The sequence below is a fragment of the Pseudomonas sp. UME65 genome (genome assembly GCF_014170225.1).
GTDB lineage: Bacteria > Pseudomonadota > Gammaproteobacteria > Pseudomonadales > Pseudomonadaceae > Aquipseudomonas > Aquipseudomonas protegens.
Genome location: NZ_LZZQ01000010.1, coordinates 618,421 through 715,041 on the forward strand (window position 1 = coordinate 618,421; position 96,621 = coordinate 715,041).

Below are 96,621 nucleotides of genomic sequence, written 5' to 3' on the forward strand. Positions count from 1 at the left end.
CCACCACCAGCCCGGCACCGGTGATCGATGGCTTCTCGCTGAAACTCAATGGTACGGTCGGTGCCGGTGACAGCTTCAAGATCACCCCGACCCGCAATGCCGCTACCACCATCCAGACCGAAATGACCGACCCCAAGCGCCTGGCCCTCGCGGCTCCGCTGAAGGCCGAGCTGGCTGCCGGGCTCAAGAGCTCCCTGAGCATTTCCGCACAGCCTTCCTTGAGCGTGCCGATCGACAACTACGACGCCGCAGCCAAGCTTGAGATGCAGACCGCAATCAAGAATTCGGGTCCGGTCAAAGTGGTGTTCAATGCGCCGGCAGGCGGCAGCCAGAGCTACGACTATTTCGATGCCAAGGGCAACAAGATGGGCAGCGGCTCCATCGTTCCCGGGCAGACCAACACCCTCAACCTGCAGATCAACATGCTGGATGCCAGCGGTGCGCCGATCACCGACGGCGGCACGCCACCGGTGACCAAGACGTTCGGCGTGCAGATGACCGTGGCCGGCGCTCCCGCTGCCGGCGACAGCATGAACATCTCGGTGAACGGCGCCGGCTCTTCGGACAACCGCAACGGCCTGGCGCTGGCCGGTTTGCAGAGCAAGCAGACAGTCGATACAGGTTCTGCCAGCAAAGGCATCACCCTGGTGGATGCCTACGGCAAGCTGATCGAGAACGTCGGCGCCAAGGCCAGTCAGGGCAGCCTCGACAGCGCCGCTACCGGCACCATCCTGGCTAACGCCAAGGGCGCCCGGGACTCGCTGTCCGGGGTCAACCTGGATGATGAGACCGGCAACCTGGTCAAGTTCCAGCAGTACTACACAGCGTCGTCGCAGATCATCAAGGCTGCGCAGGAAACCTTCAGCACGCTGATCAACAGCCTTTAAGGAGTCGTAGCCCATGCGCATTTCCACCTCCCAGTTTTACGAGTCCTCGGCTACCAACTACCAGAAGAACTTTTCCAAAGTGGTCCAGAGCAGCGAAGAGGCCAGCAGCCTGGTTCGCGTCAAGACCGCTGCCGACGATCCGGTAGGTGCCGCGCGCCTGCTGCAACTGGGCCAACAGGCTTCGTTGCTGGACCAGTACAAGACCAACACCAACTCGATCAAGGCCTCCCTGGGCCAGACCGAATCGGTGATGACCAGCATCAACAACGTGCTGGCCCGCGCCAAGGAACTGGCCTCCGGTGCCGGCAACGCCGGTTACACCGACGCCGACCGCCAGGCCAATGCTTCGGAACTGGGGCAGATCGAAGAGCAGTTGCTGAGCCTGATGAACTCCCAGGACGAAAACGGCAAGTACATCTTCGGTGGCTCCAAGGATGATGTTCCACCGTTCAGCCGCAACTCCGATGGCACCTACAGCTACAACGGTGACCAGAGCAGCCTGCAACTGCCGGTCGGCGACACCATGATGATGGCCGCCAACAGCACCGGTTGGGACGTGTTCCAGCAGGCACTGAACACCAGTCGCAGCCAGGTCACCATGACCGCGCCAGCCGTGGATGACGGGCGGATTTCCCTGTCCAACGGCCAGGTGGCCAACAACGGTGCCTACAACAGCCAATTCCGCAGCGGCGAGCCTTACACCGTGTCCTTCGTATCGGGCACCCAGCTGAAGATCGTCGACGGCAGTGGCAACGATGTAACGGCCGAGGCCAGTCAGGGTGGTGTTTTCGGCACTACACCGAACCAGACCGTGAGCTTCCGTGGGGTCGACCTGAGCCTGAACGTCAACCTCAAGTCCGGCGACGACGCCAACGCCGTGCTGCCGGGGCATACCTTCAACCTGGGCTCCAAGCCGGACACCTTCAACGTGGCGCGCTCGCCGGGCAACCCGAGCATGACTCAGGTCTCGAACACCAGCATTACCGATCCGGTGGCCTACAACTCCACCTTCCCCAGTGGTTCGGCGATCCTCAAGTTCACCAGCGCTACCAATTTCGATCTGTACGCTGCGCCACTGACCGCTGATAGCAAGCCGGTGTCCTCGGGCGTGGTCGGGCCGGGCAACGTCGCCACCGCGGCAGGCGTGAGCTTCACCCTGACCGGCGCGCCTTCTCCGGCGGCCAACGATCAGTTCAGTGTGTCGGTCAATACCCACGAGACCCAGAACATACTGGATACCGTGAGCCAGCTGAAAAACGCCTTGAACACGCCGACCGCCGGCAACACCCTGGCGACCCAGAAGCAACTGGCCGACCTCGCCTCGGGGATGGCCAACCTGGCCAGTGGCATCGACCAGTTGTCCATCGGTATCAGTTCGGTGGGTGGTCGTGGTTCGGCCCTGGACACCCAGAGCGAAATCAACGAAAGCCTGGCAGCTGCCAACACCAAGACCCGCTCGGCCATCAGCGACTCCGATCCGGCCGAAGTGATGACTCGCCTGACCCTGCAACAGACCATGCTGCAAGCCTCGCAGCTGGCCTTCAGCAAGATTGCCCAACTGGGTCTGTTCAACAAGGTCTGAGTGCGTGGCGTTCGGGCTGGCGCCCGGACGCCGCGATCTTCGAGCAGCCAGCCGTCTTTTTTAAGCGGTCTTGCAGCCCTGGCATCACTGGCCAGGGCTCGCCGCTCGAGAGTTTCCCGCCGTGAGCCAAGCCCCTTTAGTCAGCATCGTCATTCCCGCCTTCAACCCACGCTTCTTCAGCCAGGCTCTGGAAAGTGCCTTGGCGCAGACCTACCAGCCACTGGAGATCGTTGTTTGCGACGACAGTGCCGGCGATGAACTCCGGCAGATTGTCGAGAGCTTCGTCGAACCGGTGCATCCTGTGCGTTATCTGCGCAACCCGCAGCGCCTTGGATTGCAGAAGAATATCCTGCGCTGCGTCGAGGAGGCTCGTGGTGAGCTGATCAAGGTCCTGTGTGATGACGATCGGCTATTCGCTCCGAGTATCGCCCTGCAGGCTCCGGTGCTGCTCGATAACCCCGATGTCAGTCTGGTGTGTGCGTTGCGGGTGTTCAGTGATGCAGGGAATTTCATCCTGCCGTCGCGAGTCGATAACTGTCGCTTCACCCATGACAATGCGGTGCTCAAGGGCGATGACATGCTGGCGATCTTCGAGAGCACACCGCGCAATTTCCTCGGTAACTTCAGTTCCGCGCTGATGCGTCGTGCCGATGTGCTGGAGCTGCTTCCGGCGTTGATCCAGGAAGGCGCCGGTTTTGTCGCGCTGCTGGATTTTGCCCTGTTCATCTGTCTGATGCGTCGCGGCAATCTGGCGGCGCAGGTGACAGTATTAGGTTGCGAGCGACTTTATTCTGGGCGTCTGAGTAATACGCCGGAAATGCTCAAACTGGCGAAGAATGAGTGGACCTGGTTGGTGCAGATGCTGGCCGCGCGCAGCGGTGAATCGGCGCCGGCGGCGGGGTGGGTGCGTTATGTCGATCTGTCGCGGGCAGCCGAGCAGCCGCGTAACTGGCAAGAGCTTTGCGTGACCCGTGTGCTGGGTAATCGCAGTACGGTGGTCGATGGTCGGGTCGGTGGCGAGAGCATCAGCTACGAGGGCTTCTATCGGGAATGGCTGTCAGTGCGCAAATTCTCGGCGGTGGAACAGCGGCTGATGCCTCAGCGCATCGACAGCTGGCCCCGACGGGTGCAGTTGGTAGTGGTGGTTCTTGATTTCGAAGGCGATAGCGAAGCGCTTGCGCGGACCCTGGACAGCATCGATGCTCAGTTGTACGCCTCTGCGGCGGTGCTGGTGTTGTCGAGGGGCGAAGCCCTAGTGGCAGAGCGAGAGCGAGTCCTGCTCCAGCCGTTGCGCGAGGACTGGGTGCAACAGCTTAATGAATTGATACCGCAGTTGGAGGGAGGGGATTGGTTTTATCTGCTGCAGGCCGGTGACCGCTTGCAGCAGTCGGCGCTACTGATCCTTGCCGAGCGCATTGCCAATACTCCGGCCATGCTGTGTGCCTATAGCGATGAAGGTGCGCTGGTTGAAGGCGAGTCGTCGGAGCCGGTGTTCAAACCCGACTTCAATCTCGACCTGATGCGCTCCTATCCCTATGTCGGCCGCGCCCTGGCTTTTTCTCGCGCGCACTTCATGGTCGAGGGCGGTTTTGATCCGGCCCGTGGTGAGCTGGCGCCCCATGATCTGCTGTGGCGGATGGTGGAGACCGCTGGGCCACAGACTATCGAGCATATTGCCGATATCCAGTTGGAGTCCGAGTTGAGCTTTGCCCAGTGGTTGTCACGGCCCCAGGTGATTGAGGGCAGTGAAGGGCTGGTGGCAGCGCATCTGCAGCGGATTGGCGTGGAGCACCGGATCGTTCATGACGATCTGCCCTTGCTCAATCGTATTGACTATCTGCATGGTAGCCGGCCACTGGTGTCGATTCTCCTGCCGTGCGGCGACTCTCTGGCGACGTTGCAGCGCTGTGTCGAAAGCCTGATCGAGCAGACTGCCTATAGCCACTACGAGATTGTGCTGGTGGATGCCGGCAGCCGCGATCCTGCGATGACGGATTGGTTGGCGGCCATGGCTCAGTTGGGCGGCGCAATGCTACGGGTCCTGCCTTATACCGGTCCGAACAACCATGCCGCGCTGATCAACAGTGCGGCGAGTCAGGCTCGTGGCGACTACCTGTTGCTGCTTGATCCGAGGGCGTTGATCTGTAGTGGCGACTGGCTGGATGAGTTGCTCAATCAGGCTCAGCGTCCTGAGGTGGGGGTTGTTGGTGCGCGTCTGTTGGATGTCGACGGTTGCATTCTCCAGGCCGGTCAGGTGCTGGGGATGGCTGGGCCAGCAAGCTCGCCCTTTGTCGGCGAAGCCATGGGGGCTCGTGGTTACATGCAGCGGTTGCAGGTGGTGCAGAACTGGAGTGCGGTTAGTGGCGATTGCCTGATGGTACGCAAGGAGGTCTTCGATAGCCTGGGCGGTCTGGATGAGCAGGCATTTGCTAACGAGCTCGGAGAAACCGATCTGTGCCTGCGAATCGACCGCGACGGCTATCTGGTGGTCTGGACGCCGTACGCCAGCCTGATTCTGACGCCGGCCTCCGTCGTCAGTGATGACCGTGAACAGCAGCAGGCACATGATGCCGAGCAGGAGCGCTTCTATCGGCAGTGGATGCCCAAGGTTGCGCGCGATCCGGCCTATAACCCGGCTTTAAGCCTGGGTTACTCCAGCTTCAGCCTGGAGCCTTCGTTGCGCAACAACTGGAATCCGTTCTGCAGTCGGGCGTTGCCGTTGATCCTGGGGCTGCCAGTCAACAGTTCTGCAGTGGGGCATTACAGGGTGACGGGGCCGCTGACGGCATTGGAGGAAGCAGGACGGGTGATTGGTCGAGTGGCCTACGAGTCGCCGTCCACGGTAGAGATCGAGCGTCTGTCGCCGGATACCATCATCCTGCAGTGCCGGTATAGCGATGGCGCGGCCAGTGACATTCTGCGGATGAAAAAGTACTCCAGTGCCCTGCGGGTTTTCGAGCTCGATGACTACATCGTCAGTGCGCCGAAGAAAAACACCCATGCCCGTAACAAGCCTGTGAACACCGAGCAGATGCTGCGCGAGGGGATTGGCCTGTGCGATCGCGTAGTGGTGACTACCCAGCCTCTGGCCGATGCGTTGTCGAGTATGCACAGCGATATCCGCGTGGTGCCCAACATGCTGGCGCTCGACCCCTGGGCCAGCTTGACCAGTCGTCGTGGCACCTCCCGCAAGCCACGGGTGGGCTGGGGCGGTGGCACCAGCCATACCGGAGACCTGGAGATCATTGCCGAGGTGGTGCGCGAGCTGGCCAACGAGGTCGAGTGGGTGTTCTTCGGCATGTGTCCCGATGCCTTGCGTCCCTACGTGCATGAGTTTCATTCGGTGACCAGCCTGCAGAATTATCCGTTCAAGCTGGCCAGCCTGAACCTGGATCTGGCGCTGGCGCCCCTGGAGTTCCATATCTTCAACGACTGCAAGAGCAATCTGCGGCTCTTGGAATATGGTGCCTGCGGTTACCCGGTGATCTGCACCGATACCGAGGCCTATCGCGGTTTCTTGCCTTGTACCAAGGTTCGCAGCAACAGCACCGAGGAGTGGTTGCAGGCGATCCGCATGCACCTGTCCGACCCGGTTGCCAGCTACCGCATGGGGGATGAGTTGCGCGAGGCGGTGCATCGCGACTTCATGCTGCGCGACGACAACCTGCGGCATTGGTTGTGGGGGTGGTTGCCGGATTGATCGGATCAGGGCTCGTGATCGCCCCGTCGCGAGCCGGTTTTCCCCATCGTCGCCCTGTCGGGGCGGCTGTATGTATCGTCCTCTGCCGTGCCCCAAGCGCCGCTCGCGTAATTGGCGCACTTCCTGCAAGTCCTCTTCATATCGCCATAAAACCTTCACTGCAACGTGGTGCAAGGTAGCCGTTGGCTGCGAATGAATCTTTGCGTCTGGCGCCAAACCAGGCCTCAAGAGGGCTGATTCAGCCCACGAAGAGCAAGAGGACAGTGATGAAAGCAGTAATTCTGGCGGGTGGGCTGGGTACGCGAATCAGCGAGGAGTCTCACCTCAAGCCCAAGCCCATGATCGAAATCGGTGGCAAGCCAATTCTTTGGCACATCATGAAGCAGTATTCCGCCCACGGGATTCATGACTTCGTGATTTGCCTCGGCTACAAGGGCTACGCGATCAAGGACTTCTTCGCCAACTACTTTCTGCACACCTCGGATGTGACCTTCGACATGCGTAACAACCGCATGGATGTGCATCAGAACTACAGCGAGCCCTGGAGCGTGACGCTGATCGACACCGGGGAGGAAACCATGACCGGTGGGCGCCTGCGCCGCGCCGCGCGCTACCTACAGGATGAGCCGGCGTTTTGCTTCACCTACGGTGATGGCGTGTCTGATTTGAATATCCGCGCGCTCTTGGACTTCCACCAGGCCCACGGCAAGTTGGCGACCGTGACCTCGGTGCAGCCGCCGGGTCGCTACGGTGCCCTGGAGCGAAGCGGCGACCAGGTGCTGGGCTTCACGGAAAAACCCCGGGGCGATGGTGGCTGGATCAACGGCGGCTTTTTTGTCCTGTCGCCCAAGGTGCTGAGTTACATCGACGGTGATCATGTCAGTTGGGAGGCCGATCCTCTGGAGCGCCTGGCCAAGGAAGGGCAACTGCACGCCTTTGAACACGGCGGTTTCTGGCAGCCCATGGACACCTTGCGGGACAAGAATCATCTAGAGCAGCTATGGCAGAGTGGGGAGGCCCCATGGAAGCAATGGGACTGAGCCCGGCGTTCTGGCAGGGCAAGCGCGTCTTGCTCACCGGCCACACCGGCTTCAAGGGCAGTTGGTTGGCCCTGTGGTTGCAGAGCCTGGGAGCCGAAGTCACGGGCTTTGCCCTGGCCCCTTCGACCACGCCGAGCCTGTTCGAGTTGGCCCGGGTGGCTGAGGGCCTCAATGATCAGCGCGGAGACCTGCGAGACCTGGGCGCCTTGCTCGAGCTGATCGCCGAGACCCAGCCGGAAATCGTCCTGCACCTGGCGGCCCAGCCCTTGGTGCGAGAGGGGTATCGCGACCCTTTGGGCACCTATTCCAGCAACGTCATGGGTACCCTCAACCTGCTCGAGGCGATTCGCCAGGCTGGCGCTGTGCGCGCCTGTGTGCTTGTGACCACCGACAAGGTTTACGCCAACCAGGAGTGGCTGTGGCCCTACCGGGAAAACGAAGCCCTGGGCGGTCATGATCCCTACAGCAGTAGCAAGGCCTGCTGCGAGTTACTGGCGCAGTCCTACGCTGCTTCGTTCTTTGCCCCCGAGCGTCATGCCGAGCACGGCCTGGCCTTGGCCACGGCGCGGGCCGGCAATGTCCTGGGTGGCGGCGACTTCGCCCCTGAGCGGTTGATTCCCGATGTGCTTCAGGCCTGGTTGGCGGGGGAGCCGGTGACCTTGCGTTATCCCAAGGCGGTGCGCCCTTGGCAGCATGCCCTGGAACCCCTGGCGGGCTACCTGCAACTGGCCGCAGGCTTGTACGAGCAGGGACCTGCGTTCAACGGTGCGTGGAACTTCGGACCGGGCGAGGCGGACATGTGCAGCGTCGGCGAGGTGGTGGAGTTGCTGGCTCAGCGCTGGCCCGATTCCCCGGGGCTGCGTGTCGAGCCCAGTGATCTGCACGAGGCCGGGCTGCTACGACTGGACAGCAGTCGCGCCCGCCAGCACTTGGCATGGCAGCCGCGCTGGTCGTTGCGACAATGCCTGGAGCACACCTTGGACTGGCACCTGGCCTGGCGCGCAGGGGAAGACATGCGCGCGGTCAGCCTCAACCAATTGAATCTCTACAAGGAACGAGCATGAATGAAGTCAAGCTCCAGGCATTGCGCCTGGAAGGGCTTTATCTGGTCCAGCAAAAGGTCTTCAGTGACGAGCGCGGACGGTTCGCCCGACTGTTTTGCCAGACTCGCCTGACCCTGGAAGGACGCTCCTTCGATATTCGCCAGATCAACCACTCGCGCACTTCGGAGTGCGGCAGTGTGCGAGGCCTGCACTTCCAGCAGGCCGGGTTTGCCGAAGCCAAGCTGATTACCTGCCTGCGGGGAGCGATCTGGGACGTGGCGGTTGACTTGCGTCCCGAGTCGCCGACCTTCCTGCAATGGCATGCCGAAGAGCTGCGTGCCAATGATGGACGCAGCCTGCTGATTCCCCGTGGTTTTGCCCACGGCTTTCAGGCTCTCGAAGATGACAGTGAAGTGCTGTACTTCACCGACGCTGACTACGCCCCGGAGCATGAAGCCGGTCTGTCGGTGAGCGATCCGGCCCTGGCCATTAACTGGCCGCTTCCGGTGCGAAACCTGTCGGCCAAGGACGCTTGCCATCCGCTACTGAACGCACAGTTCCCGGGCGTGCGCCTGTGAGGTTGCCGGCCATGAAGGTGCTGGTCACCGGTGCCACCGGCTTTGTCGGCCAGCACTTGGTGAGCGCCTTGCTGGAGCGGGGGGTTGCGGTGCGCGCAGTAGCCCGCCGGCGTGAGCCCGCCGAGCGCTTGCCCTGGTTCGCGGCGGTGGAGTTTGTCGAAGCCGACGTGCATGCCGCCGACCTCGACGTGACCGTGTTGACCGCCGGGATTGACGCCCTGGCTCACCTGGCCTGGCCCGGGTTGCCGAACTATCAAGCCTTGAGCCACTTTGAGCGCACCCTGCCGGCGGACTACGGTTTTATCAAGCAGGTGGTGCAAAGCGGTGTACAGCAAGTGCTGGTCACCGGTACTTGCTTTGAGTACGGCCTGCAAAACGGTGCGTTGAGCGAAGAAACGGTGCCGCAGCCCGTCACGCCCTACGGGTTGGCCAAAAATACCCTGCGCCTGTTCCTTGAAGCCTTGCAGCGCGAACAGCCGTTCACTCTGCAGTGGGCGCGCCTGTTCTACCTACACGGTGCGGGACAGAACCCCAAGAGCCTCCTGGCCAGCCTGGATCGGGCCATCGACGCCGGTGATGCGGTGTTCGACATGTCGGCAGGCGATCAGTTGCGCGATTACCTAGCCATCGAAGCGGCGGCCCAGTGGCTGGCACGCCTATTGGCCCAGCGCGAGGTGACCGGGGTGATCAACTGTTGCAGCGGCCAGCCGGTTTCCCTGCGGGCCTTGGTGGAACAGCGGGCCCGGCAACGTCACTCGAATATTGCCTTGAACCTAGGGCACTACCCTTACGCCGCCCACGAACCCCTGGCGTTCTGGGGCGTGAACCAGCGTTTGCAGCGCTTGGCAGGAGACGCCCATGAGGCATGAGTTGTATCGCGCCACCGGTTTGCCGGTGTTGCAGAATCGCACTTTCGCCACGGCCGAACAGGCTAGGACTTCAGGCCACGCCGATATCGTGTTGGTGCAGGACGCCGATAGCGGCTTGATCTTCAATCAGGCCTTTGATGCCGACAAGCTCAGCTACGACAGTGACTATCAGAACGAGCAGGCCCACTCGGGCCAGTTCCAGCGGCACTTGCAGGATGTCGAGGGCGTGATCGCCCGGCATTTTAAAAACCGCAAGCTGATTGAAGTGGGCTGCGGCAAGGGATATTTCCTCGAGATGCTGCGCGATCGCGGCTACTCGATCACTGGCATCGACCCCTCCTATGAGGGCGACAACCCGGAGGTGATCAAGGCGCCGTTCACCCGTGAACTGGGACTGGCCGCTGATGCCATCGTGTTGCGCCATGTGCTGGAGCACATCAGCCATCCTGTGGGGTTCCTTGATGAAATTGCCAAGGCCAACCAGGGGGGGCAGATCTACATCGAGGTGCCGTGTTTCGACTGGATACTCGAACACCGTGCCTGGTTCGATGTGTTTTACGAGCACGTGAATTATTTCCGCCTTGAGGATCTGCGCCGGATGTTCGGCACCGTGCATGAGGCTGGGCATCTGTTTGGCGGCCAATACCTGTATGTGGTGGCGGATCTGGGCAGCTTGCAGTCGCGTTTGCAGGCGCCGGTTCAGCCCCTGCAGATGCCAGCCGATTTCACCGCCAGCATCGAATCCGCCAAGCGCATCATCCAGGCCGCTCCACAAACCGGCACCGGCATCTGGGGGGCGTCCTCCAAGGGCGTGATCTATTCGCTGTTCCTGCAACGGGCAGGCGTAGCGGTAGATCAAGTGGTGGATATCAATCCGGCCAAGCAAGGCCGTTACTTGCCACTGAGCGGCATGCGAGTGTCATCACCGCAAGAGGCCATGGAAGCATTGCCCGTGGGCGCCAATCTGTTCGTGATGAACTCCAACTACCTCGAAGAAATCAAGCGCATGACCGATGGCCGTTATGTCTATCACGCCGTCGATAGCGCTTCATTCAGCTAATTTGTCAGTGAGAATCGAACATGACCGAGAAAAACGTCATCCAAGCGTTTGAAGAAGAATGCCAGGCACAGATCAGTGCTCAGGGCCAGGATGAGAAGCTCAAGGGCCTGGCCCGTGATTTTTTCAATGAGTCCGCGGAGCACAAATACAGCTATCACTTCTCCTGGATGGGGCGGCCGATCATTCAGTTGCCCCAGGACATGATGGCGATGCAGGAGATCATCTGGCGGGTCAAGCCGGACCTGGTGATCGAATGTGGTATCGCCCATGGCGGTTCGATCATCTACTACGCCTCGCTGCTGGAATTGCAGGGGCATGGTGAAGTGCTGGGCATCGACTTGGACATCCGCGCCCACAACCGTGAAGCCATCGAGCAGCATCCGATGAGCAAGCGCATTCGCATGATCGAAGGTTCGAGCATCGATCCGGTCATCGCCGAGCAGGTTCGCGCTGCCGCGCAGGGCAAGAAGGTCATTCTGGTCCTGGACTCCAACCACACTCACGATCACGTGCTCGAAGAGCTGCGCCTGTATGCGCCGCTGGTGTCGGTCGACAGCTATTGCGTGGTCATGGATACCGTGGTCGAGGACATGCCGCCGACCTTCTTCCCTGATCGCCCATGGGGGCCAGGGGACAACCCGAAAACCGCGGTCTGGGCCTATCTGAAAGAGAACGCTGACTTCGAGATCGACTACCAGATGCAGAACAAGTTGCTGATCACCGTAGCGCCGGATGGTTACCTGCGTCGGGTTCGCTGAATATCAATGGTTGCAGGTTCCGGGCGCTTGGCCGGTTGTGGGGAAGGGCATATGTGGGTTGAAGACAAAGCAATGAACAGTAGCGCAGCGCCGATGAGCGAACGTTTCACTCTGGTGGTGATGACCCACAATCGCAAGGCGTTCCTGCAACGCACCTTGCAGTACTACAGCACCTATCCCTGCTCGATCCTGGTTCTGGATTCTTCCCAGGAGGCGGACGAGACTCTGGCCGAGCGCTATCCCGAGGTCGACTACCGGCATCTGCCGCAGTTCGGCTACAAGGGCCTGCAGGACAAGCTGACTTACGGTGTCAACCTGGTCAGCACGCCTTACATGGCGTTCGCTGCCGACGACGACTTCCTGATTCATGATGCCCTGAATGCATCGGTGGAGTTTCTTGAGGCCAATCCGGACTACGGTCTGTGCCATGGCTACGGGATGATGTACCTGGCTCGGGCTGCAGAAACCAACTACTACCGTCGAGATTGCCGGGTGATCGAGGATTATGCGTCCGACGATCCCCAGGATCGGGTCATGAGTTTCATGGGGCAGTTCTTGCCTCCGTTCTATGCCGTGACGCGCACCGACCTGCTGCGCCAGTGGTATAACCGGCTGCCGCCCGAAGTGAGTTTCGAGTGGCAGGAAATCGGCCACTGTTTCTATCTCCTGGCTTGTGCCAAGGCTCGGATCCTGCCGATTCCCTATGCCGTGCGCGAGGTCAATTATGGCGCTTCCGAGCACAATACCAACGTCTTGACGGTGCTGACGTTCAAGGACGCCAGGTCGGTGCAGCAGCGTGAAGACTTTGCCGCGTTTCTTGCTACGCTGCCCAGCGGTTTCAGTGGCCGGGATCAGCAGCAGGTGAAGCAGATTGCCCTGGACAGTTTTGCGGCCATGGCCGAGTGCCTGCTTGCTGGACGCTCCCTCAGGGGTACGATGATTTTCCGTTCGGCCTGGGTCGAGGTGGGCGGTGAGCCGGTACGTTCCTTCGGCCCCGAGCAGTTTGTCGAAATGCCGTTCTACAACAAGCCGATGTTCGATCTTTTGACCCAGTTCGAGTTCCTCATGCACGCCATGCCGGCGGGAAGGGTCCAGCTCAAAGAGCTCGAAGGCGTGCTGTTGCGTCAGGAAGAACTGATGCGGGTGCATTCCAACGACACTGTGCAGACCGTGCGCAGTCGTCTGTGGGAAGCCCTGACCTTGAACCTGTTCAACCGCGAGGTGGTCAAGCGCCTGGCCGAGTCGATGCGGGAGAGCGACGAGCCGGAGGAGGCCAGCAAGCTACAAGTCTGGGCCGAGCGGCTTGATTCGGTGCCTGGGCCGGACAGTCGTGCGCTGTTCAATGGCACTGAATCGGGACGTCTGCTCAGTTGGCTGGAGGCGCGTTCGCCGGAGCCGGCGCAGTTGAATGCCATCAATGCTCACCTGGCACGCCACGGCGGCGGTCCTCAAGTGCAGATCCTGCTGCTCGATCTCGACGCCGACATGGTCAAGCTGCAAGCCAGTCTTGACAGCCTGGTGGCTAGCCATTTCAAGGCTTTCAAGCTGGTGGTGCTGACCACCGGCGACTTGCCGGCCACCACCAGCGCTCAGGACACCTTGCACTTCGTCAAGGTCACTGAGAGCAACTATGTAGAGCGGATCAATCAGGCCCTGGCTCAGTCCCGTGCCGACTGGGTACTGCTGGCCGAGGCCGGTGACCAGTTCACTGCCAGCGGCCTGCTGCGGGCCAGCCTCGAGCTGCTGGGCGCCGAAGGTATTCGTGCGGTTGCGATGGATGAAGTACAGCGCCGTAGTGATTTCACCCTGAGCCCGGTGTTCCGCCCGGGGTTCAACCTTGACCAATTGCAAAGCGCGCCGGGATTGATGGCTCGGCACTGGCTGCTGCAGCGCGAAGCTCTGATGCAGATCGGCGGTTTTTCCAGCGATCTCAAGCAGGCATTGGAGTTCGATGTGCTGCTGCGATTGATCCAGGAGGGTGGCCTTGCTGGTCTGGCCCATCTGGCCGAGCCGCTGTTGATCTGCCGTGTTCCGGCAGATGAGGCCAGCACCGAGGAGCGGCAGGTGCTGACCCGCCACCTGGCGGCACGGGGCTATCGCGCCCAGGTCAGTTCGGCGCAGCCGGGCACTTACCAGATCGATTATCAACATGCCGAACGGCCTCTGGTTTCCATCATCCTGGCGAGCCAGGATAACTTCGCCGAGTTGCAACGTTGCCTGGTCAGCGTACTGCAGCGCACCCGCTACCAGCGCTACGAAGTTCTGATCGCCGAAAACCATAGCCAGAACGCCGAGCTCGACAGCTGGCTGGCTAGCCTGGAGCGCCAGGGTGATCGTATTCGTGTGCTGCGCAGCGAACAGCGCTTGAGTGTCTCGGCCCTGCACAACGCCGCGTGTCGTGAGGCCAAGGGCGAGTACCTGGTGCTGCTATCGTCGGATGCCGAGGTGGTCAACGCCAACTGGATCGAGAGCTTGCTCAATCAGGCCCAGCGCCCCGAGGTCGGGGTGGTTGGTGCACGATTGGTCAATGAGCGCGGCATGACCACCCAGGCGGGCCTGATCCTCGGCCTCAATGGTCATCTGGGCGCCGCCTTCGCTGGAGAGGCCAAGGATGCTCCGGGCTACATGAACAGCCTCTGGGTGGAGAAGAACTACTCGGCGGTATCCGGCGTCTGCCTGATGATCGCCAAGGCGTTGTTCGAGGCCGTAGGTGGTTTGGACGAGGAGCATTTCGACCAGGCCTTCGCCGATGTCGACTTGTGCCTGAAGGTGGCCGATGCCGGTTATCTCACCGTCCTGACTCCGCAAGCGCAGGTCATGCATCCCGGCACCCTGGCGCAAGATCCACAGGCCTTGGCAGCCCTGAAAGACAAATGGGCGGCGCGCTTTGCGCAGGATACGGCCTACAACCAGAACCTGGCGTTGACTGGCAAGGGCTTTGCGCTGGGGGCCGCGAGCGCGGTGAACTGGAACCAGTTGCTGGGATAAGGAATCAGTGATGTTCAACGGCAAATCCATTTTCATTTCCGGTGGCACCGGCTCTTTCGGGCGCAACTTCATTCGACGCCTGCTGGAGCAGTATCAGCCCAAGCGGGTCGTGGTGTTCTCTCGCGATGAGCTCAAGCAGTACGAGATGCAGCAGACCTTCAATGCGCCCTGCATGCGTTACTTCCTCGGCGATGTTCGCGATGCCGAGCGCTTGCGCCAGGCGATGCGGGGTATCGACTATGTGGTGCATGCCGCGGCGCTGAAACAGGTGCCGGCGGCCGAATACAACCCCACGGAGTGCATTCGCACCAACGTCAATGGCGCTGAAAACATCATTGCTGCGGCCATCGACAACGGGGTACAGAAGGTCGTTGCCTTGTCCACTGACAAGGCTGCGAGCCCGATCAACCTGTATGGCGCCACCAAGCTGCTGTCGGACAAGCTGTTCGTGGCGGCGAACAACATCGCGGGTGAGCAGGCCACTCGATTTGCCGTGGTGCGCTATGGCAACGTTGCAGGTTCCCGAGGCTCAGTGGTGCCGTTCTTCAGCCAGCTGATTGCCAAGGGTGCAACGGAGCTGCCCATTACCGATGAGCGCATGACCCGCTTCTGGATCACCCTGGACCACGGGGTGCAATTTGTTCTGGACAGCTTCGCGCGGATGCACGGCGGGGAGATTTTCGTGCCGAAGATTCCGTCGATCCGCATCGTCGATCTGGCCTTGGGGATGGCCGCGCACTTGCCACACAAGCAGGTGGGGATTCGTCCGGGAGAGAAGCTCCATGAGTTGATGGTGCCTCTGGATGATGCGCGCATGACCCTGGAGTTCGACGATCACTACACGATCCAGCCCTCCATCCGCTTTACCAGCGTCAACGTTGATTTTGCCGTGGACGGCAAGGGCGAGCGGGGCGTTTCTGTGGCCGAGGATTTCGAGTATCGCTCCGATACCAATCCGGAGTTTCTGTCGGTCGGGCAGATAGCCGAACTGCACACCGGGATCGCGCCATGATTCCCTATGGTCGCCAAAGCCTTGACCAGGAGGATATCGATGCCGTGCTGGGGGTCTTGCACTCCGACTGGTTGACCCAGGGGCCAGCAATCGAGTCTTTCGAGCAGGCAATGGCGACCGTCTGCAAGGCAGCCTATGGCGTAGCGGTGTGCAACGCCACTGCCGCCTTGCATATTGCTTGCCTGGCGGCGGGCCTTGGGCCGGGCGATAGGTTATGGACCACTCCTAACACGTTCCTCGCGTCGGCCAACTGTGGTCGTTACTGTGGTGCGGATGTGGACTTTGTCGATATTGATCCGCGGACCTGGAACCTCGACGCCGAGGCATTGGCCCTCAAGCTGCAAGCGGCCGAGGCCAGCGGGGCATTACCCAAGGTGGTGATCGCGGTGGCGTTCTCGGGGCAGAGCTGTGATATGCGACGCCTGGCGGAACTGGCCGAGCGTTATGCCTTCACCTTGATCGAGGATGCCTCCCACGCGGTGGGCGCCAGCTATGCGGGGCGTCCGGTTGGCTGTGGAGAGTTCGCTGCGATGACGGTGTTCAGCTTTCATCCGGTGAAGATCATCACCAGTGCCGAAGGTGGAATGGTCATGACCAATAGCCCGGAGCTGGCGGATCATCTGCGTCGTCTGCGTAGCCATGGCATGACCCGCGACCCGGCGCAGATGGTGGGCCAGAGCCATGGCCCATGGTATTACCAGCAGGTCGAACTGGGCTTCAACTACCGCATGACCGATCTTCAGGCGGCGCTCGGGCGTTCGCAGTTGAATAAGCTACCGGGCTTTTTACAACGCCGGCGTTATCTTGCAGAGCGTTATCAGCATCTGTTGCAGAGCCTGCCGTTGAGCCTGCCCCAGGCTCAACCTGATGCTCACTCGGCCTGGCACCTGTATGTCGTGCGCTTGCAACTCCAGCACATCAAGCACTCGCACCGTGAGGTCTTCGAGGGGCTGCGCAAGGCTGGGATCGGAGTCAACCTGCATTACATCCCAGTGCACCTGCAACCCTACTACCGGGATCTGGGTTTTGCTGAGGGTGATTTCCCCGAGGCGGAGCGTTATTACGCCCAGGCCGTCAGCTTGCCGATGTATCCCGGGCTGACGGATGACCAGCAGGACTACGTTGTACAGCAATTGCGACATTGGATTCAGGAGCTGTAGCGCCATGAGCTCGATCGCGATTATCCCCGCCCGAGGTGGAAGCAAGCGAATTGCGAGGAAGAACCTCAAGCCCTTCGATGGCGTGCCGATGCTCGCCCGTTCTATCGATAAGGCGCTGGGTTCGGGGTTGTTCCAGCGCGTGGTGGTCAGCACCGACGATCCCGAGATCGCCGAGCTGGCCATTGCCTGTGGCGCAGAGGTGCCTTTTGTCCGACCGCAGGCTCTGGCGGATGACTTCACCGGCACTGCGGCGGTGATCGTGCATGCCTTGCAAGCGTTGCGGGAGCTGGGGCAGCAATTCGAATATGCCTGTTGCATCTATGCCACCGCCCCCCTGTTGCAACTGCGTTTTTTGCGCCAGGGGCTGGCGTTGCTGGAGCAGCATCAGGACAGGTCGTTTGCCTTTTCGGTGTGCAGTTTTGGTTTTCCGGTGCAACGGGCGCTGACGCTCGACGAGCAGGGCGCTCTGGGCGCGCTGTATCCGGAGTTCAGTCAGGCCCGCTCCCAGGATCTGCCCGTGGCCTATCAGGATGCGGCGCAGTTCTACTGGGGTAGAAGCCAGGCCTGGCTGGAGGGGGAGGCGTTGTTCTCGTCTCGCAGCTTGCCGGTGATCCTGCCGCGTCACCTGGTGCAGGATATCGACACTGAAGAGGATTGGCGGCGGGCGCAATACCTGTACGCCGCGCTCAAGGCCGCAGGAGAGCTGGAGTGAGGGTGCTGATCCGGGCTGACGCCTCGCCGGCGATCGGCAGCGGCCACGTGGCCCGCTGCCTGACCCTGGCTCAGGTGTTGCGCCAGCAGGGGGCCGAAGTTGCATTCGCCTGCCGTCGCCTGCCCGGCAATCGCTTGGCGGCCTTGCAAGCTGAAGGTTTTCCGACCTTTGCACTGCCTGAGTTCTATACCGATGAGAACCCTCGGTTGGGTATCGAAGCGCCCTTGCCCTGGCAGGCCGATATCGCGGCACTGCAGGAAGCCCTGGTAGATCAGCCGGCCTTCGACTGGGTGCTGGTGGATCACTACGGCCTTGATCATCAGTGGCAAAGCGCCGCTCGCCGATGGGCGCCGCGGATCGCCGCGATCGATGATCTGGCCAACCGCCGGCATGCCGCAGATCTGTTGCTGGACCAGAACTTCAGTGGTTCGGCCGAGGCGTATGCCGGGTTGTACGGCACACAGTGCCGGACCTTGTTCGGGCCGCACTTTGCCTTGCTGCGTGAGGAGTTCCGGCGCCCTCCGATCCTGATTCGGCCGCAGGCCCAGCGGCTGCTGGTGAACTTTGGAGGTTTTGATGCTGCCGGCCAGACCCACAAGGCCATGCTGGCGCTGGCGGACCTGCATGAACTGCAGGTGGATTTTGTTGCTGGCAGTGGCAACCCGGATTGGCAGGCCATGCAGGTGCTGGCAGCAGACCGGCCGAACTGGCACTTGCACAGTTATGTGAACGACTTCGCCGGGTTGCTGGCCGAAGCAGACCTGTGCCTGGGGGCCGGGGGCGGTACCAGTTGGGAACGTGCAGTGCTGGGCGTGCCTACGTTGTGCATCACCGTGGCCGACAATCAGCAGGCCAACGCCCGGCTGTTGGCTGAAACGGGTGCCCACTTGTACCTGGGGCCTTGTGAGCAGGTGGAAGTCGAACAACTGCGCGATGCCGTGAAGCTCATGCTGGGCAACCCTGGGCTGCGTCATAGCCTGGCTGCTCGTGCCCGGAAACTGGTCGATGGCCTGGGCTCGCAGCGGGTGGCCGCGGCGCTGTTCGCGGCGGCAGTTCGTCTGCGACCGGCGACCCTTGACGATGCCCGGCTGCTATTTGACGGGCGCAATAGTGATCTGGTCAGGCGCTGGTCGCAGCAGCCCGAGGCCATCGACTGGTGGAACCATGTGCAGTGGCTGGAGGCCTGTCTGAGCGACCCACAGTGTTTGCTGCTGATCGCCGAGTTGCCAGATGGCCCTCTGGGAATGCTGCGTTATGACCGGGAGGGAGGGCAGGCCGAGGTGTCGATCTACCTGTTTGCCGGACGCTTCGGCCTAGGCTGGGGGCAGGTTCTACTGGAGCAGGGGGAGGCCTGCCTGCTGCACCATTGGCCCGATGTGCAGCGCCTGCGGGCACAGGTCCTGTCGAATAACCAAGTGTCGCTGAGTTTGTTTCGCCGGGCTGGCTATGGCCAAGGCGCCTGCGAATTCACCCGTATGTTGAAGGAACATCTGGATGACTAGTTTCAAGATTGGCTCGCGCTTCGTGGGCGCCGGCCATGGGCCGTTGATCATTGCGGAGATGAGCGGCAACCATAACCAGTCGCTGGATGTGGCCTTGCAGATTGTCGAGGCAGCGGCCAGGGCCGGTGCCCATGCACTGAAGTTGCAGACCTATACCGCCGACACCATGACGCTGGACCTCGCTCAGGGCGAGTTCTTCATCAAGGACCCGGACAGCCTCTGGGCCGGATCATCGCTCTACCAGCTGTACCAACAGGCCCACACACCCTGGGAATGGCATCAGCCGATCTTTGCCCGGGCCAAGGCCCTGGGCATGCTGGCCTTCTCCACGCCATTCGATGAGAGCGCCGTGGATTTCCTGGAAAGCCTCGACGTTCCGGCCTACAAGATCGCCAGTTTTGAAAACACCGACCTGCCGTTGATTCGCCGGGTGGCCGCTACCGGCAAGCCGCTGATCATCTCCACTGGCATGGCCAGCATTGCCGAGCTGGACGAAAGTGTCCGGGCTGCACGACAGGCGGGTTGCCGCGATCTGGTGCTGCTCAAGTGCACCAGCACCTATCCTGCATCACCGACCAACAGCAATCTGCTGACCATTCCTCATCTGCGGGAGTTGTTCGGCTGTGAGGTGGGCTTGTCCGATCACAGCATGGGTGTCGGTGTGTCCGTGGCGGCGGTGGCGCTAGGTGCCACAGTGATCGAGAAACATTTCACCCTGGATCGAGCTGCCGGTGGGGTCGACGCCAGCTTCTCCCTGGAGCCTGCAGAGATGGCCAGCCTGGTGCTGGAAACCGAGCGGGCCTGGCAGGCCATGGGTCAGGTCAGCTATGGCGCCACCCAGGCCGAGAGCAAATCACTGGTTTACCGCCGGTCGCTGTATGTCACCCAAGACATGCAGGTCGGAGAGCTGTTCAGCGCCGACAACGTGCGGGCCATCCGTCCCGGGCTGGGGCTCGCTCCCAAGCACTATGACGCCCTGCTTGGCCGTCGCGCGCGCCAGGCCCTCAAGCGCGGCACCGCGCTGGACTGGGCATTCGTCGAGTAGCCCTTTGTATGGCAGTTTCGGCAAAATAGCGTGACCTGTGAGTCATAACGTGCATCTTCACTGTATTGTATCGCCCGGGAAGATGGCGCCAGCCCTGTGTGACAGGTCCAGTGATAGCCCTTGGTTCTTCCCGATACCGCCGTGTTTCGGCGCAAGTATCTGTGTTTTTTCGGCAGCCCCTGCTCGGTCATCGCGCGGGGGTATTGAGCTGTTTATTATTGGGAAGCCGTAATGATTGGCATAAAAAGCATTGCGAGCTACGTGCCTGTAGCCGGCGTGGACAATTACGCACAAGGTGCAAAATTCGCCAAGGATGAAGAGTTCATCCTGGGCAAGATCGGTTCGGCCTTCCTGCCGCGCAAAGACGCCGGGCAAGAAACCTCCGATCTGTGTGTCGAAGCAGTCAATGCATTGTTTGCCGCTAACCCGGAACTCAAGCGCGAAGCCATCGATGTGTTGATCGTGGTTACCCAGAACGGTGACGAAGAAGGTTTGCCTCACACCGCGGCGATCGTACAGGACAAACTGGGCCTGCCCACCACCGTCGCGGCCTTTGATATTTCCCTGGGTTGTTCCGGGTACGTCTACGGCATCTATGCCATCAAGGGGTTCATGGAAGCTGCTGGCCTGAAGAATGGCCTGCTGGTCACCGCTGACCCTTACTCGAAGATTGTCGATCCCGAAGATCGCAATACCACCATGCTGTTCGGTGACGCCGCCACGGCCACCTGGCTGGGCGAGGACGCCACCTGGCAGCTGGGCAAGGCCAAGTTCGGTACCGATGGTTCGGGGGCTCCGCACCTGAAGGTCACCGATGGTGTGTTCTTTATGAACGGCCGCCAGGTGTTCAACTTCGCTCTGCTGAAAGTGCCGGCACACCTGCACGAGTTGCTGGATGAGTCGGGGCTGAAGTCTGACGATATCGATGCCTTCTGCATTCACCAGGGCAGCGCGGCGATCGTCGATGCGGTGGCCCGGCGTTTCGAAGGCAACCCCGACAAGTTCATCAAGGACATGGTGGAGACCGGCAATACCGTGTCCTCCAGCATTCCGCTACTGCTGGAAAAGCACATGTTCGATTCCAGTTGGAAGCGCGTTGCCCTCAGTGGCTTCGGCGTTGGTCTGTCCTGGGGATCGGCCATCATCTACCGCTCCTGAGTTTCAGCTCGCAGCGGCACAGATAGCGCTCAAGGTGTAATCTTGAGCGCTATTTTTTGGCACGAGTGATAAGCGAGGCGGCATGAGCGACAGCTTTGAACACAACGCCCGGGTGATTGGCGAGCGCTGGCCGGCGCTGCTGGCACGGGTGCAGGCTGAGGATGCTGCTGTGCTGCAGGCGGATTTGGTGGAAGGCCTTGGCTCGACCCTGAGCATTGGCGGGGTCCAGCTGACCAGTCGCCATGATCGCAGTCGCGAGGCTCAGGTCCAGGCCGCCAGCCTGCCTGAGGCGGCGGTATTGCATCTTTACGGCTGTGGCTTGGGTGACCTGCAAATGGCGTTGCTGCAGCGGCCGGGGCTGGAGCGTCTGTATGTGCACATTCTCAATGGCGCACTGTTCAAGCTGGTGCTGCAACTGCTGGAACAGCAGGCCTGGCTGGCTGATCCGCGGGTCGAGTTGTTGTATGCCGGCGACCTGCCGGAGATTGCATTGCCGTTTTTCGCCCTGCCGGCCGAGCTGGTGCTGGCCGATGACTACAACGCGAAGATCCGCGATCGGTTGATCAGCGAGACTCATCTTTCCTTCAATAATCGTTTGTTTGCCGCAGATACAGCGGATATCGCCGAGCGCCTGGCTGCCATTGAGCCTTGGGTTGGGATGGATCGCGATATTGCCGAGCTGTTTGATCGCCATCCCGGGAGCGAAGTCTTTGTTATCGCTACGGGGCCGAGCCTGGAGCATCACTATGCGGCATTGCGCGCCGTGTCCGGCCAGGCGCAGCGGCCGCTGCTGATCTGTGTCGATACGGCATACCAGCCGCTGCTCAAAGAGGGCATCCGGGTGGACCTGGTGGTGAGTGTCGACCAGCGAATTTCCACCCGGCACCTGCCTGCTCAAGGCAGTGACTGCACCGCTCTGGTGTATATGCCGCTGGCGGACCCGCAGGTACTCGAGGGCTGGCTCGGGCCGCGGTATGTGGCGTATTCCGCCAGCCCGGTGTTCCAGGCATTGCGCCAGCGCATCCCCCGGGCACAGCTGCATGCCGGTGGCAGCGTGATTCATCCGGCCGTGGATCTGGCGGTGAAGATGGGAGGGCGACGGATCACCCTGTTTGGTGCGGACTTCGCGTTCCCCATGAACCGTACCCATGCCGGTTGGCATGACGGCGATCTTGGCCCGCAACTCGGCGCGGCCCGACACTGGGTGCTGGATGGGCATGGGCAGCGAGTCAAGACCCAGCTTAATTTCCGCAGCTACCTGTGCGAACTGGAGCGCTATATCAGCAGTCAGCCTGAGGTGGCGTTTTTCAATACCAGTCGTGATGGCGCGATGATCCTCGGTACCACCTTTCACCCGGATTTTGCTCAATGAATCAGCTAGAGCCTGTGTTTTCCCGAGCCAGAGAAGTCGCCGATCTGTTTCGTCTGGGGCGTGATGTCGAGGCGGTGGGTGTCATGGTTGAGCTGTTCGATCCCATCCAATCGTTGGTGGACGGAGCTGCACCGCCTGTCCAGCAGGACTGGGCGCAATTGCTGACCCTGATGCTGGCATGCCAGGAAGGGCAAAACTGGTTGGGGTTGGCCGACTATCTGGAGTACGAACTGCTGGACTGGTTGCAGGCCGAGTTTGGCGGATGAGTGGTGCGACAGGCTGGACGAGTGTTTTGGGTGGGGATTTTCTGGCGTCAGTTTTTCGTTTGGTGTCGGCTTAACCCCTTGTTTTCCAAGGGATGGCCGGGTGATGGCAAATATTTTTGAAAAAGCCCTAAAGCAACTTGCATTACCGACGATAACTATTACGAAGGTTCTCTAGGCCATTACCCGGCGGTTGCCAGGGCCGGAAGCCGCAGTACCCAACCAACGAGGAATTCGTCATGGCTTTAACAGTAAACACTAACGTCACGTCGTTGAACGTTCAGAAAAACCTGAACCGCGCTTCCGACGCTCTGTCGACTTCGATGACTCGCCTGTCTTCCGGCCTGAAGATCAACAGCGCAAAAGACGACGCCGCCGGCCTGCAGATCGCTACCCGCATGACTTCGCAGATCCGTGGTCAGACCATGGCGATCAAAAACGCCAACGACGGTATCTCCATCGCCCAGACCGCTGAAGGCGCGATGCAAGAATCCACCAACATCCTGCAGCGTATGCGTGAACTGGCTGTTCAGTCGCGAAACGACTCCAACGGTACTCAAGACCGTGTTGCTCTGAACAAAGAATTCGGTCAGATGTCGGACGAGTTGACTCGTATCGCCAAGTCGACCAACCTGAACGGCAAGAACCTGATCGACGGTACTGCTGGTACCATGACCTTCCAGGTTGGTTCCAACACTGGTGCTACCAACCAGATCACCATCACTCTGGCCAGCGGCTTCGACGCTGCAACCCTGAGCGTGGATTCCGCGACCATCGCCATCACCGGTACTGACAGCACCACTGCTGAAGCCAGCACCAAAGCCGCTATGGACGCTATCGACAAGGCGCTGCAGACCATCAACTCCAGCCGTGCCGACCTCGGTGCTGCCCAGAACCGTCTGACCAGCACCATCTCCAACCTGCAGAACATCAACGAAAACGCCAGTGCTGCACTGGGTCGCGTACAAGATACCGACTTCGCTGCTGAAACTGCCCAGCTGACCAAGCAGCAGACTCTGCAACAAGCTTCGACCGCAGTTCTGGCCCAGGCCAACCAACTGCCATCCGCTGTACTGAAGCTGCTTCAGTAATAGCTGGCTAAGCTTTGGCGGGGGAGTGCGCTGGTCGTGCTCTCTCGCTTTTTTACTTTAAGAGGTGATGGACATGGATATGAGCGTGAAGCTGAACTTGTCTTATCCAGCGGCCAAGCCGGTGACGCCTGTCGCTGACAAGCCCGTGGAGAAGCCTCGAGAGGTCGTTCCTGCAGTTGCCAAAACCGCAGCTCAGGACAGTAAGAAAGAAGCTCGGACCGAGCAGGAAAAGTTGAAAATGGCCGTTCAGGAAATTGAAAAGTTCGTCCAGTCGGTCAAGCGCAATCTAGAATTCTCGATCGACGAGCCTTCCGGAAAGGTCGTGGTCAAAGTCATTGCCAGTGATTCGGGTGAAGTGGTTCGCCAGATCCCCAATGAAGAAGTGCTGAAACTGGCCAATAGCTTGAATGATGCGAGTAGTCTGTTGTTCAGTGCCAAGGCCTGACAGCTGGCATGAAAATTGTTGCTGGTTACGTTTGAGCGCTGTTGTGGTCAAAAGACTGGCGGCACACTGAAGGGAGAGACACATGGCAAGTCCAATTCTACCGGGTACCGGCTTGGGTTCCGGCCTCGACACCGGTGCTATCGTCAAGGCGTTGGTAGCTGCTGACAAGGCGGCCAAGCAAGGTCAGATCGATCGCGCGACCACCACCAATAGCGCCAGCATTTCTGGTATCGGGACATTGCAGTCGTTGTTGTCGACCTTCCAGAGCACGTTGTCGGTTGCTGGGCTGGGAAGCTCTGTGAATCCCGCCTTTGCCGGTTTCGCTGCGACCTCCAGCGACAGCAAGACCGTAGACGCCACCGCAGACAACTATGCGGTTGCCGGCAAATACTCGGTTACCGTCAAAAATCTTGCAACTTCGTCAAAAGTGGCCAGTGCGGCTTTTAGCGGAGGAAATACCAGTGCCATTCCGAGTGGTACGTTAAACATCACTCAAAATGGCATTAACTACCCGTTGACCGTCGGCGCCAATGCGACGCTGCAATCGGTGCGTGACTCGATCAACGCTGATTCGAAGATGAACATGGCCGGGCTCAGCGCGAACATCGTGACCGACTCGTTCGGTTCGCGACTGGTGATCGGCTCCGAAAAGACCGGTGCAGGCACCGACATTTCTGTCAGCGGTATTGCCGGTTTGGAGATCGATGGCACTCAGTCGATGTCGAGTGATACCAATCCGGCTTCCGCCGCCTCATCCGGCAATATCGGTGGGCTGGCCAAGGACGCGGTTTTCAGCGTCGACGGCATGCAACTGACCAGCAAGACCAATACAGTCACGCAGGCCATTTCCGGTCTTAAGCTCAATCTGGTTGCGCCAACCACCACGCCGATCACCGTGACAGTTGCCACAAACACTGAGGGTCTTAAGACCTCGATCCAGAAGTTTGTCGACGCCTATAACGCCGTGGCCAACGGCATTACTACGCTGACCAAGCCTTCCCTGGATGACAGTGGCAACCCGACCATCCCGGCACAGCTCACTGGTGACTCGCTGCCTCGTTCGATTCTGGCGGCTATTCGTGCACCACTGTCCGAAACGGGCGCCGGCGACAAGTTGACAGTGCTGGCGCAGTTGGGGATCACCACCAACCAGAAGACCGGTGCACTGGATTTCGACGACAAGAAATTCACGGCTGCCATGACCGACAAGAAGCTCGGTGGTGAAGTGCAGAAGCTGTTTACCGGTGATGGTACCAACCCGGGTCTGCTGGAACGCATGACTAACGCGATCAAGCCGTTTACCCAGGGTGTAGGTAGCATGACCGAGGGGATCCTGACCACTCGTACCAAGACCCTGGATATCACCAAGAAAAAGCTCAGCGATCAACAGGATGCCCTGGATCGCCGGGTAGCTACCCTGACAGCGGTGCTGACCAAGAAGTACAACGACATGGACACCCTGGTGGGCAAGCTGAAGGCCACCGCCAGTAACATCACGTCGATGTTTGAAGCCTTGACCGCCCAGCAAAAAGGCTGATATTCACTCAGCGCCAAAAGCCCGGCAGCGTTTTTCAGCGCTCCGGGCTTTTGTATTTGGCCTAAAGTTTTTTGGCGTTGCGTCGATATATTGCTTATACGAACCCTTGAGTTTTGAAGAGGTATTACATGAATCCGATGTTAGCCCTTCGGCAGTACCAGAAGATCGGTGCGCAGGCGCAGACCTCCGAAGCCAGTCCCCACCGTCTGGTGCAGATGCTGATGGAAGGCGGCCTGGATCGTATCGCTCAGGCCAAGGGGGCGATCGAGCGCAAGGATATCGCCAACAAAGGCATATTCATCAGCAAGGCCATCGGCATCATTGGTGGTCTGCGTGAAGGCCTGGACCTGGAAAACTCCCTGGATACCCTGGGGGATCTGGACAGTCTGTATACCTACATGATGAAGCGCCTGGCTGAAGCCAATATCAAGACCGATCCGAAGATTCTCGATGAGGTCGCCGATCTGCTGCGCACGGTCAAAGAGGGCTGGGATGCCATCGCCGCGCCGGGTCCGCAGTTTTAAGGAGAAACACCATGAGTGCTGTCCTGCAACGCATTGAAGAAACCCGTGAGGCGCTGGTCGGCGCCCTGGCCGAGCGCAACTGGCAAGCCATTGGCGAGCTGGACCTGGCGTGCCGTTCATGCATGGAGGACGTGCTCAGCGAGGCTGAGGTCGACGAGGCGGCACTGCGCGACAATCTGGAGGAGTTGTTGGGGGTCTACCGGCAACTGCTTGAGGTGGCAACAGGGGAGCGCCAGGCGATAGTCGACGAGATGTCGCAGATCCAGCAAGCACAGAACGCGGCAAAGGTTTACCATTTGTTCGGTTGATGTTGAGTTAATCCCGAACACTGCGCGCCATAAATTTGACTGTGCACGCTTTTTTGACTTAACTAGTGGCTGTTTTCAGATTTCAGGCGTCTATAAGGCAGAAAATGCCTACAAGCGCGTCTAGCTTGCCCCTTATCTGGGCATTGAGTTGACTAGGGAAGTTGCTATTGCATGTGGCGTGAAACCAAAATTCTGCTGATCGATGACGATAGCGTGCGCCGCCGCGACCTGGCGGTGATTTTAAATTTTCTTGGCGAAGAAAATTTACCCTGCGGTAGCCATGACTGGCAGCAGGCTGTCGGCTCTTTGTCGTCAAGTCGCGAAGTAATTTGCGTCCTCATCGGGACCGTAAATGCTCCTGGTGCACTTCTGGGCCTGTTAAAGACACTCTCAACCTGGGATGAGTTCCTTCCAGTGCTGTTGATGGGCGAAAATTCTTCCATTGATCTGCCTGAAGACCAGCGTCGTCGTGTGCTTTCCACCCTGGAAATGCCTCCCAGCTACAGCAAATTGCTGGACTCCCTGCACCGGGCCCAGGTCTATCGTGAAATGTACGATCAGGCCCGTGAGCGCGGTCGTCACCGTGAACCCAATCTTTTCCGCAGCCTGGTAGGCACCAGTCGCGCCATCCAGCATGTGCGGCAGATGATGCAGCAGGTGGCGGATACCGACGCCAGCGTGCTGATCCTTGGCGAGTCGGGAACAGGCAAGGAAGTGGTAGCGCGCAACCTGCACTATCACTCCAAGCGGCGCGACGCGCCTTTCGTGCCGGTCAATTGCGGCGCCATTCCGGCAGAGCTGCTGGAAAGTGAGCTGTTTGGCCATGAAAAGGGCGCGTTCACCGGTGCTATCACCAGTCGTGCCGGGCGTTTCGAGCTGGCTAATGGCGGCACCCTGTTCCTCGACGAAATCGGCGATATGCCACTGCCGATGCAGGTCAAGTTGTTGCGGGTGCTGCAGGAGCGCACGTTCGAGCGCGTGGGCAGCAACAAGACCCAGGGTGTTGATGTGCGAATCATCGCTGCCACCCATAAGAACCTGGAAAGCATGATCGAGGTAGGCAGTTTCAGGGAGGATCTGTACTACCGCCTCAACGTGTTCCCCATTGAAATGGCGCCGCTGCGTGAGCGAGTGGAAGACATTCCGCTGCTGATGAATGAGCTGATTTCGCGAATGGAGCACGAGAAGCGCGGTTCTATACGCTTCAACTCTGCCGCCATCATGTCGCTGTGCCGGCATGGCTGGCCGGGTAACGTTCGTGAGCTGGCCAACCTGGTGGAGCGCATGGCGATCATGCATCCCTATGGTGTGATTGGCGTCGTCGAGTTGCCGAAGAAGTTCCGCTATGTGGATGACGAAGACGAGCAGTTGGTGGACAGCCTGCGCAGCGATCTGGAAGAGCGCGTAGCGATCAACGGTCACGCGCCAGACTTCGCCGCCACGGCCATGCTGCCGCCGGAAGGCCTGGACCTGAAGGACTACCTGGGCAGCCTGGAGCAAGGGCTGATCCAGCAGGCGCTGGACGACGCCAATGGCATCGTGGCGCGGGCCGCAGAGCGTTTGCGCATCCGTCGCACCACCCTGGTGGAGAAGATGCGCAAGTACGGTATGAGTCGTCGTGAAGGTGATGAACAGGCGGATGATTGACGCCGATTTTTCAAGTCTTTGAAAACTGGGTGGTTTTTTTTAGGCACGGGTATTGCTAAGTCTCTTGCAACGTTCCGTTTAACTGACGGTCAGCCACGCGAGAGTGCACGATGCCCCAAGCCGCCCAGATGTCTCCTGCCCCTGATGCACAGGGGCAATCGTCGTCCGTAGAGCAGGCAAGCCGGCTAGGTCTTGAGCAGGCCTTCGCCTTGTTCAACCAGATGTCGAGCCAACTTACTGACTCCTACAGCATGCTTGAGGCCCGGGTGACCGAGCTCAAGGGCGAGTTGGCGGTGGTCAGCGCCCAGCGCATGCAGGAGCTGGCGGAAAAGGAGCGTCTGGCCAATCGTCTGCAGAACCTGCTGGACCTGTTGCCGGGCGGAGTCATCGTGATTGATGGTCATGGCATCGTCACCGAGGCCAACCCGGCAGCCTGCGAGCTGCTGGGGCTGCCGCTGGAAGGGCAGTTGTGGCGCAACATCATCGCCCGCAGCTTTGCCCCTCGCGAAGACGATGGCCATGAAATTTCCCTGCGCGACGGTCGACGCCTGTCGATTGCCACGCGCTCGCTGGATGCCGAGCCCGGGCAGTTGGTGCTGCTCAATGACTTGACTGAAACCCGTCATCTGCAAGACCAGTTGGCCCGTCATGAGCGTCTGTCCTCCCTGGGCAAGATGGTTGCCTCCCTGGCTCACCAGATCCGCACGCCGTTGTCGGCGGCCCTGCTGTACGCCAGCCATCTCACTGAGCAGGAACTGCCGGTCGCTACCCATCAGCGCTTTGCCGGGCGGCTCAAGGAACGTTTGCACGAGCTGGAACATCAAGTGCGCGACATGCTGGTGTTCGCCCGTGGCGAATTGCCCCTGACCGATCGCCTGACGCCCAAGTCGCTGTTGCAGTCGTTGCAGGCCGCGGCCCTGACCCATGTGCAGGACGTTGCCGTGCGCTGGCAGTGCGATAGCCACCACGGTGAGTTGCTGTGCAATCGCGACACTCTGGTGGGCGCCTTGCTCAATCTGATCGAGAACGCGGTGCAGGCCAGTGCCGGCGCGGCGCGACTCAAGGTGCACCTGTACAGCCGCGGCGACACCTTGCGGCTGTGCATCAGTGACAGTGGCAGTGGTATCGACGCTGCGGTCCTGGAGCGCCTGGGAGAGCCGTTCTTCACCACCAAGGCCAATGGAACCGGGCTGGGCCTGACGGTGGTCAAGGCGGTAGCCCGTGCTCATCAGGGAGAATTGTCGCTGCGCTCGCGTCCTGGGCGCGGTACTTGTGCGCTGGTGACACTGCCTCTGTTCTCCAGCGTGCATGGAGTGGAGTGAAGGTAATGGCAATCAAGGTTCTACTGGTTGAAGACGACCGCGCATTGCGCGAGGCCCTGGCGGATACCCTGCTGCTGGCCGGTCATGACTACAAGGCTGTCGGCAGTGCTGAGGAAGCATTGGAGGCTGTGGCCGGGGAGCCCTTCAGCCTGGTGGTCAGCGACGTCAACATGCCGGGCATGGACGGTCATCAATTGCTTGGCCTGCTGCGAGCCCGCCAGCCACAACTGCCGGTGTTGCTGATGACTGCCCATGGCGCCGTCGAGCGTGCCGTGGACGCCATGCGCCAGGGGGCGGCCGATTATCTGGTCAAGCCTTTCGAGCCGCGGGCCCTGCTGGACCTGGTGGCGCGCCATGCCTTGGGCGGCCTGGGTGTTGGCGAGGATGAGGGGCCTGTGGCCTTCGAACCAGCCAGCGCTCAGTTGCTGGAGCTGGCGGCGCGGGTGGCCCGCAGTGACTCCACGGTGCTGATTTCCGGTGAATCCGGCACTGGCAAGGAGGTGCTGGCGCGCTATATCCATCAGCATTCCCATCGAGTCAATCAGCCGTTTATCGCCATCAACTGCGCGGCCATCCCGGACAACATGCTCGAAGCCACTTTGTTCGGGCACGAGAAGGGCTCTTTCACAGGGGCCATCGCTGCCCAGCCCGGCAAGTTCGAGCAGGCCGATGGCGGCACCATCCTGCTGGACGAGATTTCCGAAATGCCTCTGGGCTTGCAGGCCAAGCTGCTGCGGGTCTTGCAGGAGCGCGAAGTGGAGCGGGTGGGTGCGCGCAAGCCGATCACCCTGGATATCCGCGTGGTCGCCACCACCAACCGCGATCTGGCGGGGGAGGTGGCGGCCGGCCGTTTCCGTGAGGACTTGTATTACCGTTTGTCGGTATTTCCTCTGGCCTGGAAGCCGTTGCGCGAGCGTACCGCCGATATCCTGCCGCTGGCCGAACGCCTGCTGGCCAAGCACGTCAATAAAATGAAGCACGCGGCGGCCAGGCTATCGGCCAAGGCCCAGGACTGCCTGCTGGCCTATCCATGGCCAGGCAACGTTAGAGAGCTGGACAACGCATTGCAGCGCGCATTGATCCTGCAGCAGGGGGGCTTGATCCAGCCGGAAGATTTCTGTCTTGCCGGCCCTGTGGCTTGTGCTCCGCTGCCGGCGCTGGCGCCCGTGGTGCAGATGGCGGCGCGTGGCATGGCTGCCGAGGTGGAGGTGCCGGCTCAAGAATCCGGCGGCCTGGGCGATGACCTGCGGCGCCGGGAGTTTCAGATGATCATCGATACCCTGCGCTCCGAGCGCGGGCGACGCAAGGAGGCCGCGGAACGCCTGGGTATCAGCCCGCGGACCTTGCGCTACAAGTTGGCGCAGATGCGCGATGCTGGAATGGACGTCGAGGCCTATCTGTTCGCGACCTGATCTGTGAGAGGCAAGCCCGGGATGGGCTTTTGTCGATAAGGGCCATGGAGCTGGCACCCTTGTTGCTAACACCTCACTAACCGCTGAGTGAGCGTCAAAAAATTGCGGGTCGTCAGAGAGAGTAGACCATGAGCCAAGGTGTTGAATTTAATCGGTTGATGCTGGATATGCGTGCCATGCAGATGGACGCAATGTCGCAGCCTAAATCCGCCGCGGTGGCAGAAGTCAGCGGCAGCAGCTTTGCTGACATGCTTGGCCAGGCCGTGAACAAGGTCAATGACACTCAGCAGGCGTCCAATCAGCTGTCCAGTGCCTTTGAAATTGGCAAGAGCGGTGTCGACCTGACGGACGTGATGATTTCCTCGCAAAAGGCCAGCGTGTCTTTTCAAGCTTTGACCCAGGTTCGCAACAAGCTGGTTCAAGCGTATCAAGACATCATGCAGATGCCGGTTTAAGGACGAGATTGAGTCATGGCAGAAGCAGTCGCCGATAACGTACCGGCCAAGGCCGCCCCGATCGACGGTAAACCGCCGCTGTTCGGTTTGTCCTTCCTGGAAAACCTGTCCCAGATGACCATGCTGCGTCAGGTCGGCCTGTTGGTGGGCCTGGCCGCCAGCGTGGCGATTGGTTTTGCCGTGGTGCTGTGGTCCCAGCAACCCGATTACCGGCCGCTGTACGGCAGCCTGGCGGGTATGGACGCCAAGCAGGTCATGGATACCCTGGCCTCTGCCGACATTCCTTACACCGTAGAGCCCAATTCCGGCGCCTTGCTGGTCAAGGCCGATGACCTGTCCCGAGCCCGCCTGAAGCTGGCCGCGGCTGGCGTAGCGCCGGGTGACGGCAACGTCGGTTTCGAGATCCTCGATAAAGAGCAGGGCCTGGGTACCAGTCAGTTCATGGAAGCGACCCGTTACCGTCGCGGCCTGGAAGGCGAGCTGGCTCGCACCATCTCCAGCCTGAACAACGTCAAGGGCGCCCGGGTGCACCTGGCGATTCCTAAAAGCTCTGTGTTCGTGCGTGATGAACGCAAGCCCAGCGCCTCGGTCCTGGTAGAACTCTACTCCGGCCGTTCCCTGGAGCCCGGCCAGGTCATGGCCATCGTCAACCTGGTGGCGACCAGTGTTCCCGAGCTGAACAAGTCCCAGGTCACCGTGGTCGATCAGAAGGGCAACCTGTTGTCCGATCAGGCGGAAAACTCCGCACTGACCATGGCTGGCAAGCAGTTCGACTACAGCCGCCGCCTGGAAGGCATGCTGACCCAGCGGGTGCACAACATCCTGCAACCGGTGCTGGGCAACGATCGCTACAAGGCTGAAGTCTCGGCGGACGTCGACTTCAGTGCCGTGGAATCCACCTCCGAACAGTTCAACCCTGACCAGCCGGCCCTGCGCAGCGAGCAGTCGGTGAATGAGCAGCGCTCCAGCAGCAACGGCCCGCAAGGCGTGCCGGGTGCTCTGAGCAACCAGCCGCCAGCGCCGGCCTCTGCGCCACAAACCACCGGTGGCGCCACTGCCGCCGCCGGCATGGTGCAACCGGGCCAGCCACTGCTGGACGCCAACGGCCAACAGATCATGGACCCGGCCACCGGCCAGCCGATGCTGGCGCCGTACCCGTCGGACAAGCGTCAACAATCCACCAAGAACTTCGAGCTCGATCGCTCCATCAGCCATACCAAGCAGCAGCAGGGTCGCCTGAATCGTCTGTCGGTAGCGGTAGTGGTGGACGACCAGGTCAAGGTCAACCCGGCCAATGGCGAAACCAGCCGAGCGCCGTGGAGCGCCGACGAATTGGCGCGTTTCACCCGTCTGGTGCAGGACGCCGTGGGCTTCGATGCCAGCCGTGGCGACAGCGTCAGCGTGATCAACGTGCCGTTCTCCGCCGAACGCGGGGAAGTGATCGCCGATATTCCGTTCTACTCGCAGCCCTGGTTCTGGGACATCGTCAAGCAAGTGCTCGGCGTGCTGTTCATCCTGGTGCTGGTGTTCGGCGTGTTGCGTCCGGTGCTCAACAACATCACTGGCGGCGGCAAGAACAAAGAACTGGCAGGCCTGGGCAGTGACGTCGAACTGGGCGGCATGGGCGGCCTGGACGGTGAGTTGGGCAACGACCGCGTGAGCCTCGGCGGCCCGCAGAGCATTCTGCTGCCGAGCCCGAGCGAGGGTTATGACGCTCAGTTGAACGCAATCAAGAGTCTGGTGGCTGAAGACCCGGGTCGAGTGGCTCAGGTCGTGAAAGAGTGGATTAACGCAGATGAGTGATAACCGAGCCGCTACCGCCAAACTGACCCGGGTCGACAAAGCCGCGATCCTGCTGCTGTCCCTGGGTTCTACCGATGCTGCGCAAGTGTTGCGCCACATGGGCCCCAAAGAGGTCCAGCGGGTGGGTGTGGCCATGGCGCAGATGGGTAACGTGCACCGTGAGCAGGTCGAACAGGTGATGAGCGAGTTCGTCGACATTGTCGGCGACCAGACCAGCCTCGGCGTCGGTTCCGATGACTACGTGCGCAAGATGCTCACCCAGGCCCTGGGCGAAGACAAGGCCAACGGCCTGATCGACCGTATTCTGCTGGGTGGCAACACCAGCGGCCTGGACAGCCTGAAGTGGATGGAGCCGCGGGCCGTTGCCGACGTGATCCGCTACGAGCACCCGCAGATCCAGGCCATCGTGGTGGCCTACCTCGATCCTGACCAGGCCGGCGAAGTGCTCGGCAACTTCGACCACAAGGCGCGCCTGGACATCATCTTGCGGGTTTCCTCGCTCAACACCGTGCAACCCGCGGCGCTCAAGGAACTCAACCAGATTCTCGAGAAGCAGTTCTCCGGCAACTCCAACGCATCGCGGACCACCCTGGGTGGTATCAAGCGTGCAGCCGACATCATGAACTTCCTCGACAGCTCGATCGAAGGCCAACTGATGGATTCGATCCGCGAAGTGGACGAAGACCTGTCGGGCCAGATCGAAGACCTGATGTTCGTCTTCAACAACCTCGCCGATGTCGACGATCGCGGCATCCAGGCGCTGCTGCGCGAAGTCTCTTCCGACGTGCTGGTGCTGGCTCTCAAGGGCTCGGACGAAGGGGTCAAGGAAAAGATCTTCAAGAACATGTCCAAGCGTGCGGCGGAACTGCTGCGCGACGACCTGGAAGCCAAGGGCCCGGTTCGCGTCAGCGATGTGGAAACCGCGCAGAAGGAAATCCTCACCATTGCCCGCCGTATGGCCGAAGCCGGAGAAATCGTTCTCGGCGGGAAGGGCGGCGAAGAAATGATCTAAGGTCGCTTTATGTCGTCCAGCAGTGATGAGTCCCAAAGCGAGCTGATTCGCGCCCGGGACGTCGAGGGTTTTGACGTCTGGGCGCTGCCCAGTTTCGATCCCGAGCCGCCCGAGCCTGAACGCGAGCCGGAAGAGGTGCAGGAGGAGATCGAGGAGGTGCCGCTGGAGGAAGTCCAGCCGCTGACCCTTGAAGAGCTCGAGAGCATCCGCCAGGAAGCCTATAACGAAGGGTTCGCCACTGGCGAGAAAGAGGGCTTTCACAGCACCACCCTCAAAGTGCGCCAGGAAGCCGAAGTGGCACTGAGCGCCAAGTTGCAGGCGCTCGAGCAACTGATCGCCAACCTGTTCGAGCCCATTGCCGAGCAGGACACCCAGATTGAAAAGACCCTGGTGGAGCTGGTGCGGCATATCACCCGCCAGGTGATCCAGCGCGAGCTGGCGATGGACTCCACGCAGATCGAACATGTCATGCGCGAAGCGCTCAAGCTGCTGCCCCTGGGCGTCGGTAATGTGCGCCTGTACGTCAATCCGCAGGATTTCGAGCAGGTCAAAAGCCTGCGCGAGCGCCATGAGGAAAGCTGGCGCATCGTCGAGGACGAAGCGCTGCTGCCCGGCGGTTGTCGGGTCGAGACCGAGCACAGCCGTATCGATGCCAGCATGGAAACCCGGATCGCCCAGGCCATGGACCAGCTGTCCGACCAGTTGCACGAACAATCGCTGCATCCGGCAGCAGCGGACCTTGGCCTGGACCTGGGGCCACTGACGCCGTCGGCGCCGCAGAGCGACATCGCCGACCCCGCTATTGACCCTGACGCCGCCGCGCACGAGCCAGCGGACCCTAGCAATGCGCCTTGAACGCACCAGCTTCGGCAAGCGCCTGGGGGGCTATGCCGAGGCCATCAGCCTGCCGGGCCAGCCGATCCTTGAGGGCCGCCTGCTGCGCATGGTCGGCCTGACACTGGAAGCCGAAGGCTTGCGCGCGGCCATGGGCACCCGGTGCATGGTGATCAACGATGACAGCTACCACCCGGTCAAGGTCGAAGCCGAGGTCATGGGGTTCTCCGGGAGCAAGGTATTCCTGATGCCAGTGGGCAGCGTGGCCGGGATTGCTCCGGGCGCGCGCGTGGTGCCCCTGGCCGACACCGGCCGTTTGCCCATGGGCATGAGTATGCTCGGGCGTGTGCTGGACGGCGCCGGTAGGGCGCTGGATGGCAAGGGTGCGATGCGTGCCGAAGACTGGGTGCCGATGGACGGCCCCACCATCAACCCGCTCAAGCGCGACCCCATCAGCCAGCCGCTGGATGTGGGTATTCGCAGCATCAACGGTTTATTGACGGTAGGTCGCGGTCAGCGTCTCGGCCTGTTCGCCGGTACCGGCGTGGGCAAGAGTGTGCTGCTGGGCATGATGACCCGCTTCACCGAGGCCGACATCATTGTGGTCGGGCTGATCGGCGAGCGGGGACGTGAGGTCAAGGAGTTCATCGAGCACATCCTGGGTGAGGAAGGCCTCAAGCGTTCGGTGGTGGTGGCCTCGCCAGCGGATGATGCTCCGCTGATGCGTCTGCGGGCGGCGATGTACTGCACGCGGATCGCCGAATATTTTCGCGACAAGGGCAAGAACGTCCTGTTGCTGATGGATTCCCTGACACGTTTCGCCCAGGCCCAGCGGGAAATCGCCCTGGCCATCGGCGAGCCGCCGGCCACCAAGGGTTATCCGCCTTCGGTGTTCGCCAAGCTGCCCAAACTGGTGGAGCGTGCCGGCAATGCCGAGGCCGGCGGCGGTTCGATCACCGCCTTCTACACGGTCTTGTCCGAAGGCGACGACCAGCAGGACCCGATCGCCGACTCGGCGCGGGGCGTGCTCGACGGGCATATCGTGCTGTCCAGGCGCCTGGCGGAAGAGGGGCACTACCCGGCCATCGACATCGAGGCTTCCATCAGTCGGGTCATGCCGGCGGTGATCAGCCCTGACAACATGGCGCGGGCGCAGTACTTCAAACAGCTGTGGTCGCGTTACCAGCAGGCCCGGGACCTGATCAGCGTCGGTGCCTATGTGGCCGGCGGCGACCGGGATACCGATACGGCCATTTCCCTGCATCCGGCCATGGTTGCGTACCTGCGCCAGGGGCTCAATGACAACATCAGCCTGGGCCATAGCCAGACCCACCTGGAAATGCTTTTCGCTCCGGCAGCGGGCGGGTAACCGGCCATGGCCGATAGCCGTGCGGCGCGCCTGGCGCCGGTGGTGGACATGGCAGAGAGTGCCGAGCGCACGGCCGCCCAGCGCCTGGAGTACTTTCACGGCCAGGTGCGTGTGGCCGAGAGCAAGCTGGGGGACCTGGAGCGTTTTCGTGGCGACTACCAGGAACAGTGGGTCGAGCGCGGCAAGTTGGGGGTCAGTGGCCACTGGCTGATGAACTACCAGTACTTTCTCAGCCAGCTGGATACCGCCGTCGGTCAGCAGCGACAGAGCCTGGCCTGGCACCAGAACAACCTCGATCGCGCCCGGGAGGCCTGGCAGCAGGCCTATGCCCGGGTCGAGGGGCTGCGCAAGCTGGTGCAGCGCTATATCGACGAGGCGCGGGCGCTTGAGGACAAGCGTGAGCAGAAGTTGCTGGATGAACTTTCCCAACGCTTGCCTCGTCAGAGCCCATACTGATGGTGCTCATTTGCCCCGTGCGGGTTGTCCCCCCGGCGAGTGGGTGCTAAACCTTTTAGACGTCGTCAATGACAAGGAAGCAGTCACATGTCGGTCGTTACAGAAATATCCCCGGACGGGCAAAAACTCACGATCTCCATCAGAGGCCGTTTCGATTTCGGACGCCACCAGGAGTTTCGCGAATCCTACGAGCGACTCAACCGGACACCGGAGTCCATCGTGGTGGACCTCAAGGAAGCCACCTATCTCGACAGTTCGGCCCTGGGCATGCTGCTGTTGCTGCGTGACCACGCCGGCGGCGACAACGCCGATGTCCGGGTAATCAACAGCAACTCGGATGTGCGCAAGATCCTCGCCATCTCCAACTTCGACAAGCTTTTCGACATCAGTTGACCGGTATGCGGTCGATGCTCGAGCCCCTGTGTGTGCTGATCGCCGAAGATGGCGCAGCGGACCGCATGCTGCTGTCCAGCATCATCCGGCGCCAGGGGCATCAGGTGCTGGCGGCAAGCAACGGCGCCGAGGCGGTGCAGCTGTTTCAGCAACAGCGCCCGCACATCGTGCTGATGGATGCATTGATGCCGGTGATGGACGGTTTCGAGGCTTCCCGGCAGATCAAGGCCCTGGCTGGCGAGACCCTGGTGCCGATCATCTTTCTCACCTCCTTGAGCGGCGGCGAGGCCCTGGCCCGCTGCCTGGAAGCGGGTGGCGACGACTTTCTGGCCAAGCCTTACAACCCGGTGGTGCTGGGTGCCAAGATCAACGCCATGGACCGCCTGCGCCGTCTGCAAGAGACCGTGCTGCACCAGCGTGACCAGATCACTCGCCACCACGACTACCTGCTCAACGAGCAGCGGGTGGCCAAGGCGGTGTTCGACAAGGTCGCCCATGCCGGCTGCCTGGATGCGCCGAATATCCGTTACCTGCAATCGCCCTATGCCCTGTTCAACGGCGACCTGTTGTTGGCGGCCTACACCCCGGCCGGAGACATGCACGTACTGCTGGGGGATTTCACCGGCCATGGGCTGCCTGCGGCGGTAGGCGCCATGCCGCTGGCGGAGGTGTTCTACGGCATGACCGCCAAGGGCTACGGCCTGCCGGAAACCCTGCGGGAGATGAATGCCAAGCTCAAGCGCATCCTGCCCGTGGACATGTTCTGCTGTGCCACCCTGCTGTGCCTGAGTTCCCAGCGGCGGGCGGTGGAGGTGTGGAACGGCGGCATGCCCGAAGGGTATCTGTATCGGCACGCCAGCGGCGCACGCACGCCGCTGGTGGCTCGCCACTTGCCCTTGGGTGTGTTGAGCGCCGAGGCCTTCGAGGACAGCACCGAAGTGTTTTCCATGGCGCCGGGAGACCGCGTCTTCCTGTTGTCGGATGGGGTGATCGATACCTGTAATACCGAGGAGCAACTGTTTGGCGTCGAGCGATTGCACCAGGTGTTTGCCGCCAATCGCCAGGAAGATCAGCTGTTCGAAGAGATCCGGCAGGCCCTGGAGCGCTTTGGCGGCAGTGCCCGGGATGATGTGAGCATGGTCGAGGTGGGGTTGCCGGAGTTTCCCCGGTTGGCGCCGCCGGCTCTGGTGTACTCCGACAGTGGCCAGTCCTGCCCGCTGGACTGGTCGGTGAGTTTCGAGTTTCGGGCTGCCACCCTCAAGCGTTTCAATCCCTTGCCCTATCTGCTGCAACTGTTGCTTGAGGTGCATGGCCTGCGCTCCCAGAGCGGGGCGCTGTACAGCGTTTTGGCAGAGCTCTACTCCAATGCCCTGGAACATGGCGTGCTCAAGCTCGACTCGCGGCTCAAGCGCGATGCCGAGGGGTTCACCCGCTATTACCGCGAACGCTCGACCCGGCTTGCGCAGTTGCAGGAGGGTTTTGTCCGGGTGCATCTGCAAGTGCAGCCCCTGGAAGCGGGAGGGCGCCTGGTGGTGCGCGTCGAGGACAGTGGCGAGGGCTTCGATGTGGCTGCGGTCCTGGCGCGGCCCAATGATATGGAGCGTCTGTCGGGGCGTGGCGTCAGTCTGATCCGGCAGATGAGCCGGCAGGCCGTGTGGGCGGATGATGGGCGCAGTGTCTGCGTGGAGTTTTCTTGGGAGGCTCTGGCATAATTCCCGGGTTCTTGATCAAGGAGTGAACAAGTGGCTGAGATTCATCTGGACCACACGGTGCTCAATGCTTTGCAAGAGGTCATGGAGGATGAATATCCCGTCCTGCTGGATACCTTCGTCTGCGATTCCGAGGAGCGTGTGCGGCTGCTGCATAAGTCCGAGGATACGATTTTGCTGGTAGCCACCGCCCACAGCCTCAAGGGCAGCAGCAGCAACATGGGCGCCACCCGCCTGGCCGAACTCTGTCATCAGCTGGAACTGCGGGCCGGGCAGTCGGCCGCGGATGGCATTCGACAATTGGTGGGGGAGATCGACGGCGAGTTCGCTATCGTTCGACGCTTGTGCGAGCAGGAGCTGCAGCGCTTTCATTGTTGAGAAACAGCTTTTTATCTGCGGATTGTTAAAGCTGGCCCGGCCTTTGCAGTCAAGTCTTCCAACTGTACCTATGATCCCCGTGCAGCGGAGACTGTCCCATGGCTGTTACCCCTAATTCGCTTCTTCAGGCCACTGCCCAGGCCAGCGCTAAGTCCAAGACTCAAGCGGCACCTGTCAGCCCCCTGGCGAGCATTGCCGAGCCTGGGGACAAGGCTTCCAGCTTCGCGCAGCTCTACGCCAAGGAATCCCAGAACCAGCCGCAGGCCAAGCCTCCAAGCTTTGCCGACAACTCGCCCAAGCCGGTGCGCGACAAGGGGGCTGACAGTAGCCCGAAGAAGGATGTCAGCAAGGACTCTTCTGCCGCGCCGCAGCCAGCCGTTGCCGATAGCGGCAAATCCTTGCCTGCCGACAAGCCGGCCAGCAGCGACAGCAAAACAGCGCCCACTGATGCTGCGAAGCCGGCTGATACCGCACAAACCGACACCCCGCCCCCCAGCGATCCGATGCTGGATCCAAGCCTGGTACAGGTCGCGCCGCCGCAGCCTGTGGTGCCGGCTGAACCGGCCCCGGCGGCACCTGCGCCGCCTCAGGTCGAGGCGGCTCCCGTCGCCCCTGCGCCGGCCCTCGTTGCCGCAGTGGTGGCGCCACCCGTCGAGCCGGCCAAGCCTGAATTCGACCCCGAGGCTGATCCTCTGGATGCCTTACCTGCGGTGCGCCTGGCCATGGAGCAGGGCGGCCATGTGTCGGCGTCCAGCCAGAGCCAGCCGAAGGCCGCGCCAGGCAATGCCGGCAATGAAGGGCAGCTGGCCTCGGTGCAGAACTTCGCCAATGGCATGGCCGGCATGCTCGAGCAGCAGGCGGGCAAGAGCGGCACCGAGCAGGGCGGCGAAAAGGCCTTTAGCGGGTTGATCGCCGATGGCTTGAAGGACCTCAAGGGGGCTTCCAGTGATACCCGGGTGGATGATTTCGCCAATCGCCTGGCGGCCTTGACCCAGGCCGCGACGCCCAAGACGGCCAACGCGGTGCCGGTCAACCAGCCGCTGGCCATGCACCAGAATGGCTGGACCGAAGAGGTGGTCAATCGGGTGATGTACCTGTCCAGCACCAACCTCAAGTCGGCAGACATCCAGTTGCAGCCGGCCGAGCTGGGGCGCCTGGACATTCGCGTGCACATGATTCCGGACCAGCAGACCCAGGTCACCTTCATGAGTGCCCATGCTGGCGTTCGCGAAGCCCTGGAAGGGCAGATGCACCGCATGCGCGACATGTTCAACCAGCAGGGCCTGGGGCAGGTGGACGTCAACGTCTCCGATCAGTCCCGTGGCTGGCAGGGCCAGGAGCAGGCGCAGCAGGAGCAGAATCGCCGCAGCGGTTCCAGCACCAGCGGCGGGCGCCTGGACAATGGCGATGATGAGTCGTCCCCGGCCGTGGCAGAAGTGCAGGCTCCGGTACAGACCGTGATCGGCAGCAGCGCCGTCGACTACTACGCCTGACCTGTGGCGGGGGTCGCTACCGGCCCCTGCACTGATCCTCGCGGTGTAACTGCAACAGCTTGCACCCCAGGTTTCCCTTCGCAGCGTCGCCCTTCGCTGTTGATCCCTGCCTTTCTGACAAATCTGGCATAACACTTGCTCTTGCCTTGCCGTGCGACTGTGAACCCCCGATTAGTGACGGATTATTGGCATGGCGAAGAGCGAAGCAGCAGAAAAACCCACCGCAGGGAAAAGCAAACTCAAGCTTATCCTCTTGATTGTCCTGGCGTTGTTGCTGGCCATCGGCCTGTCGGTCGGCGCCACCTGGTACTTCATGCACAGTGCTCAGAGCAAGCCGGCCCCGGCTGCAGAGACCGCCAGCAACGTCAAGCCTGCGGCGATCTACGAGCCCATGGCCCCAGCCTTTGTTGCCAACTTCACGCAGAACGGCCGACAGCGCTACATGCAGGTGAGCATTACCCTGCTGGCGCGTAATCAGGCCGACCTGGATGCGCTGAAAGTGCACATGCCAGTGATCCGCAACAACCTGGTCATGCTCTTCTCCGGGCAGAGTTTCGACACCCTGGCCACTCCGGTCGGCCAGGAAATGCTCCGCCAGAAGGCCACCGCCAGCGTTCAGGAAGTGGCGCAGAAAGAGGTGGGCAAAGTGGTGGTCGAGCAGTTGCTCTTTACTAACTTCGTACTGCAGTAGGAACACGACATGGCCGTGCAGGACCTGCTGTCCCAGGATGAGATCGATGCGCTGTTGCATGGCGTCGACGACGGTCTGGTACAGACCGAACACGCTGCCGAGCCCGGCAGTGTCAAAAGCTACGACCTGACCAGCCAGGATCGCATCGTCCGTGGACGCATGCCGACCCTGGAAATGATCAACGAGCGTTTCGCCCGCTATACCCGTATCAGCATGTTCAACATGCTGCGCCGTTCGGCTGACGTGGCAGTGGGTGGCGTGCAGGTAATGAAGTTCGGCGAGTATGTGCACTCGCTGTACGTACCCACCAGTCTGAACCTGGTGAAGATCAAGCCGCTGCGCGGCACCGCGCTGTTCATTCTTGACGCCAAGCTGGTGTTCAAGCTGGTGGACAACTTCTTCGGCGGCGATGGCCGCCACGCGAAGATCGAAGGGCGCGAATTCACCCCGACCGAACTGCGGGTGGTGCGCATGGTGCTGGAGCAGGCCTTCGTCGATCTCAAGGAAGCATGGCAGGCGATCATGCCGGTCAACTTCGAGTACATAAACTCGGAAGTGAACCCGGCCATGGCCAACATCGTCGGTCCCAGCGAAGCCATCGTGGTGTCGACCTTCCACATCGAGCTCGATGGCGGTGGCGGCGACCTGCACGTGACCATGCCGTATTCGATGATCGAGCCGATCCGCGAAATGCTCGACGCCGGCTTCCAGTCCGACCTGGACGACCAGGACGAACGCTGGAGCAAGGCTCTGCGCGAGGACGTGCTGGATGTGGCCGTGCCGCTGAGTGCCACTGTCGCCCGTCGTCAGTTGCGCCTGCGGGACATCCTGCACATGCAGCCTGGCGATGTAATCCCGGTGGAACTGCCCGAAGACATGATCATGCGCGCCAATGGCGTGCCGTCGTTCAAGGTCAAGCTGGGTTCCCACAAGGGCAACCTGGCGCTGCAAGTGATCGAGCCGATCGAGCGCCGTTGAGCGGCGCTCCAACCTGTTTGCTGTTCAATGAATTTTTGCCCGTCGAGGACCCATGATGGCTGACGAAATTAACTCCCAGGACGACCAGGCGCTGGCCGACGAGTGGGCTGCTGCGCTGGAAGAAACCGGTGATGCCGGTCAGGCGGATATCGATGCCCTGCTGGCGGCGGATGCCGGCGCCGCGTCAAGTTCCGGGCGCTTGCAGATGGAAGAGTTCGGCAGCGTGCCGAAGAACCATGAGCCGGTCACCCTGGACGGTCCTAACCTGGACGTGATTCTGGATATCCCGGTATCGATCTCCATGGAAGTGGGCAGTACCGATATCAACATTCGCAACCTGCTGCAGCTCAACCAGGGCTCGGTGATCGAGCTCGATCGCCTGGCCGGCGAGCCGCTGGACGTGCTGGTCAACGGCACCCTGATCGCCCATGGCGAGGTGGTTGTGGTCAACGAAAAGTTCGGCATTCGCCTGACTGACGTGATCAGCCCCAGCGAACGCATCAAGAAGCTGCGCTAAGTGAACAAGCTGCTTGGCATTGCATTCGCGCTGCCCCTGAGCGCCCTGGCCGCGGAGCCGGCGGCCACCGCCGCGGTGGCTGCGGCTGCGCCCGTGACCGGCAGTGTCAGCGGCCAGTTGACCCAGTTGGTACTGGGCCTGCTGCTGGTGATCGGCGTGATCTTCTTCCTGGCCTGGCTGTTGCGCCGGGTGCAGCAGGCCGGTCCTGCCGGCAAGGGGCAGGTGATCGAACTGATCGGCTCCCGGGCTCTGGGCCCGCGCGATCGCCTGGTGCTGGTGCAGGTTGGCAACGAGCAGATCCTGCTGGGCCTGACCCCGGGCACCATCACCCCGTTGCATGTACTCAAAGAGCCGGTGCAGGTGCCCAGTGCCGAGCAGGCGACGCCCGAGTTCGCCCAGCGCCTGATGGAGCTGTTGGGCAAGGATCAGAAGGATAAGAAGTAATGCCGTTGCGCATCATCTTGACGTTGGCACTGATGCTGGCGGCGCCGCTGGCGTTGGCGGCGGACCCGTTGTCGATCCCGGCGATCACCCTTGGCACCAATGCCAGCGGCCAGCAGGAGTATTCGGTCAGCCTGCAGATCCTGCTGATTATGACGGCGCTGAGCTTCATTCCAGCGTTCGTCATGCTGATGACCAGCTTCACCCGGATCATCATCGTCTTCTCGATCCTGCGTCAGGCCCTGGGCCTGCAGCAGACCCCGTCGAACCAGATCCTCACCGGCATGGCGCTGTTTCTTACCATGTTCATCATGGCGCCGGTGTTCGACCGGGTGAACCAGGACGCCTTGCAGCCTTACCTGGCGGAAAAACTCACCGCCCAGGACGCCGTGGCCAAGGCTCAGGTGCCGATCAAGGACTTCATGCTGGCGCAGACCCGCAGCAGCGACCTGGAGCTGTTCATGCGCCTGTCCAAGCGCACCGACATCGCCAGCCCTGACCAGGCGCCGCTGACCATCCTGGTCCCGGCCTTCGTCACCTCCGAGCTCAAGACTGCGTTCCAGATCGGCTTCATGATCTTCATTCCGTTCCTGATCATCGACCTGGTGGTGGCCAGTGTGCTGATGGCCATGGGCATGATGATGCTCTCGCCCCTGATCATTTCCCTGCCGTTCAAGATCATGCTGTTCGTCCTCGTGGACGGTTGGGCGTTGATCATCGGCACCCTGGCGGGCAGTTTCGGTGGTGTTTAAAACCTTGTTTGCGGGTGATCGACAATGACTCCGGAAGTCGCGGTAGACCTGTTTCGCGAAGCGCTCTGGCTGACCACCATGATGGTGGCGGTGCTGGTGGTGCCCAGCTTGTTGGTGGGCCTGATGGTGGCCATGTTCCAGGCCGCCACCCAGATCAACGAACAGACCCTGAGCTTCCTGCCGCGCCTGCTGGTGATGCTGGTGACCCTGATTGTCGCCGGGCCCTGGCTGGTGCAAACCTTCATGGAATACATCCGTCAGTTGTACGGCAGTATTCCGCAGTTGATCGGCTGAGCCCATGTCCCTGCTGGCGTTGACCGACACCCAGATCAGTACCTGGGTGGCGAGCTTCATGTTGCCGCTGTTCCGGGTCACCTCGTTGCTGATGGTGATGCCGGTCTTCGGGACCACCCTGGTGCCGCGGCGGGTACGCTTGTACTTTGCCCTGGCGATCACCGTGGTGATAGCGCCGGGGCTGCCGCCCATGCCCGAAGTGCACGCCCTGGATCTCAGCGGCCTGTTGCTGGTCGCCGAACAGATCCTGATCGGCGCGGTACTGGGGTTTTCCCTGCAGCTGTTCTTCCAGGCTTTCGTGGTTGCCGGACAGATCGTGGCGATCCAGATGGGCATGGGGTTCGCTTCCATGGTCGACCCCACCAACGGTGTGTCGGTGGCGGTGATCGGGCAGTTCTTCACCATGCTGGTGACCCTGTTGTTCCTGGCCATGAACGGCCACCTGGTGGTGTTCGAGGTGCTTACCGAGAGCTTTACCACCCTGCCGGTGGGTGGCGGCCTGATGGTCAACCATTACTGGGAGCTGGCAGGCAAGCTCGGTTGGGTGCTGGGGGCGGCGCTGCTGCTGGTATTGCCGGCGATCACCGCGCTGCTGGTGGTGAACATTGCCTTTGGCGTCATGACTCGCGCGGCGCCGCAATTGAACATCTTCTCCATCGGCTTTCCCCTGACCCTGGTGCTGGGCATGGGCATCGTCTGGGTCAGCCTGGCTGACATTCTCAATCAGTATCAACCGCTGGCCTCCGAGGCCCTGCAGTTCTTGCGCGAACTGGCGAGGGCACGCTGAACCATGGCAGAGAGCGAGAGCGGTCAGGACAAGACAGAAGAGCCCACGGAGAAACGCAAAAAGGACTCCCGGGAAAAGGGCGAGATTGCCCGCTCCAAGGAGCTCAATACCCTGGCCATCATGCTGGCGGGGGCGGGCGGTCTGCTGGTCTATGGTGGTGGCCTGGCCCTGGACCTGCTGGAAATCATGCGCCTGAATTTCTCCCTGCCCCGTGAAGTGCTGCTCAGCCCCGGGGCCATGGGCCTGTACCTGCTGCATTCGGGCAAGATCGCCATCCTGGCGGTGCAGCCGGTACTGCTGACCCTGCTGCTGGCGGCGGTCATCGGCCCCATTTCCCTGGGCGGCTGGTTGTTCGCCGGCAAGAGCCTGGCGCCCAAGTTCAGCCGGATGAACCCGGCCAACGGCCTCAAGCGGATGTTTTCCCCCACGGCGTTGATCGAGCTGCTCAAGGCCCTGGCCAAGTTTGCCCTGGTGCTGTTCGTGGCGCTCTCGGTGCTCTCGGCAGATATCGACGACCTCTTGCGTATCGCCCATGAGCCCCTGGAGAAGGCGATCATCCACAGTATCCAGGTGGTGGGCTGGAGCACCTTGTGGATGGCCTGCGGGCTGATCCTGATTGCCGCAGTGGATGTGCCGGTGCAGCTGTACCAGGCCCACAAGAAGTTGCTGATGACCAAGCAGGAAGTGCGCGACGAGCACAAGGACCAGGAGGGGCGGCCCGAGGTCAAGCAGCGGATTCGCCAGTTGCAGCGCGAGATGTCCCAGCGGCGGATGATGGCGGCGATCCCGGAGGCCGATGTGGTCATCACCAACCCGACCCACTACGCCGTGGCGCTCAAATACGATGCCGAGAAGGGCGGGGCGCCGGTGCTGCTGGCCAAGGGCAGCGATTTCCTGGCCTTGCAGATTCGCGAGATCGCCGTGGCCCACGAAGTCATGTTGCTGGAATCGCCGGCCCTGGCGCGTTCGATCTTCTATTCCACCGAGCTTGAAGAAGAGATTCCTGCCGGGCTTTACCTGGCGGTGGCCCAGGTACTGGCCTACGTCTATCAGATCCGCCAGCACCGCGCGGGCAAGGGCAAGCGCCCGGATCCGCTCAAGGACCTGCCGATTCCGCCGGATCTGCAGCGCGATACTTCTGGCAAGCAAGCCCCACCCGGGCCCGTCACGCCGGTATAAGCCAGGCCATAGCGGCGCTAAAAACACTCCTCGCCAGAAAAGTGGCTTATTGCCATTATTTTTTTGCTTGTGCATGCCCGGGCTTGCCGATGCGGCTGATAGAGGCTGCGTCCCTCTGCTTCCGGCGTCAGGGCAAAGTTGGAAGGTTTCTTGCAGTAGCAGCCCCGTGCCGCTTCAGGCGTCAAAAGTTTGCTTTACGGAACGGGGTAAATCGGTGGATCGCTCTCAGTTAATCAACACGGCTCGCAGCAACCTGGCTGACCTCGGTCGAGGCAATCTGGGTGTGCCGGTGCTGCTGTTGGTCATGCTGGCCATGATGATGTTGCCGGTCCCGGCGTTCCTGCTGGACGTGTTCTTCACGTTCAACATCGCTTTGTCGATCGTGGTTCTGCTGGTGTGCGTGTACGCCCTGCGGCCGCTGGACTTTGCCGTGTTCCCCACCATTCTGCTGGTGGCCACGCTGCTGCGCCTGGCGCTCAACGTGGCCTCGACCCGGGTGGTGATGCTCCATGGCCAGGAGGGCCACGCCGCTGCCGGTAAGGTGATCCAGGCCTTCGGTGAGGTGGTGATCGGCGGCAACTACGTGGTCGGTATCGTGGTCTTTGCGATCCTCATGATCATCAACTTCGTGGTGGTGACCAAGGGTGCCGGCCGTATTTCCGAGGTGAGCGCGCGCTTCACCCTGGACGCCATGCCCGGCAAACAGATGGCCATCGATGCTGACTTGAACGCCGGCCTGATCGACCAGAACCAGGCCAAGCTGCGCCGTCTCGAAGTGGCCCAAGAGGCCGAGTTCTACGGTTCCATGGACGGTGCCAGCAAATTCGTGCGCGGTGACGCCATCGCCGGTTTGCTGATCCTGTTCATCAACCTGATCGGCGGCATGGCCGTCGGTATCTTCCAGCACAACATGAGCTTTGGCGATGCGGGCCGGGTATACGCCTTGCTGACCATCGGTGACGGTTTGGTGGCGCAATTGCCATCACTGTTGCTGTCCACTGCGGCGGCGATCATGGTGACCCGGGCTTCGGGTTCCGAAGACATGGGCAAGCAGATCAACCGCCAGATGTTCGCTTCGCCCAAGGCGCTGGCGGTGGCAGCCGGCCTGATGGCCGTGATGGGGCTGGTGCCGGGCATGCCGCACTTCTCCTTCCTCAGCCTGGCGGCCGTGGCCGGTGGCGCCGCTTACCTGGTCTGGAAAAAACAGAACCAGGTCAAGGTCAAGGCTCTGGAAGAGGTCCAGCGTCAACAGGACCTGCTGCCTTCCCCGGCCCGTGCCCTGGAAACCAAGGAGTTGGGTTGGGACGACGTGACGCCGATCGACATGATCGGCCTGGAAGTCGGTTACCGCCTGATTCCCCTGGTGGATCGCAACCAGGGCGGGCAATTGCTGGCGCGGATCAAGGGGGTGCGCAAGAAGCTCTCCCAGGACCTGGGCTTTCTCATGCCCACGGTGCATATCCGCGACAACCTGGACCTGGCGCCGAGCGCCTACCGCCTGACCCTGATGGGGGTGATCCTGGCCGAAGCGGAGATCTATCCGGATCGCGAGCTGGCGATCAACCCGGGGCAGGTCTATGGCACGCTCAACGGCATCTCCGCTCGGGACCCGGCCTTTGGTCTGGAAGCGGTGTGGATCGAAATCAGCCAACGGCCGCAGGCGCAGTCCCTGGGCTACACCGTGGTGGACGCCAGTACCGTGGTCGCCACCCACTTGAACCAGATTCTGTATAAGCACTCCAGCGAACTGATCGGCCACGAAGAGGTCCAGCAGTTGCTGCAAGTGTTGTCCAAGAGTTCGCCGAAGCTGGCCGAGGAGTTGGTGCCGGGCGTGCTGTCGCTGTCGCAGTTGCTCAAGGTCCTGCAGGCGCTGCTGGCCGAGCAGGTGCCGGTACGCGACATCCGCAGCATTGCCGAAGCCATCGCCAACAATGCCGCCAAGAGTCAAGATACTGCCGCTTTGGTTGCCGCGGTACGCGTCGGATTGTCTCGTGCCATCGTCCAAAGCATTGTAGGCACTGAGTCTGAGCTGCCTGTGATCACCTTGGAGCCAAGGTTGGAACAAATTTTGCTCAGCAGTCTGCAGAAGGCAGGGCAAGGCCAGGAAGAAGGCGTTCTGCTGGAGCCAAGCATGGCAGAGAAGCTGCAGCGTTCGCTGATCGATGCGGCGCAGCGTCAAGAGATGCAAGGTCAACCGGTGATTCTGTTGGTAGCGGGGCCGGTCCGCGCCATGCTCTCGCGGTTCGGCCGTCTCGCCGTCCCGGGTTTGCATGTGCTGGCGTACCAGGAAATTCCGGACAACAAGCAAGTGACCATCGTTGCGACAGTAGGGCCCAACGGCTGAGGTAGTGGGTTATGCAAGTTAAGCGTTTTTTCGCCGCCGATATGCGTCAGGCCATGAAACTGGTTCGTGATGAGTTGGGCGCTGAAGCCGCCATCATCGGCAACCGGCGGATCGCCGGCGGTGTCGAGCTGACGGCTGCGCTGGATTACAAGTTGTCGGCCTTGTCGCCACGGGTTCCGAACATGGAACTCGAGGACGAGCTGCGCAAGACCCAGTCGCGGATTGTCACCGCCCAGGCTGAACTGAGCCTGCGGGGCGAGGGCGACAGTGCCTCGATCACCAATCGCCAGCTGTTCGCCGGCCTGCCGTTGACCGCGGCCGAGCCCCTGATCGAGCCGACCCTGACCGAGCGTCCGCGCCCGGCGCCGGCTCCTGCAGCGCCACCTGCCGATACGCGGGCGCTGGACTCGATGCGTTTCGAGCTCAACGGTCTGCGCGAACTGCTGGAAGTGCAGCTCGGCTCCCTGGCCTGGAGCCAATTGCAGGGCAGTCGTCCGGAGCAGGCCAATCTCTGGCGTCGCCTGCAGCGCATCGGCCTGTCGGGCCCGCTGGCCCGCGACCTGCTGGCACTGATTACCGAAATCAACGAACCCCGTCAGGCCTGGCGCATGTTGCTGGCGCACCTGGCGCGAATGATCCAGACCCCGGAAGTCGAGCCTCTGGAAGAGGGCGGCGTGATCGCCATGGTCGGCCCGGCCGGCATGGGCAAGACCACCACCCTGGCCAAGCTGGCGGCGCGCTACGTGCTCAAGTACGGGGCGCAGAACATTGCCCTGGTGAGCATGGACAGCTATCGCATCGGCGCCCAGGAGCAGCTCAAGACCCTGGGGCGCATCCTCAATGTGTCGGTGACCCATGTGGACCCGGGCCAGTCCCTGGCCCAGGCACTGGATCCGCTGCTGCGCAAGCGCGTGGTGCTGATCGATACCGCCGGCCTGCAGGCCAGCGATCCGGCGTTGCGCATGCAACTGGAGAGCCTGGCCGGTCGTGGCATTCGTGCGAAGAACTATCTGGTACTGGCTACCACCAGCCAGAAACAGGTGCTGACCGCCGCCTACCACAGCTACAAACGCTGCGGCCTGGCCGGTTGCATCCTGACTAAACTTGATGAAACAGCCAGTCTTGGCGAAGTGTTGAGCCTGGCCATCAGTCATGAGCTGCCGGTTGCCTATCTCACTGATGGTCCGCGGATTCCTGACGATCTGCACCTGCCTCGCCGGCATCAGCTGGTGAGTCGCGCGGTAAGCGTACAGATGCAGGAAGAACCCAGCGAGGAAGCCATGGCCGACATGTTCGCTGACCTTTACCACAGCCCGTCCAAACGGGTTGGCTGAGGTAATCATGAATAGATTGCAGTGTATCTACATCGATGGTCTGCCATGCATTGTTCCAATGGTGAACGCGCAGCCAGTTATGTGGCCCCGTCTAAGTAAGACAAGGTAAAGAAAGAACATGGGCAGCATGCATCCCGTACAGGTGATTGCGGTGACCGGCGGCAAAGGTGGCGTCGGCAAGACTAATGTGTCAGTGAACTTGTCCCTGGCTCTGGCTGAGCTCGGCCGGCGGGTCTTGCTGCTGGATGCCGACCTGGGACTGGCCAATGTCGATGTCCTGCTGGGCCTGACTCCCAAACATACCCTGGCCGACGTCATCGAGGGCCGTTGCGAGCTGCGCGATGTGCTGCTCCAGGGCCCTGGAGGCATCCGCATCGTACCGGCCGCCTCGGGCACCCAGAGCATGGTGCACCTGAGCCCCGCGCAGCACGCTGGCCTGATCCAGGCCTTCAGCGATATCGGCGACAATCTCGATGTGCTGGTGATCGACACCGCTGCGGGTATTGGTGACTCGGTAGTCAGCTTTGTCCGCGCGGCCCAGGAAGTACTGCTGGTGGTGTGCGACGAGCCGACCTCGATCACGGACGCCTACGCGCTGATCAAGCTGCTCAACCGCGACTACGGCATGAACCGTTTCCGGGTCCTGGCCAACATGGCTCAGAGCCCTCAGGAAGGTCGCAACCTGTTTGCAAAATTGACCAAGGTCACGGATCGCTTCCTGGACGTGGCCTTACAATACGTCGGCGCAGTTCCCTACGACGAAAGCGTACGCAAGGCCGTGCAAAAGCAGCGTGCGGTCTATGAAGCCTTTCCTCGTTCGAAGTGTGCATTGGCGTTCAAGGCCATCGCGCAAAAAGTCGATACCTGGCCGTTGCCGGCGAACCCACGCGGGCATCTGGAGTTTTTTGTCGAGCGGCTAGTGCATCAAACAGCGGGACCGGTGCTATGACTGCCAGTGGCTACAACCTCTACAAGAAGTCGGCGCGTGACAGCCAGTACGAATTGATCGAGCGCTACGCGCCTCTGGTCAAGCGTATTGCCTATCACCTGCTGGCGCGGTTGCCGGCCAGTGTTCAGGTAGAAGACCTGATTCAGGCCGGGATGATCGGTTTGCTCGAAGTATCGACCAAATATGACGCGAGCAAGGGGGCGAGTTTCGAAACCTACGCGGGTATCCGTATCCGTGGGGCGATGCTCGACGAGGTTCGTAAAGGCGACTGGGCACCGCGTTCGGTGCACCGTAATACGCGCATGGTCAGTGATGCGATTCGCGCAATTGAAGCTAAAACCGGTCGTGACGCTAAAGATCATGAAGTTGCGGCCGAACTTCAATTGAGTCTCGACGATTATTACGGGATTTTGAACGACACCTTGGGCAGCCGCCTGTTCAGTTTCGACGACCTGTTGCAGGACGGCGAGCATGAAGGGCTGCATGAGGATGGCGCCAGTGCTCATCTCGAGCCGTCACGGGACCTGGAGGATGAACGCTTCCAGGCCGCGTTGGCGGATGCGATTGCCAATTTGCCGGAGCGCGAGCGACTGGTGTTGGCGCTGTACTACGACGAAGAGCTGAACCTCAAGGAAATCGGTGAGGTCCTGGGGGTCAGCGAATCGCGGGTCAGCCAGTTACACAGCCAGTGCGCAGCCCGTTTGCGGGGGCGTTTGGGGGAGTGGCGAGCGCGCTGACAGGCAGTGTGGGGACACTGCGTTCAGGACCGGTGAAGCAAGCGCTGCACCGGTCTTGCAGTATGTGCTCCATGCAGTCGTTGTGTGTTATGCCGGATTGATTGAATGGCGCGTTCAGGTGCTGGATGCGTTTAAGACTGCTTGGAGGTCGAATTGGACAAGAACATGAAAATCCTCATCGTTGATGACTTTTCAACGATGCGGCGGATCATTAAGAACCTGTTGCGTGATCTGGGATTCACCAACACGGTCGAGGCCGACGATGGCACTACCGCCATTCCGGTACTCAACAGCGGGAGCATCGACTTTCTGGTAACGGACTGGAACATGCCGGGCATGACCGGTATCGACCTGCTGCGCCACGTGCGCGCCGATGAAAAACTCAAGCACCTGCCGGTATTGATGGTGACTGCTGAAGCCAAGCGCGAGCAGATCATCGAAGCTGCCCAGGCCGGCGTAAACGGCTATGTCGTCAAACCATTCACGGCTCAGGCGTTGAAAGAGAAGATCGAAAAAATCTTCGAACGCATCGGTTGAGACGCGTAGCCATTCCGCCACGGGGGAGCTATGGAGCATAACGAATCTTCACTGGGCGACTTTGAGTCGACCCTGAAAAAACATGCGCTGGAACTGGTCGAGAGCCTTGAAAAGGGCCGGTTCGGCGAAGCGGTGCAATTGATCCATGAGCTCAATCAGACCCGTGACCGCGGCCTGTACCAGGAAGTGGGCAAGCTCACCCGCGAGCTGCATAGCGCGATCGTCAATTTCCAGATTGACCCGCACATGCCGCAAGCCGAGGAAGTTTCACAGATCACGGATGCCACTGAGCGCCTGTCCTATGTGGTCCGGCTGACGGAAGCCGCAGCCAACCGCACCATGGACCTGGTGGAGAGCAGCACCCCGCTGGTCAACGGCCTGAGCACTGAAGCCCAGGCCTTGAGCGCAGACTGGGGGCGCTTCATGCGGCGCGAGGTCGGCGCTGAAGAGTTTCGCGAACTGGCGCGCCGGGTCGACAGTTTCCTGACGCGCAGCGAGCAGGAAACCCGCACCGTTTCGGGCCACCTCAACGACATTCTGCTGGCGCAGGATTACCAGGACCTGACCGGTCAGGTGATCAAGCGTGTGACCCAGTTGGTCACGGAAGTCGAAAGCAATCTGCTCAAACTCGTCTTGATGGCCAGCCAGGTCGATCGTTTTGCCGGCATCGAACATGACCGTGAATCGATCCTCGCTGAAAAAGATCCGCAAAAACATCTCGCCAAGGGTGAAGGTCCGCAGATTCATGCCGATAAACGGGAAGACGTTATGTCCGGTCAGGACGATGTAGACGATTTGCTTTCCAGCCTTGGATTCTAGGAGCACCCATTAATGAGCTTCGGCGCCGATGAAGAGATCCTTCAGGATTTCCTGGTTGAGGCCGGCGAGATTCTAGAGCAACTGTCCGAACAACTGGTCGAGCTGGAAAGCCGGCCGGATGATGCGGACTTGCTCAATGCAATTTTTCGCGGTTTTCACACTGTTAAAGGGGGCGCCGGCTTCCTCCAGCTCAATGAGCTGGTGGAGTGCTGCCACATCGCCGAGAACGTCTTCGACATCCTGCGCAAGGGTGAGCGGCGAGTCGACTCGGAACTGATGGACGTGGTGCTTGAAGCTCTGGACGCGGTGAACGGCATGTTCAGCCAGGTCCGTGAGCGCACCGAAATCACCGCTGCCACACCGGAGTTGCTGGCGGCCCTGGCGCGCCTGGCCGAACCTGCCGGTGCCGAGCCTGCAGCACCTGCTGTGGAAGAGGTGGTTGAGCCGGTTGCCGAGCCTGTGGCCGAAGAAAGCCCGGCAGGGGACATCACCGATAACGAATTCGAGTTGTTGCTCGACTCGCTGAATGCCGCCAAGGCCGAAGCCGAAGCAGCGCCTGCCGCCGCACCTGCGGCCCAGGGCGAGCCAGCCAGCGATGAAATCACCGACGCCGAGTTCGAATCCCTGCTCGATCAGTTGCACGGCAAGGGCCAGTTCGCCCCGGATGCCGTGGCACCGGCCGCGGCCAGTGCCACCAGTGGTGCGGCTGGCGCAGGTGATGAGATCACCGACGATGAATTCGAAGCATTGCTGGACCAGTTGCATGGCAAGGGCAACTTCGCCGTGGAGGCCCTGGATTCGGCCGTGGCGGCGGCGCCTGCCGCTCCTGCCGCAGCCGCACCAAGCGCAGCCGCAGCCGGCAGCGACCTGATCACCGATCACGAATTCGAATCCCTGCTGGATGAGTTGCACGGCAAGGGCAAATTCTCCGAAACCCCGGGTGCGGCCAAGCCAGCCGCGGCCACTGCGGCTCCGGCTGCGGCGGCCACTGCTGCCGTCGCCAAGCCGGCGGCGAAGAAGCCCGAGCCCAAGGCCGAGGCGCCGAAAGCTGCCGCTGCTCCTGCTGCGGCACCGGCACCGGCTCGCGCCGCCGCTGCGGCCCCGCCGGCGGAAAAGCCTGCCAGCGAAGCGGAAACCACGGTGCGTGTCGATACCGCGCGCCTGGACGAAATCATGAACATGGTGGGCGAGCTGGTGCTGGTGCGTAACCGCCTGGTGCGCCTGGGCCTCAACAGCGGCGACGAAGCCATGTCCAAGGCCGTGTCGAACCTCGACGTGGTGACTGCCGACCTGCAGACCGCGGTGATGAAGACCCGCATGCAGCCGATCAAGAAGGTCTTCGGGCGCTTCCCGCGCCTGGTTCGCGACCTGGCCCGGCAGCTCAAGAAAGAGATCAACCTGGAGCTGGTGGGGGAAGAAACCGACCTCGACAAGAACCTGGTAGAAGCCCTGGCCGACCCGCTGGTGCACTTGGTGCGCAACGCGGTGGACCACGGCATCGAATCGCCGGAAGAGCGCGAAGCCTCGGGCAAGTCCCGTGGCGGCAAGGTGGTACTGGCGGCGGAACAGGAAGGCGACCACATCCTGCTGTCGATCTCCGATGACGGCAAGGGCATGGACCCGAACGTGTTGCGCGCCATCGCCGTCAAGCGCGGCGTGATGGACAAGGACGCCGCCGACCGCCTGAGCGATACCGAGTGCTACAACCTGATCTTTGCCCCGGGCTTCTCCACCAAGACCGAGATTTCCGATGTGTCCGGTCGCGGTGTGGGCATGGACGTGGTGAAGACCAAGATTTCCCAGCTCAATGGTTCGATCAACATCTATTCGACCAAGGGCCAGGGCTCGAAGATCGTCATCAAGGTGCCGTTGACCCTGGCGATCATGCCGACCCTGATGGTCATGCTCGGCAACCAGGCATTCGCTTTCCCGCTGGTCAACGTCAACGAGATCTTCCACCTCGACCTGTCGCGCACCAACGTGGTGGACGGCCAGGAAGTGGTGATCGTGCGCGACAAGGCGTTGCCCCTGTTCTACCTCAAACGCTGGCTGGTCAGTTCCGCCGCTCATGAAGAGCAGCGCGAGGGCCACGTAGTGATCCTTTCGGTGGGTACCCAGCGGATCGGCTTCGTCGTCGATCAACTGGTGGGCCAGGAAGAAGTGGTCATCAAGCCCTTGGGCAAAATGCTTCAGGGAACCCCGGGCATGTCCGGCGCCACCATTACCGGTGACGGCCGCATTGCTCTGATCCTCGATGTTCCGAGCATGCTCAAGCGTTACGCCGCACGGCGTATTTGATTCGGCGGGGAGGGGCGGTTGGCCTCGCCCCACCTAACGGAGTGTTTATGGCAGTCAAAGTCCTGGTGGTGGACGATTCGGGTTTTTTCCGCCGCCGCGTCTCGGAAATTCTTTCAGCGGATTCGAATATCCAGGTCGTCGGCACGGCGACCAATGGTAAAGAGGCGATCGATCAGGCCCTGGCGCTCAAGCCGGACGTGATCACCATGGACTACGAGATGCCGATGATGGATGGCATCACCGCAGTGCGGCACATCATGCAGCGCTGCCCGACGCCGGTCCTGATGTTCTCCTCCCTGACCCACGAAGGCGCCCGAGTGACCCTCGATGCGCTGGATGCCGGGGCGGTGGACTTTCTGCCGAAGAACTTCGAGGACATCTCGCGCAATCCCGAGAAGGTCAAGCAGTTGCTGTGCGAGAAGGTCCACAGTATCTCGCGCAGCAATCGGCGCTTCAGCAGCTACAGTGCTCCAGCACCGCAGCCGGCGAGTGCGCCGGCACCTGCTCCTTCGAGCTTCGCCAGTTCGCGCTCGCCAGCTCCCGCACCGGCTCCGGCCCGCGCAGCGGCGCCGGCGGCCAGTGCGAATTCGCCGGCACCCAAGCGCAAGGCCTACAAGCTGGTGGCCATTGGTACGTCCACAGGCGGCCCGGTGGCGCTGCAGCGGGTCCTGACCCAGCTGCCGGCCAACTTCCCGGCACCTATCGTCTTGATCCAGCATATGCCGGCGGCCTTCACCAAGGCCTTTGCCGAGCGTCTGGACAAGCTCTGCCGCATCAGCGTCAAGGAAGCCGAGGATGGCGACATCCTGCGTCCAGGCCTGGCGCTGCTGGCGCCTGGCGGCAAGCAGATGATGGTCGACGGTCGCGGTGCGGTGAAGATTCTCCCGGGCGATGAGCGCTTGAACTACAAGCCGTGCGTGGATATCACCTTCGGCTCTGCGGCCAAGTCCTACAGCGACAAAGTTCTGGCGGTGGTGCTCACCGGCATGGGCGCCGACGGTCGTGAAGGCGCGCGTCTGCTCAAACAGGGCGGCAGTGCGGTATGGGCCCAGGACGAGGCCAGCTGTGTGATCTATGGCATGCCAATGGCCATCGTCAAGGCCAACCTGGCGGATGCGGTGTACAGCCTGGACGACATCGGCCGGCACCTGGTCGAGGCCTGTCTCTGATGGATGTGCTCAGCCTTATCGGGATCATCATGGCGTTTGTCGCCATCATCGGTGGCAACTACCTGGAGGGGGGGCACCTGTCGGCCCTGGCCAACGGTCCGGCGGCACTGATCGTGCTCGGCGGGACCATCGGCGCGGCACTGCTGCAGTCGCCGCTGAGCGCCTTCAAACGGGCCATGCAGATCCTTGCCTGGATCCTGTTCCCGCCCCGGGTCGATCTGCCGGGCGGCATCGACCGGGTGGTCAACTGGAGCCTCACCGCGCGCAAGGAAGGCCTGCTGGGCCTGGAAGGCGTGGCGGATGCCGAGCCTGACAGTTATGCGCGCAAGGGCTTGCAGTTGCTGGTGGACGGTGCCGAACCCGAAGCCATCCGCAGCATTCTCGAAGTGGATTTCTATACCCAGGAAAGTCGTGATATCGAGGCCGCCAAGGTGTTCGAGAGCATGGGCGGCTATGCGCCGACCATCGGCATCATCGGCGCGGTAATGGGGCTGATCCACGTGATGGGCAACCTGGCCGATCCATCCCAGCTGGGTAGCGGCATCGCCGTGGCCTTCGTCGCCACTATCTATGGGGTGGCCAGTGCCAACCTGGTGCTGCTGCCGATCGCCGCCAAGCTGAAATCCGTTGCCTTGCGCCAGTCGCGTTACCGGGAAATGCTCCTCGAAGGCATCCTGTCGATCGCCGAAGGCGAAAACCCCCGCTCCATCGAGCTGAAGCTGCAAGGCTTCATGGACTGATTATGGCCCGTCGTCGCCAGCAAGAAGAACACGTCAACCATGAGCGCTGGTTGGTTTCCTACGCCGACTTCATTACCTTGCTGTTCGCGTTTTTCGTGGTCATGTACTCGATTTCCTCGATCAACGAGGGCAAGTACAAGGTCATTTCCGAAGCCTTGATCGGGGTCTTCACCGACTCCGATCGTAGCCTCAAGCCGATTCCCATCGGCGACGAGCGTCCCAAGACCGTGACCCCGGCCAAGCCCCTGGTCAAGGACAGCGACCAGACCGACGCCGGCATCGCCGGGGCCAGTGACCCGCTGAAAAGCATCGCCGATGACATCAGCGCAGCCTTTGGCGACCTGATCAGCTCCAACCAGATGACCGTGCGCGGCAATGAACTGTGGGTGGAGATCGAACTCAACTCCAGCCTGCTGTTCGGCAGTGGCGATGCCATGCCCAGCGACCAGGCGTTCACCATCATCGACAAGGTGGCGAAGATCCTCAAACCCTTCGACAATCCGATCCATGTCGAGGGCTTCACCGACAACCTGCCGATCCAGACCGCGCAATACCCGACCAACTGGGAACTGTCCTCGGCCCGTTCGGCGAGCATCGTGCGCATGCTGGCGATGCAGGGGGTGAACCCGGCGCGCATGGCCTCGGTGGGCTACGGTGAGTTCCAGCCAGTGGCCAACAACGCCACCGCCGAAGGTCGGGCGCGCAATCGCCGGGTGGTGCTGGTGGTGTCGCGCAACCTGGATGTGCGCCGCAGCCTGACCGGTACCGGCACCGCCCATGCAACACCGGATGCGGCACTCAAGCGTGCTGGCACACAAACTGCACCAACCCCGGTCAAAACGCCGGTACAGGGAAGCGCCGTCAATTCTCCGTCACCTGCTTTATAACTTAGCGCTATGTCTCGCCCCGCTGTGGCCGGGCGGGAGGAACCAACCGAATGAGAGTCTGGGCAGTTGCCAATCAAAAGGGTGGTGTCGGTAAAACCACCAGTTCCATCGCTTTAGCCGGCTTGCTGGCCGAGGCGGGCAAGCGTGTGGTCGTGGTCGATCTCGACCCCCACGGCTCCATGACCAGCTACTTCGGCTATGACCCGGACAGCCTGGAGCACAGCAGCTACGACCTGTTCCTGCACAAGGGCAATGTGCCCCAGGACCTGCCGGGCCAGTTGTTGCTGGGTACCAGCCACGAGCGTATTTCGCTGTTGCCGTCCAGCACCGCGCTGGCCACCCTGGAGCGCCAGTCGCCGGGGCAGAGCGGCCTGGGCCTGGTGATCGCCAAGAGCCTGGCGCAGCTGTGGCAGGATTTCGACTATGCGGTGATCGACAGCCCCCCGTTGCTCGGGGTGCTGATGGTCAACGCACTGGCGGCCAGCCAGCAGTTGGTGATCCCGGTGCAGACCGAGCACCTGGCGGTCAAGGGCCTGGAGCGCATGGTCAATACCCTGGCCATGGTCAATCGCTCGCGCAAGCAACCCTTGCCGTTCACTATCGTGCCGACCCTGTTCGACCGCCGTACCCAGGCCTCCCTGGGCACCCTGCGGGTACTGCGGGACAAGTTTCCCGAGGAGATCTGGCAAGGCTACATTCCGGTGGATACCCGCCTGCGCGACGCCAGCCGGGCCGGGGTCACCCCTTCGCAATTCGATGGCAAGAGCCGCGGCGTACTGGCCTACAAGGCCTTGCTCAAGCACTTGCTGGCCCAGCAGCTCGTGGCGCAGGTGGCTTGACGTGAAGCGTTATTCAAGTCGCCACGCCGCCCGGCCGATAACCCCTACAGGTCACTGTATCGGGGTTTTAGCGTGGGCATCCTCATGAACCGTCCTCTGGATGTAAAGAGCCGGCCGCAGTTGGCGCTGCAGTCGTACCTGGACGCTTTGCTGCAGGACGCCACCGACGAGGAGTTGCTGCCAGAGCCGCCGATCCCGGTGCCCGCCCCGGTAGTGGTCGAAGCCTCCAGTGAAGTGCTGGATGAATTCCAGGCCGCGGTACTGGAAGAGCAGGCCCGTGACGCCGAGCTCCAGCAGAACTCGGCGCCTGCGGTTGCTGCGCCAGAGCCCGTTGCCACCCCTGTGCTGGAAGCACCGGAGCCCATGCCAAGCACCCTCTCGCCCGTGGTGCCGATGCTCCAGGCCCTGGTGCCGCCCGTGGTGGAAGTGCACTTGCCGCCGAGCAATACGCCGCCTCCGGTCACCGGCAGCGATCGTCCCGCCTGGGCGGCAGAGCCGTTCGAGTGCCTGTTGTTCGATGTCGCGGGCCTGACCCTGGCGGTGCCCCTGGTGTGCCTGGGCTCGATCTATTCCCTGGCCGGGCAGGAGCTGACGCCGCTGTTCGGCCAGCCGGAATGGTTCCTCGGTATCCTGCCGAGCCAGGCTGGCAACCTGAAGGTGCTGGATACCGCACGCTGGGTCATGCCGGATCGCTACCGCGACGATTTCCGCCAGGGCCTGCAGTACGTGATCTCGGTCCAGGGCTATGAGTGGGGGCTGGCGGTGCACCAGGTCAGCCGCTCGCTGCGCCTGGACCCCAATGAAATCAAGTGGCGCAGTCACCGTGGCCAACGCCCGTGGCTGGCCGGCACGGTGATTGAACATATGTGCGCCTTGCTCGATGTTGCCGAACTGGCGGAATTGATCGCCACCGGTGGCGCCAAGCAGATGGCGATCAGTCAAGCGGCCCACAAGCCGAAGTAAACCAACAACAGGCCGCGTCCGTCGGGCGTAGCCACACAGAACACACGCCGTTTTCAACGGTTATTTGAGGGGTCAGGGTATGAATAAGTCGTCGTCTGCACAGGGTTCCGAAGATCCGATCCTGCAATGGGTCACCTTCAAGCTGGATAACGAGTCCTACGGCATCAACGTGATGCGGGTCCAGGAAGTGCTGCGCTATACCGAGATCGCTCCGGTGCCGGGCGCACCCAGCTACGTGCTGGGGATCATCAACCTGCGCGGCAACGTGGTGACCGTGATCGATACCCGCCAGCGCTTCGGCCTGGTGCCGACCGAAGTCAACGACAACACCCGGATCGTCATCATCGAAGCCGACAAGCAAGTGGTCGGGATCATGGTGGACAGCGTCGCCGAAGTGGTTTACCTGCGCCAGTCGGAAGTCGAGACCGCGCCGAACGTCGGCAACGAAGAGTCGGCCAAGTTCATCCAGGGCGTGTGCAACAAGAACGGCGAACTGCTGATTCTGGTTGAGCTGGACAAGATGATGAGCGAAGAGGAATGGTCGGAACTGGAGAGTATCTGATTGATCCTCGAGGTAGCGGTAATTGTCCTGGCGATCCTCTGGGTCGCCACTCTGGCTCTGTTCCTGTCCTACACCCGCAACCAGCGGCAGATTGCTGCCCAGCAGGCTGAGGGTGACGCCGTGCGCGACCAGCGGATCAAGGAGCTGGCCAAGCGCGTCGACCATTACCAGAGCGGTACGGTGCGCATGGGCGAGGACCTGCACGAGTTGCGCGCTGTGGTAGCGCCTTTGCCGGACAAGCTGGCCCAGCTGGAGCAGCGTGACCCTTCCAGCCTGTCGTTCGCCCAGGCCGCGCGCCTGGTGGGCATGGGCGCCAGCGTCGACGAGCTGACCCAGTCCTGCGGCCTCACCCAGGCCGAAGCGGAGCTGGTCAGCAAGCTGCACAAAGGCTGATGTAGCCGCGAACGCCCGCTGCAAAAAGGCCCCTGGGGCCCTCATGCGGCCGGGCTGTCTCAGTAATCGTCGCCGCGTTCGGTGATGTCCTTCTCCAGTTCCGCCCGTTGCGGATCATGCCCCGCCGGGAACTTGCCCTTGAGGTTCCAGGCGAAGGCGATGATCTCGGCGATGGTCCGGTACAGCTCCGGCGGAATGCTCTCGCCCAGCTCCAGTCGCGCCAGCAGCTTCACCAGCTCGGCGTTCTCGTAGATCGGTACTTCATAGTCCCGGGCAATCTTCAGGATGGCTTCGGCCAGTTCGTCATCGCCCTTGGCGGTGAGGGTCGGAGCCTGCTGGCCATCGTATTTGAGGGCGATGGCCTGGCGTGGTGGCGGAGAGTGCTTCATGCGGTTTCGTCCACCCAGCGTTGTTCCAATCGGGTTTGCGGGCCCTGGGGCGGAGTGCCGAGGTGGCAATCCAGGTCGCCGACATTCAGTCCCGAGGCCAGCAGGCGTTCGCGCAGGTTGCCCAGGTGGCTTTCAATCAGGCTCGCCGTGTAGGGGCGCTCGGCCCAGAGCTGGCTGGACAGCCGGCCCTGGATCAGCTGTGCCTGGACTTGCAGCGGGCCCAGAGGCTCCAGGTCGAAGGCCAGGTCGACCCGCCACAGGGCCTGCTTGGGCTCACGTTCCTCGCGTTTGTGTTCCGGCTCCGGTTCCGGCGCCTCTTCGCGCTGCAGCTTGACCTGCAAGGGCACGATGTCCTGCAGGTTGCGCATGGGGATTTCCAACTGCCAGGTACTCAACAGCCGGCCATCGTCGGTCAGGCCGCTTTGCTCCAGGCTCGACAATTGATGGCTCTGCAAGCGCGATACGGCCGCGGCGGCCAGGCGCAGCAGTTGTTCCAGGTCACCTTCGCCTTCCAGGCTCTGCAGCAACCGTTCCGGCAATGGAAAGCCGGTGGGCGAAGCCTTGGCGCTGACCTGGCCGAGGGTACCCAGGGCGCTGCGCACGAAGCTGGGCAGCGACTGGGCCAGGGTGTTGGCGGCCAGGATGGCGTTGAAGCTGGTGGAGGCGGGCAGGCCCGGGGTCAGCCGGGCGATCAGGCGCAACAGGTCGGCCTTCATGTCCGGCACCTGCCCTGGGTTGGCCCCGGCCAGCAGCCGGGCTTCCAGGAACAGGCCGCTGCCCAGCAAGGCCTGGGCCACGCCGCGCGGGTTGCTCAGTTGCTGCACGTCGGGCAGGCCGGCCAGCAGACGCTCGACGGCGGCGCGCAGGTCAGTGGAGGTGGTCGAGGGGTCACTGTCGGCGGGCAGGTTCTGCAGGGCGTTGATCAAGCTACTGAGGGAGCCCTGGCGGCTTTGCTGGCTGGCCAGTTGGGCGGCGATGGCCAATTGCTCCTGACGGCTGCTCAGGGGGACGAAATTCAGGGTCTGGGCATCCGAGACCAGGGCGCTGAGCAGGCTGCCGATGCGCAGTGGCTGCGGGCTTTCGATGCTCAGGGTGGCGCCGCTCTGTGCGGTGTTGAGCAGGCTCACCAGGGAGCGATAGATCGCCGGCTGGCTGGTGCCCTGGGGCAGCATCTGGCTGGTCAGCACCTTGGCCTGGATCAGGGTGCCGGGGGGCAGTTGGCTGGTGTCCAGGCGGGTCAGGGCGGCGACACTGGAGGCGATGGCCTGTTGCACGGTGATCGCCAGGTTGCCCGCCGAGGGTTGGGTGACCGCCAGGCTGGTGCCCTGGGGCAGGGGTTGATTGCTGGTGGCCTGCAAAGTGGTTTGCCGGCCGTTGTCCAGGGTCACTTTGAGCAGCAACTGGAACGTCTGGTCGGTCTGCTTGAGCGACAGCACTTCGGCCTTGGCGCTCTGGCCGGCGGCAATCAGGCCTTCCAGGGGCGGCACCAGCTTCAGCAGTTCCCCGCTGATCGCCTGGGGGCGCGAGGCGCCGGGCGCGGGCACCTGGGGCGCAGGCAGGATGTTCATTTCGCCTGTCATTCGGACACAACCTGTGGAAATTAGCCCTCATAAGCGTAGGGCTTCGCATGTATAATGCCGCCCGTCTTTGGGGGAGTGGTGAAAACATTGCAATTGTTTGACGCAGCTCTCTAGAACAGGCCGCCAATGCATTTATCCTGCATCTCTTTAACGGCCGCTCCGTTGCCGACTTGAACCTGTAAAGGCCCGCTATCCCTTGACCAGCCCTCTTCTCGAAGCCGTAGCACTCGCCTGTGAGCGCGATTGGCGGATGCTATTTGAACACCTCGAGTTGCGTCTGACGGGCGGCGACATGGTGCAGATCAGCGGCCCCAACGGCAGCGGCAAGACCAGCCTGCTGCGCCTGCTGGCCGGGTTGATGCAGCCCACCAGCGGCCAGGTGCTGCTCAATGGCCAGCCATTGCACGCCCAGCGCGCGGAACTGGCCCGCAACCTGTTGTGGATCGGCCATGCCGCCGGCATCAAGGAGCTGTTGAGCCCCGAGGAGAACCTCAGCTGGCTCTGTGCCCTGCACCAGCCTGCCCGGCGCGAGGCGATCTGGCAGGCCCTGGCGGCGGTCGGCCTGCGCGGTTTCGAGGATGTGCCTTGCCATACCCTTTCCGCCGGCCAGCAGCGCCGCGTGGCCTTGGCGCGCCTGTACCTGGACAGCCCGCCGTTGTGGATACTCGACGAACCCTTCACCGCCCTCGACAAGCAGGGCGTGGCCCAGCTCGAAGAGCACCTGGCGGGCCATTGCGAGCGTGGCGGCATGGTGGTCCTGACCACCCACCACAGCCTGGCCCGCATGCCTTCCGGCTACCGTGACATTGACCTGGGACGGTGGGCCGCATGAGTGTGTTTGCCCTGTTGGTGGCCCGTGAAGCGCGCCTGTTGTGCCGGCGCCCGGCGGAACTGGCCAACCCCTTGGTATTTTTCGCAATCGTTGTTGCACTGTTCCCCCTGGCCGTGGGACCTGAGACACAATTGTTGCAAACCTTGTCTCCGGGGCTGGTCTGGGTAGCGGCCCTATTGTCCGTCCTGCTCTCGCTGGACGGGCTTTTTCGCAGTGATTTCGAGGATGGATCCCTGGAGCAGTGGGTCCTTTCGCCGCACCCCCTGGCTCTTCTGGTTCTGGCCAAGGTACTGGCACACTGGGTGTTTTCCGGGTTGGCACTGGTCTTGCTCGCGCCCTTGCTGGCGGTGATGCTGGGGCTGCCTGCCGCCTGTCTGCCGGTGCTGCTGATGTCCCTGCTGCTGGGGACCCCGGTGCTCAGCCTGCTGGGCGCAGTAGGCGCGGCATTGACGGTGGGGCTCAAGCGTGGCGGCCTGCTGCTGGCGCTGCTGATCCTGCCGTTGTACATCCCGGTACTGATTCTCGGCAGTGGCGCCCTGCAGGCGGCATTGCAGGGCATGCCGGCAACCGGTTACCTGCTCTGGCTTGGGAGCCTGACCGCCCTGGCAGTAACCTTGACACCCTTTGCAATAGCGGCTGGCCTGAAGATCAGCGTCGGCGAATAATAATGAGGTCTGATCATTTTTTGATCACTTCTTTCTGAGAAAAGACCCAGGCTTTTCGACCACGAAAAGCACCCGTGATGGAAATAGTGAATGAACTGGACTTGGTTTCATAAGCTCGGCTCGCCTAAATGGTTTTACGGCATCAGTGGCAAGCTGCTGCCCTGGCTGAGTGTTGCCGCCGTGTTGCTGATCGGCCTCGGCGTGGTCTGGGGCCTGGCCTTTGCGCCACCGGATTACCAGCAAGGCAACAGTTTCCGCATCATCTACATCCATGTGCCGATGGCGATGCTGGCCCAGTCCTGCTACGTCATGCTGGCCGTGTGCGGTGTGGTCGGGCTGGTGTGGAAAATGAAACTGGCCGATGTCGCCCTGCAATGCGCGGCGCCGATCGGGCACTCGATCACCTTCCTGGCCCTGGTGACCGGGGCTATCTGGGGCAAGCCGACCTGGGGTTCCTGGTGGGTCTGGGATGCCCGACTAACGTCGATGCTGATCCTGCTGTTTCTGTACGCAGGTCTGATTGCGCTCAATGCCGCCATCAGCAATCGTGACAGCGCCGCCAAGGCCTGTGCGGTGCTGGCGATTGTCGGGGTGGTGAATATCCCGATCATCAAATACTCGGTGGAATGGTGGAACACCCTCCACCAGGGCGCGACCTTCACCCTGACCGAAAAGCCTGCCATGCCGGTGGAAATGTGGCTGCCGCTGCTGCTGACCTCGTTGGGTTTCTACTGTTTCTTTGGTGTGCTGCTGTTGCTGCGCATGCGCCTTGAGGTGCTCAAGCGTGAAGCCCGGACCAGTTGGGTCAAGGCCGAAGTCCAACGCAGCCTGGAGGCCGCCCGATGAGCTTTGCATCCTTCAGCGATTTTCTCGCCATGGGCCATCACGGCCTCTACGTCTGGTCGGCCTATGGCATTTGCCTGGTGGTCCTGGCTCGTGAGCTGGTGGCGCCGATCCTGGCGCGCAAGCGCTATCTGCAACAAGAGGCGCGTCGTCTGCGCCGGGAGAACGGTAAGTGAATCCGCTGCGTAAAAAGCGTCTTTTGATCATCCTGGCGATTCTGGTCGGTGTCGGCATTGCCGTCGGCCTGGCCCTCAGCGCGCTGAAGGAAAACATCAACCTGTTCTACACCCCGACCCAGATCGCCAATGGCGAAGCCCCGCTGGACACGCGGATCCGCGCCGGCGGCATGGTCCAGGCCGGTTCCCTGCAGCGTTCCGCCGACTCCCTGGACGTGAAATTCGTGGTCACCGACTTCAACAAGTCGGTGACCATCACCTACCGCGGCATCCTTCCGGACCTGTTCCGCGAAGGGCAGGGCATCGTTGCCCTGGGCAAGCTCAACGCCGATGGCGTGGTGGTGGCCGATGAAGTGCTGGCCAAGCACGACGAGAAGTACATGCCGCCGGAAGTCACCAAGGCCCTGAAAGACAGCGGCCAGTCGGCACCGACACCAGCGAAAGAGGGTTAAGCCATGAGTTCCGCACTGTTCGTTCCCGAACTCGGTCACCTGGCGATGATCCTCGCCCTGTGCTTCGCCCTGGTCCAGGCCGTGGTGCCGCTGCTGGGGGCCTGGCGCGGTGATCGCCTGTGGATGAGCCTGGCCCAGCCGGCTGCCTGGGGCCAGTTCGCCTTCCTGGCGTTCGCCTTCGGCTGCCTGACCTACGCTTTCATGAGCGACGATTTCTCGGTGGCCTATGTCGCCAGCAACTCCAACAGCGCCTTGCCCTGGTACTACAAGTTCAGTGCCGTGTGGGGGGCTCACGAAGGCTCGCTGCTGCTCTGGGCACTGATCCTCGGTGGCTGGACCTTCGCCGTGTCGGTGTTCTCGCGCCAGTTGCCCCAGGTGATGCTGGCCCGGGTGCTGGCGGTGATGGGCATGATCAGCACCGGCTTCCTGCTGTTCCTGATCATGACCTCCAACCCGTTTTCGCGGATCCTGCCCCAAGTGCCGGCCGATGGTCGCGACCTCAACCCGCTGTTGCAGGACATTGGCCTGATCGTTCACCCGCCGATGCTCTATATGGGCTATGTGGGTTTTTCGGTGGCCTTCGCCTTCGCCATCGCCGCTTTGCTCGGCGGTCGCCTGGACGCCGCCTGGGCTCGCTGGTCGCGGCCCTGGACCATTGTCGCCTGGGCCTTCCTCGGCATCGGCATCACCCTGGGCTCCTGGTGGGCCTACTACGAGTTGGGCTGGGGTGGCTGGTGGTTCTGGGACCCGGTGGAAAACGCCTCGTTCATGCCCTGGCTGGTGGGCACGGCGCTGATCCACTCCCTGGCGGTCACCGAAAAGCGCGGGGTGTTCAAGAGCTGGACCGTGCTGCTGGCGATTGCTGCCTTCTCCCTGAGCCTGCTGGGGACTTTCCTGGTGCGTTCCGGCGTCCTGACTTCGGTGCATGCCTTCGCCTCCGACCCTGAGCGCGGCGTGTTCATCCTGATTTTCCTGCTGTTCGTGGTGGGTGGTTCGCTGACCCTGTTCGCCCTGCGCGCGCCGGTGGTCAAGAGCCAGGTGGGCTTCAACCTCTGGTCGCGGGAAACCCTGCTGCTGGGCAACAACCTGGTGCTGGTGGTGGCGGCCTCGATGATTCTCCTCGGCACCCTGTACCCGCTGGTGCTGGACGCCCTGACCGGCGCCAAGCTGTCGGTGGGCCCGCCGTACTTCAACGCGCTGTTCATTCCGCTGATGGCCCTGTTGATGGTGGTGATGGCGGTGGGCGTGCTGGTGCGCTGGAAAGACACCCCGGTGAAATGGCTGGTGGGCATGCTCGGCCCGGTACTGCTGGGCAGCGTGGCCCTGGCCGTGGTTGCGGGCATCGCCTATGGCGACTTCAACTGGGCCGTGCTGGCGACCTTCCTGCTGGCGGCCTGGGTGCTGCTGGCCGGGGCTCGCGACATCGTCGACAAGACCCGGCACAAGGGCCTGATCAAGGGCCTGCCGAGCCTGACCCGCAGCTACTGGGGCATGCAGCTGGCGCACCTGGGCATCGCGGTCTGCGCCCTGGGCGTGGTGCTGTCGAGCCAGAACAGCGCCGAGCGCGATCTGCGCCTGGCGCCGGGCGAATCCATGGAACTGGCCGGCTATCACTTCATCTTCGAGGGCGCCAAGCACTTCGAAGGGCCGAACTTCACTTCCGACAAGGGCACCGTCCGCGTGGTGCGCAACGGCAAGGAAGTGGCGGTGCTGCATCCGGAGAAGCGCCTGTATACCGTGCAGAGTTCGATGATGACCGAGGCCGGGATCGATGCCGGCTTCACCCGCGACCTGTATGTGGCCCTTGGCGAGCCCCTGGGCGATGGCGCCTGGGCGGTGCGGGTACACGTCAAGCCGTTCGTGCGCTGGATCTGGTTCGGCGGCCTGCTCACCGGTTTCGGTGGCTTGCTGGCGGCCCTGGACCGGCGCTACCGGGTCAAGGTTAAAAGCCGCGTGCGCGAAGCGCTGGGCATGACAGGAGCTACGGCATGAGACGCTGGATGATGATGCTGCCCCTGGCGGTGTTCCTGGTGGTGGCGGTGTTCCTCTATCGCGGGTTGTACCTGGACCCGGCCGAACTGCCGTCGGCGATGATCGGCAAGCCGTTCCCGGAGTTCTCCCTGCCGTCGGTGCAGGGCGACAAGACCCTGACCCGCGCCGACCTGCTGGGCAAGCCGGCGCTGGTCAACGTCTGGGGCACCTGGTGCATTTCCTGCCGGGTCGAGCACCCGGTACTGAACAAGCTGGCCGAGAGGGGCGTGGTGATCTACGGCATCAACTACAAGGACGTCAACGCCGATGCCCTGAAGTGGCTGGCCGAATTCCACAATCCCTATCTGCTGGACGTGCGTGACGAGGAGGGCTCCCTGGGCCTGAACCTGGGCGTCTACGGCGCTCCGGAAACCTTTTTCATCGACGCCAAGGGCATCATCCGCGACAAGTACGTCGGGGTGATCGACGAAGTGGTGTGGCGCGAGCAACTGGCCGCCAAGTACCAGGCCCTGGTCGACGAGGCCAAGCCATGAAGCGCTGGTTAGCCGCCGCCATCCTGGGCCTGGGCATCGCCGGCATGGCCCATGCCGCCATCGACACCTACCAGTTCGCCAACGACACCGATCGCGAACGGTTCCACGAGCTGACCAAGGAACTGCGCTGCCCCAAGTGCCAGAACCAGGACATCGCCGATTCCAACGCGCCGATTGCTGCCGACCTGCGCAAAGAGATTTTCCGCATGCTCGGCGAGGGCAAGGACAACCAGCAGATCATCGACTTCATGGTCGATCGCTACGGTGACTTCGTGCGCTACCGGCCGGCCCTGACCGGCAAGACTGCCTTGCTCTGGTTCGGCCCCGCCGGGTTGCTGCTGGGCGGGCTGGTGATCATTGTCGTGATTGTCCGGCGTCGGCGCGTGCAGCGCAGCGACAGCCCGAACACGCTTTCCGTCGAAGAGCGTCAGCGCCTCGACCAACTGCTGGATAAAAACCACCCATGATTGATTTCTGGCTTGCGGCAGGCCTGCTGCTCCTGATTGCCCTGAGTTTCCTGTTGATCCCGGTATTGCGTGAGCGTCGCGCTCAGCGTGAAGAGGATCGTACCGCGCTGAACGTGGCGCTTTATGAAGAGCGCGTGGCCGAACTGCACAGCCAGCAGCAGGAAGGCGTGCTCAGTGCCGAACAGATGGACAGTGGCTGTGCCGAAGCCGCGCGCGAACTGCTGGCCGATACCGAAGGCAGCGCTAACGTGCGCACTTCGCGCCTGGGCAAGCCGCTGCCGTTGCTGGCTGCGCTGCTGGTGCCGGTACTGGGCCTGGGCCTGTACCTGCATTTTGGTGCCAGCGACAAGGTCGAGCTGACCCGGGAGTTCGCCCAGGCGCCACAGTCCATGGAGGAAATGACCCGGCGCCTGGAGCGTGCGGTAGCGGCCCAGCCGGATTCCGCCGAAGGCCTGTACTTCCTCGGCCGAACCTACATGGCCCAGGACCGGCCGGCGGACGCGGCGAAGATCTTCGAACGCACCGTGGCCCTGGCCGGGCGCCAGCCCGAGCTGCTGGGGCAATGGGCCCAGGCGCAGTACTTTGCCGACAACAAGCAATGGTCGGACAAGGTCCAGGGCCTGACCGACGAAGCCCTGAAAGCCGACCCCAATGAAGTCACCAGCCTTGGGCTGCTGGGGATCGCCGCCTTCGAAGGCGGGCGTTTCCAGGAAGCCATCGACTACTGGAAGCGCCTGCAGGCGCAACTGCCGCCGGACGACAACTCCCGCGCCGCGTTGCAGGGCGGTATCGACCGCGCCAGCGAGAAGCTGGTGGCCAGTGGCGGCAAGGTTGCCAGCGAACCTGCGGCCAAGGCTCAGGCCAAGGGCGCGGTGCTCAAGGTCAGGGTCGACCTGGCGGCCGAGCTCAAGGCCAAGGTCCAGCCGGGCGACAGCGTGTTCATCTTCGCTCGCGCCACCCAGGGCCCACCCGCGCCGCTGGCGGCCAAGCGCCTGACCGTGGCCGACTTGCCGGCCACGGTCGAGCTGGCGGATGCCGACGCGATGATGCCGCAGTTGAAACTGTCGAACTTCCCTGAAGTCCAACTGGTTGCGCGCGTGTCCCGCGCCGGCCAGCCGACGGCCGGCGAGTGGGTCGGGCGCAGCCAGCCTCTGGCCAGCAGCACCACCGCTGCCCAGCAGCTGACCATCGACAGCCCGGATCAATAATCAGAGAAGCCGCCATGACCGCCATCGCTCGTATCACCCTGTTATCACTGGTCCTGGGGTTGAGCGCATGTACGGTCCATCGGCCGGTGCCCACCAGCTCCGAGCCGATCCCGCCGGCTGGGCCGAGCACACGCCCGGCCCCGTCCACGGCGCCGGGTACGCCCAGCGCGCCGATCCCCGCCGCCAAGCCCCTGCCACGCACCTCCGCCAGCTTCGCGCCGCCACCGGGCGGGCACAGCCATTGGGATGCGCGGTTGGGGGTCTATGTGCTGGATGACCAGAGCAACACCTTCTACCGCCAGCGCACCTACTACCGCTGGAACAATGGCTGGAGCCGCTCCATCAGCCCTGACGGGCCCTGGGAAGACACCGATATCCATGGTGTGCCCGCCGGGCTTGGTCGCCAGTTCCAGTAACCCTGTCCGATAAGCGCAGAGGCGCAGGCCAGAGCCTGCGCCCGGGCTGGATTATTTAAGCCTCGGGATGCCTGGCCGATACAGCGGGGTGTTCCCGAGTATCAGCCGTTGAGCGCCCGATGAAGAATGACCTGAACAAACCCTATTTCACGCCGATGGTGTTCTGGCTTGCGCTGATCTGTGTGCTGTTGCTGGTGTATGGCTTTGGCCCGGCCGAGGTGCCGGAGCTGATCTACCTGTCGCTGGAGCCGGTGTGCCTGCTGCTGGCATTCGTCTTCATGTACTACTTCTTCTGCTGGAGCCTGATCTCGGTCTTTCGCTTGGGCGAGATCGGCTGGAAGCGCGTGGACTACGCCTGGCTGCTGCTGGCGTCCCTGGCCCTGATCAGCGCCACCCAGGCGGTGCGCGTGGACTGGTTCCAGACCGACTACCAATTGGCGCAGCAGGCCCAGGCCGGGCTGCAGCGGCGCGTGGCCACGGAGATCGAGGACATGCTGGGCGTGGAGCACTGCAAGGCGGCCATCGCTCGCTACGAGCCCCAGGATGCGGCCCAGGTCAGCAGCCTGTGCGAGCGTTTTGCAGCGCTGGAGCGCACCGCGGACGGGCGCCTTTCGGTCTTGGCAGAGGTCAAGGTGCAGCAGGCGCTGGAGGATATCCGCGGCGAATACACGGCGGCTCCCATCCGCCAATGGCTGCAGGGCTTGAGTGAAAGCATCAAGGAACTGGAGCAGCAGCGGGCCGAGGTGCGGCGCCTGTACGGGTTGGTAACGGTCAGCGCTACCGAGAGGCTCTACAGCTACTTCGTGCCCTTGCTGCTGGTGATCGCCCTGGCATTGCGCGCCTCCAAGGTCACCGCCGAAGTGCTGCTCAAGGCACCACGGCGGCGCAAGCTGTGGCTGATCATCAACCGCCGCGTGGTCATCGATGGCCTGGGTTTTGCCCGTGGCGCCCGGGCTCGGCTGGATGAAGCCCTGGGCAATTGGCGGGTAGCCCGTTGGGGCGTGGTGCACCTGGGCTGCGACTTCATCGGCGCGCCCGGCCCCCAGGACACCCCGGTCCCGGTCACCCCGGGCTTCTATGAAAGTGAATTCCAATTGGCCAGCCTGGCCGACTTCGACAGCAGCGAGTTCGTCGAATGGGCCGCGACCCAGACCATCGACACTCTGTACCTGGTGGGGGAAACCGATGCCGGCCTGATCGGGCGCCTGCGGCTCTGGGGGGCGGCGGCCAATATCGAAGTCCTGGTGCGCGAACGCATCTGAGGCGCCCGCTCCTGTGCAGCTTGCCTGCCCGGGCAACTCCGGGCAGGGGCAAGGGCGCCGCGCCTTTTCCTCAGGCCCGGGCCGGGCGGCGGTTGTCCCGCACCAGCAGGAAACGCATCAAGGCCAGCAGCGGGAAGGCGCTGCCCACCAGCACGATGCCCAGCCAGCCGCCATGCTCGTACACCGCACTGGCAATCGAGGAGCCAAAGGCACCGCCGATGAAGATGCTGGTCATGTACAGCGCATTCAGGCGGCTGCGGCTGTGGGCGTCGAGGGCGTACACGGCGCGCTGGCCGAGCACCATGTTCATCTGCACGCAGAAATCCAGGACCACCCCGGTCACGGCCATGCCGATCACGCTGTAGGCCGGATGCACCAGGCTGGGGATGAAGCTCAGGGCCGCCAGCAGCATGGCCAGCAGTGAGGCGATGCGGGTATGGCCGGCATCTGCCAGGCGTCCGCTGATGGGCGCGGCGATGGCGCCGATGGCGCCCACCAGGGCAAAGATCGCGATCTGGCTTTGGCTCAGGCCGTGCTGGCGCGCCAGCTCCAGCGGTGCGGCGGTCCAGAACAGGCTGAAGGTGGCGAACAGGCAACCCTGGTAGAAGGCGCGCTGGCGCAGTACCGGTTGCTGGCGCAGCAAGTTGCCCAGGGAGTGCAGCAGTTGGCCATAGGTGGCGCTGTGGGCCGGCTGGCGCTTGGGAATGGTGAGCATCAGCACCAGGCTGATGGCTGCCATCAGCAGCGCCGCGGCGATGAACATCGCCCGCCAGCCGAAGTGGTCGGCCACCACGCTGGACACCGGCCGGGCCAGGAGAATCCCCAGCAGCAGGCCGCCCATGATCCCGCCCACCACCCGGCCCCGGGTTTCCTCGGGGGCCAGGTGCGCGGCCAAGGGAATCAGGATCTGCACCGACACCGAACTGAAGCCGATCAACAGCGACACCAGGAGAAAGGCATTGGGCTGCTGGATAAAGGCCGCGCCCAGCAGGCTGGCAATCGCCACCAGGGTGGTGCAGATCATCAGCCGGCGGTTTTCCAGCAAATCGCCCAGGGGCACCAGGAAGAACAGGCCCAGGGCGTAGCCGATCTGGGTCAGCGACACGATCAGGCTGGCCAGGGCGCTGGACAGGCCGAGGTCCGGGGCAATCAGCTCGATGATCGGTTGTGCGTAGTAGATGTTGGCGACTATGGCCCCGCAGCAGAAGGCGAACAGCAGCACCATGCCTCGGGTCATTGTCGCGCTGCCGGTGGGCAGAGCCTGGGTCGTGGAATTCATTGGCGATCTCTGGGGCAAGCGCAAGGAGCGAGGTCGGCAAGACCCCGTGGCAAAGCGATGGAGCGGGCCGGGTGGCAAAGGTCAGCGATCGAATGATGAAGGCCCGTTGAGTACCGGGGCGTGTCGCTGTCGAGGGGCGATGATACATTTACTTACATCCTGTTCGATAGCATGCTCATGCTCCCCCGGGGCCTTGCAGTCGACTGACGGGCTCTGTGCACCTATTGCCTTGAGGAATCCGTTCCATGAATCGGTCTTTGCCTGGTTTGTTGTGCAACCTTCAATGCCTGGCCCTGGCGTTCCTGCTGGGCAGCGCCGCGGCCCTGGCCCAGGATGCGCCGGGCATGCGCATTGGCGTACGCGGGGAAATCACCGGGGTCGGCGGCGACGTGGTGCGGGTGCACGTCAACAGTGGGGAGAATGTCAGCGTCGAGCTGACGCCCCAGACCCAGGTGCGTGCCGTGACCCTGGCCAATATCGAGGACATCAAGCCCGGCAGCTATATCGGCTCGGCGGCCATGCCCATGGCCGACGGCACCCTCAAGGCGCTGGAAGTGCATGTGTTTCCACCGCAGTTGGCCGGTACGGGTGATGGCCACCGGCCTTTCGACCTGGCCAAGGGCAGCAGCATGACCAACGGCAGCGTCGGCGACCTGGTGGTGAGCAACGGCCGCACCCTGACCGTCAACTACAAGGGCGGCCAGCAGAAGATCCTGGTGCCGGACGATGTGCCCATCGTCAACCTGACTCCCGGCGACCGCAGCCTGCTCAAGGTCGGGGTCAAGGTGGTGATGTTCGTTACCCAGAGCGATGACGGCAAACTCACCGCGCAGTCGATCTCCGCCGGCAAGGATGGGGTCGCGCCGCCGATGTAGGCCGCTGCTGCACGGGGTTGCCACCAGGCGGGCGGGGGCTTGCATTGCCAAATGTTGCTGCGCGCGGGTTGCAGTGGAAGTCGGCAAAGGCTTGGTTTACGGTTTCCGGTCGTTCAATGCGCCGGGAGTGCCTTATGGAAAAGTCGACGTTCAACCCAGCCAGTGTGTTCAATTCCTTGCAATACGGTTTCAGCCAGGCGGTGGAGGTGCGCGGTGGGCGGCGCCTGCTGCTTTCCGGCCAGGTGGGTGTGGATGAGCAGGAGCGCACCGTGGGCCCGGGCCTGCGGGAGCAGACCGAGCAGGCCTTCGACAATATCGCCCGGGTCCTGGCCGAGGCGGGTGGCCGGCTGGCGGATGTGGCGATGCTGCGGATCTACATCGCCGAAGCGGCCCGCAACCAGCAGGAGCACATCAGCGCAGTCTTGCTCGAACGCTTTGCCAGCCAGCCGCCGGCGTCTTCGTGGATCATCGTCAGCGGGCTGTCGCTGCCAGAGTGGCTGATCGAAGTCGAGGCGGAGGCGGTGCTGGAGGAGCGCCATCAGGTCGCCGAAGCGGCGCTGTTCACTCCGGCGCGAGCCCTCTGAGCGCCATGCCTGGGGCATAAAAAAAGCGACCCCGGAGGTCGCTTTTTTCATTCACCCGTTAGGGGTCACTTGGCGTTGGTGTAGATCTGGTCGAAGATCCCGCCGTCGTTGAAGTGGGTCTTCTGCACGCTGCGCCAGTCGCCGAAGGTCTTCTCCACCGAGAGGAAGTCGACTTTCGGGAAGCGATCGGTGTACTTGGCCAGCACTTTCGGGTCCCGTGGGCGCAGGTAGTTGTTGGCGGCGATTTCCTGGCCTTCCGGCGACCACAGGTACTTGAGGTAATCCTCGGCGGCGGCGCGGGTGCCTTTCTTCTCTACCACCTTGTCCACCACCGATACCGGCGGCTCGGCTTCGGCGGACACGCTCGGGTAGATCACCTCGAACTGGTCGCGACCGAATTCGCGGGCGATCATCTCCGCTTCGTTCTCGAAGGTCACCAGCACGTCGCCGATCTGGTTGGTCATGAAGGTGGTGGTGGCGGCGCGGCCACCGGTGTCGAGCACCGGCGCCTGCTTGAACAGCTTGCCGACGAAGTCCTTGGCCTTGTTCTCATCGCCGCCGTTCTTGAGCACATAGCCCCAGGCCGAGAGGTAGGTGTAGCGGCCGTTACCCGAGGTCTTGGGGTTGGGCACTATCACCTGCACGCCGTCCTTGAGCAGGTCCGGCCAGTCCTTCAGGGCCTTGGGGTTGCCCTTGCGCACGATGAACACGGTGGCCGAGGTGAACGGCGCGCTGTTGTTCGGCAGGCGGGTCACCCAGTTGTCCGGCACCAGCTTGCCGTTGTCCGCCAGGGCGTTGATGTCGGTGGCCATGTTCATGGTGATGACATCCGCCGGCAGGCCGTCGATTACCGAGCGCGCCTGTTTGCTGGAGCCGCCGAAGGACATCTGCAGGGTGATGTTCTCGTTGTGCTCGGCTTTCCAGTGTTTCTGGAAGGCGGCGTTGTAGTCCTTGTAGAAGTCGCGCATCACGTCGTAGGAAACGTTGAGCAGGGTCGGTGCGGCCTGGGCGACGCTGCCCAGGGCCAGGCTGGCGGCCAGTAGCGAGGCGCTGAAGAGTTTTTTCACTGCACATTCCTTTTGTTCGAGAGTGAAGGCAATTTGCCGCCGACTATAGCCGGGGCGCTATATCTCTTTAAAGATTAAAAAGTACTTTGCTTATTCCAGTTTCCTGAATAGCGCATTGCCGCAGCGGGAACAGAAGGCCGCGGCGGGTTCGTGGGTGTTCTTGCGGCACACCGGGCAGTCGTGCTTGAGCTGCTCGCCGCGCATGGCGCTGGCCAGTTCCGCGGTGAAGATCCCGGTGGGCACGGCGATGATCGAGTAACCGGTGATCATCACCATGGACGAGATCACCTGGCCGATCACGGTCTTGGGCACGATGTCGCCGTAGCCCACGGTGGTCAGGGTGACGATGGCCCAGTAGATGCCCTTGGGAATGCTGGTGAAACCGTGCTCCGGGCCTTCGACCACGTACATCAGGGTGCCGAACACCGTGACCAGGGTGCAGACGCTGAGCAGGAACACCAGGATCTTCTGCTTGCTGCCGCGCAGGGCGTCCAGCAGGTAGTGGGCCTGCTTGAGGTAGGGCGCCAGCTTGAGCACGCGAAAGATCCGCAGCATGCGGATGATGCGGATGATCAGCAGGTATTGGGCGTCGCTGTAATACAGGGCGAGGATCCCCGGAACGATCGCCAGCAGGTCCACCAGGCCATAGAAGCTGAAGGCATAGCGCAGCGGCCGGGGGGAGCAGTACAGGCGCAGCCCGTACTCGATGGCGAAGATCAGGGTGAAACCCCATTCGATGTAGGCCAGGACGTTGGCGTAGTTGCGATGGACCTCGTCGATGCTGTCGAGGATCACGATCACCAGGCTGGCGAGGATGATCAGCAGCAGGGTGCTGTCAAAGCGCCTCCCCGCCACCGTATCGGTCTGGAAGATCATTACGTAGAGGCGCTGCCGCCAGTTGTCGCTGTTGCCCATGGAAATCGCCTGAATCGAAAGTCAGCGAAGCCTAGGGGGATTTGCCGGGGGAGCGCAAGGCGCGTCGCCCCGCACGTTGCGGCCCAGCACCCGGTCGACGGTGTGCACCAGCCAGCAGGCCAGGACAAAGGGTGCGGTCAGGGGCGCAAGACCCAGGGCGACCAGCCCCGGGCTGATCAGCAGTGCCAGCAGCATCCCCAGCAGCGGCCGCCAGGGGTGCCGGGCCTGCTGGCCCAGGGCCAGGGCGACCAGGGCGCAGTTGTAGCCGCCCAGGCCCTGCAGGGCCTGGGCATGCTCTTGCTGCAGCAGGGCAAAGAGCAGGCCGCAGGCGGAGCCGAACAGGGCCCAGGCTGCCGCGCGGCGGCTGGCCAGCAGCAGGCCGAGCAGAATCAGCAGGCCGGCCAGGGGCTGGCCGAGGAACATGATCTGCCCCAGACCCTGGAACAGCCCACCCAGCAGGTTCGCCAGGGACAGCCCGGGCACGCCCTGGGTGGCCGCGGGCAGCGGCTCGATCAGGCTCAGCAGCAGCCAGCCGAGGCCGACGAAGGGCGCGGTGTAGGCCGGCAGGCTGGCGGGGTTGCGGGCACGTTTGAGCCATTGCTGGGTAATGATCGCGCTGAGGCCGCCGGCGGCGATGATCAGCGGCGGCAGCAATACCGACCAGGGCAGGTACAGGCCCAGCAGCAGGCCCAGCAATACGCCGTTGTAGCTGAACAGCCCGGCCTGGCGGTCGGCCTTGGCGTACCCCCGGCGTTGCGCGGTCAGCAGCCCGGCCAGGGCACCCAGCAGGGCAGCGCCGAGCAGTGCCGGGGCACTGACCAGGATCGCCAGCAGGCACAGCAGGCCGCACAGCGGATGGCGCTGGAGAAAGATCTGACTGAAGCCGTTAAGCAGGGCAGTGGCCCAGTCGGGGCAGAAGGCATTGAAAGACTGTGAAGGCATGATGCAAATCAGTGGGGCGGCCCCTGGGCGAGGGTTGCGCCGACCGCCCAGGCCTCCTCTGCGGGAGGCTCTGGCCGGTCAGCGGCGCCATGGGCTGCGGGTCAGAGAAGGGTTTCGACGCGCAACGAATTGGTGGTGCCCGGCTGGCCGAACGGCACACCGGTGGTGATCACCACGGTGTCGCCGCGCTTGGCCAGGCCCTGGGCCTGGGCGATTTCCAGGGCCGTGGCACACACCTCGTCGACCTGGCGCAGCCGGTCGTTGACCACCGAATGCACGCCCCAGGCCACTGTCAGGCGGCGAGCAGTGGCAAGGTTCGGCGTCAGGTTGAGGATCGGCACCGAAGGCCGCTCGCGGGCGGCGCGCAGGGTCGAACTGCCGGATTCGCTGTAGTTCACCAGCACCGCCACCGGCAGGATGCTGCACACCCGGCGGATCGCACAGCTGATGGCGTCCGAGACCGTGGCCTCGGCCTGGGGCCGGCTGACGTCCAGTTGGGTCTGGTAGTCCGGGCCGGTTTCCACCTGGCGGATGATCTTGCTCATCATCTGTACGGCCTCCAGCGGGTATTCGCCGGAAGCGGTTTCCGCCGACAGCATCACGGCGTCCGCACCCTCGGCCACTGCGTTGGCGACGTCGGTGACCTCGGCCCGGGTCGGCGCAGGGGAGAAACGCATGGATTCGAGCATTTGGGTGGCCACCACCACCGGCTTGCCCAGCTGGCGGCAGGTGCTGATGATGTTTTTCTGGATCTGCGGCACGCTTTCTGCGGGCACTTCCACCCCCAGGTCGCCCCTGGCCACCATGATCGCGTCGCTCAGCTCGGCGATTTCCCGCAGTTGGGTGACGGCCGAAGGCTTCTCGATCTTGGCCATCAGGTAGGCCTTGTCGCCGATCAGCGCACGGGCTTCACGGATGTCTTCCGGGCGCTGCACGAAGGACAGGGCCACCCAGTCCACCCCCAGTTCCAGGCCGAAGCTCAGGTCGCGACGGTCCTTGGCCGTCAGCGGGCTGAGGTCGAGCACCGCCTGGGGCACGTTGACCCCCTTGCGGTCCGACAGCTCACCGCCATTGAGCACGGTGGTCTCGATGGCATCGGCCTGCTTGGCGATCACCCGCAGGCGCAGCTTGCCGTCGTCCAGCAGCAGGTCCATGCCCGGCTCCAGGGCGGCGATGATCTCCGGGTGCGGCAGGCTGACCCGCTGGGCGTTGCCCGGGGTCGCGTCGAGGTCCAGGCGCAGGGCCTGGCCGCGCACCAGTTGCACCTTGCCCTCGGCGAAGGTGCCGACCCGCAGCTTCGGCCCTTGCAGGTCCATGAGGATGCCCAGGGGGTAGTTCAGTTCGCGCTCTACCTGGCGGATCCACTCGTAGCGCTGGGCGTGGTCGGCATGGGCGCCGTGGCTGAAGTTGAGCCGGAAGATGTTCACCCCGGCTTGTACCAGCTCACGGATGTCCTCGATGCCGTCGATGGCCGGGCCCAGGGTGGCGAGGATTTTGACCTTCTTGTCAGGCGTCATGTTTGGGGTTCTCGAGAATCAGGATGGCGCGGAAGTCGTTGACGTTGGTGCGGGTCGGCTCGGTGACGATCAGGTCCCCCAGCGCCGCGAAGTAGCCATAGCCGTTGTTGTTGTCCAGCTCGTCGCTGGCGCTCAGGCCCAGGGCCGCGGCACGGGCGTAGCTGTCCGGGGTCATAATGGCCCCGGCATTGTCCTCGGAACCGTCGATGCCGTCAGTGTCGCCGGCCAGGGCATAGATGCCCGGGTAGCCCTTGAGGCTGTCGGTGAGGCTCAGGAGGAACTCCGCGTTGCGCCCGCCACGGCCATTGCCGCGCACGGTGACCGTGGTTTCACCGCCGGAGAGGATCACGCAGGGCGCCGCCAGGGGCTGGCCGTGCAGGGCGACCTGGCGGGCGATGCCGGCGTGGACCTTGGCCACCTCCCGGGATTCGCCCTCCAGGTCGCCGAGGATCAGTGGGCTGAAGCCGGCCTGGCGAGCCTTCACGGCCGCCGCCTCAAGGGACTGCTGGGGCCGGGCGATCAGCTGGAAGTGGCTGCGCGCCAGGCACGGGTCACCGGGCTTGACGGTTTCCGACTCGGGGCTCTGCAGCCAGCTGCGGACCGCGGCCGGTACGTCGATGCCATAGCGCTTGAGAATCGCCAGGGCCTCGGCCGAGGTGCTGGGGTCGGCCACGGTGGGGCCGGAGGCGATGACCGTGGCCAGGTCGCCGGGTACATCGGAAATCGCATAGGTGTAGACCGTGGCCGGCCAGCAGGCCTTGGCCAGGCGTCCACCCTTGATCGCCGAGAGGTGCTTGCGCACGCAGTTCATCTCGCCGATGGTGGCGCCGGATTTGAGCAGGGCCTTGTTGATGGCCTGCTTGTCCGCCAGGGTGATGCCGGCGGCTGGCAGGGCCAGCAGCGCCGAACCGCCACCGGACAGCAGAAAGATCACCCGATCCTGTTCCGACAGGTTGCTGACCAGTTCCAGCACGCGCTTGGCCACGGCCAGGCCGGCGGCGTCGGGCACCGGGTGGGCGGCTTCGACCACTTCGATCTTGGTGCAGGGGGCGCCGTGGCCGTAGCGGGTGACCACCAGCCCGGAGACTTCGCCCTGCCAGCTGCGCTCGACCACCTGGGCCATGGCCGCGGCGGCCTTGCCGGCGCCGATGACGATGACGCGGCCGCTGCGGTCGCTGGGGAGATGGGCTTGCAGAACCTGTTGCGGGTGGGCGGCGTCGATGGCTGTGGCGAACAGCTCACGGAGGAATTTTTGCGGATCGACCGACATGGCGGGCTCCCGGATTTCTTGTTATGGGGGGCTTGAAACGGGTGTAGCCGCCACCTCAGGCGGCGGCAAGGTCAGCAGGGCCTGTCCCTGGCCCGCCGTGAGGCGTTTCCTGCGAACCTTGGCGCAGCCTGCGGCAGCGGCTACGGATGCTGCTTATTTCTTCTCGCGGATCGAGAAGTTGGCCATGTGTTCCAGGCCCTTGATCAGGGCCGAGTGGTCCCAGTTGGCGCCACCGATGGCGGTGCAGGTGCTGAACACTTGCTGGGTGTTGGCGGTGTTGGGCAGGTTGATGCCCAGCTCGCGGGCACCGCTCAGTGCCAGGTTCAGGTCCTTCTGGTGCAGGTTGATGCGGAAGCCCGGGTCGAAGGTGCCCTTGATCATCCGCTCGCCGTGCACTTCGAGGATCTTCGAGGAAGCGAAGCCACCCATCAGTGCTTCACGCACCTTGGCCGGGTCGGCGCCGTTCTTCGAGGCGAACAGCAGGGCTTCGGCCACGGCCTGGATGTTCAGGGCGACGATGATCTGGTTGGCCACCTTGGCAGTCTGGCCGTCACCGTTGCCACCCACCAGGGTGATGTTCTTGCCCATGCTCTGGAACAGCGGCAGGGCACGTGCGAAGGCCTGGCTGTCGCCACCGACCATGATGCTCAGGGTGGCGGCCTTGGCCCCGACTTCACCGCCGGACACCGGGGCGTCCAGGTACTGGGCGCCGGTTTCGTTGATCTTGGCGGCGAAGGCCTTGGTAGCGGTGGGCGAGATCGAGCTCATGTCGATGACGATCTTGCCCTTGCCGATCCCGGCGGCCACGCCGTCGGCGCGCAGCAGCACGTCTTCGACCTGGGGGGTATCGGGGACCATGATGATGACGAACTCGGCTTCCTGGGCGACGTCCCGGGGTGAGGCCAGGGCGATGGCGCCGGCGGCGATCAGGTCGGCCGGAGCCTTGCCGTGGTGTTCCGAGAGCAGCAGGCTGTGACCGGCCTTCTGCAGGTTGGCGGCCATTGGGTGGCCCATGATGCCGGTGCCGATAAATCCGATTTTAGCCATGATAAAAATCCTCTATTCAACGGGACCTTGTGGGCGCTGGCTGGCCAGCGAAGGCGGTCTTGCGGGCCTCTTCGCCGGCAAGCCGGCTCCTACGCAGGTACAGGTTCAGATTGCGTTGTGGGTTTTCAGCCAGCCAAGGCCGGCTTCAGTGGTGGTCAGCGGCTTGTACTCGCAACCGACCCAGCCCTGGTAGCCGATGCGGTCCAGGTGCTCGAAGAGGAAGCGGTAGTTGATCTCGCCGGTGCCCGGCTCGTTGCGCCCGGGGTTGTCCGCCAGCTGGATGTGGTTGATCTGGCCCAGGTGGTTGGCCATGGTCCGCGCCAGGTCTCCCTCCATGATCTGCATGTGGTAGATGTCGTACTGCAGGTACAGGTTGTCGCTGCCCACCTGCTCGCGAATCGACAGCGCCTGGGCGGTATTGTTGAGGTAGAAGCCGGGAATGTCGCGGGTGTTGATGGCTTCCATCACCAGCTTGATGCCCACGGCCTGGAGCTTGTCGGCGGCGTACTTGAGGTTGGCGACCAAGGTCTTTTCGAACAGGGCTTCATCGGCGCCCTGTGGGCGGATGCCTGCCAGGCAGTTGATCTGGGTATTGCCCAGGACCTGGGCGTAGGCAATGGCCAGGTCGACCCCGGCGCGGAACTCCTCGACCCGGTCGGGCAGGCAGGCGATACCGCGTTCACCCTTGGCCCAGTCGCCGGCCGGCAGGTTGAACAGCACCTGGCTCAGGCCGTGGGCGTCAAGCTGCGCCTTGATTTCGGCAGAGCTGAATTCGTAGGGGAACAGATATTCGACGCCGCTGAAGCCGGCATCGGCGGCCGCCTTGAAGCGGGCGAGGAAGTCCTGTTCGGTGAACAGCATGGACAGGTTGGCAGCAAAGCGCGGCATGGTGGTCTCCTGTGGTTCGGTCAAGCCTGGGGCTGGCGCCAGGGGGCGGGCGGCCCGGGCGCCACCTCTGGCGAGAGGTGGCGCGCGGGGCCCGGCCGGTGCCAGCGGCCAGGGGTATCAGTCGAGCAGGGAAATCGCGGTAGGGGCGTCGTTGCCCACCAGCGCCAGGTCTTCGAACTCGTTGACCGCGTTGATTTCGGTGCCCATGGAAATGTTGGTCACGCGCTCCAGGATGATTTCCACCACCACCGGTACCTTGAAGGTCTGGAGCATTTCCTGGGCCTGGCGCAGGGCCGGCTGGATGTCCTTGGGTTCGAACACCCGCAGGGCCTTGCAACCCAGGCCTTCGGCAACGGCCACGTGGTCGACGCCATAGCCGTTGAGTTCCGGCGCGTTGAGGTTGTCGAAGGACAGCTGCACGCAGTAGTCCATGTCGAAACCGCGCTGGGCCTGGCGGATCAGCCCCAGGTAGGAGTTGTTCACCACCACGTGGATGTACGGCAGGTTGAACTGCGCGCCCACCGCCAGTTCTTCGATCATGAACTGGAAGTCGTAGTCGCCGGACAGCGCCACCACCTGGCGGTTCGGGTCGGCCTTGACCACGCCCAGGGCAGCGGGGATGGTCCAGCCCAACGGGCCGGCCTGGCCGCAGTTGATCCAGTGGCGTGGCTTGTAGACGTGGAGGAACTGCGCGCCGGCAATCTGCGACAGGCCGATGGTGCTGACGTAGCAGGTGTCCTTGCCGAATACCTGGTTCATTTCTTCGTACACGCGTTGCGGCTTGACCGGCACGTTGTCGAAGTGGGTCTTGCGGTGCAGGCTGGCCTTGCGCTGCTGGCAATCATGCAGCCAGGCGCTGCGATCCTTGAGCTTGCCGGCGGTTTGCCATTCGCGGGCCACCTCCAGCAATACGGTCAGGGCGCTGCCAGCATCGGAAACGATGCCCAGGTCCGGGGTGAAGACGCGGCCGATCTGGGTCGGTTCGATGTCCACGTGGATGAACTTGCGGCCTTCGGTGTAGACGTCCACCGAACCGGTGTGGCGGTTGGCCCAGCGGTTGCCGATGCCCAGCACGGTGTCGGACTTGAGCAGGGTGGCATTGCCGTAGCGATGGGAGGTCTGCAGGCCGACCATGCCCACCATCTGTGGGTGATCGTCAGGGATGGTGCCCCAGCCCATCAGGGTCGGGATCACCGGAATGCCGGTCAGTTCGGCGAACTCCACCAGCAGCTCGCTGGCGTCGGCGTTGATCACGCCGCCACCGGCCACCAGCAATGGACGTTCGGCCTGGTCCAGCAGGGCCAGAACCTTTTCCGCCTGCAGGCGGGTCGCCGCCGGCTTGGCCAGGGGCAGGGGCTGGTAGGCGTCGATGTCGAATTCGATTTCCGCCATCTGCACGTCGAACGGCAGGTCGATCAGTACCGGGCCGGGACGGCCGGAGCGCATTTCATAAAAGGCTTTCTGGAAGGCGTAGGGCACCTGGCCCGGTTCCAGCACGGTGGTGGCCCACTTGGTCACCGGCTTGACGATGCTGGTGATGTCCACGGCCTGGAAGTCTTCCTTGTGCAGGCGGGCGCGGGGGGCCTGACCGGTGATGCAGAGAATCGGAATGGAGTCGGCCGAGGCGCTGTACAGGCCGGTGACCATGTCGGTGCCGGCGGGGCCCGAAGTACCGATGCATACGCCGATGTTACCGGCCTTGGTGCGGGTGTAGCCCTCGGCCATGTGCGAGGCGCCTTCGACGTGGCGAGCGAGCACGTGATCGATGCCACCGACCTTCTGCAGCGCGGAATACAGCGGGTTGATGGCGGCACCCGGGATGCCAAAAGCGGTATCGACCCCTTCACGGCGCATCACCAGAACGGCGGCTTCGATTGCTCTCATTTTGCTCATGGTTTTGTGCCTCTTGCGTTTTGTAATTGTATACAAGTGGTTTTGCGCAAAGTGTATTCACGGCGGATGGCGCAGGTCAATCCATTTTCTTGAGCGGCAGCGCCTTTCATCAAAGCCCCGATAAACCGGCGTCCTTTTGTCGCAGGGGCTGCCTTTAGCGAATTATTGTATACAAAAAATAAATTCATTGTGTTCTATTTGTTGTATCGGACTTCTCCTACAAGAAGCTTCCCCAGGCTTTCTCAATAACAAGATAAGGACGGCACCCATGAGCGCTTTAACCTTGAAAGTCGCAGTCAACCTGGCCAACCAGGCCATCAACGCGGGGCGCAAGATCAATGCGGCGCCGCTGACCATCGCGGTGCTGGATGCCGGCGGGCACCTGGTGACCCTGCAACGGGAGGACGGCGCCAGCCTGCTGCGCCCGCAGATCGCCATCGGCAAGGCCTGGGGGGCGGTGGCCCTGGGCAAGGGCTCGCGTCTGCTGGCCCTGGACGCGCAGCAGCGCCCGGCCTTCATCGGCGCATTGAACGGTCTGGGGCAGGGCAGCGTGGTACCTGCGCCGGGCGGGGTGTTGATTCGGGATCAGGCGGGGGCAGTGATGGGGGCGATCGGCATCAGTGGCGATACCTCGGACATCGATGAGCAGTGCGCCATCAGCGCGATCGAAGCCCAGGGCCTGGCGGCGGACGCTGGCGTCAGCGCATAGCCCTCGACCTCGCGGGCCCGGCCTGTAGCCACTGCCGAGCCCGCGAGGCTGCGAAAAGCCGCGCAGGATCTTGATTGAAACTATTGCGCCCTTGCGGGCCGGGAAACAAACCGGAAAGTACCGAAACGCTATCAGCGATCCAGTTCACAGCCCTTGAGCACCAACCGGATGATGGTCTGCGCCGCAGCTTCGTAGTCGTCTTCGTCGAGCTTGGTCTTGCCGGTGACCACCGAGATCTGCCAGTCGAAGTCGGCGTAGGTCTGGGTCGCGGCCCAGATGCTGAACATCAGGTGGTTGGGGTCGAGCGGGGCGATCAGGCCGCGATCGATCCAGGTCTGGATGCACTCGATGTTGTGCTTGGCCTGGGCGTTGAGCTGTTCCACCTGCTCCGGGCTCAGGTGCGGCGCGCCATGCATGATCTCGCTGGCAAAGACCTTGGAAGCGAAGGGCAGGTCGCGGGAGATGCGGATCTTCGAGCGGATGTAGCCGCTGAGCACTTCGCTGGGCACGCCATCGGCATTGAACGGGGTGGAGGCCTGGAGGATGGGTTCGATGATGCTTTCCAGCACCTCGCGATAGAGGTTTTCCTTGGACTTGAAGTAGTAGTAGACGTTGGGTTTGGGCAACCCGGCCTTGGCGGCGATGTCGCTGGTCTTGGTCGCCGCAAAGCCCTTGTCGGCAAACTCTTCACTGGCGGCCCGCAGGATCAGTTCTTTATTGCGCTCGCGGATGGTGCTCATAAACCAGGGGATTCCTTGCCTGTTCGGGCGGTTGCGCATGGTAGCACCGGCGTCGCGCGAGGCTCAAGAATGCCCGGCGGCTGGGGTTTTCCTGCTTCTGGCATCTCGCTTGTGCTGCCAGCGGCACGGTATGCTGCGCGCCTTATTTCCATGCAGGGAAGCCAGGTTCATGGCCGGAAGCAGTTTGCTGGTGTTGATCGATGACATCGCCGCGGTACTCGATGACGTGGCCTTGATGACCAAGATGGCGGCGAAGAAGACCGCCGGTGTGCTGGGCGACGACCTCGCGCTCAATGCCCAGCAGGTCTCCGGGGTCCGCGCCGAGCGGGAAATCCCGGTGGTCTGGGCGGTGGCCAAGGGGTCGTTTCGCAACAAGCTGATCCTGGTGCCGGCGGCGCTGGCCATCAGCGCCCTGGCGCCGTGGCTGGTTACCCCGCTGCTGATGCTGGGTGGCGCCTACCTGTGTTTCGAGGGCTTCGAGAAGCTGGCGCACAAATACCTGCACCACGCCGAAGTGGCGACCGAACATACCCAGACCCTGCAAGCCCTGGCCGACCCCCAGGTGGATCTGGTGGCTTTCGAGAAGGACAAGATCAAGGGGGCGGTGCGCACCGATTTCATCCTTTCCGCGGAAATCATCGCCATCACCCTGGGCACCGTGGCCGGGGCCTCCCTGACCCAGCAGGTGGTGGTGCTCTCGGGTATCGCCATTGTCATGACCGTCGGCGTCTACGGCCTGGTGGCCGGCATCGTCAAGCTCGATGACCTGGGGCTGTGGCTGGTGCACAAGCCCGCTGCCCTGGCCAAACGCATCGGTGGGGCGATCCTGCGGGCAGCGCCGCTGATGATGAAGAGCCTGTCGGTGATCGGTACGGCGGCGATGTTCATGGTCGGCGGCGGCATCCTGACCCACGGTGTGCCCGCCGTGCACCACCTGATAGAAGGGCTGGCCGAGCGCAGCGCCGGGGTCATAGGCCCGGTATCGGCGTTGATGCCGACCCTGCTCAATGCCGTGGCCGGGATCATTGCCGGTGCCGTGGTGCTGCTGGCGGTCACCCTGGCGGGCAAGGCCTGGCGCGCACTGCGCGGCTGACGGGCGCTCAGCCCGCTGCCGGCACCGGGGTCGGCAGCGCGGCCGCTTGTTGCTGGCGGCACCAGCGGCGCCAGGTGAACTGCAGTTGCAGGATCGCCGCCCGGGCCATCTCCCGGGCTTGCAGGGGCAGGTCGCGGTCGCCATCCAGGGCCTTGAGCAGGGCCGCGGAGACCGCATCCAGCTGTTCGCTGCGGTTGGCGCTGGGGCCGCCGTGCCTGAGCAGCGTCGCCAGGTGCGCGAGATAATGCTCGCATTCCGTGGCCAGGGTGCCCCGGGCCGGGTCCAGGCAACTGCGCAATTGCAGCAGCTCATCTCCCAGGTCCAGCCCCAGCAGGCCGTTGTCCCAGTGACTGCGGCGGTTCTCGGGCTGCATCTGCCAATACCGCGACACCCGGATCAGCCGATCGGCCATGCGCCCGCCGAACCAGCTTTCGGCCTGCTCCGGCGGGCGTGAGGTGAGCTGCGCCAGATCGAACAGCGAAGCCTTGAACATCCGCCGGTAGTGCTGCTCGCCCGGGTTGAGGCTGACCAGGCGCAGCACCACCACGGCGATGCCGACACCGATCAGGGTGGCCATGGCCTTGTTCAGGAACGCCCCGAGGTCGTAGCTCATCAGGTTGCTGGGGCCGACGTTGTTGACGAAAAAGATGCAGAACGCCGAGGCGACGGGCGCGAGCTTCGGTCGGCTCATGCACAGCGAAGCGCAGAACAGCGGCACTGCCAGCCCCAGGCACAGCAGGGGAAAACCGTCCCAGCCCGGCAGCAGGCCAAGGCCGACGAAGGCCGCCACGGGAATGGACAGGGCAATGCCCTTGAAGAAATTCAGGCAGGACGCGGCAGGGTTCTCACGCCCGGCGAACAGGCTCAGCACCACGCCACAGATGGAGACGGCCCCCAGCCCCGAGGGCCAGGCGGACAGCAGCCAGAAGCCGGCGACGGCGAGAAAGGCCAGGGCGCTGCGCAAGCCTCCCAGCACCCCTTGCTGGATATCCCGGTGCCAGGACAGGGCGCCGGGAGCGCCGGGCGGGACCCGGCCCTGTTCCACGGCGCTGACACTCAGGGCGCTCTGTTCCACCCGCTCCAGTACCTGGGCCAGTTGCACCAGGCACAGATGGCCTGCGGCGGACAGCGAAGGGTCCTGCAGTGCCTGTTGCAGGCGCTGGAGCAAGGGCGGCAGGGCGGCGTCATGTTCGGCCTGCAGGGCCTGGATGGTCTCGCCGAGCAAGGGTTGGAGTTGCTGCGCGGTGGCGGCGTCGAGCATCTGCCGTTGCCGCGCCACGCCGCGGGCGGACCGGAGCAAGCCCAGCAGGTCGCGGCTCAGCACCCGCAGCGCCTGGGAGCGACGGCGCCCCTGCGGGCCTTCGAACCAGGCGTGATCGCGTTGGGCATCCACGGTGACGATACGCCCCAGGGCTTCCAGCAGCCCCTTGCGCTGGTCTTCCCCCAGCAGCTCCGAGGCTGCGGCCTGGCGCCCGGCCAGCCAGGCGGCGCGGCCCTGGACCGCCAGCGCCTGTTCCACCCGGCGCGGCCAGAGCAGTTGGCTGGCCACGGCGGCGCAGATGATCCCCAGGCCGATTTCCGAACAGCGCGCCACTGCCTGGTCGAACACCTGCAAGGGCGCTGCGGTGGCGGGCAGGGCGATGATGGCAGTGGTGTAGCCCGCCAGTACGAAACCGTAGGCTGCGTGGTTGCGCAGCAGCGAGGCGCCGGTGGTGCAGAAGGCCAGCCACAGGGCCATGGCCAGCAGGAACAGCAGGGGCGCCTGGCCCAGGGTTGCGATCAGCAATATCGACACCACGGCCCCCACCAGGGTGCCCAACAGGCGGTAGGCGCCCTTGGCCAGGACCATGCCGCTGCTGGACTGGCTGACGATGAGCACCGTGGTCAGGGCCCATTGCGGTTGTTCGAAATCCAGGCGGAACGCCAGGTACAGGGCCAGGCCGCCGGCAATCAGGTTGCGCGCGGCGAACAGCAGGTCGGCAGGGGCAGGGGCGAAGAGGGCTTGCCAGATATCGGCGCGGAAAAAGGTCGGCAGTTTCATCTTTCAGACACATCGATAGCTAGCTAATGATTAGCATCGTATCGATTTTGCCAGGGTGTGCCAATCGGCTTTTCAACGAGCGGGGGAGGAAGGGGCTTTGACGGGGAGCGGACGCCCCGCCGGATGGCGGGGCGAGGCAGGGTTACTCGGCGATCTGCAGCTTGCGCGACTCGGTGTAGACGTAGCGCACTTTCTCGTATTCGAACGGCGAGTTCAGCTGGCCATAGCGGAAGCTGGTCTGGTAGCGCTTGTCGACCCCGCGCAGGACCCAGATTTCCGGGTGGTTGCTGCTGGCTTCCGAAACATTGAGGAAGTTGATCGCCGATTCGGCGGTGTAGTCCACCGCCAGCCCGGCGGTATCACGCAGGTTCGACGGGCCGAGGATCGGCAGCACCAGGTAGGCGCCGCCGGGTACGCCGTAGAAGCCCAGGGTCTGGCCGAAGTCTTCGCTCTGGCGCGGCAGGCCCATCTTGGTAGCCGGGTCCCACAGGCCGGCCACGCCGATGGTGGTGTTGAGCAGCAGGCGCGCGGTGGTTTCCATGGAGCGCTGGCCCTTGAACTGCAGCAGGCTGTTGAACAGGTTGGGCACATCGCCCAGGTTGTTGAAGAAGTTGCTGACCCCGGTGCGCAGGAAGCTCGGCGTCACGTAGCGGTACCCGTCCACCACCGGCAGGAACACCCATTGGTCGAAGCGGTAGTTGAAGTGGTAGACCCGGCGGTTCCACGACTCCAGCGGGTCGTAGATATTCAGGGCGTTCAAGGTCGAGCGCTCGAACTCGCGCTGGTCCAGCCCCGGGTTGAACTTGAGCTTCTTCAACGGCTCGGTGAAGCCATCGGGGTCGGGGGTGACGGGGATGTTGGCCTTGCTGTTGTCGGCTTGGGCATAGCCTGCGCAGAGCAACGCAGCGATAAGCAGGAGATGTTTAGCCACGGAAGAACTCCAGCATGGCGTCGCTGTTGACGCGGTAGTTGAGGTTGCCGCAGTGGCCGCCATGGGGGTAGACGGTCAGGCGGTCACCAAAGGTTTTACGCAGGAAGCCCAGGTCGCCGGGGCCGAGGATCACGTCGTCGGCGTTGTGCATCACGGCGATCTTCGGGCTGGCCTTGAGGTAGTCCTGCAGGGCGTAGAGGCTGACCTGGTCGATTAGTTGCAGCAGGCTGCCGCCATCGGTGCGGGCGCGCCACATGGGGATCACCTGCTCGGTCAGGTAGCAGTCGAAGTCGCATTGCAGGGCACGCTTGAGAAACGGCGTGAGGCTGGTGCCTTCGCGGATCGGGTATTTGGGCGGGGTGATCAGGCCACGGCGGTTGATCAGGTCCGAGGTGAAGGCAATGTCCGCCGCAGAGAAACGGAAGGAGGTGCCGATCAGCATCGCCATCTGCTCGTTGGTCAGGTGCTGCTTGGATTGCTGGAAGTCGTAGAGCAGGGCGTCGTTGAGGTCGATATAGCCCTTCTGCTGGAAGTAGCGGGTCAGCTTGCCCAGCACCAGTTCGTAGAAGGTAGTGCTGTTGTTGATGCCCTTGACCTCGGTCTGCACCAGCTTGTCGAGGTTGGTGATCGAGGTATAGAGATTGACCGGCGGGTTGAGCAGCAGGACCTTCTTGAAATTGAAGCTGCGCCGGGTTTCATCCAGCTTGCTGACGAAGGCCGCATCCAGCGCGCCAAGACTGTAGCCGGTGAGGTAGAACTCGGTGATCGGCAGCTTGGGATTCTGCGCCCGTACGGCCTGCATCACCCGGTACATGTCCTCGGCGTCTTCCTGGGTCACGCCCGGGGTGGCAAAGCGCGAAGCGGCGCTGATGAAGTCGAAGCTGGTGGGCGAGGACAGCTGCACCACGTGGTAGCCGGCTTTGTAGTAGAGCTTCTTCAGGTACTCGTTGAGGCTACTGTCATAGCGCGCCCCGGTGCCGGCGATCAGGAAGATCAGCGGCGCGGCGTGGTCCTGGGTGGCAATGCGGTAGGTGAGTTTCTTCACCGCCCAGAAGTTGTCCGGGAGGATGAATTCCCGTTCCGGACGCAGCGTCAGGCTGTGGTCAGACTGGCGGATGTCATCGTTGGAGGGCAGTTCCGGGCGCAACTCCGGAGGCGTGGTGGCGATGGTGGCTTCGAAGGGGTTGGTCAACGGGTAGCCATAGGTGGCCGGGTCGACGTCGACCGCCAGCGCGGACGCACTCAGGATAAGGCCGCCAAACAGGGCAGCGAAGCGCAAGGAACGAAGCATGACTGTATCCCTAGAAGAAGGTACCGAATGAGGTTCGCAGGCTATGACCACCGCGCTGCTGCCGAAGTGCCATGGTTGGGCACAAATAACGCCTGCGACAGGCTTATTGGGAAGTGATAGTAGCCGGACGATACACTTTGCCGCCATTTGCATGACAGATATCTGCGCCTGGCGCTTGCCAAGCGTTCGCGGGGGATTATGCTGGGCGCCGTTTTGACTGTTCGGAGTGTTTCATGTCCCGCCGCCTTCCCCTGATTCTGCTGCTCGTGGTCCTGCCGCTGTGGCTGGCCGCCAGTTATGGCCTGCGCTACGGCTTCATGGAGGATGCTCGCTGGGTGGGTGCCTGTGTCGAGGCTGCCAGCCGCTGGGAGTGCGGGCTGCGCTCCAGCCTGGGTTGGATGATTCACTTCAAGGTGCTGGGCTGGAGCTCGGTGGCCGTGGCGCTCCTGGGTTTTGTCATGCCCGGGCGTGCCGGTTGGGGGCTGGGCGTACTGGCGTTGCTGATCGGCATCCCGGCCCTGGCCCTGTACAACACCACCCTGGCGGTATTTGCCGTGGTGATTGCCGGCTTGCGCCTGGTGCGCGCCAGCAAGCCATAGCCGCAGCAGCGGCCATGGCCTATGGCCTCAGGCCCTGCGGGCCCGCAGGTTGCGCCAAAGCGCCGCTACCATCAGCAGGCTGACCAGGGCCCAGCCCCAGGCCTGCTGGTTGGCCAGACCTTCCTGATACAACTGCGGGGCAATGCCGGCACCGACGATAAAGGTCAGCAGGGCAATCTCCCGGCGCGGCACTCGCACCGGGCGGCACAGGTAGACCAGTGCCGGCAGTAGCAGGGCCGCGCTGGGGAAGCTGCGGTAGCGCGGGTCGAACACCAGCTCCAGCATCATCACTGCCGCGGCGAACCCTGCGGCCGTCAGCAGCCAGCCGGCCCGTTTCTCCAGTGCACCGAAGGCTTTCAGGCGCCAGCTCTGGCGAGGGCTCAGGGCCAGGGCGGCGTGGGCCAGCACCAGCAGGTTGAGCCCCAGCAGCAACGCGGCCCAGCACCATTCACCGGCGAAACGGCTGGTTGCCCGCGCCAGTTCTCCAGAGGTTCCGATGCTGCAAGCGGCCACTGCGCCCAACAGGGGCAGCAGCAGGGCGGCGCGGTGGTCGCGGGGCCGGCCGCCGAGCACCAGGGTGCCGAGCAGTATCAGGCCGCCGACGCCCAGCCACAGCGGCCAGTACGGCAGGTTGGACACCGGGCCGGCGAGGATGCCCTTGTCCTGGCGATCAGCATCGAACAGCCCCCAGTAGCCACCGACGGCACCTTCGCTGGCGCGCTTCCAGGGCTGGTCGAAGGCTTCGATCAGGTTGTAGTGCCAGCCATTGTGTTCCGCCAGGGCGACGAAGCCGCGGATGAACTTGGCCTCGTTGACCCGGCTGGGCAGCGCGGTTTCTCGCTGCCGGCCTTCACTGGGCCAGCCGGTCTCGCCAATCAGCACGTCCTTGGGGGCGAAGCGGTTGCCGAACACCTGGCGCACCTCGGCCACGTGGTTCAAGGCGGCGTCGATGTTCGACGGATCGTCTTCCCAGTACGGCAGCAGGTGGATGGTGAGGAAATCCACCGCCGGGGCGATTTCCGGGTGCTTGAGCCAGAACTCCCAGACATCGGCGTAGGTCACCGGCTGCTTGACCCCGGCCTTGACCTTGAGGATCAGCCGCGCCAATTGCGCGCCGGTGACCTCCTTGCGCAGCAGTGCTTCGTTACCGACGATCACCGCACTGACCACGTCCGGGTTGGCGTTGGCCGAGGCGATCAGCAGGTCGACCTCCTTCTCGGTGTCCACCGGGTTGCTGTTGACCCAGGCGCCGATCATCAGCTTCAGGCCGTGCTTGCGCGCCAGGTCCGGCAGGGCTTCCAGGCCGGTCATGGAATAGGTACGGATGCATTCGAAACGGGTCGCCAGCAGGGCCAGGTCGGCGTCCATGCGCTGCGGGCGCAGCTTGAACGGCTGGTCGAAGGGCGACTGGTCCTTGTCGAACGGAGTGTAGGAAGCGCACTGCAGCTTGTGGCTGGCGCTGGCGACATCCGGCAGGTGCACCGGCCGGCCAAGGCCGTACCAATAACCGCAGAGGGCCAGCAGCCCGAGCAGGCAGGCGAACAGATAGGGCAGGGCGTGGAAACGAGGGGTGGCGGGCATGATCGGGCCGTCGTGGAACAAAGCCGGGCATCTTACCCGCATTTGTCCGCAGCTTGGTGGGCTGCATGATTTTGACATGCAAAGTTCGGGCGGACCCATTGCCCGGGAGAGGTCGGCCGTTGGTTACTGGCTATCTGATGTCGCTGCTGGCTGCCTTGAGGTCGTAGACAGAGCAGGTCGCGGAACAGGGCGGGTTGATGATCCAGGCATCAGTACTCCGCTGATGATCGAACGCGTTCGCGGTGAGGCGTGATGGGGGCGCTGAGCACCATAACCATACGTTGACGTGCCTGGCAGCCGCCCGGCACTGCACTTTTCGGGGAAGTAACGATGAAGATGCGACGACTCTTAGGCGCAGGTGCCGCACTGGTACTTGCCATCAGCTCCACTCTGGCCAGTGCCGACAGCAAGACCCTGAGCATCGGCTATGTCGACGGCTGGTCCGACAGCGTGGCGACGACCCATGTGGCGGCGGAAGTGATCAAGCAGAAGCTCGGTTATGACGTCAAGCTGCAAGCGGTGGCGACCGGGATCATGTGGCAGGGCGTAGCCACCGGCAAGCTCGACGCCATGCTTTCGGCCTGGCTGCCGGTGACCCATGGCGAGTACTGGGCCAAGAACAAGGACAAGGTGGTGGACTACGGCCCCAACTTCAAGGACGCCAAGATCGGCCTGATCGTGCCGGAGTACGTCAAGGCCAAGTCCATCGAGGACCTCAAGACCGATACCACGTTCAAGAACAAGATCGTCGGCATCGACGCCGGCTCGGGGGTGATGCTCAAGACCGACCAGGCGATCAAGGACTACGGCCTGGACTACAAGCTGCAGGCCAGTTCCGGGGCGGCAATGATCGCCGAGCTGACCCGCGCCGAAGAAAAACAGGATTCCATCGCCGTGACCGGCTGGGTGCCGCACTGGATGTTCGCCAAGTGGAAACTGCGCTTCCTCGAAGACCCGAAGGGCGTGTACGGCGCTGCTGAAACCGTCAACAGCATCGGCAGCAAGGGCCTGGAGAAGAAGGCGCCGGAAGTGGCGGCCTTCCTGAAGAAATTCCAGTGGGCCTCGAAAGATGAAATCGGTGAGGTCATGCTGGCCATTCAAGAGGGTGCAAAACCCGATGTGGCGGCCAAGGATTGGGTGAGCAAGCACCCGGAAAGGGTTGCCGAGTGGACTGCTAAATAAGCACAACGCGTCTAGATCAGGGGTCTTGAGGCCGCGCACTGGAAACAGTGGGCGGCCTTGTCATTTATTGAAGAAAAAACCGGCGCCAACGCTAATGTCGTTCTAATACTAAGGTCGTCTGGAACCTGCTCCATAGCCGCATAGAGTGGATTAGGTTCCACCTAAAATCTGTGCTGCGAGGATAAAAACAATGAACGACAGCATTTACCTCTCGATTCAAAACAGCCCGCGTTTCAAGGAGCTGGTCAGCAAACGAGAGCGGTTCGCCTGGATTCTCTCGGCGATCATGCTTGGGCTTTACTCGGCTTTCATCCTGTTGATCGCCTATGGTCCCCAGATCCTGGGCGCCAAACTCAGTCCTACCTCATCCATCACCTGGGGCATTCCCATCGGTGTCGGCTTGATTCTCTCGGCCTTCATCCTGACGGCCATCTATGTGCGACGCGCCAACGGCGAATTCGACGAGTTGAACAATGCGATCCTGAAGGAGGCTCAGCAATGATCCGACGTCTATTCGCAGCACTCGGTCTTGCCGCCTTCGCTCCCGCCCTCTGGGCTGCAGACGCCTTGACGGGCGAAGTCCACAAGCAACCACTCAACGTATCGGCGATCGTGATGTTCGTGGTCTTCGTCGGTGCCACCCTGTGCATCACCTACTGGGCCTCCAAGCGCAACAAGTCGGCTGCCGACTATTACGCGGCGGGCGGCAAGATCACCGGCTTCCAGAACGGCCTGGCGATCGCTGGCGACTACATGTCCGCGGCGTCCTTCCTGGGGATTTCCGCCCTGGTGTTCACTTCCGGCTATGACGGCCTGATCTACTCCATCGGCTTCCTGGTGGGCTGGCCGATCATTCTGTTCCTGATCGCCGAGCGCCTGCGCAACCTGGGCAAGTACACCTTTGCCGACGTGGCGTCCTACCGCCTCGGGCAGACCCAGATCCGCACCCTGTCGGCCTGTGGCTCGCTGGTGGTGGTGGCGTTCTACCTGATCGCGCAGATGGTGGGTGCCGGCAAGCTGATCCAGCTGCTGTTCGGCCTCGACTACCATGTGGCGGTGATCCTGGTGGGCATCCTGATGTGCCTGTACGTGCTGTTCGGCGGCATGCTGGCCACGACCTGGGTGCAGATCATCAAGGCGGTGCTGTTGCTCTCCGGCGCGTCCTTCATGGCACTGATGGTGATGAAGCACGTCAACTTCGACTTCAACACCCTGTTCTCCGAAGCGATCAAGGTTCACCCCAAGGGTGAAGCGATCATGAGCCCCGGCGGCCTGGTGAAAGACCCGATCTCGGCGTTCTCCTTAGGTCTCGCGCTGATGTTCGGTACCGCTGGCCTGCCCCACATCCTGATGCGCTTCTTTACCGTCAGCGATGCCAAGGAAGCTCGCAAGAGCGTGCTCTATGCCACTGGCTTCATCGGCTACTTCTACATCCTGACCTTCATCATCGGCTTCGGCGCGATCCTGCTGGTAAGCACCAACCCGGACTTCAAGGATGCCGCAGGCGCCTTGCTGGGCGGCAACAACATGGCGGCGGTGCACCTGGCCAACGCAGTGGGCGGCAGCGTGTTCCTCGGCTTCATTTCGGCCGTGGCCTTCGCCACCATCCTGGCGGTCGTTGCAGGCCTGACCCTGGCTGGCGCCTCGGCGGTGTCCCATGACCTGTATGCCAGCGTGATCAAGAAGGGCAAGGCCAACGAGAAGGACGAGATCCGCGTTTCCAAGATCACCACCGTGGCATTGGGCGTACTGGCCATCGGCCTGGGCATTCTCTTTGAAAGCCAGAACATCGCGTTCATGGTTGGCTTGGCGTTCTCCATTGCCGCCAGCTGCAACTTCCCGGTACTGCTGCTTTCCATGTACTGGAAGAAGCTCACCACCCGTGGCGCCATGATTGGCGGCTGGATGGGCCTGGTGAGTGCCGTGGCGCTGATGATCCTCGGCCCGACCATCTGGGTGCAGATCCTGCATCACGAGAAGGCGATCTTCCCGTACGAGTACCCGGCGCTGTTCTCGATGATCATCGCCTTCATCGGTATCTGGTTCTTCTCCATCACCGACAAGTCGACCGCGGCGGTCAACGAGCGGGCGCTGTTCTTCCCGCAGTTCGTGCGTTCGCAGACCGGCCTGGGTGCCAGTGGGGCGGTGTCGCACTAAGCGAGATGAATGTATCGGCTTCTATATAGAAGCTGCGTAATGGCGAAATGCCCCGATCGAGAGACCGGGGCATTTTTC

93 protein-coding genes (1 of these 93 only partly in view) are annotated in these 96,621 nt (G+C 62.7%); 77 read left to right on the forward strand and 16 right to left on the reverse strand.

Translation table 11 applies throughout. From position 1 onward, the window contains the following. The 58 genes from flgK to A9971_RS10900 all read left to right on the forward strand — a co-directional run. Window positions 1-887 carry the final stretch of a flagellar hook-associated protein FlgK gene (gene flgK / locus A9971_RS10615; RefSeq protein WP_011059954.1) on the forward strand. 1,165 nt of this gene lie to the left of the window's left edge, so 887 of the gene's 2,052 nt are visible here — the last part of the coding sequence; the start codon falls outside the window, past its left edge; it ends in the stop codon at window positions 885-887. Window positions 888-900: 13 nt separating this feature from the next. Then, window positions 901-2,469: a flagellar hook-associated protein 3 gene (locus tag A9971_RS10620; protein ID WP_183000569.1), complete on the forward strand. Its 1,569-nt coding sequence runs from the start codon at window positions 901-903 to the stop codon at window positions 2,467-2,469. Window positions 2,470-2,590: 121 nt separating this feature from the next. Then, window positions 2,591-6,169, forward strand: coding sequence for a glycosyltransferase (locus A9971_RS10625; RefSeq protein WP_183000570.1), 3,579 nt, complete (start codon window positions 2,591-2,593; stop codon window positions 6,167-6,169). Between the two features lie 266 nt (window positions 6,170-6,435). Beyond that, complete coding sequence (gene rfbF, locus A9971_RS10630) at window positions 6,436-7,209, forward strand: glucose-1-phosphate cytidylyltransferase (protein WP_183000571.1); 774 nt, start codon at window positions 6,436-6,438, stop codon at window positions 7,207-7,209. After that, window positions 7,191-8,273: a CDP-glucose 4,6-dehydratase gene (rfbG, locus tag A9971_RS10635; RefSeq protein ID WP_183000572.1), complete on the forward strand. Its 1,083-nt coding sequence runs from the start codon at window positions 7,191-7,193 to the stop codon at window positions 8,271-8,273. The genes rfbF and rfbG overlap by 19 nt, the downstream gene beginning before the upstream one ends. Further along, window positions 8,270-8,830, forward strand: a complete 561-nt coding sequence (rfbC, locus tag A9971_RS10640) for a dTDP-4-dehydrorhamnose 3,5-epimerase (protein WP_047336042.1) — start codon at window positions 8,270-8,272, stop codon at window positions 8,828-8,830. The genes rfbG and rfbC overlap by 4 nt, the downstream gene beginning before the upstream one ends. Before the next feature lie 11 nt (window positions 8,831-8,841). After that, complete coding sequence (locus A9971_RS10645) at window positions 8,842-9,699, forward strand: NAD(P)-dependent oxidoreductase (protein WP_183000573.1); 858 nt, start codon at window positions 8,842-8,844, stop codon at window positions 9,697-9,699. Further along, window positions 9,689-10,759: a class I SAM-dependent methyltransferase gene (locus tag A9971_RS10650; RefSeq protein ID WP_047336043.1), complete on the forward strand. Its 1,071-nt coding sequence runs from the start codon at window positions 9,689-9,691 to the stop codon at window positions 10,757-10,759. The genes A9971_RS10645 and A9971_RS10650 overlap by 11 nt, the downstream gene beginning before the upstream one ends. A gap of 20 nt (window positions 10,760-10,779) precedes the next feature. Continuing rightward, complete coding sequence (locus tag A9971_RS10655; RefSeq protein ID WP_047284504.1) at window positions 10,780-11,517, forward strand: cephalosporin hydroxylase family protein; 738 nt, start codon at window positions 10,780-10,782, stop codon at window positions 11,515-11,517. A 51-nt stretch (window positions 11,518-11,568) separates the two neighbouring features. Further along, a complete protein-coding gene (locus tag A9971_RS10660) occupies window positions 11,569-14,505 on the forward strand; it encodes a TIGR00180 family glycosyltransferase (RefSeq protein WP_183000574.1) in 2,937 nt (978 codons plus the stop codon). 10 nt (window positions 14,506-14,515) lie between these two features. Then, the gene (gene pseB, locus A9971_RS10665; protein WP_183000575.1) at window positions 14,516-15,517 is read left to right on the forward strand and encodes a UDP-N-acetylglucosamine 4,6-dehydratase (inverting); all 1,002 of its coding nucleotides are present in this window, start codon (window positions 14,516-14,518) and stop codon (window positions 15,515-15,517) included. Beyond that, entirely contained in the window at window positions 15,514-16,677 is a 1,164-nt protein-coding gene (gene pseC, locus A9971_RS10670) for a UDP-4-amino-4,6-dideoxy-N-acetyl-beta-L-altrosamine transaminase (RefSeq protein WP_183000576.1), read from the forward strand. The genes pseB and pseC overlap by 4 nt, the downstream gene beginning before the upstream one ends. A gap of 4 nt (window positions 16,678-16,681) precedes the next feature. Further along, entirely contained in the window at window positions 16,682-17,389 is a 708-nt protein-coding gene (pseF, locus tag A9971_RS10675) for a pseudaminic acid cytidylyltransferase (RefSeq protein WP_015634623.1), read from the forward strand. Further along, window positions 17,386-18,891 carry a UDP-2,4-diacetamido-2,4,6-trideoxy-beta-L-altropyranose hydrolase gene (gene pseG / locus A9971_RS10680; RefSeq protein WP_183000577.1) on the forward strand — a complete coding sequence of 502 codons (1,506 nt, stop codon included), beginning with the start codon at window positions 17,386-17,388 and terminating at the stop codon, window positions 18,889-18,891. The genes pseF and pseG overlap by 4 nt, the downstream gene beginning before the upstream one ends. Continuing rightward, window positions 18,884-19,936, forward strand: a complete 1,053-nt coding sequence (pseI, locus tag A9971_RS10685; protein WP_183000578.1) for a pseudaminic acid synthase — start codon at window positions 18,884-18,886, stop codon at window positions 19,934-19,936. Before pseG ends, pseI begins: the two co-directional genes overlap by 8 nt. Window positions 19,937-20,167: 231 nt before the next feature. After that, window positions 20,168-21,094 carry a ketoacyl-ACP synthase III gene (locus A9971_RS10690; protein ID WP_011059962.1) on the forward strand — a complete coding sequence of 309 codons (927 nt, stop codon included), beginning with the start codon at window positions 20,168-20,170 and terminating at the stop codon, window positions 21,092-21,094. An 82-nt stretch (window positions 21,095-21,176) separates the two neighbouring features. Beyond that, the gene (locus tag A9971_RS10695; RefSeq protein ID WP_011059963.1) at window positions 21,177-22,466 is read left to right on the forward strand and encodes a motility associated factor glycosyltransferase family protein; all 1,290 of its coding nucleotides are present in this window, start codon (window positions 21,177-21,179) and stop codon (window positions 22,464-22,466) included. Further along, complete coding sequence (locus A9971_RS10700) at window positions 22,463-22,732, forward strand: hypothetical protein (protein WP_183000579.1); 270 nt, start codon at window positions 22,463-22,465, stop codon at window positions 22,730-22,732. The genes A9971_RS10695 and A9971_RS10700 overlap by 4 nt, the downstream gene beginning before the upstream one ends. A gap of 236 nt (window positions 22,733-22,968) precedes the next feature. Further along, window positions 22,969-23,820, forward strand: a complete 852-nt coding sequence (locus A9971_RS10705; RefSeq protein WP_183000580.1) for a flagellin domain-containing protein — start codon at window positions 22,969-22,971, stop codon at window positions 23,818-23,820. Between the two features lie 73 nt (window positions 23,821-23,893). Then, window positions 23,894-24,265 (forward strand): flagellar protein FlaG, encoded by a 372-nt coding sequence (locus A9971_RS10710; protein WP_015634628.1) that lies wholly within the window; start codon window positions 23,894-23,896, stop codon window positions 24,263-24,265. 82 nt (window positions 24,266-24,347) lie between these two features. After that, complete coding sequence (gene fliD / locus A9971_RS10715; RefSeq protein ID WP_183000581.1) at window positions 24,348-25,802, forward strand: flagellar filament capping protein FliD; 1,455 nt, start codon at window positions 24,348-24,350, stop codon at window positions 25,800-25,802. A gap of 128 nt (window positions 25,803-25,930) precedes the next feature. Next, window positions 25,931-26,326: a flagellar export chaperone FliS gene (gene fliS, locus A9971_RS10720; protein WP_183000582.1), complete on the forward strand. Its 396-nt coding sequence runs from the start codon at window positions 25,931-25,933 to the stop codon at window positions 26,324-26,326. Window positions 26,327-26,337: 11 nt separating this feature from the next. Continuing rightward, window positions 26,338-26,634, forward strand: a complete 297-nt coding sequence (locus A9971_RS10725; protein ID WP_011059969.1) for a hypothetical protein — start codon at window positions 26,338-26,340, stop codon at window positions 26,632-26,634. Window positions 26,635-26,805: 171 nt separating this feature from the next. Next, window positions 26,806-28,281, forward strand: coding sequence for a sigma-54 dependent transcriptional regulator (locus A9971_RS10730; RefSeq protein ID WP_011059970.1), 1,476 nt, complete (start codon window positions 26,806-26,808; stop codon window positions 28,279-28,281). A 128-nt stretch (window positions 28,282-28,409) separates the two neighbouring features. Further along, window positions 28,410-29,603 (forward strand): PAS domain-containing sensor histidine kinase, encoded by a 1,194-nt coding sequence (locus A9971_RS10735; protein WP_161467054.1) that lies wholly within the window; start codon window positions 28,410-28,412, stop codon window positions 29,601-29,603. Between the two features lie 5 nt (window positions 29,604-29,608). Next, window positions 29,609-31,015, forward strand: coding sequence for a sigma-54 dependent transcriptional regulator (locus tag A9971_RS10740; protein WP_183000583.1), 1,407 nt, complete (start codon window positions 29,609-29,611; stop codon window positions 31,013-31,015). Between the two features lie 128 nt (window positions 31,016-31,143). Further along, a complete protein-coding gene (fliE, locus tag A9971_RS10745; RefSeq protein WP_011059973.1) occupies window positions 31,144-31,470 on the forward strand; it encodes a flagellar hook-basal body complex protein FliE in 327 nt (108 codons plus the stop codon). A 15-nt stretch (window positions 31,471-31,485) separates the two neighbouring features. Then, a complete protein-coding gene (gene fliF, locus A9971_RS10750) occupies window positions 31,486-33,273 on the forward strand; it encodes a flagellar basal-body MS-ring/collar protein FliF (protein WP_011059974.1) in 1,788 nt (595 codons plus the stop codon). Next, a complete protein-coding gene (gene fliG, locus A9971_RS10755; RefSeq protein ID WP_011059975.1) occupies window positions 33,266-34,285 on the forward strand; it encodes a flagellar motor switch protein FliG in 1,020 nt (339 codons plus the stop codon). The genes fliF and fliG overlap by 8 nt, the downstream gene beginning before the upstream one ends. A gap of 9 nt (window positions 34,286-34,294) precedes the next feature. Next, window positions 34,295-35,140, forward strand: a complete 846-nt coding sequence (gene fliH, locus A9971_RS10760; RefSeq protein WP_183000584.1) for a flagellar assembly protein FliH — start codon at window positions 34,295-34,297, stop codon at window positions 35,138-35,140. Continuing rightward, complete coding sequence (fliI, locus tag A9971_RS10765) at window positions 35,130-36,488, forward strand: flagellar protein export ATPase FliI (protein ID WP_047284543.1); 1,359 nt, start codon at window positions 35,130-35,132, stop codon at window positions 36,486-36,488. Before fliH ends, fliI begins: the two co-directional genes overlap by 11 nt. A 6-nt stretch (window positions 36,489-36,494) precedes the next feature. Beyond that, window positions 36,495-36,944, forward strand: coding sequence for a flagellar export protein FliJ (fliJ, locus tag A9971_RS10770; protein WP_011059978.1), 450 nt, complete (start codon window positions 36,495-36,497; stop codon window positions 36,942-36,944). Window positions 36,945-37,031: 87 nt separating this feature from the next. After that, the gene (locus A9971_RS10775) at window positions 37,032-37,337 is read left to right on the forward strand and encodes an STAS domain-containing protein (protein WP_011059979.1); all 306 of its coding nucleotides are present in this window, start codon (window positions 37,032-37,034) and stop codon (window positions 37,335-37,337) included. Between the two features lie 5 nt (window positions 37,338-37,342). Next, entirely contained in the window at window positions 37,343-39,049 is a 1,707-nt protein-coding gene (locus tag A9971_RS10780; RefSeq protein ID WP_183000585.1) for a fused response regulator/phosphatase, read from the forward strand. 30 nt (window positions 39,050-39,079) lie between these two features. Beyond that, on the forward strand, window positions 39,080-39,424 hold the full coding sequence (locus tag A9971_RS10785; RefSeq protein WP_011059981.1) for an Hpt domain-containing protein: 345 nt from the start codon (window positions 39,080-39,082) through the stop codon (window positions 39,422-39,424). A 98-nt stretch (window positions 39,425-39,522) separates the two neighbouring features. Next, on the forward strand, window positions 39,523-40,917 hold the full coding sequence (locus A9971_RS10790) for a flagellar hook-length control protein FliK (RefSeq protein WP_183000586.1): 1,395 nt from the start codon (window positions 39,523-39,525) through the stop codon (window positions 40,915-40,917). A gap of 190 nt (window positions 40,918-41,107) precedes the next feature. Beyond that, entirely contained in the window at window positions 41,108-41,608 is a 501-nt protein-coding gene (gene fliL / locus A9971_RS10795; protein ID WP_011059983.1) for a flagellar basal body-associated protein FliL, read from the forward strand. A gap of 9 nt (window positions 41,609-41,617) precedes the next feature. Further along, complete coding sequence (fliM, locus tag A9971_RS10800; RefSeq protein WP_011059984.1) at window positions 41,618-42,586, forward strand: flagellar motor switch protein FliM; 969 nt, start codon at window positions 41,618-41,620, stop codon at window positions 42,584-42,586. Between the two features lie 55 nt (window positions 42,587-42,641). Next, a complete protein-coding gene (fliN, locus tag A9971_RS10805) occupies window positions 42,642-43,103 on the forward strand; it encodes a flagellar motor switch protein FliN (protein WP_011059985.1) in 462 nt (153 codons plus the stop codon). After that, on the forward strand, window positions 43,104-43,547 hold the full coding sequence (fliO, locus tag A9971_RS10810) for a flagellar biosynthetic protein FliO (RefSeq protein ID WP_011059986.1): 444 nt from the start codon (window positions 43,104-43,106) through the stop codon (window positions 43,545-43,547). It begins immediately after the preceding gene. Beyond that, entirely contained in the window at window positions 43,547-44,296 is a 750-nt protein-coding gene (gene fliP / locus A9971_RS10815) for a flagellar type III secretion system pore protein FliP (protein WP_011059987.1), read from the forward strand. The genes fliO and fliP overlap by 1 nt, the downstream gene beginning before the upstream one ends. Before the next feature lie 24 nt (window positions 44,297-44,320). Then, window positions 44,321-44,590: a flagellar biosynthesis protein FliQ gene (gene fliQ / locus A9971_RS10820; RefSeq protein ID WP_011059988.1), complete on the forward strand. Its 270-nt coding sequence runs from the start codon at window positions 44,321-44,323 to the stop codon at window positions 44,588-44,590. 4 nt (window positions 44,591-44,594) lie between these two features. After that, window positions 44,595-45,377 (forward strand): flagellar biosynthetic protein FliR, encoded by a 783-nt coding sequence (gene fliR / locus A9971_RS10825; RefSeq protein ID WP_183000587.1) that lies wholly within the window; start codon window positions 44,595-44,597, stop codon window positions 45,375-45,377. Between the two features lie 3 nt (window positions 45,378-45,380). Beyond that, window positions 45,381-46,556: a flagellar biosynthesis protein FlhB gene (gene flhB, locus A9971_RS10830; RefSeq protein ID WP_065363383.1), complete on the forward strand. Its 1,176-nt coding sequence runs from the start codon at window positions 45,381-45,383 to the stop codon at window positions 46,554-46,556. A gap of 214 nt (window positions 46,557-46,770) precedes the next feature. Further along, window positions 46,771-48,900 carry a flagellar biosynthesis protein FlhA gene (gene flhA, locus A9971_RS10835; protein ID WP_011060000.1) on the forward strand — a complete coding sequence of 710 codons (2,130 nt, stop codon included), beginning with the start codon at window positions 46,771-46,773 and terminating at the stop codon, window positions 48,898-48,900. A gap of 11 nt (window positions 48,901-48,911) precedes the next feature. After that, on the forward strand, window positions 48,912-50,234 hold the full coding sequence (gene flhF, locus A9971_RS10840) for a flagellar biosynthesis protein FlhF (RefSeq protein WP_011060001.1): 1,323 nt from the start codon (window positions 48,912-48,914) through the stop codon (window positions 50,232-50,234). 118 nt (window positions 50,235-50,352) lie between these two features. Continuing rightward, entirely contained in the window at window positions 50,353-51,183 is an 831-nt protein-coding gene (gene fleN / locus A9971_RS10845) for a flagellar synthesis regulator FleN (RefSeq protein WP_011060002.1), read from the forward strand. After that, window positions 51,180-51,920 carry an RNA polymerase sigma factor FliA gene (fliA, locus tag A9971_RS10850; RefSeq protein ID WP_011060003.1) on the forward strand — a complete coding sequence of 247 codons (741 nt, stop codon included), beginning with the start codon at window positions 51,180-51,182 and terminating at the stop codon, window positions 51,918-51,920. Before fleN ends, fliA begins: the two co-directional genes overlap by 4 nt. A 165-nt stretch (window positions 51,921-52,085) precedes the next feature. Beyond that, window positions 52,086-52,457 carry a chemotaxis response regulator CheY gene (locus A9971_RS10855; protein WP_003183998.1) on the forward strand — a complete coding sequence of 124 codons (372 nt, stop codon included), beginning with the start codon at window positions 52,086-52,088 and terminating at the stop codon, window positions 52,455-52,457. Window positions 52,458-52,487: 30 nt separating this feature from the next. Next, a complete protein-coding gene (locus A9971_RS10860; RefSeq protein WP_011060004.1) occupies window positions 52,488-53,276 on the forward strand; it encodes a protein phosphatase CheZ in 789 nt (262 codons plus the stop codon). Between the two features lie 12 nt (window positions 53,277-53,288). Beyond that, on the forward strand, window positions 53,289-55,574 hold the full coding sequence (locus A9971_RS10865) for a chemotaxis protein CheA (protein ID WP_065363385.1): 2,286 nt from the start codon (window positions 53,289-53,291) through the stop codon (window positions 55,572-55,574). Between the two features lie 47 nt (window positions 55,575-55,621). Continuing rightward, window positions 55,622-56,743, forward strand: a complete 1,122-nt coding sequence (locus tag A9971_RS10870; RefSeq protein ID WP_011060006.1) for a chemotaxis response regulator protein-glutamate methylesterase — start codon at window positions 55,622-55,624, stop codon at window positions 56,741-56,743. Then, the gene (locus A9971_RS10875) at window positions 56,743-57,483 is read left to right on the forward strand and encodes a flagellar motor protein (RefSeq protein ID WP_011060007.1); all 741 of its coding nucleotides are present in this window, start codon (window positions 56,743-56,745) and stop codon (window positions 57,481-57,483) included. Before A9971_RS10870 ends, A9971_RS10875 begins: the two co-directional genes overlap by 1 nt. A gap of 2 nt (window positions 57,484-57,485) precedes the next feature. Next, window positions 57,486-58,370 carry a flagellar motor protein MotD gene (gene motD / locus A9971_RS10880; RefSeq protein WP_011060008.1) on the forward strand — a complete coding sequence of 295 codons (885 nt, stop codon included), beginning with the start codon at window positions 57,486-57,488 and terminating at the stop codon, window positions 58,368-58,370. A 50-nt stretch (window positions 58,371-58,420) separates the two neighbouring features. Next, complete coding sequence (locus tag A9971_RS10885; protein WP_011060009.1) at window positions 58,421-59,209, forward strand: ParA family protein; 789 nt, start codon at window positions 58,421-58,423, stop codon at window positions 59,207-59,209. A gap of 84 nt (window positions 59,210-59,293) precedes the next feature. Continuing rightward, entirely contained in the window at window positions 59,294-60,172 is an 879-nt protein-coding gene (locus tag A9971_RS10890; RefSeq protein ID WP_183000588.1) for a CheW domain-containing protein, read from the forward strand. Between the two features lie 79 nt (window positions 60,173-60,251). Then, entirely contained in the window at window positions 60,252-60,734 is a 483-nt protein-coding gene (locus A9971_RS10895; protein ID WP_011060011.1) for a chemotaxis protein CheW, read from the forward strand. After that, window positions 60,735-61,127 carry a DUF2802 domain-containing protein gene (locus tag A9971_RS10900; protein WP_011060012.1) on the forward strand — a complete coding sequence of 131 codons (393 nt, stop codon included), beginning with the start codon at window positions 60,735-60,737 and terminating at the stop codon, window positions 61,125-61,127. 59 nt (window positions 61,128-61,186) lie between these two features. Here A9971_RS10900 and A9971_RS10905 read toward each other — a convergent pair whose 3' ends face one another. Together A9971_RS10905 and A9971_RS10910 are read right to left on the reverse strand one after the other, a co-directional pair. After that, the gene (locus A9971_RS10905) at window positions 61,187-61,516 is read right to left on the reverse strand and encodes an EscU/YscU/HrcU family type III secretion system export apparatus switch protein (protein ID WP_053156958.1); all 330 of its coding nucleotides are present in this window, start codon (window positions 61,514-61,516) and stop codon (window positions 61,187-61,189) included. Next, complete coding sequence (locus A9971_RS10910) at window positions 61,513-63,096, reverse strand: flagellar hook-length control protein FliK (RefSeq protein ID WP_183000589.1); 1,584 nt, start codon at window positions 63,094-63,096, stop codon at window positions 61,513-61,515. The genes A9971_RS10905 and A9971_RS10910 overlap by 4 nt, the downstream gene beginning before the upstream one ends. Before the next feature lie 196 nt (window positions 63,097-63,292). Here A9971_RS10910 and ccmA point away from each other — a divergent pair, with 196 nt between their 5' ends. The 11 genes from ccmA to A9971_RS10965 all read left to right on the forward strand — a co-directional run bounded on the left by ccmA (window position 63,293) and on the right by A9971_RS10965 (window position 71,942). Next, window positions 63,293-63,928: a cytochrome c biogenesis heme-transporting ATPase CcmA gene (ccmA, locus tag A9971_RS10915; protein WP_011060015.1), complete on the forward strand. Its 636-nt coding sequence runs from the start codon at window positions 63,293-63,295 to the stop codon at window positions 63,926-63,928. After that, entirely contained in the window at window positions 63,925-64,593 is a 669-nt protein-coding gene (ccmB, locus tag A9971_RS10920) for a heme exporter protein CcmB (RefSeq protein WP_011060016.1), read from the forward strand. Before ccmA ends, ccmB begins: the two co-directional genes overlap by 4 nt. Before the next feature lie 90 nt (window positions 64,594-64,683). Beyond that, complete coding sequence (locus A9971_RS10925; protein WP_072444213.1) at window positions 64,684-65,439, forward strand: heme ABC transporter permease; 756 nt, start codon at window positions 64,684-64,686, stop codon at window positions 65,437-65,439. Beyond that, window positions 65,436-65,612, forward strand: coding sequence for a heme exporter protein CcmD (gene ccmD / locus A9971_RS10930; protein ID WP_011060018.1), 177 nt, complete (start codon window positions 65,436-65,438; stop codon window positions 65,610-65,612). Before A9971_RS10925 ends, ccmD begins: the two co-directional genes overlap by 4 nt. Continuing rightward, window positions 65,609-66,064, forward strand: coding sequence for a cytochrome c maturation protein CcmE (gene ccmE, locus A9971_RS10935; RefSeq protein ID WP_011060019.1), 456 nt, complete (start codon window positions 65,609-65,611; stop codon window positions 66,062-66,064). Before ccmD ends, ccmE begins: the two co-directional genes overlap by 4 nt. Window positions 66,065-66,067: 3 nt before the next feature. Continuing rightward, window positions 66,068-68,056, forward strand: coding sequence for a heme lyase CcmF/NrfE family subunit (locus A9971_RS10940; protein ID WP_011060020.1), 1,989 nt, complete (start codon window positions 66,068-66,070; stop codon window positions 68,054-68,056). Beyond that, entirely contained in the window at window positions 68,053-68,589 is a 537-nt protein-coding gene (locus A9971_RS10945; protein WP_015634648.1) for a DsbE family thiol:disulfide interchange protein, read from the forward strand. The genes A9971_RS10940 and A9971_RS10945 overlap by 4 nt, the downstream gene beginning before the upstream one ends. Next, window positions 68,586-69,056, forward strand: coding sequence for a cytochrome c-type biogenesis protein (locus tag A9971_RS10950; protein WP_011060022.1), 471 nt, complete (start codon window positions 68,586-68,588; stop codon window positions 69,054-69,056). Before A9971_RS10945 ends, A9971_RS10950 begins: the two co-directional genes overlap by 4 nt. Continuing rightward, window positions 69,053-70,264, forward strand: coding sequence for a c-type cytochrome biogenesis protein CcmI (gene ccmI, locus A9971_RS10955; protein WP_183000590.1), 1,212 nt, complete (start codon window positions 69,053-69,055; stop codon window positions 70,262-70,264). The genes A9971_RS10950 and ccmI overlap by 4 nt, the downstream gene beginning before the upstream one ends. 14 nt (window positions 70,265-70,278) lie before the next feature. Beyond that, on the forward strand, window positions 70,279-70,680 hold the full coding sequence (locus A9971_RS10960; protein WP_011060023.1) for a hypothetical protein: 402 nt from the start codon (window positions 70,279-70,281) through the stop codon (window positions 70,678-70,680). Between the two features lie 119 nt (window positions 70,681-70,799). Then, window positions 70,800-71,942, forward strand: a complete 1,143-nt coding sequence (locus A9971_RS10965; RefSeq protein WP_183000591.1) for a hypothetical protein — start codon at window positions 70,800-70,802, stop codon at window positions 71,940-71,942. Between the two features lie 70 nt (window positions 71,943-72,012). Here A9971_RS10965 and A9971_RS10970 read toward each other — a convergent pair whose 3' ends face one another. Further along, window positions 72,013-73,221 (reverse strand): MFS transporter, encoded by a 1,209-nt coding sequence (locus tag A9971_RS10970; RefSeq protein WP_041116710.1) that lies wholly within the window; start codon window positions 73,219-73,221, stop codon window positions 72,013-72,015. Between the two features lie 245 nt (window positions 73,222-73,466). Here A9971_RS10970 and A9971_RS10975 point away from each other — a divergent pair, with 245 nt between their 5' ends. Continuing rightward, window positions 73,467-74,096 (forward strand): hypothetical protein, encoded by a 630-nt coding sequence (locus tag A9971_RS10975; protein ID WP_183000592.1) that lies wholly within the window; start codon window positions 73,467-73,469, stop codon window positions 74,094-74,096. A 134-nt stretch (window positions 74,097-74,230) separates the two neighbouring features. Next, window positions 74,231-74,680 carry a RidA family protein gene (locus tag A9971_RS10980; protein ID WP_077933594.1) on the forward strand — a complete coding sequence of 150 codons (450 nt, stop codon included), beginning with the start codon at window positions 74,231-74,233 and terminating at the stop codon, window positions 74,678-74,680. 65 nt (window positions 74,681-74,745) lie between these two features. Here the strand turns inward: A9971_RS10980 and A9971_RS10985 are convergent, their stop codons facing one another. The 8 genes from A9971_RS10985 to gcl all read right to left on the reverse strand — a co-directional run bounded on the left by A9971_RS10985 (window position 74,746) and on the right by gcl (window position 84,219). Beyond that, a complete protein-coding gene (locus A9971_RS10985; protein WP_183000593.1) occupies window positions 74,746-75,747 on the reverse strand; it encodes a sulfate ABC transporter substrate-binding protein in 1,002 nt (333 codons plus the stop codon). Between the two features lie 90 nt (window positions 75,748-75,837). Further along, window positions 75,838-76,662: an ion transporter gene (locus A9971_RS10990; protein WP_015634655.1), complete on the reverse strand. Its 825-nt coding sequence runs from the start codon at window positions 76,660-76,662 to the stop codon at window positions 75,838-75,840. A 21-nt stretch (window positions 76,663-76,683) separates the two neighbouring features. After that, window positions 76,684-77,604 carry an urea transporter gene (locus A9971_RS10995; RefSeq protein WP_015634656.1) on the reverse strand — a complete coding sequence of 307 codons (921 nt, stop codon included), beginning with the start codon at window positions 77,602-77,604 and terminating at the stop codon, window positions 76,684-76,686. A gap of 101 nt (window positions 77,605-77,705) precedes the next feature. Beyond that, complete coding sequence (pyk, locus tag A9971_RS11000; RefSeq protein ID WP_053149785.1) at window positions 77,706-79,121, reverse strand: pyruvate kinase; 1,416 nt, start codon at window positions 79,119-79,121, stop codon at window positions 77,706-77,708. Next, complete coding sequence (locus A9971_RS11005) at window positions 79,111-80,391, reverse strand: glycerate kinase (RefSeq protein WP_011060032.1); 1,281 nt, start codon at window positions 80,389-80,391, stop codon at window positions 79,111-79,113. Before A9971_RS11005 ends, pyk begins: the two co-directional genes overlap by 11 nt. Window positions 80,392-80,544: 153 nt before the next feature. Next, window positions 80,545-81,438 (reverse strand): 2-hydroxy-3-oxopropionate reductase, encoded by an 894-nt coding sequence (locus A9971_RS11010; RefSeq protein WP_053156968.1) that lies wholly within the window; start codon window positions 81,436-81,438, stop codon window positions 80,545-80,547. Between the two features lie 105 nt (window positions 81,439-81,543). Next, complete coding sequence (gene hyi, locus A9971_RS11015; RefSeq protein WP_183000594.1) at window positions 81,544-82,326, reverse strand: hydroxypyruvate isomerase; 783 nt, start codon at window positions 82,324-82,326, stop codon at window positions 81,544-81,546. Between the two features lie 117 nt (window positions 82,327-82,443). Continuing rightward, complete coding sequence (gene gcl / locus A9971_RS11020) at window positions 82,444-84,219, reverse strand: glyoxylate carboligase (protein ID WP_015634658.1); 1,776 nt, start codon at window positions 84,217-84,219, stop codon at window positions 82,444-82,446. A gap of 268 nt (window positions 84,220-84,487) precedes the next feature. Here gcl and A9971_RS11025 point away from each other — a divergent pair, with 268 nt between their 5' ends. Next, window positions 84,488-84,928 (forward strand): heme-binding protein, encoded by a 441-nt coding sequence (locus tag A9971_RS11025; protein WP_015634659.1) that lies wholly within the window; start codon window positions 84,488-84,490, stop codon window positions 84,926-84,928. Between the two features lie 131 nt (window positions 84,929-85,059). Here A9971_RS11025 and A9971_RS11030 read toward each other — a convergent pair whose 3' ends face one another. Further along, complete coding sequence (locus tag A9971_RS11030; protein ID WP_011060037.1) at window positions 85,060-85,668, reverse strand: TetR/AcrR family transcriptional regulator; 609 nt, start codon at window positions 85,666-85,668, stop codon at window positions 85,060-85,062. Window positions 85,669-85,837: 169 nt separating this feature from the next. On the opposite strand from A9971_RS11030, the gene A9971_RS11035 reads away from it, so the two are divergent. After that, window positions 85,838-86,761 (forward strand): DUF808 domain-containing protein, encoded by a 924-nt coding sequence (locus A9971_RS11035; RefSeq protein ID WP_123430247.1) that lies wholly within the window; start codon window positions 85,838-85,840, stop codon window positions 86,759-86,761. A 7-nt stretch (window positions 86,762-86,768) separates the two neighbouring features. On the opposite strand, the gene A9971_RS11040 is transcribed toward A9971_RS11035, so the two are convergent. The 3 genes from A9971_RS11040 to A9971_RS11050 form a co-directional block, all read right to left on the reverse strand. Continuing rightward, window positions 86,769-88,802 carry an FUSC family protein gene (locus tag A9971_RS11040; protein WP_183000595.1) on the reverse strand — a complete coding sequence of 678 codons (2,034 nt, stop codon included), beginning with the start codon at window positions 88,800-88,802 and terminating at the stop codon, window positions 86,769-86,771. A 142-nt stretch (window positions 88,803-88,944) separates the two neighbouring features. Continuing rightward, window positions 88,945-89,733, reverse strand: coding sequence for a VacJ family lipoprotein (locus tag A9971_RS11045; protein ID WP_011060040.1), 789 nt, complete (start codon window positions 89,731-89,733; stop codon window positions 88,945-88,947). Then, a complete protein-coding gene (locus tag A9971_RS11050; protein WP_026020029.1) occupies window positions 89,726-91,024 on the reverse strand; it encodes a serine/threonine protein kinase in 1,299 nt (432 codons plus the stop codon). Before A9971_RS11050 ends, A9971_RS11045 begins: the two co-directional genes overlap by 8 nt. Before the next feature lie 233 nt (window positions 91,025-91,257). Between A9971_RS11050 and A9971_RS11055 the strand changes: the two genes are divergently transcribed. Next, window positions 91,258-91,623, forward strand: coding sequence for a hypothetical protein (locus A9971_RS11055; RefSeq protein WP_053149796.1), 366 nt, complete (start codon window positions 91,258-91,260; stop codon window positions 91,621-91,623). A gap of 27 nt (window positions 91,624-91,650) precedes the next feature. Here A9971_RS11055 and A9971_RS11060 read toward each other — a convergent pair whose 3' ends face one another. After that, window positions 91,651-93,246 carry a beta (1-6) glucans synthase gene (locus A9971_RS11060; protein ID WP_404944720.1) on the reverse strand — a complete coding sequence of 532 codons (1,596 nt, stop codon included), beginning with the start codon at window positions 93,244-93,246 and terminating at the stop codon, window positions 91,651-91,653. A gap of 288 nt (window positions 93,247-93,534) precedes the next feature. On the opposite strand from A9971_RS11060, the gene A9971_RS11065 reads away from it, so the two are divergent. From A9971_RS11065 to A9971_RS11075, 3 genes are all read left to right on the forward strand, one after another. Beyond that, window positions 93,535-94,386, forward strand: coding sequence for a glycine betaine ABC transporter substrate-binding protein (locus A9971_RS11065; protein WP_011060044.1), 852 nt, complete (start codon window positions 93,535-93,537; stop codon window positions 94,384-94,386). 190 nt (window positions 94,387-94,576) lie between these two features. Further along, window positions 94,577-94,888: a DUF485 domain-containing protein gene (locus A9971_RS11070; RefSeq protein ID WP_011060045.1), complete on the forward strand. Its 312-nt coding sequence runs from the start codon at window positions 94,577-94,579 to the stop codon at window positions 94,886-94,888. Beyond that, the gene (locus A9971_RS11075) at window positions 94,885-96,543 is read left to right on the forward strand and encodes a cation acetate symporter (RefSeq protein WP_011060046.1); all 1,659 of its coding nucleotides are present in this window, start codon (window positions 94,885-94,887) and stop codon (window positions 96,541-96,543) included. Before A9971_RS11070 ends, A9971_RS11075 begins: the two co-directional genes overlap by 4 nt. Window positions 96,544-96,621: the final 78 nt, after the last annotated feature.

Coding starts and splice junctions, on each gene's coding strand:
- A9971_RS10620 (WP_183000569.1), top strand. CDS start 901: ATGCGCATTTCCACCTCCCAGTTTTACGAGTCCTCGGCTACCAACTAC.
- rfbF (WP_183000571.1), top strand. CDS start 6,436: ATGAAAGCAGTAATTCTGGCGGGTGGGCTGGGTACGCGAATCAGCGAG.
- rfbG (WP_183000572.1), top strand. CDS start 7,191: ATGGAAGCAATGGGACTGAGCCCGGCGTTCTGGCAGGGCAAGCGCGTC.
- rfbC (WP_047336042.1), top strand. CDS start 8,270: ATGAATGAAGTCAAGCTCCAGGCATTGCGCCTGGAAGGGCTTTATCTG.
- A9971_RS10645 (WP_183000573.1), top strand. CDS start 8,842: ATGAAGGTGCTGGTCACCGGTGCCACCGGCTTTGTCGGCCAGCACTTG.
- A9971_RS10650 (WP_047336043.1), top strand. CDS start 9,689: ATGAGGCATGAGTTGTATCGCGCCACCGGTTTGCCGGTGTTGCAGAAT.
- A9971_RS10655 (WP_047284504.1), top strand. CDS start 10,780: ATGACCGAGAAAAACGTCATCCAAGCGTTTGAAGAAGAATGCCAGGCA.
- A9971_RS10660 (WP_183000574.1), top strand. CDS start 11,569: ATGTGGGTTGAAGACAAAGCAATGAACAGTAGCGCAGCGCCGATGAGC.
- pseB (WP_183000575.1), top strand. CDS start 14,516: ATGTTCAACGGCAAATCCATTTTCATTTCCGGTGGCACCGGCTCTTTC.
- pseC (WP_183000576.1), top strand. CDS start 15,514: ATGATTCCCTATGGTCGCCAAAGCCTTGACCAGGAGGATATCGATGCC.
- pseF (WP_015634623.1), top strand. CDS start 16,682: ATGAGCTCGATCGCGATTATCCCCGCCCGAGGTGGAAGCAAGCGAATT.
- pseI (WP_183000578.1), top strand. CDS start 18,884: ATGACTAGTTTCAAGATTGGCTCGCGCTTCGTGGGCGCCGGCCATGGG.
- A9971_RS10690 (WP_011059962.1), top strand. CDS start 20,168: ATGATTGGCATAAAAAGCATTGCGAGCTACGTGCCTGTAGCCGGCGTG.
- A9971_RS10695 (WP_011059963.1), top strand. CDS start 21,177: ATGAGCGACAGCTTTGAACACAACGCCCGGGTGATTGGCGAGCGCTGG.
- A9971_RS10700 (WP_183000579.1), top strand. CDS start 22,463: ATGAATCAGCTAGAGCCTGTGTTTTCCCGAGCCAGAGAAGTCGCCGAT.
- A9971_RS10705 (WP_183000580.1), top strand. CDS start 22,969: ATGGCTTTAACAGTAAACACTAACGTCACGTCGTTGAACGTTCAGAAA.
- A9971_RS10710 (WP_015634628.1), top strand. CDS start 23,894: ATGGATATGAGCGTGAAGCTGAACTTGTCTTATCCAGCGGCCAAGCCG.
- fliD (WP_183000581.1), top strand. CDS start 24,348: ATGGCAAGTCCAATTCTACCGGGTACCGGCTTGGGTTCCGGCCTCGAC.
- fliS (WP_183000582.1), top strand. CDS start 25,931: ATGAATCCGATGTTAGCCCTTCGGCAGTACCAGAAGATCGGTGCGCAG.
- A9971_RS10725 (WP_011059969.1), top strand. CDS start 26,338: ATGAGTGCTGTCCTGCAACGCATTGAAGAAACCCGTGAGGCGCTGGTC.
- A9971_RS10730 (WP_011059970.1), top strand. CDS start 26,806: ATGTGGCGTGAAACCAAAATTCTGCTGATCGATGACGATAGCGTGCGC.
- A9971_RS10735 (WP_161467054.1), top strand. CDS start 28,410: ATGTCTCCTGCCCCTGATGCACAGGGGCAATCGTCGTCCGTAGAGCAG.
- A9971_RS10740 (WP_183000583.1), top strand. CDS start 29,609: ATGGCAATCAAGGTTCTACTGGTTGAAGACGACCGCGCATTGCGCGAG.
- fliE (WP_011059973.1), top strand. CDS start 31,144: ATGAGCCAAGGTGTTGAATTTAATCGGTTGATGCTGGATATGCGTGCC.
- fliF (WP_011059974.1), top strand. CDS start 31,486: ATGGCAGAAGCAGTCGCCGATAACGTACCGGCCAAGGCCGCCCCGATC.
- fliG (WP_011059975.1), top strand. CDS start 33,266: ATGAGTGATAACCGAGCCGCTACCGCCAAACTGACCCGGGTCGACAAA.
- fliH (WP_183000584.1), top strand. CDS start 34,295: ATGTCGTCCAGCAGTGATGAGTCCCAAAGCGAGCTGATTCGCGCCCGG.
- fliI (WP_047284543.1), top strand. CDS start 35,130: ATGCGCCTTGAACGCACCAGCTTCGGCAAGCGCCTGGGGGGCTATGCC.
- fliJ (WP_011059978.1), top strand. CDS start 36,495: ATGGCCGATAGCCGTGCGGCGCGCCTGGCGCCGGTGGTGGACATGGCA.
- A9971_RS10775 (WP_011059979.1), top strand. CDS start 37,032: ATGTCGGTCGTTACAGAAATATCCCCGGACGGGCAAAAACTCACGATC.
- A9971_RS10780 (WP_183000585.1), top strand. CDS start 37,343: ATGCGGTCGATGCTCGAGCCCCTGTGTGTGCTGATCGCCGAAGATGGC.
- A9971_RS10790 (WP_183000586.1), top strand. CDS start 39,523: ATGGCTGTTACCCCTAATTCGCTTCTTCAGGCCACTGCCCAGGCCAGC.
- fliL (WP_011059983.1), top strand. CDS start 41,108: ATGGCGAAGAGCGAAGCAGCAGAAAAACCCACCGCAGGGAAAAGCAAA.
- fliM (WP_011059984.1), top strand. CDS start 41,618: ATGGCCGTGCAGGACCTGCTGTCCCAGGATGAGATCGATGCGCTGTTG.
- fliN (WP_011059985.1), top strand. CDS start 42,642: ATGGCTGACGAAATTAACTCCCAGGACGACCAGGCGCTGGCCGACGAG.
- fliP (WP_011059987.1), top strand. CDS start 43,547: ATGCCGTTGCGCATCATCTTGACGTTGGCACTGATGCTGGCGGCGCCG.
- fliQ (WP_011059988.1), top strand. CDS start 44,321: ATGACTCCGGAAGTCGCGGTAGACCTGTTTCGCGAAGCGCTCTGGCTG.
- fliR (WP_183000587.1), top strand. CDS start 44,595: ATGTCCCTGCTGGCGTTGACCGACACCCAGATCAGTACCTGGGTGGCG.
- flhB (WP_065363383.1), top strand. CDS start 45,381: ATGGCAGAGAGCGAGAGCGGTCAGGACAAGACAGAAGAGCCCACGGAG.
- flhF (WP_011060001.1), top strand. CDS start 48,912: ATGCAAGTTAAGCGTTTTTTCGCCGCCGATATGCGTCAGGCCATGAAA.
- fleN (WP_011060002.1), top strand. CDS start 50,353: ATGGGCAGCATGCATCCCGTACAGGTGATTGCGGTGACCGGCGGCAAA.
- fliA (WP_011060003.1), top strand. CDS start 51,180: ATGACTGCCAGTGGCTACAACCTCTACAAGAAGTCGGCGCGTGACAGC.
- A9971_RS10855 (WP_003183998.1), top strand. CDS start 52,086: ATGAAAATCCTCATCGTTGATGACTTTTCAACGATGCGGCGGATCATT.
- A9971_RS10860 (WP_011060004.1), top strand. CDS start 52,488: ATGGAGCATAACGAATCTTCACTGGGCGACTTTGAGTCGACCCTGAAA.
- A9971_RS10865 (WP_065363385.1), top strand. CDS start 53,289: ATGAGCTTCGGCGCCGATGAAGAGATCCTTCAGGATTTCCTGGTTGAG.
- A9971_RS10870 (WP_011060006.1), top strand. CDS start 55,622: ATGGCAGTCAAAGTCCTGGTGGTGGACGATTCGGGTTTTTTCCGCCGC.
- A9971_RS10875 (WP_011060007.1), top strand. CDS start 56,743: ATGGATGTGCTCAGCCTTATCGGGATCATCATGGCGTTTGTCGCCATC.
- motD (WP_011060008.1), top strand. CDS start 57,486: ATGGCCCGTCGTCGCCAGCAAGAAGAACACGTCAACCATGAGCGCTGG.
- A9971_RS10885 (WP_011060009.1), top strand. CDS start 58,421: ATGAGAGTCTGGGCAGTTGCCAATCAAAAGGGTGGTGTCGGTAAAACC.
- A9971_RS10890 (WP_183000588.1), top strand. CDS start 59,294: ATGAACCGTCCTCTGGATGTAAAGAGCCGGCCGCAGTTGGCGCTGCAG.
- A9971_RS10895 (WP_011060011.1), top strand. CDS start 60,252: ATGAATAAGTCGTCGTCTGCACAGGGTTCCGAAGATCCGATCCTGCAA.
- A9971_RS10905 (WP_053156958.1), bottom strand. CDS start 61,516: ATGAAGCACTCTCCGCCACCACGCCAGGCCATCGCCCTCAAATACGAT.
- A9971_RS10910 (WP_183000589.1), bottom strand. CDS start 63,096: ATGACAGGCGAAATGAACATCCTGCCTGCGCCCCAGGTGCCCGCGCCC.
- ccmB (WP_011060016.1), top strand. CDS start 63,925: ATGAGTGTGTTTGCCCTGTTGGTGGCCCGTGAAGCGCGCCTGTTGTGC.
- A9971_RS10925 (WP_072444213.1), top strand. CDS start 64,684: ATGAACTGGACTTGGTTTCATAAGCTCGGCTCGCCTAAATGGTTTTAC.
- ccmD (WP_011060018.1), top strand. CDS start 65,436: ATGAGCTTTGCATCCTTCAGCGATTTTCTCGCCATGGGCCATCACGGC.
- A9971_RS10940 (WP_011060020.1), top strand. CDS start 66,068: ATGAGTTCCGCACTGTTCGTTCCCGAACTCGGTCACCTGGCGATGATC.
- A9971_RS10945 (WP_015634648.1), top strand. CDS start 68,053: ATGAGACGCTGGATGATGATGCTGCCCCTGGCGGTGTTCCTGGTGGTG.
- A9971_RS10950 (WP_011060022.1), top strand. CDS start 68,586: ATGAAGCGCTGGTTAGCCGCCGCCATCCTGGGCCTGGGCATCGCCGGC.
- ccmI (WP_183000590.1), top strand. CDS start 69,053: ATGATTGATTTCTGGCTTGCGGCAGGCCTGCTGCTCCTGATTGCCCTG.
- A9971_RS10960 (WP_011060023.1), top strand. CDS start 70,279: ATGACCGCCATCGCTCGTATCACCCTGTTATCACTGGTCCTGGGGTTG.
- A9971_RS10965 (WP_183000591.1), top strand. CDS start 70,800: ATGAAGAATGACCTGAACAAACCCTATTTCACGCCGATGGTGTTCTGG.
- A9971_RS10970 (WP_041116710.1), bottom strand. CDS start 73,221: ATGAATTCCACGACCCAGGCTCTGCCCACCGGCAGCGCGACAATGACC.
- A9971_RS10975 (WP_183000592.1), top strand. CDS start 73,467: ATGAATCGGTCTTTGCCTGGTTTGTTGTGCAACCTTCAATGCCTGGCC.
- A9971_RS10980 (WP_077933594.1), top strand. CDS start 74,231: ATGGAAAAGTCGACGTTCAACCCAGCCAGTGTGTTCAATTCCTTGCAA.
- A9971_RS10990 (WP_015634655.1), bottom strand. CDS start 76,662: ATGGGCAACAGCGACAACTGGCGGCAGCGCCTCTACGTAATGATCTTC.
- A9971_RS10995 (WP_015634656.1), bottom strand. CDS start 77,604: ATGCCTTCACAGTCTTTCAATGCCTTCTGCCCCGACTGGGCCACTGCC.
- pyk (WP_053149785.1), bottom strand. CDS start 79,121: ATGACGCCTGACAAGAAGGTCAAAATCCTCGCCACCCTGGGCCCGGCC.
- A9971_RS11005 (WP_011060032.1), bottom strand. CDS start 80,391: ATGTCGGTCGATCCGCAAAAATTCCTCCGTGAGCTGTTCGCCACAGCC.
- A9971_RS11010 (WP_053156968.1), bottom strand. CDS start 81,438: ATGGCTAAAATCGGATTTATCGGCACCGGCATCATGGGCCACCCAATG.
- hyi (WP_183000594.1), bottom strand. CDS start 82,326: ATGCCGCGCTTTGCTGCCAACCTGTCCATGCTGTTCACCGAACAGGAC.
- gcl (WP_015634658.1), bottom strand. CDS start 84,219: ATGAGCAAAATGAGAGCAATCGAAGCCGCCGTTCTGGTGATGCGCCGT.
- A9971_RS11025 (WP_015634659.1), top strand. CDS start 84,488: ATGAGCGCTTTAACCTTGAAAGTCGCAGTCAACCTGGCCAACCAGGCC.
- A9971_RS11030 (WP_011060037.1), bottom strand. CDS start 85,668: ATGAGCACCATCCGCGAGCGCAATAAAGAACTGATCCTGCGGGCCGCC.
- A9971_RS11035 (WP_123430247.1), top strand. CDS start 85,838: ATGGCCGGAAGCAGTTTGCTGGTGTTGATCGATGACATCGCCGCGGTA.
- A9971_RS11040 (WP_183000595.1), bottom strand. CDS start 88,802: ATGAAACTGCCGACCTTTTTCCGCGCCGATATCTGGCAAGCCCTCTTC.
- A9971_RS11050 (WP_026020029.1), bottom strand. CDS start 91,024: ATGCTTCGTTCCTTGCGCTTCGCTGCCCTGTTTGGCGGCCTTATCCTG.
- A9971_RS11055 (WP_053149796.1), top strand. CDS start 91,258: ATGTCCCGCCGCCTTCCCCTGATTCTGCTGCTCGTGGTCCTGCCGCTG.
- A9971_RS11060 (WP_404944720.1), bottom strand. CDS start 93,246: ATGCGGGTAAGATGCCCGGCTTTGTTCCACGACGGCCCGATCATGCCC.
- A9971_RS11065 (WP_011060044.1), top strand. CDS start 93,535: ATGAAGATGCGACGACTCTTAGGCGCAGGTGCCGCACTGGTACTTGCC.
- A9971_RS11070 (WP_011060045.1), top strand. CDS start 94,577: ATGAACGACAGCATTTACCTCTCGATTCAAAACAGCCCGCGTTTCAAG.
- A9971_RS11075 (WP_011060046.1), top strand. CDS start 94,885: ATGATCCGACGTCTATTCGCAGCACTCGGTCTTGCCGCCTTCGCTCCC.